Source organism: Nesterenkonia maliinae, assembly GCF_051262655.1.
Taxonomy (GTDB): Bacteria; Actinomycetota; Actinomycetes; order Actinomycetales; family Micrococcaceae; genus Nesterenkonia.
Genome location: NZ_JBIMEY010000007.1, coordinates 1 through 115,343, shown reverse-complemented (window position 1 = coordinate 115,343; position 115,343 = coordinate 1). Strand labels below are relative to the sequence as shown.

Below are 115,343 nucleotides of genomic sequence, written 5' to 3'. Positions count from 1 at the left end.
CCAACTCTCACTGGCCTGGCTGTTGGCCCAGCGGGATGACATCGTCCCGATCCCCGGCTCCCGCAGCACCAGCCGTGTCGCTGAGAACACGGCCGCTGCGGACCTGACTCTGACCACCGAGGACCTCGTCCGCATCCAGGCGATCGTCCCCGACGGCGGCATCGGCGGACGCCTGGCGTTCTAGTCCGCCTGGACCCACCCGCGTCGACACGCCCTGCAGACAGCGATGGGATGTCAGACGCGTTCAAGGGGGCGATGAGGTCCAGCCGGAAACTCCACACGGATTTCATCACCGGTGCTCACTTGCCCGCTTGTGCATACAACGCCCATGACTCCTGCTTTGCGGATGACATTCCCCTCACCTTCACGGGGCGAAACTGCTTTCAAAAGTCCGGATTGGAAGTCATCAATCTGGAAGCAGGGCGTCCGTAGACCCATCACCTGGACGACAGCGGTATCCCCGATCTCTAAGAGGGTCCCTTCGGGCAGGTTCAAAAGATCGATCCCTCGGGTAGTGATGTTCTCTCCAAGATCACCAGGCTGGACCGAAAAGCCTTGCTCCCCGAGCTCGTCGAACAATTCGGCCTGGATCAGATGGACCTGCCGCAGGTTCGGCTGTGTTGGATCTTTCCGAACTCTCGAGAGATGCTGCACGGTCTCACCAGAATGCGCGTCACCTTCTACCCCGAGTCCTTCGACAAGACGACACGACCGAAGCGGCTGCTTGCTGAATTGATGCTCCGCACTCCGACTGACTGAAACGACGTAGCCGCTCATGATGCCCCTCCCGTGACAGACCAGCATTCTCTGCGCCGCACCCGATCTGGAAGAAGGCTACCAAGGCGCAGGTCTAAGACGTCACGGAATCCTCGCCGGGGTTCGCGATGGGCAACCGACTCAGAAGAGGCCCGCTCCTGCGCGAAGACGACGTGGAGAGGGTTGTAGCGCCGAACGCCCAGGCGACCGCGGCGCCATGGTCTCCCCACGCTGATCAGTGACCATGACAGGTGCCCCGCGCCACAAAGCCGGTCACTTGCTGGTCGCTCCCGTGCCCCGGCAATCCCCATGCAGAGACGGGCTTCAGAATCACCGTCTACCGCGCCGAACTGTAGGCACGGTACGGGACCCGCACCTGCACCACGTGGTTCAGAGGAGTGTCACTGGCCGTTCAGCGCGACTGCCGCCTGGACGCCGAGCTGGGTGAACCCCAGCCGCTTGGCGAGTCGGCCGGATGCCTCGTTTCCCTGGCGGCTGCGCCACTGCGGAATCAACTTCTCCCCCAACGCCTCCTGTGTCCCGATAGCTGCCGCGGCGTAGGCGAAGCCTGCACTTCGATGCTGCGGACCGGCGAGGACCGACATCTGAGCCAGCGCAGAACGCCATCGGGTGTACCCGGCGATCGCCGCGAGACCTCCCGCCGGATCGAGCGCGGACCAGAGATGTTCTGTCTCCTCAATGCCGCTCTCATCCCACTCCGCTGCGCTCGCGCCTCCGCGCATGGCGGTCACATCTGAAGGCGTGGCGGCGCTCACCACCACCTGGCTCGATCGAGGACCGTGTTCGGCGAAGAAGAGGTCAGCGCTTCCGATCGGCTCTGCCCCCGCAGGGAGCATCCTCGCGAGCGCGGTGGCATCCAGGAGCGATTCTGGTGATGACTGACGGATCAGTTCCAAGACCCTCGGCGGCGCGGCCGCGATACCGAAGCCGTCAACGCAAACGACGACGACAGCCTCGAGGTCGGCCCGCTCGACGAAGGTCCACTCGTCCCTGCAGGTTCCCAGTGGAGTTGCGCCGAGGGCCTTCACCCACGCCAGGACGATTCGTCCCCGGGCGGCCTCGGATAGAGATTCGGACGTGGGCTCCATACGTCGACTCTATGGTCTCCACGGACGAGAAACGGGTCGCGCGACGGACCGGTCTCGAGTTACGTGAGCATGCTTCTCGCTGCTTCACCCTCGTCCGGGTGGATAGGCTGGCCGGATGGCGACAGTTCTTCTCGTGCGGCACGGCCGCACCACAGCAAATGCCACCGGCCTGCTGGCCGGCAGGGCCGAGGGTGTCAGTCTTGACGACATCGGGCGTAACCAAGCGGCCCTGACCGGAGACCGACTCGCGACCGTTCCCCTGGCCAGGGTCGTGTCGAGTCCCCTCGAGCGGTGCCAGCAGACCGCCCAGCACATTCTCGATCGTCAGACGGGCACACCCTCCGCGCCGGTCGAGCATGAGCTCATCGAAGCCGACTACGGCACGTGGCAGGGGCGCTTGCTCACCGAGCTCGCGACGGAGGACCTCTGGCCGCTGGTGCAGTCGCAACCCTCCGCCGTCGTCTTTCCTGAGGGTGAGTCCATGGCTGCAATGCAGGCCCGGTCGGTGGCCGCGATCCGCCGCCACGATGCAGCCGTCGAAGCCGAACATGGGCCTGATGCCGTGTGGGCTGCGGTGAGCCACGGGGACATCATCAAGTCGATCCTCGCCGACGCGCTCGGCATGCACCTGGATCTGTTCCAGCGGATCAACGTGGGTCCCGCCTCCGTCTCGATCGTGCGCTACGGCACCGGCAGAACGAGCGTGCACGCGACCAATACCGACGCGGGAGATCTTTCGTGGCTGGCGAAGGGTATCGGCTCCGGTGATGCCCCGGTGGGTGGCGGCGCAGGACACCAGACGCCGTGAACCACATACGCCTAGACTACTGACATGCCTACACGTGTTCACGAGTTTGACTGGCCTGACCGGGCCGTCGTCGGCACCATCGGACCTCCCGGGGCGCGCACGTTCTATCTGCAGGTGCGCTCAGGGAAGCAGCTGGTGAGCGTCGCCCTGGAGAAGCAGCAGTCGGCTCTGCTCGCTGAGAAGATCGACGAGATCCTGGACCAGCTGATCAGCGTCGAGGGCAACCGCTTCAGCGTTCCCACGAGCACTCCCGTCGAGCTCGTCGACAACGACCAGCTGGAGACCGTCGAGGAACATTTCCGCACAGGTGCCATGAGCCTGGGCTGGGACCCCACTACCGCTCAGGTCGTCATTGAGGCCTACCCCATCTCGGACGTCGATGACGACGACGAATCGCCCGAAGAGGACGACGCTCGGGACACCGAGATGCTCCTGATCCGACTGCCGGTAGGCACTGCCCGGGCATTCGCCAAGCGCACCCTCGAGGTCGTGGGGGCCGGCCGCCCGGCGTGCCCGATCTGCGGCTACCCCGTGGACGCCGACGGGCACACCTGCACCGCTGCCGAGGGCTGATGTCGGCGACCGATCTGGTGACCGCGGAGCTGACGCTCACCGGGCGCATCAGGACGGCTTCGAACGCGACATTTCTGGGCAGCATCGGCGACGTGACCGTCGTCTATAAGCCGATAGCCGGAGAAAGTCCGCTCTGGGACTTCCCCGACGGCACCCTGGCCCACCGGGAGGTGGCCGCCTATCTGGTCTCGGAGGCTCTGGGCTGGGACGTCGTCCCACACACTTGGCTGCGCGATGGTCCGCTGGGCGAAGGCATGGTCCAGCTCTGGCAGGAGCAAGATCCTGACCTCTCCGCCGTCGACCTCGTCGCGACCGACGACGTGCCGGAGGCCGGATGGAAATATGTCCTCGAGGGACGAGACGAAACCGGTCGGATGGTCACCCTCATCCATGAAGACTCGTCGGCGCTGCGGCGCATGGCTGTGTTCGACGCGATCGTGAACAACGCCGACCGCAAAGGGGATCACATCCTCGCCATGGCGGCCGGTCACCGGCACGGCGTGGACCACGGGCTTACCTTCCACTGGGACTACAAGCTGCGCACGGTCCTGTGGGGATGGCTCGGAGACGCTCTGAACACCGAAGAGCTCGAAGGCCTCGATCGAGTCACCGAAGGACTCGACGGTGAGCTGGGCCGCGACCTGGAGGACCTGCTCAGCGCCGAGGAGATCGCGGCGCTTGCCGCTCGATGCGCCCTGCTGCGCTCGGCAGGACGGTTTCCAGCTCCCGCCGGTGAGAGTCCGGCTGTTCCCTGGCCGCTGTTCTAGGACTCATCTTCTCGGCCGCACCTAGAAGGCAGTGCTGGGCAGATCCTTCTCTCCGTCGACGATGGCAGTGATGATCCGCGCTGCAACCTGGTCTGGCTCCAGCGCCGTCCCGAATTGCGGCGCTGATCCCGCGATCGGGTGCTCCGACAACGAGGTGCCGGTGTGGTCGGGGCGGGCATCCACGAGTCGGATGCCCGTGCGACGATATTCGCGCGCCGCCGCGACGACGAAGGCCGCGAGCCCCGCCTTAGACGCCGAATAAGCCGCCAGACCGGCGACCGGTGTCTCGGCGACGACGCCACTCAGTGTCACCACGAAGGGCTCCCGGTCGTCCTGCGCCGAGGCCGCGAGGTAGGGCTGGCTCTGGGTGATGAGCTGGATCGCGCTGGTCGTATTCACAGCGAACAGTTCGTCGACCGTGGCGGGTTCCAGCTCGGAAGCGGCGCCAAAGGCGACGACCCCAGACGCAACCACCAGCCCGTCAATCCGTCCGTGCTCCGCGTTCGTGGCCTCCAACACGTCCCGAATCACAGAGGGATCACGCAGATCCTGGCCAGCAGACTTCGAAGCCTTGGCAACAATGGCGCCTTGGCTCTCCAACTGATCGGCGATCCGCGAGCCGAGCCCTCCGGTCGCGCCGACTACCAGAACAACCGCATCCTGAAGATTCGTCATGGTTAGACCTTAGAACACCTGCGGCAACCAGCGCTGAAGAAGTCGGTTTGCTGGACTCACACAGCGGCACGCGATGGTCAAGATGGTCAAGATGGTCACTGCTCGGAGTTAACACTCCAGGTCGGGGTCGGCACCTGACGTAGCATCTTGACCATGGGCCCCTCCCCCGCCAGCGACTGGACACCGCAGAGCCAGTCCAACGGCGAGAACAGGCACCTAGTTCATCCAGGCACCACTGTTCCACCAGGCAGAAGGGGCTCCACCGTCGAATCTCGTTCTAGAACCGAACCTGTTGTGCGACGTATGGTCCACATCTCACGACCGGTCCTCTGGATCAACACCATTGGTCCCGCCGTCCTGGGAATGTGGCTGTCCGGTCATCTGTGGCATTGGGATGCACTGCCGCTGCTCTTATGGCTGACGCTGCCATTCAATCTGCTCATCTACGGCGTCAATGACATCTTCGACCAAGAGACCGACGCGCTCAATCCGCGCAAGGGGTCTCTCGAAGGCGCCCGGATCGGCGCTGGTGAGGTCCGCAAGATCTGGATCGCAGTCCTTGTGACCAATCTTCCGTTCCTGGCGTACTTTGCTTGGGCACTGCCCGGTGACGCACTGCTGTGGATCGGGCTCTACCTGGTCGTGTTCATCTTCTATTCGGCGCCACCGCTGCGGTTCAAGGCCCGTCCCTATCTGGATTCCCTCAGCAACGCCGCCTACGCCCTGCCGATCGTCATTGTTCCACTTGCCCTAGGGTCCGGTCCGATCTGGGCTGCTGCTGTGGCGCTCATGGCATGGAGCGTGGCCAAGCACGCTTACGACGCAGTCCAAGACATCGAGGAAGACAGGGCGGCCGGAATCACCACCACGGCAGTGCGCCTCGGTGTTCGCGGGACGGTGCTCTGGAGCGGAATCTGGTGGACGGTAGCCACGATCGGTTTTGCGATGGTCAATATTCCGGTCGCGCTGGTCAACGCGCTGATCAGCGCGGGGTTGCTCTATGTGCTCTTCCGCTCACCGCTCAGCACCACCGCCCATGGCTTGTACCGCTATTCCATCGCCTTTCCCTATGTCGCTGGAGCTGTGGCCGGAATCCAACTGGTGGCGGCGCTGCTGCTTGGATGGTACCCATGAGCCGCGTCGTAGTGGTCGGTGGCGGAGTGGCGGGCCTGACTGCCGCAACGCTCTCAGCCTCGGCGGGACACGCTGTGACACTTCTGGAAGCCAACTCGACGCTGGGCGGCAAGAGCCGCCGCATCGAAGTTGCTGGTCAAGTGATGGACACAGGCCCCTCGCTGTTCACTTTCCCGGCAGTCTGGCAGGAACTGCTGCGCCGGCTGGACAACTCCAGTCAGGATTCACCCCTAGAGGCCGAAGAGATAGCGAGCCTGAATCTGGAGCGGCTCCCGGAAGTCGGCCGGTACTATTTCCGCGGGGAAGTCTGTTCACTGCCGGTACCACCGGGACACCCGTGGCACTCGGCATGGGAGCGTTTCGCTGCGCTGCACGGACCGATCGGGCCGGATGTGACCCGGCTTCTGACCACCGCCCCCATGGCACGCGATGCATACCCATCACTGGCTCGAATGGGGAAGCTCTACGGGAACCGGCTCAGCACCCGCAGCTACCTCGACAGTCTCACCTGGCTGCCCGACGGACTGCGCGAAGTGATCGCCATCCACACGCTCAATGCGGGGGTAGGACCATCCCGCACCCCGGCGTTGTATGCCAGCATGCCTGCGGTGATGGCCCAGGACGGTGTGTGGGTCCCGCGGGGAGGCGTCCACGAACTGGTGCGAGCCCTTGAGCGGCTCGCGCGAGCCGCGGGGGTCGATATTCGCACCGATGAGCCCGTCATTGGTCTGAAGCGCGGACGCGTCACGACTGCCCAGAAGGTGTATCGAGCAGACGCTGTGGTCAGCGGCCTGGACGCTGACCGCCTCGAGGGACTGCTGGGTGGTCGCACACCTCGACCTCCGCGGAAGCTCTCCTGCTCGGCGGTCGCCGTGTACGCCGCGCTCAAGCGTCCCTTTCCGGCGGATACGTCGCGGCACAGCGTGGTTCTGCCCGAGGATCCAGCCGCGCTCTACGCCAGTCTGGAGGCTCAACGCGAGCCGGAGCAGACCATGGCGTTTCTCAACTACTATCCGGCAGCTGACTCAGACACCAATACCGCCGATACCCTGGCAGTGCTGCTGACGGCGCCCTCGAATGGGCGGCGTTACAGCCTCGATGATCCCTTCGTCGACCGAGAACTTCGCCGCGTGTGGGACGCGGCTGGGTTGCCCGGCAGTTTCGACACGGCTGTCGAGGAAAGCACCATCCTGGATCCGAAATATTTCAGTCGGTCCGGCGCTTCAGGGGGTGCCCTCTACGGAGCTATCCGCCCATTGGTGATGAGTGGGCCCCTGCACCGTCCAGCTCGGCACAGCTTGAAGCGGCCTTGGCTGTGGCGGGTCGGCGCCTCGGTGCATCCGGGCGGCGGACTGCCGGCCGTGATGGGCGGGGCCATGATGACGATGGACGGACTGCTTCGCGCACTGGGGCCCGGGCCTGGTGGGCGTGCCTGACGCCGACGCTCAGATTGCCGAGAAGCAGATTCCCGCCTAGATGAGGAGCTGGTGGAAGCGTCGCTTGTCGGGCATCAGCTCGAAGGATGACACCACCACCTGTAGTCACTCCTCCAGGCGGTCGCTATGCGTCGCCGCTACCGGGGTTCTCCGAGTGGGTCTCATGGACGAAGACGGTCCGTGGCTGGTCCAGATCGATGCCCGCGTCCCGGAGCGCCTGTAGGACCGCCGGAACGGCACGGTCCATGAGAGCGGTTCGCGAGGCGCGGTCGGATCTTGACCACAGTCGGGCCTCTATTTCGAGAGCTCCTTCCTGAGCACCTTTAAGGACGACGTCCGGCGCAGGAGCCCCCTCTGTGCTGAGCCCCATCAACGCCTGTGTGACCGTCGAGCGAATCAAATCGGGATCAGCGTCCGGATCGACGAGGAGGCGGAAAGTGATTCGTACGGTCGGGTAATGCGTCTGCACGACCAACGCGCCGGTGTAGACGTGCGCGTTAGGAATGAGTACTCGCTCGCCGTCGGTGGTGCGCAGGAGAGTCTCGCGCACGGTGATGCCCTCCACCGTCCCTTCGTAGCCGGCCACTTGAATCTGGTCTCCCGATTTGAACGGATCCCGCAACAGCAGCAGGACCCCAGCGAGCAAGTTCTCCAGAACATCCTTGAAGGCGAATCCCACGGCCACGGAAACCACACCAAGACTCGCGAGTACGTCCACCACGCGCACGGATGGAAATGCCAGAGTAATGGGAACCAGCACGGCCAATAGAACCACGAGCAGACTGTATAGAGCGGTGAACACCCTGGTCCTTGAGGGTCGCTCCTGCTTCCGCAAGCGCCGTCGCAATACAGGACGGAAAATCATTCCTATCGCGACGATGACCGACGCGACGAGAAGGGCCGCGACCGCGCGAACCGCTAGGTCAGCACCCCGCGCGAAGATGTCATTGACGATGTGCGACCAAGCATCCATAGAGATTTCCCCCACTTTTCCACTGCAGATCACCACCATAGATCAGTCGGCGGCTGGAACTGCCCCCTACAGCTGTGGCAAGACGACGGTGAACGTCCGGCCCTGGCCTATCACCAAAAGGGAGAGTCGCCCGCTAGGCCGTCGGCTGGCGGACGGCCCCATCGCCGGTCGAAGTCAATTCGGAATGGGGATCAGACCAACTCCGATCGACCGGGTACCATGTGCTGATGCCTTCGCCTAGAGCTGCATTGAGCAGATCACGCCGCGGTCGCCGTCGCGTACCGCACCGAGACCGGGATCCGGGACGTGTTGGCCCGCCGAGCGACACGGCAGGGGTGGACCCCCGCCGTGATTCCGTATTCCGGGTACGCCAGCGGTGATCATGCCAGAGTTCTGGGGCGGGTGGTCCTCGCGCCGGCATCAGTGAACCCGGCAGCACGCCGCGGGATTTCAGGGTGGCGGCGGCTCCTCACCCTCGAGAGCCCCGGGACCGAGGTATCGATCAAACTCGGCGGCACCACTACCGCGGTCACCAGCGACGAAGCCGGGATCATCGACGCGCGGGTGACGTTAGATGCTGCTCTCGAGCCTGGCACCGCCACCGCCCTGCTCTCATCGGAAGGCCGCGACCAGGCCCCAGCGGAGGTTCACGTCGTGAGCCCGGAACCATCCACAGGGGTCGTCTGTGACATTGACGACACCGCATGGGTGACCGGTATGTCCCACCCAGCCCGAGCTGCCTGGCGGACCTTACGCGGTTCCAGCTCCACCCGGAGAATGGTGCCCGGCATGGCCCGCCTCATTCACACCGCCGTCGAAGATCAGAACGGCCCTGGAGTCGTTTATCTGAGCAACGGGCCCTGGAATTTCGTAGGTCCCGTCACGCGCTTCCTGGAAAGAAAGGGCTTCCCGGCTGGCGCTGTCTTGATGACCGATTGGGGTATCACCCCACACCGGCTGTTCCGGGACGGACAGGAACACAAATCCTCATCCCTCGCCCGTCTGCTGGAAGATCTGCCCAACGTCACATGGGTACTCGTGGGCGACGACGGTGAACACGACCCCGCTCTCTACCAAGACCTCGCCGAAACGCACCCCGACCGCGTCGCCGCCATCGCACTGCGCAAAGTCCAACCATCAGGGTCGACCGAGGAGAACGGAAGCTCAGAGACAGTCAATGGGGTGCCCGTTCTCCGGGGCAGCGATGGAGACGTCCTGCTGCCGCTCCTCCGACAAGCTCTCCGCGACCAGCCGACCACCGACTGATCGACGAACCTCGTGATCGGACGCGGTTTCGACGCGGGGAGCAAATCCCGCGTGCTCGCCGGCTGGCGGTCTATATGCGGCTCCTCGACGTGGGCCGGAGGCGTGTCGACGACGGCCAGTGCGGCCTAGATGATTCCCAGTTCGCCCGCGTCCGCTGACGAACGTGTCGATCCTCCACCGTCGTCGTGCGGGGACAAAGAGGCCGGGCCCCTGATACAAGCGGACCCGGCCTGGAGACAACGACGCTCTATTACTTCTGGTCGTCGTCTTTCTGTCCATCGAGGACGTCTTTTGCTTTGTCCTTGCCCTGATCGACCTTCTCTGGGTTGTCTTCTGCGTAATCCTTGGCCTTGTCGGCTACTCCACCAATGTCCGCCATGAGTGCATCCCTTCATTGGTTCGAACCGGGCCACCACTTCTGACGGCCCCGGCCTGACCCATCCATCCTGGCGCATATTGGGCAGAGAATCTACCCAGCTGCACCCAACGGAGGAGCTGCCCTAGCGGAACTGACGGGAACAGGACTGGTCGGGGCCCAAGCCCGGCGAACTCATGATGGCCTGTGATCTCGTTTTGGGGTGACGGGGCGCTTCAGCGATAGCCGAGGAATGCACTCCCCGGTGCCGGTGCCGGTCTGCTGTGGAAGACTGCCGGCATGGAATCCCCAACGCGCGACCACGACCTCGTCCTCTTCGGTGCGACCGGCTTTGTCGGGGAACTCATCGCTGGATACGTTGCGCACCACGCTCCACCGGATCTGCGAGTAGGACTCGCGGGGAGGTCGAGGGTAAAGCTTGAAGCCGTCCGATCCAGACTGCCCGTCGCCGCTCATGACTGGACCATCATTGAGGCCGATACGGGGAGCCCTGACTCGCTCGCGGACATGGCCACGGGCACCAGAGTTCTCTTCACCACGGTGGGTCCCTACGCGAAATATGGGCTGTCGGTTGTCGAGGCGTGTGCCCGCGCCGGCACCCACTACGGGGACCTGACGGGCGAGGTGTCCTTCGTCCGTGAGGCTATCGACCGTTGGGATGCCCTTGCGAGGACTACAGGTGCACGGATCGTCCATGCGTGCGGCTATGACTCCGTCCCGTCGGACCTCGCGGTGCTCCTCCTGCACCAGGCCGCGCAGGCTGATGGCGCGGGCGGCCTGACCGAGGTGCAGCTCATTGCCAGGGCGAAGGGCGGTGTCAGCGGCGGCACCATCGAGTCCATGCGTGGGCAGCTCGACGGTATCCGGACGGACCCCGCGCTGCGGTCGCTTGCGGGCGATCCCTACTCCCTCAGTCCAGACCGGACGGCGGAGCCCGCGACCCGGCAGCCTCCGGATCTGGGGTGGGTCGGCCGTTCGGACGACGGCCCGTGGGCCGCGCCCTTCATCATGGCATCGGTGAACACGCGGATCGTACGTCGCAGCAATGCCCTCCAGGGTTGGGCCTACGGCAGGTCCCTGCGGTACGGCGAAGTGATGGGTATGGGGCGAGGGCCTGTCGGCGCCGTCACCGCCGGGGCGACGGCGCTTGGCCTGCGGCTGTTCGGAGCCGCACTGGCTCTACCCCTGACGAGGAAACTACTGGACCGTGTCCTTCCGTCGCCCGGTACGGGCCCGAGCGAGGCTGCGCGGCGCTCAGGCTGGTTCCATTCCCAGGTGACTGCTTCCACAGAGGGCGGCCAGCGCTATCGGGCCATCGCAGCCGGGCCCGGCGATCCGGGATACGCCGCCACCGCCGTGATGGCCGGGGAGACAGCGCTCTCACTTGCCCTCGACGGCGACCGTCTGCCGCCCGCCACAGGATCGCTGACCCCGGCGACCGCCCTCGGCAACATTCTGGTTGAGCGGCTGCGCGAGGCAGGCCATACCTACGAAATCACGCCCCTCACCTGACGCCGAAAGTGGGGCATTGGTCGTGCTGTGGCCAGGGGCTCGTACTAGACGTTAAACCGGAACTCCACCGCGTTCCGGTAGTGGTCAACCTTGGCAACGATCTGCATGCGGCCAGCAGGCATATCCTTTAGCTCGGGTGCAGGTGGTCCAATCAGGAATCCATCCTGACACTACGCGAGCAGCTCAGCCTCCAAAACGTCGGCGCTCGGCGTCTCACCCCTCGCGACAATCCCCTGGGCAGTGGGGTGACCGAGCGACCAGCAAAGCGGAATATGACACATTAGGGGCCTCCACAGCCGCATCCAAATTAACGGTCTGCGATGCGAGATCACCAAATTGGTATGGAGCCTTGAGTCCATGTTCTGTGGCGAGAAGCGTCCAATCCCATATGCCAACTTGCCACTGGCGTGGAACGAGACGGAAGGGCCCGCTCTCCAGTTCTACATCTAATTCGCCGGGGGCCAGCCCCTGAGCCATGAAGTAGTGGGTCGACACCGCACCATCATGCCCTATCGCACTGGAGACGATCTCCTCGACGGACCGACTGGTCGGCCTCCCGAGAGCGTCTCCATTCGACTTAAGCGGGAGGAGTCCAGCCACCAGTCGCATCGTCCCAAGAAGTGACCGACCTACGCTTCAATTCGCCGGGTGGGACCTGGCGACTCTGAAAAAAACCTTCGATAGCTCCGTCTATTGACTCCACGGCGCGATGGGCTACTTCCTCATCACTAGTGGTGACTACAGCTGTAAGCCTGCGATCGCCATCAATTAGCGAAATATTCACACTGGTCGACTTCGTTGCGTCGCCACCGCTCGGCGTCCTGCGCCGCCCGTAGACCTTCTTTATTCCGTCCCAGAGCACACCCGCGCTTAGGGAAATGAAAAACGCATAGGTGATCTCGAGGTAGATCTGAGGGTCGGGGGCGAGACTGAATTGATATGCACGGCGAACGCTAATCTGGTCCCGATCAACTCCCCGCGACATGAGCTCATCTTCGGCATCAACGAGGGCCTCATCCGCAAACCAGGCGTGGTCAGCACCAAACTGGATAGGTGCCATGTCAGGATCTGCGCGACTCAGGTCCCGCGGGAGTGGAACCATAAGGGTTGCCGATACCCCCGGACGGGAATCGAGCCATGGGAGGTCATCTTCGTGAAGTTCTGCACTAAACCGCAGTTCGTCAACGCCGTCTTCTCGAGTCATCACGAACGCTTCAAAGCTGCGCATTTTGAGCGGCTTGGAGACGTCGTGATCCAAATGGAACGGAACACCCCCTGTGTTGAGCTCCCTGGCGAAGTTGCGTAGTGCGGCACGCGAAATCGAGAAGCCGCCATACGCTTCGATAGGCGAACTGGTCATAAGCGTCCCCCGCACTGGCTGCCATTCGGAACTAGTCATGGGCTAACCATCTCATCCAAGGGCGCAGGAAACGCGAACGCCGGAACTTTCACAAAAATGCCCAGGTCGATGACTCACGAACTCCTGCTTAATCCGTCGATGAATGCCCTACTCGGTGCACCCCGGTGGATCGGAATTCGCCCGTGGATCCCGCACCGCCGCGGTGGAGGTCATTTCCGAGCAGACCCGTGTTGTTCGAAACCCTCCGGCGATGGGTCCACCAGCACAAGCCTGACCACGGCGCCGGCGCGGCCGCACGCGGCCCACTTGATAGGACCCGGTCCTTGGCTTGACCAAGCGGAACAGCACGATCGAGTCCAGTGACTAATGCTCTTGCGGACCTTACGCAGACTGGAGGAGAGTACCGACTCTGCCCTCTGCCCTCTGCCCTCTGCCCTCTGTAAACGCAACTACTTGGAAGTAAACTTGACTTCCACGAGGTTATGGCGATGGAAAGCATCTAGGGCGTGACGCTCGCTCGGAAGGAATCTCATCATCGAAAACCGCTAAGCCGTCGCTCTAGACCGAGTCACTTTCGATTTCCCAAGGATGCATCAACCGTTCATAAGCGCTATAATGAATGGTGGTTCGTTGGACGCCGTTATTCAAGGCGGAGACGAGACATAATCGCACGTTAGTTGTTGTGTATGACAGCGCTTTGCTAGCGTCGGGTAGCACCGAAATTCGTGTCGATATAAGAGGCTGGGTAGGGAGTTAGCGCTCCTGTAAAGCAATGGCGGGTTTACCCGCTAGCGAGTTGAGCACGGCACTTCAGGCCGCCCAGATGACAAGCCGGGAAAGCACCCCTCTCCGGACAGTTCATCCTGTCTGGAGTCCGTAATGGCCGACACCATTCCCTTGATCGCCGCGCGCGAGACCCACGCCGCATCGCTTGACCTGGAAGCTCTCGCTCGGCAGATCGCTGACAGCTTCCCACCCATCACCTCCGCGCAGAAGGCCGCACTTGGCCAGCTGCTCCGCACCTCGAAGCGGGGTGCATGATGACGGAGAAGATCACCCTCCGTGAAGCGGTCCGTCGCGGACCACTCGGCTACTCGACGTCGCTGTCCCTGAACGACGTATGTGCCCACAGCGGCGCCAAACGCCCCCCCCCCCCGGGATCGCAGGGGACAGCATCGAGGATCGGGGGCACCTCCTCGAACTCGTCATCACGCGCACGGGTCGTGTCGACGACGGCTACAGGCAGTTGTCGAGCTTCCGCGACCTGTCTAGGAGGACCAGAGGGACCTCCGGGCGAGCTGGATCCAGGCACTTCGGTCCATGGAGTTCAGCCTCACGCGCCTTCCTGACATGGCGAGCATGAGCGCATCCCAGGTGCCGTTGTCCGATGCGTCACTGCAAGAGACGGGAACGTTCTCGACCTTCTCGAGGGAGCCCGTCGAGGAGTGCCTGCGTGCCCGTCACTTCATGAGTGAGATCTCGAACATCGGATGCCTGGGCACGATTGACGACCGGAAGACGTGGCATCCGCGCTTAACGCACGGGCGTGGCACCACGACACAGACCATGAACCCCTCCGGGATCGACTTTCGAGTCCTTCCCGTCAACGCCAATAACAACCATTGAGGAGACTACTGATGAACCCTTTTGAGAACCCCGGCGACGCCGCTATCCCCACCCAGCCCAACGAAGATGCTGAGACGAAACCTGACTCTGTGGAGGTTCCGGAGCAGAAGGCGAAGCGAAAGCGTAAGCCACCTAAGTCCGACTCGGAACAGTTGGCTGAGCTTGAAGCTAAGGCTGAGTCACTGCGGGGGAGGCTCGACGAGCAGCGCGTGAAGCTCCGCAATCACCTTGTGGATGATCTGTACGAGCTGCTTGACATCGGTCCCATCACCGGTGATCTCAACGAGTCACAACGAATCAACCAGCTCCGCAAGAGGCTCAAACTGTGAATCTCCGTCGTTGGAGAAGCATCACGACTGGGAGCACGGATGACACGTGCCCAGAGGCAACGGTTTCCCACAAATGGGCCAAGGGTCGCATTCACGACCCTGCCTCATCTTCCTTTTCGAGAAGCCCGACACCAGTCCGTCGCGAACTCCTGTCACCTGGCTCTGATCGCGCCCTAGAGGGATTCAGGGACCCGCTGTCGACCAGGGTCAGGGAGTAAGTCCTGGATGCGGTCACGGCACCGCTGATGCAGCATTGGAGCCGTGGCGATTTGTCATGTCAGCTGTCAAGATCCACAGAGAACCGGGCCTGAAATAGTCTACAACGGCAGGTTCCCCTACTACTAGTGATCGTCCGCATGTCCCCAGGTCAGGGCAATGTGAGCGCCCTACTGGGCGCACACCGGGCGCACCGTGCTCACGGCGCCCGCCAGCCCGACATTCTTTGGGGCAAGAGGACCGAGCTGAATCCAGGGCGTCTCACTCAAGGGGCTGGTAGGCAGACCGCAAACTTTCATGCCAGCGGCGCGGAAGGCGCACGAGGGGTCTCTGGCTGGGGACCAAGTAGGTGGACACCAGGCGTGCGGCAGCTGCTGTTCATCTGGTGGCGGGTCGCTGCTAGCCCCGCGTGTAGCCGGTGAGCCATGGCGTCAATACGGTACAGAATTGCGCAACCGGCCCGGCACGCTGAAGGGGCGGCATTGTTACCTTAGCGTTCCGCCGATCCCACATCGAAGTGACGCAGCGCGAAGTCCTTTGGTCGCAAGCTGGTGGCATCCGGACGTCGCGGCGCCATCGGGGAGTGCAACGCGCCAGCAGTCAAAGACAAGCTTGACTGAAGGAGACCAGTACGGTCTGATCTGTAAAGACATTAAAGGGAAAAACGTTGCCATTCCCAACCACACGCGCATCGTGCGCCGCTACAGGAGCGGCCTATGATGCAGCAGTGTAGGACAGTAGATCTGCACTGAGAGCTTTCGAGTAAGAGTCAGGCTCTATCGGGGGTTTCTAAGGAATAGCAGGAGCCGTCATTGCCCCAAGTCAGATCATCAGCGGGCTGCCCGTGGATCGCATCGGATACTTGCGAATATACGGAATAGTTCCGGAATAGCGCCCAGTACTTACCGCCGGGATCCCGCAATGCGCTGGTGGCGCTCCCAGCTTCCATCTTCATCACCTCGAGGGTGTCCACGTCATGCCCGGTCGCGACCTTTTCACCCTCCTTGACGTGAGCGAGACCGCCCCGGGAAGGGGGCAGCCACACGGTCCTGCTTGGAGGTGTCGATTTACTCTGTTCGCTCGTTAACCCCACCAACTCGAGGTTTGACACCGTCGGCTTCAAACCAGCGCTACACGCTAATCTGCGGTGGGCCACTTCAGCTGCCCACGGAACGAAGGAGCATTCGATGCACAGTCGAGCGGGAGATCCCTAGCAGCTCACCGATTTCGGCTCGAGTCTTCCCAGAGGCAGCAAGCGCCTGGACGGAGACGGCACGGTCATCGGCCTTTTGAGCACGTACGCGGAGGGATGCCGGTGCACCGAGGCTTCGCGCTTGTTGCTGACGCGGGGTGTTGTGTAGGCCGCCGCGCCTACCCGCACGGGAATATTTCTCAAATGCGCTCTCGGTCATTGCCGCCGTCCTTAGTTTCGAGTGCCACGTCACCGAGCCTACGTGGTGCGCCGGGCTCAGGGTGTCCAACTCGCTGGAGCTGCGCTTAACGAGATGGCAAAGACTGCCGAGAATCTGAGTCTCTCTGGCGATCGACGTGTGTTCCCGTTCTACTACTGATCAAGAGCGTTTTCGCTGGTCAGGGCCCAGCTGCCGCTCTACTGGGCGCACACCGGGCGCAAGCCTGCACATGGCATCCTGGACCCTTTCTCGGCGCGGCTCACTGTCGCTCCACCAGGGCTTCACCCGCAGCGCGCTCCACAACCAGCCCGTTAACCCACCGGTCCAGGAACTCTGCGTAATCTGCGATCTCAGCCTTCGAGGGCGTTACGGTCTCGGCCTGTGAATCCGCGAAGATCTCCTCATCGAGCCAGTCTGGAAGACTGCGTCCTGCGGCTCTTCCGGTAGCCACTGCACGGGAGTAGGCCGCCAGGGTCGCGATTCCCCAGGCGCCTCCTTCTGTAGCGTCCTTCCTTACCGCGACCGGCGTCCCGAGAGCAGCGGCCAGCGCATGTTGGGCCACGCCTCCAGTGCGCAGCAACCCGCCGTGGGCGGAGAATCGGTCCACTGAGACACCCTCCTCGGCCAACACCCTCATCCCGACGCTGAGTGCAGCGAACACGCTCAGCAGCTGGGCCCGGGCGAATCCCGCCAAGGTCAGCGGGGTCTCCGGGGTGCGCAGGATCATCGGCCTGCCCCGGTCCACGCCGAGGATCGGCTCCGCGGCCAGCAGGCCATATGCCAGCAGTCCGTTCTGGCTGGCGTCGGCTTCCAGGGCGCCACCGAGCATCGCTTGGAAGACCTCGTCGGGATCGGCCTCATGACCGAGGTTTGTGAGGAACTCTCCGAAGAGTCCCGCCCAGGCGCCCAACTCGCTGGCACCGTTGTTGCAGTGCACCATTGCGACTAGCTTCGCGTCTGGGGTCGTGACGATGTCGATCTCACTGCGAGTGCTGCGCAGCGAGTCCTCGAGCACGAGCATCGCAAAGGTGCTGGTGCCCACGCTGACGTTCCCGGTCCGGGCGCGCACTGCGTTTGTCGCGACCATTCCGGTGCCTGCGTCGCCTTCGGGCGGGCAAAACATGATCCCTGGCTCCAGGGCGCCGGTGGGATCCAGCAGCTGGGCACCCTCGGGGGTGAGGAAGCCGGCCTGCGCCCCGGCTGAGGCTACCGGGGGCAACAGCTTCGGTAGGGTGCGACCGGTCTCATCTCCGGCGGTCATCTGGCTGAACCGCTGGAGCAGCTCGGCGTCGTAGTCCCCGGTGACCGGATCGATCGGAAACATGCCCGAGGCGTCCCCGATCCCGAGAATGTGGGTGCCGGTGAGCAGGTGATGGACGTATCCGGCCAGGGTGGTCAGGGTATGGACCCTGGGCACGTGCGACTCCGCGTCGAGGATCGCCTGGTAATAATGCGCCACCGACCAGCGCAGCGGAATGTTCTGCCCGAACTCCTCGGTCAGCAGGCCGGCGGCCTGCGTCGTCGTGGTGTTGCGCCAGGTCCTGAACGGGGTCAACAGCTCTCCGGCCGAGTCCAGCGCCAGGTAGCCGTGCATCATCGCCGAGACCCCGATCGCTCCGACGGCACGCAGCCGGAGCCCGTGGACCTGCTCGACCTGGGCGGCGAGGTCAGCGTAGGCGGTTGCCAGGCCCTGGTGGACCGCATCGAGTGAATAGGTCCAGACACCCTTGAGTAGATCGCTCTCCCAGGAGCTGGACCCCGTGGCCAGGGTCTGACCCGATTCACCGACCAGGCAGGCCTTGATTCGGGTGGACCCAAACTCGATGCCTAGGGTGGTGTGTTCTTGCCTTATCGGCTCGTCGCTCATCCGCTCGTCCTTAATGGTGGGCTCTAGGCTTCGGGGATCCACACGCGCATTGTTGAGGGTCCTCGGTTCGCCCACTCGTGATACGGGACCAGGGGAACGTGGTGGCGCTCCGTCTCTGCTGTTCCAGAATCAAGCGAGCCTGTGGCTCCCATCTCTGTTGAGACGTAGGGCCATGCGAGGTCGTGATTCTCGTGGATCAAGGTGGCCACTTGAGTTCCGGTGCCGTCCTGGACCGGAGGCTCACTGGTATCGACCCGCACGTTAGAGATGTCGGCACCCGGGATCGATGACGGCAGGTCCACAGACTCCATCGCCATCACCAGCGGCCCTTGTTCCACGGCGACCTGCCCACGGACAGCATCGATGCGCGGGTCGGCCCTTGTCCATCGTGGATGGACGGGGATATCAAGGAGCAGCCTCGAGCCTGGACGGAGTGAACCGTTGACTCGCACGTACCCCGGCTCGACGGCGACTGGTTCGTCACCCGTGTGCACGAGAGTGGCTGAAGTCGCCCACGCCGGAACGCGAAGATCCAGCGTCCACTCCTGTTCTGGGGCTTCGAGGACCTGGATCTCGATCCGGGAATCCATCGGGTAGTTCGTGCTCACCTGCAGTGAGACCGTCGAGCCATCGGTCAGCTCGGTGGTGAGCGTCCCTGAAAAGTACTGATGGATCTGCAGGCCCTGGTCGTTCTTGGTGGCCATGTATGCCCCCAAGGAAGCAAGGGTCCGGGTGAGGTTCGTGGGGCAGCATGAGACCTGGTACCAGGGGGCACGCGATGAGGATGCTGCGCGTGGGCTCGCTTCCTCCGCCGCAGGGGCGTCGCCCTCCTCACGGTGGTGAAGAGTGTTGGTGTAGAAGAATGAACGCCCATCGGCACCCACGGCCGTGGCAATGATGTTGTACAGGGTCCGCTCGATGGCATCACCGTGTCGCACATCTCCCGTGCTCAGCAGCAATCGATGATTCAGCTGGACGGAGGCCACTCCGGCGCAGGACTCCGCGTAGGCCCTGTCGGCAGGCAGCTCATAGTCCTGGCCGAATGATTCGCCTTCGTGGTGGGCGCCCATGCCTCCGGTGATGTAGGTGCGGCGGGCCAAGGTATTGATCATCTGGGTCTGAACCGCGGCCAGAAGATTCCCGTCTTCGGTCTCCACGGCGACATCGACTGCACCTGAGCCGAGATACAGGGCGCGCACCGCGTGGCCTCGGAGCACAGACGCCTCACGCACGGGAATATCGTCTTGGAAATAGGCAGGTCCGAAGTCGATCTCTCCAAGGTGGCCCTGGCCACGCCGTGCTACGAAGAGCTGAGCCTGTCGCAGGTACGCCGCGTTACCGGTCACTCGGTAGAGCTCGACGAGCGCAGTCTCGATCTCAGGGTGGCCTCCGAGACGCGTGTCGGTCTCGGAGCCGAACTCTGCACATATGTGATCGGCGGCCGCGATGGCTACCTCCACCAAACGATCGACGCCGTGCGTCCGAGCTCGGGCCACGCCGGCTTGGATGAGGTGACCATAGCAATAGAGTTCGTGACCCCACTCGAAGTCGGAGTAGCGAGGCGCCTGACCCGGTCGGCCGAAGTTTGTGTTGATGTAACCGTCGGTATCCTGGGCTTTGGCGACTCGAGCAGTGAGTTCCTTGAACCGACGGTCCAGGTCCTGATCACCGGTCCGGGCGATCTCCCATGCCATGCCTTCGAGGAGCTTATAGATCTCGGAATCCGAAAACTCGCGGCCCTGGCGCTTCGCGGGCAGCTCCCCCGTTGCTGCGTGGTCGAAGTTCTTCGCCCAACCGCTGCGTTCCATCCATTCTTCGATGTGAGGCAGCGTGACGTCGTGGTTGAGTGACTGACGATGTCCCCAGAATCCGCCATGAAATTCGATGTCAGTGAGCGGCAGCGGCTGCCAGTGCGACCGTGAGGGAGCGACTGGAACCGGGGGCTGTGTGGAGTCCAGACCCTGGCTTGCACTGTCGGGTCTGGGATGTGGTGTCTGGGCCAAGGGATGTCTCCTTAGAAGTGACGAATGATGCGCAGGTTCAAGGACGAACGTGGTCTTACTTCACCGCTCCCACGGTGAGCCCATCGCGCAGCAGCCGGTAGGTCGCCGTGAAGACGATGAGAATCGGGATGGAGGTCAGTACTGCAAGTGCCATCAGGCCAGGCCAGTTGATTCCGAATGCAGAGACCTGCTGTGCGAGCAAGGCGGAGAGCGGGTAGTTGCCTGGGCTGAGGAAGAAACTGACGGCGTAGAGGAATTCTCCCCAGGCCAGCAGGAACGTGATCGAAGCGACGGTGAGCATCCCGTTCCTCGCGATCGGCAGGACGATCGACCAGAAGGTGCGGAGTTGCCCTGCTCCGTCCAGCGCTCCTGACTCTTCGAGAGAGATGGGCACTGATCGGAAGAAGGGGCGCAGAAGCAGAGTTGCAAACGGTGTGAGCAATGCGGTGTCAGCGATGATGATGCCGACCAGTTGGTCGAGAAGCCCCCAGTTGCCGAAGAGGTCAAAGAGCGGAATCACTTGTGCGGTCTGGGGCATCATCTGCAGGATAATCAGTGCGATGAGTCCCACGGTGACCGACCAATGTTTGACTCGCGCGAGCCCGTAGGCGGCTGGGACGGCGATCAGCAGCACTAGAGCGGTGGTGCCTGTGGCGATGAGTACTGACTGTTGCAGGGCCTCCCAGAGTGCGCCGTCGAGCGCATCCCGGTAGGCATCGACTGTGGGGTCGAAGAGGAATGCGCTGTCTGCCGCGAAGACCTCTGAGGAATCTTTGATGGATGTGAGGAAGATCCACAACAGTGGGATCCCGTACATCAGAGTCAGTCCTAGTTTGATGAGGGTGGTGACTGGCCCGGCCTTGGTTGTCATCCTTCACCCTCCTCTCGGCGGATGCTCCACGCGTAGGCGCCAGCGAGTGCGAAGACCCCGAGCACTGCGATGAACGAGGTCGCGGCACCGAGCCCATAGTCATATCGGTTGAATGCCTGGAGATACCCCAGGAACGGCAGGGTTCCGGTCGAGGTCCCTGGGCCACCGAAGGTCATCACGTAGATGAAGTCGAAGCTGCGGAACCCGTAGACCACCGTCAGCACGAAAAGCACAAGGCCGGTCGGACGCACGGCTGGCATCATCACGTACCGGATCTCCTGCCACTTGCTCGCGCCATCAATGGCCGCCGCCTCGAAAACCTCCGGGGAGATGTTCATCAGGGCTGCCCGGAAGACCAACGCGTTGAAGGGGATGACGGCGAACGCTGCAACAAATGCCACCGAGAACAGCGCCCACTGAGGGTCGTAGAGGAACGGGACCGTTGGCAGGCCCACGCCAGTGATGATCGAATTGATCAAGCCTCGTTCGGCGAGGAGAAACTTCCAGACGGAACCGTTGACCACAGGTGGCAGCGCCCAGACGAAGACCATGATCGCGAGAAGGATCCCTGACCAGCGCCCTCTGGTCCGCAGAGCGACGGCAGCTACGAAACCTAGGCCCATCCCGCCTACTGTCACGATCGTCACGACGATGAGAGTTCGGTAGAGCGAGATCGCACTATCGCCATCCACGAACCCTTGGATGTAGTTCTCCAGCCCGACGAAGAGCCAGTCGTCGGCGTTCAAGGTGGACGAGGTCACCTCGTGAACGCTCATCCACAGGAGCTGCACCAGAGGAAACAGCCCGAAGATGCCCATGAAGATGGCAGCGGGGATGAGAAACCCGAAGTGCCGAGGAAGCCCTCTCCTCCCCCGGGTTGGGGGTGGCGCCTGTCCCCCGCGTCTCCCGGCAGGAGACGCGGGGGGTCGACGAGCTGGAAGAGCGGTTGTCACTGTTCCAGCAGGCCTTCGAGATCAGCAATCGCGTCAGCGGCTGCATCTTCAGGACTGGTCTGGTCACCGATGACGGCGCTCCATGCCTGGCCCATGGTGACCTGGAGATCTGCTACGGACTCGGCGGGCACTGCCTCCACCGGGTAGCGGGTGCCGCTGGTTTCGATGGACTCGCTGAAGGGCTCCAAGAGTTCGTTCGTCGCGACCACATCGTCTTGCGCGGCGTCGGCGCGGGAGGGAAGCGAGCCCACGAGTTCTGGTGCCAGAAGCTGAGCTTCCTGGTCGTAGTAGGTGCTCTGCAGGTACTCCCACGCCAGGTCAGGGTTATCGCTGTTCGCGCCTATTCCCTGGCCCTCACCACCGAGGTAGACCCCGCCCTGTTCACCGACAGGGAAGGGGACGACTCCATATTCGAAGTCGGCCTCAGACTCCGCGGTTCCCTGCTGCCAGTTGCCGTTAAGCGCAAACGTGTAGTTCCCTGCCGCGAACTCCTGGAACGGAACAGTCTGATCCCAGTTCACCGCCTCCTGGGAGAGCCATCCGTCTTCGACCCATTGCCGGACACGTCCCAGACCTTCAGCCAGAGCGTCCTCTTCCGGTGATTCATAGCTGAACCCGGCTTCGGAGAGTATCGGGTACGCCTGCCATTCACCCTGTGAGTTGGGGAGACCCGAAAGTGTGATGCCTCCATTGCCGGCATCGACCGTCTGCTGGAGGGCGTCTTCTAGTTCGTCCATCGTGGTGGGGGGCTCGATGCCAAGTTCCGCGAGAATGTCCGCGTTATACCAAAGCCCGAGCAGGTTGACGTAGCCCTGAGCGGCATAGGTCTCGTCATCCACCACGTGGAGCACAGCATCCGAGAACTGATCTGCGTCCTCGAAGCTCTCCCAGTACTCATCCATCGGGGCGAGCGCGCCACCCAGAGCGAGCGTCGATGCATCGGCGCCGTTGAATACTGCGACATCCGGACCTTCTCCTGAACCGGTGGCGGAGAGCAGGTTGGAGTTCATCTGGTCGTACGGGACGAAGGTGTTCTCTACCGTGACACCTTCGTTCTCTGACTCGAATTTCTCCTTGTACTGGTCCATCAGCTCGACCTGATTGTCGTCGCTGAAGTAATGCCAGACGGTGACGGTCTGATCTTCAGCCTGCTGTTCTTCGCCTCCGCCACCGCCGGAGCAGGCGCTCAGCGCCAGGATGGCCACCATCGAGGTGCCTATGACGGCAAATTTGGAGATTCTTGGATTGTGCATGTCCCCTCCTTCTGTCGAGCCTCTCGACCGCTGAGAAGCGGTCATATCAGGCCTTCCGAAACTCATCGAAACCGATTTCAGTCACAGTAGCAGTGAGCTGCATCACAGACAAGACCCTTGGAATGCTTCAAACACAGGGAAGCGTCGGGGTAACATGCTGGGATGAGGAACCATGCCGAAAGCTAGGAGAGAAAACCTTCGAAAGAAGGTGACGCTGCGTGACGTGGCTGCTGTGGCTGAGGTGTCCCTCAGCACGGCTTCCAAAGCGATGAATGGACGAACTGCTGAAGTCAATGCGGCGACCAGCCAGCGCGTCCTGGAGGCTGCCGACCGTCTCGGGTTTACTCCAAATGCTCTCGCCCAGGCAATACTCTCTGGACACAGCGGGACTGTCGGACTGCTCACTGATGATCTCGAGGGTCGCTTCAGCCTCCCCATTCTCATGGGAGCCGAGGATGCCTTCGGTGCCGGCAAGATGTCAGTGCTGCTGTGCGATGCCCGAGGCGACGCGATTCGGGAACAACACCACCTGAAAGCCCTTGTGAGTAGAAATGTGGACGGATTGATCGTCGTCGGCTCCCGGCCGGATCACCGAGCCACGATCAGCGATCAGGTCACGGTGCCTGTCGTCTACGCCTACGCGCCCTCGGCGGACTCCGGTGATATCTCAGTCGTTGCCGACAACTATCGTGCAGGTGCTGTGGTGACAGAGCACCTTCGAACGTTGGGAAGGCAGAGGATCGCGCACATCACGGGGGACCCCACCTACACCGCCGCACAAGACCGCGCTCGGGGGATCTCTGATGCACTGGCCAAGGAAGGTCTTGAACTGGTGTGCCCCCCGCGATTTGGATCCTGGAGCGAGGCATGGGGCAGGGCGGCAACCAAGTCGTTGCTCGAGAGCGGCGTTGAAGTCGACGCCATCATCGGGGGCAGCGATCAGATATCCCGAGGGATCGCGGACACCGTGCAGGAGTCCGGCCTGCGCGTTCCCGGTGATGTGGCAATTGCCAGCTTCGACAATTGGAAAGCCATAGCCGAAGGTGGTCAAACGCCCCTGACCAGCATTGATCTGGGGTTCAAGGCAATCGGAACCCTGGCCGGCAGGTTACTCTCAGCGGCAATCAAGGGCGACACCCCCGAGGAACACCTCCACTTGGTACAACCTCATCTGGTCGTCAGAGAGTCCACTGTCGGGTCCCACTGACGGGAGATTCGGTCAGATCTACACACCCAATGACGTCTTGCGACCGAAGGGCGGACCACGAGAGGCCCGAACAGGAGTGACCCCACCGACATCTCACCGGGGACGTGACGACTGGATTGCGCGAACGAGTTTCGCAAACTGATAACTTTCGTCTGAGACCTCGGGGGGGGTGGGGGGATGTTCTGCGGTCGGGTAGGTCGACTTCCTGACTCTCGAGAAAGCGAACAGGACAGTCCCATGCTGGAGATATACTCCAGCGGCCACGGGAGCATCCACACGTGGCCGGATCCCGGAGAGTGTGAATCAGTCAGCCGGGCGCCAGCGATGGAACCACTGACCAGCAGCGGGTAGAGCCTCCTCAAGAGCCTCGATCTGCGGATGCCAGGCACGCTCCCATTCCAGAGAGACCCATCCAGTGAAGTCCTGCAGCGACCTGCCCTGCTCCTGTAGTGGCACGTGACCCTCGCCTGGTATAACCGGGATCCATTTCTCCTCTTGTGGCAGGGCGTCCTTGACCTGGAAGTAGGCGCAGTGCTGACCCAGGATGCGTCGAGTCTCGACAGCAGATTCCCCGTGGCGCCAGGGGTGCAGACCATCCCAGAGCACGGCCGCGTGCTGTGGGTCATCGAGCGCCTCGACGAGTCCAAGCGCCGATCGCCCAGTCGGGTGTGAGTCGTGAGTCTCCACCAGAAGCTGCACCCCGGCTTCCCGCGCCGACGGCAGGACCGCGGAGATCCTTCGAAGCGCCCGCTGCTGATGTTCGGAAGACGTCGAGTCTGCGTCTCCGCCAGGGAATACGCGCACGGCCTGGGCCGAGGTCTGCTCAGCGAGCATGATCAGAGTGCGCATCTCCTCGATCACGTCACGGTCCTTCGCCGGAGCGCAGACTCGGGCGTATCCGGCGAGCGCAGAAATCTGGAGTCCGGCGTCGGTGAACCTCTCTCCCACCTCACGCGTTCTGGACGCTCCGAGGTCCAGGCGGAGAAACTCGTCCTTATGGACTCTGACTTCCACACCCTCGCAGGCGTTGGCGTGGGCCAGTTCGATAACCTCTGCGGTCGTCGCACCAGGGCACCCGAGAGTGCTGAACGTGAACCTCCAGGTCACAGTGCACCTCCTCGGTGAGCAGTCACCCTGACCGGGTCGAGTCCCACTGTCACGATCGTCTCCTGACCCCTCCAGCGGAAGCTGACCTGTTTCCCGTCGACGCTGAGCTCCTCCACCCTGGCGCGCAGCTCCGTGGTCTCCGCACTGACGTCAGCTCCGGCCAACGAGGCCAGTGAGACGAAGACCTGGCGCTGATCCGAGACCAAGGGCGCTTCGAGCCGAGGGACTCGCGCTGAGGTCCCGAAGGCAGTTCCTTCTGGAGCTCTCACATCTCCCGTGTCCGTCCAACCCACCAGGGGCAGGAGGGTCGAGGTCACACCGGCGTCGTTCTCCACAGGTGTCGCCCAGCCCGAAGACTGCACCGAGGCCCCTTCTGGGGCACCTTCTATCACGTGGATACGGACTTCAGCGGTTCCATGGACCACCACGACGCTGGTGACTTTGAGGCCCGGACAGCTCGCTGCACGGCCAGGGAAGATCGGTCGATGCCAGGATGCGGCCCAGCCAAGCCCGTCCTCGGTTCCGGCGCCCAAAGCGCGGATTCTCGTCCGTTCGCCCCGGACGCCGCGCCAGTCGACTGTCAACGCGTTGTCGGGCTGGTTTCTCCCTGAGGTCGGACCGGAATGGCTTGAGTATGCGCATCGTGAATAGAGCGGGTCAGTCACAGAGCCCGCTTCTCCGTTGACCTCTCTGAGATGGTCGCTTCCGTGATTATGCAGCCGGACGATGCCGTCATCGCGAGTTGACTGCACTAGCAGGCCCGGCGCTTCGAGGGCGACGACGTGATCCGAGATCTCGACCGGCGCCGGCTCCTCAATCTGCGACCACAGCGGATGATCTGCCGGCGCGAGCAGCGCGACAAACGCCTTCGACGCCCAGTACGGCGACGCCGGGCCTGAATAGGACTGGAGCGTGGCAGCGTGCTCGCGGTGCCACCCCATGCCCAGGAGCCCCCGACCGTCGAATGCGCCGCGGTCCAAGAAATATCTCAGGTTCCCGCTCAGGATGCGGCGAGATGCACCAGGCGGCAGGGGTGTGGCCCCGGTCGCAGCGCCAAGTCCCACGGCCGCGCTGGTCGCGAACCGATACGTCATCGACCGCCCGAAATACACCGGCGCTCCGTCAGAGGCGAAGAGATGGGAGAACCCGGAGAGGTGCTCACGAAGCCTCGCCGACCACCGGCTTGGAGCGACGTGCCGATCGTGATGCCGCTCGCGTGCTGCCATGAACTCGTCCAGAACCGGGTAGAGGTGCAGCGCCCAGCCGTTGTAATGATCGAAGGACCCGCCGTCGCCGTCGGCGTACCATCCCTGTCCTACGTACCAGTCGTCCAACAGACGTCGCGCACGTTCCTGAACCCGAGATGTCAGTCCATCCCCGCATCCGACGGATTCCAGGAACCCGGCCACGGTGAAGGGGAAGAGATACCAGTTGTTCGGTGCCGGCACCGAGACGAGCGCTCCGCGGAGCCAGACGATCACGCCATCCTGTTCCTCGAGAGACAGGCGGTCCCAGAGCCACGGACGGGTCAGGCGCAGCCCGAGCGCGATGGAGGCGGATTCGACCATCGGCTGTCCGAACACGTCATAGTCACGGATCCAGGGCCAGGACTCAGCGTCCTCGACTCCAGGGGTTCGGGTCCCCGCGACAAGTCCCCGGGCGTACCTTCCCATCCAGTCATGCGGGTCCTCCCCGTGTGCCCCGGCGACCCGGAAGGCGGCTGCCAGGAACGTGCGGGCAAACCCTTCGAGGCCATCTGAGCGGACGCCGCTGGCTGAGGCCCGACCGGGCAGGTCGATGCGGGCCCCTCGGGGGGACGACCACTCCCAGGCGCTCGCCACCATCGCATCGGCAACCGATTCCCAGTGCGCCCGGGTGAAGCCGGTCTCGGGGCTGAGACCGAAATCCAGCGGGGGAAGCCGATGCTGACCAATCATCGGTGGGAACGCAGGGTTCTTCGATTGGTCGGATCCAGTGGCAGCACTCTGTCCACTCATGCACTCATCTCCAATGCGTCGTGCGGAACCCGATGCCGCAGAGGCTTGCCGACCGTCCATCTGGACAGCTCATCGAGGGCCAACTCACGGAGGCGCGCGAGCTCGTTGCCCTGCGAGCCGGCGAGGTGTGGGGTCATCAGGACGTTCTCACAGTCCCATAATGGGTCATCGGCGGGAAGCTGCTCCGGGTGCGTGACATCCAAGACTGCCCGAATCCGACCGGCTGACACGGCATCCGTCAACGCCGACTGGTCTACCAGTGCACCCCGCGCCGTATTGATCAGCACCGTCCCTGGAGCCATCGATTCCAAGAGGCTACGGGTCACCAGCCCTCGCGTCGACGGCAGCAATGGGGTGTGGAGACTCACGATGTCACTGCGCTCGAACAGTTCCTCGATGCTTACCAGGTCTGCCCCATAGTCACTCGCCGTGCTTTCCTGGACGTAGGGGTCACAGAGCAGGACCTGGAAATCATGATGACGCAATAGACGCATGACTCCTCGGCCGATCATCGAGGCTGAGAGGATGCCCACCGTGCGACGGTAGTTGCCCAGTGAGGGGTCCGTCTCCCTCAGCGACGGTATCCGTCGGTCGCGACGGTATTCTGCCGTCCTGGGCAACACACGCTTGCCCTCGAGGAGCATCATGGCCAGCGTGTATTCCACGACAGGACGGGCGTTGGCGGCTGCGGCGGACACCACCGCGATATCGCGCCCGAAGCAGGCTTCACTGACGTGTGTTCGGATAGAGCCCGCCGTGTGAATGATGGCACGCAGGCGTGGAGCCGAAGCAAGCGTTTCGTCATCGATCACCGGACACCCCCAACCTGTGATGAGGATTTCAACATCTGACAGGAGCTCTCTCGCTCCGTGAGATCGAAACTCTGTGAGTGGAAGCATCTGCGGCATCTCACAGGTACGATTTATCGCAGCGAGGCCCTCGGCACCTATGACCCTGTCGGCGGCCACTGGACTCATGGCCATCAGGACTTTGGGGCGGCGTCGTCCGGGAAGCTGTGTCATCCGAGGTTGGACTCGATCTCTGAGTATGCGGCTTCTCCGGCTTCTTCTGGAGTCATCCGGTCGAAGAGCACCTCCGACTGGTACCGATGCATGGTGTCAGAGACCGTGCCGTAGCCCAGTGGCGGAACTGGAGAGGCGTCCGAAAGCTCGTCTTCGATCTCATTGAGGAATTCAGCGGCAACGACCTCGGGGCCGTCCAGCTCGCCGATCACGGTTTCACGTACCTGCGTATTGGCGGGCAACCCACGATCCGTCAGATTCGCCAGCCCTGATGCTTCACTGTTGACGAAGAAGTCGATGAACTCTTGGACCTCCTCAGGGTGCTCGGTGTTCGAGCCTGCTGAGAGAAACATGGACGCCCGGTGCCACATGCCGTTGTCCTCAGCATTGCCCGTGGGACTGGGCAGACGCCACAGACTCAGCTCCTGACCCGATTCCTCGATCAGAGCGGGGTAGAGATTGGAGAAGCCGAAGATCATTCCCAACTCACCCCGAGCGATGAGCGATTGGTCCGCACCTGCTGCTCGGTCCTCTTCGATGACCGGGGCTGGCGGCAGCGCGTTGGCATCATTGAGCTGTTGGATGTGTTCGAAGTACTCCACCAGGTCTTGGGCCTCGACACCGAGCTCTCCATCGGCGGTGGTGAGCTCCTTTCCCTGCTGTCGCATCCACGCCTGCACGCCTGCGAACGGTTCGAAGGGAGTCGTGGCACCATATGTATCGTCCGAACTCCCCTGGATCTCTGCAGCGATCTCTTCGAAGTCATCCCAGGTCCAGGTGGTGTCGTCGGGCATCTCGACTCCGGCCTCCTCAAAGACGTCGTTGTTCGCGATCACGGAGACCGAGGCGAACCCAGTTGGAATCCCATATTGGGCACCCTCGGTATATCCCTGATCCAACAGCGAATCGTCAATCTGATCCGTTTCAACCTCGGTCAGCTCCAGCAGGGCACCGAGCTCGGCGTATTCGCGGAAGTACTCGAGATCCATCTGCATGATGTCCGGGGAGTCGCCACCGGCAGCCCTAGTAGCGAGTTGGTCCCAGTACCCACGGAAGTCGTTGTACTCGGGCGAGATCGAAATGTTCGGGTTCTCGGCCTCGAACGCTTCGATGACTTCCTCCGTGTTGGCGACACGCTGGTCCGAACCCCACCAGGCAAAACTCAGTTCGATCTCTTCACCCGCCGAGGCTTCGTCGGATCCGGAGCCGCAGCCTGCTGCTGCGAGCAGAACTATGGACCCTGTTGCAATCCCTTTGGCGACACGACCTTGCTCCATTGCAAACCCTCTTCCTCAACCGGCTCGATGTGATCTGGATAACAGCTACAGTATGGCGGTTCGATCACTTGATGGTCAAGAGATCGTCTTGAGACAGTTTCAATCAAACGATCACAGGATTGTGTCCGCCCACCAAGTCAGACTGCACAGGAGCCCTTGCTCGAACGCCGAGCGATACGATCAGTGAACTTGCAAGAAACGATCAAAGGTTCATAAGGAGTCGCCGTGAGGGAATCCGTCGGGGAACGACGCAAGAGGATCCTGGACGTCCTTGATCACCATGACCAGGTCAAGGTGGCACACCTGGCAGCACTGTTGAACGTTTCTATGGTGACTGTGCGGCGCGACCTCGAGTCCATGACGGCCGACGGTTCAGTGGAGAGACGCCACGGGATGGTGTCGCGGGCGGACGGGGGCGGCCAGCCCTCCGCAGACCACTCTGCAGCACAGGGCACCATCGCGATCATCGCACCGGAACGACATTCCTACCTCGGAGCGGTCACACTTGGGGCCCGCAAGTTCCTGGAGCACGCCGGATATCGGGTCGTGCTTTACCCGACACCGAACACGGCAAACCCTGAGCGGACCATTCTCGAGGAGGTGGAACGTGAGGGGGTGGACGGCGTACTTCTCGCGCCCCGCTGGCGCACCCAGGCTCAGGAGAACTCGGCTGGCGCGATGCTGGAGCATCTGAAGCTACCCACTGTGCTCCTTGAACGCCGACCCGATCGGCACCTCAATCTTCCTCTGGTGGACTCCGTGCAGAGCGATCATTGGCATGGGACACATCTGGCAGTTGAACACCTCGTCACCCGCGGCCACAGACGCATTCTGCTCGCAGCACGCCAGGACAGCCCCACTGCTCGCACAGTGAATACTGCATTCGCAGAGATCGCTGCGGAACACCCAAGCATCGACCATTGGGTCACGACATTGAGCACTGCGGACGCCGCGGGCGGCGCGAACTGGGTTTCAGATGATGCCACGTCTGAGCTTGCCTTCCATCAGGTCACATGCGATCTAGAGGACCCGCGCTGGCTTTCAGAACTGGTGAAAGAACATCGCATCACCGCGGCGCTGATCCACAGCGACGAGAACGCGTTGGTTTTGTCACAGCGTCTGACGGCAGCTGGAATCCGCGTGCCAGAAGATTGCGCCATCATCGCCTACGACGACGTGGTGGCCGGCCTGGGAAGAACACCCCTGACAGCCGTATCGCCGCCGAAGGAGGCGGTCGGCAGGGTCGGCGCCCAGCTGCTAAGTCAACGCATCCGCGCGGGGCGCAGCGGGACACTGTGGACGCCTCACCGGGTGGAGTTGCTCCCTGCGCTCATCGTCCGGGACTCCACCTGAACGTGATCAGAGTTCCACCCCGGGTGGGCGGGCCGGCAACGGATGGACTCGCCTGGGCCAATGGCACGACCACGCCGCTCGGCGCGCCTGCCTCCCTCCCCCGATAAAAGACAAGCGCCACTCAAGACGGTTCACCGCGCGCGGGCGTACTAACTCCTTACCGCCGCCTAAACCACGGCCGCCGGTTGCGGCTGGCTGTGGCAGTATCAACTTCTCGGGTTCCTGTATCTTCTGCTCCCGCCGCTTGAGCTACCGATGCGGTGCCGGAGATGAACAGCAGCTGACGAATCGCCCCTACGTCCTCCTCGCGCCAGGCTGAGAAAAGCTCAAGGGCGGAGATCACCGGCTCAGTGTGGGCCGACAGGAACTCCGGCCTGGAGTACGGGGCCGGATTCCTCTCAAGTGGCACCTTTCGGAGATCATGACTGATCACGAGTGCGCCGCCGGCCACCGGGGTAGCACCCGGCAAACTCGGCCATTCACGTAAGTGTCGGAGCATATCTTGGTAGGCGCGCTCTGAAGCGCTCCCAGTCGCCGACTTCACTTCTACCAACCGGGACATTGCTCCATAGGTGCAAAGCAGATCGGCATTTTTAGTGTCTCCGAACTCGTCGTCGAGGTCCACCACCTGAATACCGGCGTACTCAAACACGGACCGCACGGCGTCGACGAGTCGCGCACCGGTCCCATAAAGCAGCCCCTCACGAGTTGCTGCAACTGCACTCTGAGCTTCCTCAAGGTGGCGCTGCAGCTCGCTGAGGCGCGACCTGTAGTCAACATTTAGCGCGATCAGCTCAGCGCGGACCTCGCGTTCCCTACGAGTACTAAGGCCTTCTTCAGAGTCCAACAGACGCCGCGCCCGTCTCAGCGCGCCTGGAACGAACTCGGGCAACGCCTGTTCCAGTAACCACGGAAGCACCATCGTCCAGGGGGCCTCGGCCGGAAGGACGTAGCGCCGTTCTACGCCGTCCGGCGATAACCATGCCGCGACGACTGGCTCGCCGAGCTCCGTCTCCAAGATCGGTAGCAGCGTTCCTTCCGGATCGTGCTCCTCGCGACCGTAAACAGATTCCGAGACTGCCCCAGTGAGCGACAGGCTGCGCCACCTAGCCACGGCCTTGCAGTTCAGCAGTCGGAGCGCGAGCTGACCGTCAGCATCGCCGAGGTTGGGAGCAATTCGCACTTGTGCGCCCTTGCCGATCATGCGACCGTTGATGCTCGTGTGGGTCCGCCCGATCGAGACCGAACTGACAGACGAACCGAAAACGTTGTAACCGCCGCGAAACTCGCCTTCGATCTCGCCGATCGGGCTAATCACTAGCGCTGTCTCACCCCGCTGTTCCGCACCCTGCCGAAAACGAAAGAACTCATCAGCACCTTGTCCGGAGAATGTGCCGGGTTGCAACGCCGCCGCACAGTCCACAGTTTCGAAGCCAATCCACCGCGGGTCGAGCCCCCACGCCCTCCAGTTGATGTCTGGCCGGGCGACTGAAGGACGTTCCTTCTTGCGCAGGTACGATAATGCGCCACCGCTATCCTGCCGTTGTCGACGCTCAATACCGTCCCAGTGATCGGGTGGTTCGGATCCGACCTGGACCGGGATTGGCAGCTGCGTCATTCCTCTACCTCCGTTGGGCGCTGAGCGAAAACCCGTAATTCATCGAATCTTGCCTGGATTTGTCTGTGTGATTGTCAGGTGAACTCAGGCGGTCTAGCCCTCTCGGTTTTCAAGACTGCAGGTCGCTGTCCTTGGGAGTGGCAGTCGACGGGTCGCTTGCTTGGCACCACCCGTACATTGAACTCAAGGCAGGTTTTGCCACGGTCGCCTACACGCCTGGGAGCGAATCTAATATTCCGTCTCGGCAGCCCGCGTCGCAACCGAGCGAGACAGCTCAATTGCGAGCTTACTCCTGAGTATGAACCGCTGTTCTTTCGGCTGACCAATGCAAGCTCTGGCAGGTTGATTTCCCGAACGGGACGATCACGATTTGTGCCAGGATGGCCAGGTCTTCGAAGTTGAACTTGATTCCCGGTTCTAGCTCGCGGCTCACAGGGTGCCGGAGCCTCCCTCTCGGTATCCAATGGGGCAGTTCGCGCCAAGGAGCCGTTGCGGCGGCAGGTCGAAGGAGCACCTCGCGTTGAGATGCGAGTTCTCGTATGACCATGCACGAGTCAGACCGTGGCATTCATTACTGATGCTAGTGCCGCACCCTCACCTAGGGAGGTTGCAAGGAGGGCCGGGCCCTCCCGCTGGGTCCAGGGCGAAGCCCGGCAAGCAAAGGAAGCGCGAAGCGCGACCGGTACCACGGCGACATTCGAGCGGAGCGACAAAGGTAAACCGTCGTATTGCTTGCCAAATACCGGGTACCTGTCTAAAATCGAATAAAGGAAGATTCGGCCTAGCTGCAGCTTCTCGCGGATTCCGACCGAGGGTTCAGTGATTTTAAGGGTGCAACGATGAATTCAACATTGAACACCGAGCACCCGATGTCCGATACAGCTTCGTACGGACCATCCCCTGTGAGTCCAGCTTTGCCCGACGATCCGTCCAATGCGAAGAACGACCACGACAGCAAGCGACGCACCATCTCCATCGCAGCCAAGGTGACCCCCGAGACGAAGCAGCAACTCGACGTCGTGGTGGCCATGCTCGGTTCGGAGAATACAAGCCGAGGTATCTCTGACGTCATTGAGATCGTCGCTGACGCAGTGGACTCTGCCGACACTGCCGAAGCTGCTCAGAGGGCACTGGTCCGAAGGCTCGGTAAAGAGCGGTCCCAGCTCGCAGAGACGATCCCTGACCTCGATCGGGAACTGCTCGAAGAGCTCCGCGATGCACTGCACAAGATCGATGCCAGCTACCGCGAGATGACCTTACAGATTCAGAAGGTCGGCTTCGATTGGAATCAGATCGCCCGCGTCGCGAGTCTCATCGGACGCGGCACTGATGACCGGATTCCGGCGACGGCTATCGATGCAGTGCGGCGTCGACTGGATGAGATCGACAGAAGGCTCGGAGGTCTCGCTAGGCGAGACACCGCCATTCATAGGGCGCTGTCATGGCTTCGGGAGTGAGTCTGGCGCCGGTCATCACCATCAGCCGCAGCGTCGTCGCCGCACGCTCTCTTCGCTACCCGGAGAAGGAAAAGAAGGATTCCGATCAGCCGCGAGTGCTCTATCGCGACGGCATCAACTGCCGCGCGGAGACCGCAGTCGAAGAGTTCACCCACCTGCGTCGCAAGCACGGGCACACCGGCGAGACCGCCATGCGGAAGGTTCCCGCAACATACACTCCCCCCGATCCCGGTGAAGAAGCGACTCACCTCCGCAAGGTCTATCCCGGCGGAAGGAAGTACTGGGCAGAACCTAAGGACGGCGAAACAGCGACGCATGTCCGCCGCGAAGGCGTCGCCTACGAACCTGCCGGTCGCGGTGTGGCAACGCACAAGCGTGCAGGCAAACGGTGGCTGGAAGACCCTGCGAACCCGACACATGCTGCGGTGGAGGGTGGCTACGTCCGTGGCTCGGAAGCGATCAATCTGATCTACTCTTTCGACCTCTCCTCCGTAAACCCTCGCGACACGGCAGACACCGAGCGGGCATTCCGCTATGTACGCGCAGAGATCGAGGAGAAGTTCCGTGCCACTGACGGCGGCTGCGCAGTCCAGGCGAAACTTGTAGCCCAGGCCGATGCCAAGGGCATGATGGATCAGCACGGAACCATGCTCACCGAAGGCGGGAAATTCCATGTCCACGCCGTTCTCAACGCAGTGCAGGCCCAAGACATGGAGATCGACGGTGAGACCTTCAAGGCGGGTCGGAAGCTCTCGGCCAAGGCCACAGACATCGAGTGGATCAGAGACAAGCATGACGAGTTCGCCCGCGACCATCCAGAATGGGGCTTCGCACCTCAGCCGAAGAACCGCGAAGAGAGACAGGCCGAGAAGCGCTCCGCGATGGATCGACGCATGGCCTCCAGCGGGAGTAAGAGCAACCACGACATCATCAGAGATTCATACGAAGCCTGCATGGATGACGCCCGCGTGAGTGATCTCGACAACTTCATCGAGATCATGCGCGAGGACTTCCGCGTCACGGTGAACCACCGCGGGAAGAAGAAGCCCACACTGAGCTACCGGCTCGATGACATGCCGCAACCCGTGCGTGGGCAACGGCTCGGTGACCACTACGACTACGAGAACACGCTCTCCCAATTGGAGGCGAAGGCTAGCGGACTGCCCCGACGGAGGCGGCCACAAGAGTCTCAGCAGCTACCAGTGAAGCCCGATCCGGTGTTGGCTCCGACGGAGATTGACGAGGCTCGCCGGGTCGTCGCGGATCTGGCCTATGAGGAATGCCTCGACCAGTGGCTCGAGGACTGGGCCGACGAGAGGGGCCTCGACGTCCCCCGGCTGGCATGGATGGAGAATTTCGACGCATCAAACGCTGCGGATCGCCAGCTCCTGCACAAATGGAAGGTCAAGTGGGAGGCCGAACTAGAAGCACTTCGGGATACGACCGTGCCGGCACCCAAACCTGCTAAGCCTCGTTCAACAGAACAGGGCACAAAGAGACCCGATGACATGACCTCGACGCCGACCGAAGATACGACCAGAGCGCAACCGGACGAGCGTGCGCAAGAAGCCGCTCAGCGCACAGTACGCCAACACCGGGAAGAAGAGGAACGCCGCAAGGCAGAGAAGCAACACGTCGAGCCTGCAGAACGACCAACACCCCTGGCAGCGTCGTTCACAGCCGCAACTCGGCAGAGACAGGAGCGCTCCACTACTTCTGCCCACGATGATCCTGCCGTTGGATCCGCTCGAGCACCAGAACCGTCACGTATCCATGGAACGGAGCAGAAGGTTGATGTGCCCACCACAGAGGTTCCCGAGGTCGTACAAGATACAGGTGCACTCGATCGGGCCTCGCAGGACGCCGAGAAGCATGTAGACGAGCGTTCGGAAACCAATACACCGCAACAGAAGAGCGCTCGGCAGCGAGAGATGGACAACCTGGCGCGGAGAATGGAGGGTTTCAAGGCGAAAGGCCAACACCAGGGTGAAAACCAGCTCGAGTGAAGCTTTGGTCGTCGGATCCCCTGATGTCGAACGAGCCCTACTCAGACAACTCGTGGGCGGACACCTTCACACAGGACTTGTGGTGATCAGGACCGATAGTCGCCGTGGATACGTTCGATGATGCCCATGACCTCAGTTGCATCTCTCGGATCAACGGGCATCGGGCCACCCCGCAGTCGGGCGTCGGCCAGGAGTTCGTAGAAGCGCGGATACCATCCTCGCTCAGGTTCAATCCGCTCTTCCACCGTACCGATGCCGAGCATTCCCCACCCTTCTGGGGGTTCCAGGCCGTAGTCGGCATCGGTCACTGCACCGCCACCCTTGATGTAGTCCTCCTGGCTGTCGAGTCCCCATTTTGTGTAGCCGGCCTTCGATCCGACAACGTGGAACCGCGGTGCGTTCCGAGGAACGCGACTATTGATCCACAGGTGCGACCTGGTACCGGACTCATGTTCCAAAGCCACGAACGCATCGTCCGGGGCGACGCCGCTCTCACCTCGTGTGATGACCTCGGAGTAGGCAACGGACGCCGGTCCGAACAGTTGAATGGCCTGGTCGATGAGGTGCGGGCCGAAGTCATAGAGCACTCCGCCACCTTCTTTGACGGGAACATCAATCTTTCCCGACCGGTCAGATTGAGGCGTCCTGAAGCGTCCCAGGTTTGATGCCGCATCTTTTTAAGCTGAAAGGATGTAGCCATGCCTCGTCGAATCGATCCCGCTCTGAAGGAGCACGCCGTCCGATTGGTGCTCGATCACCAGTCCGACTACTCCTCGCCCACCGCCGCAGTGGAGGTCATCTCCACACAGGTCGGTGTCGGGTGTGACACCCTCCGACGATGGGTGCGTCAGCACCAGATCGACCACGGCAACCGCGAAGGTGTCAGCACCGATGAGAACGCCGAGCTTAAGCAGATGCGCATGGAGAACCGGCGACTGAAAGAGACCAATGAGATCCTGCGCAGGGCCTCAATTTTCTTCGCGGGGGAACCAACACGTCGCTTCCCGCACGATCACTGATGCATCGGTGGAAGGCCACAATCGGAAGGTGGCCTTCACGACCGATCGTCATGGCACCACCAAGCTCGCTCCGGAGGGCCTCTACGACCGGTGGAAGATGACCGCCCTGATACGGCGCAGCCTCCCTGGGGCTTCCCGAGGTGCGGTGGATCGAGGTATGCGTAGCCTGAGGCTGGCCGGTGTGCGCCGAGGCAAGGGCATCCGCGCCACGATCCCCGCCAAGGACAGGGTCCGTGCCGGAGATCTGCTGAACCGGGACTTCACCGCCGATGCGCCGAATCGTGTCTGGGTCGCGGACTTCACCTACGTGCGCACCTGGGCGGGATGGTCCTACGTGGCGTTCATCGTCGATGTCTTCGCCCAACAGATCATCGGTTGGAACGCGGCGACCACCAGAGAGACCGAGCTGGTGGATATCCCGCTGCGTATGGCGATCTGTCAGCGTGATCGCGAGGCCCACCCGGTTGAACGGGGTCAGCTGATCAGTCTCTCGGACGCCGGTTCTCCGTACACCTCGATGCGTTTCACCGAAAATCTTCAGATCGAGGGCATCCGTCCCTTGATCGTCACCGTCGGCGACGCCTATGACAACAGCCTCATGGAGTCCATCATCGGGCTGTTCAAGACCAAATGCATCCGCACCGATGTCTTCCACTAGGACTCCTACCGACAGTTGGCAGACGTCGAGTTCGCTACCGCTGGCTAGGTCGATTGGGTGAAACAACCGTCGCCTCACGGGACGCGGAGAAACCTGACCCCGGTAAAGCACGAGCGCGCTTACTACGGAGCTAATGTGGGTGAGCCGCAATAGCTGCAGAGAACCTGGGACGCTTCAAGGGATCACCATGTCAGTGTGATGTGGCATTCTTTTACCAGGAGAGAGTCTGCTTATGAGAATGAAGCAAGGTGTCCTTATGGAGAAGTCAGCTGACAAGCCAAAGAAACCGAATAAACCCGACCATCCGGTACACCCGTCGCACCCTGGCAAGCCAGGGAGGCCCGACGTCCCTCCGGGTCCCCCAAACCCGCCTAATCCACCTGGAAACAGGCCTGTGGGTTAATTCCCCATGGTCAATTTCATGCCGTGGTGGGAGCAGTACCCCGGGAGACTGGAGCATGAACGCGCTGCGCTTCAGTCTCTCGGGGTCACTGTCCGGGAGGACGCGGAAGCAAGAGCTCAAGACGTCATCAGATGGACTGTGATCGTCCCTGACGAGTACACGAAGCAGGGCGATGTTCAACTGATCGTGACTTTCCCGGAGTTCTACCCATTTTTGCGCCCTGACGTGAGAGCACCGGATCTCGATATGGCACACCATCAGCACCCTTTCGGAAATAATCTGTGCCTGATCGGCCGTTCCTCTTCTGCGTGGGACACCGGGAATGATCTCGCCTGGCTGATCCGGGAGCAACTGCATAAAGCTCTAACTTCCGGGGTTGCCGAGGAACGCAGTGGTGATGAGGAAAACCAGGGGGAGCCGTTTTCCGACTACTACAGCTACACAGCCAACGCTATGGCGCTGGTTGATAGTGCTTGGGAACCCCGAGCAGACGCCGCAAGTGGGATCGCGACGCTACGGTTTGCCGGGCACGCGCCCTTGCAGGATGAGGCCCCAACCCTGTTCGTCGTTGAGTCCATAGCAGACTCCGATATGTCAACGCTGTTCAGCATGCCCAAGCCCGTCACGCAGCATTACGAAAACGGCTCGGAGTGCAAAGCCCAGTGGGTCCACATGCCCACAGCAGTCAAGGCATCAAACGCAGCTGGGATATGGGAAACCGCTGAATCCTTCGTGGGAGCTCCTCCTCCTCGGTTCTGTTTCAACAACACGCAGCTGGAACTCCGCCTGGTGTCCTTCCCGGAAGAACATTCCCAAACCACCACCGGAACAGGGTGGGTTCTCCTCGTTCATGAGCTTGGGCGTGTAATCCCACCCGACAGGAAAGCAAGAAAGTCTGGGAATCCTGCACGCCAGAAGCCTCGACGTGCGCCCTCGAGCTACCATCTGGTTCGCTCCGGACGTATCGGACCAACTGATATGAGGGCGCGAATCGACTCGGCGACGGGACTCGATTCGAAGCGGGTGCTCCTCATCGGTGTAGGCGCGGTCGGCAGCGTCATCGCTGATCAGCTCTCTCGCGCAGGAATTGAAGGACTGACAATCATCGATCACGATGTGTTGGAGCCTGGAAATCTGGTCCGTCACGCAAACAACCTGTCCTTTGTCGGGACCGCCAAGAGCGACGCAGCTGCCGCTCTCGCCAGGCAGGCCAACCCCTATATTGAGGTTTCATCGGTTAATTATTCGGTGGGCAGCACTGCGGCAGGAACTGAGCAGCGCATGAGCCTCGCACGGGAGTACGAGCAGGCGGACCTCGTCATCGACGCCACTGCAGAGGTCGGGGTCCAACGTCTGTCTGCTTTCCTCGCCCGGCGGGCTGGCAAACCGTGGATTGGTGCTTGGGCAACAAATGGGGCGCTGGGAGGGGCAGTTGTTCGGGTACCAGCATCGGCTCCGTGGTGCTTTTCCTGCTTCGAATGGGCACGCCTCAAAAATGATCATCTTCAGCCCCCGGCGAGTCCTGCGCCACTGACTCAACCAGCAGGTTGTGCGGAACCAACCTTCTTAGGGCCTGGGCACGACCTAAACGAAGTAGCTCTCCACGCTGCGCGGACTGCACTTGGGGTGCTTTCAAACAAGCCTACCCACGACGCGGCAGTCCTCTCGTTGGAGCACCCCGGCGGGGCAGATCTCCCCCAGTGGGACACCCAATCACTCACTCGCCACCCTGAGTGCCAGCACAGTTGACGACCGTTTGGCTAGGGAACAGGATCACAGCTGCGTTACTGCGAGAGGCAAACGCAAAGGCTCCCTTCGAGACAGGCGGGGTGCTCCTTGGCTGGCGATCCTCCGAACACATCTGCGTGACCAATATCGTAGGCCCCGGGCCAAATGCCCGCCACGACCGGACATCCTTCGATCCAGATAGCGGGTGGCAAGCAGAACAGATCGCCCAGTTGTACGCGGACTCAGGACGACGACTGTCCTACCTGGGTGACTGGCATACCCACCCAGGCGTTTCCCCAGATCCCAGCCCACTAGATCGACGAACCCTACGCGCTATCTCCCGACACCCTCCGGCCCGCTGTACCCAACCCGTCATGGTCATCCTGGGCCAGTCGCACCTCGACGAATGGGTAGCCTCTAGCCATTCTGTCGTTCGACACCGGTTGTCAAGAATTCTTCATGTCACTCAATTGCCGCTGCGCACCGATGAACAGCTCATGGGTTTCTAACGGTCAGGAAGTCAACAGACCCGGCCCCTCTCTCCTCGGTGTATCGGCCGTGCCACGTGGTTCACATCTTCCAGCGCTGCTGCTCCAGCCCGTCTCGCAACCATTGGGTTGCGAGACGGTAGACGAGACATGTCTTCCACAGCTCTAGTTCCCTTAGGTCCTGCGACGGCTGACATGTCCAAGAGTCTTGCAACAGTGTCCCGGAGGGTTCATGTACTCGTCCTCAGTTGCGAGACACCTCCGTACGAGCTGGTGGCGGAGAACGTTCGGTAAGAGATCGTCTTGCGGGCGAGCCGAAATGGTGGCCTCAATCGTGTGAAGACTGCCGCTCGTCACTATCGCTGCATACCGCCCCTGGTGGCGTCCAATCTTGGCAACGGGGCCTCTAGAATCTCAAGACCAGTGCGGTGGCCCCTCCGCTCCCCGACGGCTGGGGGTAAGAATATCCTGAGAGAGCGTGGCCCTGAGAGGACGGTCTCAGGTGCCGGGGTATTGGATGTGACTGAGTTGGCGTGCGAGGTGTACTGCATTTGTAGTGGCCGTCTTGTTTGTGGCAGCCACTGCAGAGGGAGTCTCGGCTAAGTCCTTGTAGTCCTTCGGGTTCATCGCCTCATGGTTCCAGTAAGTTCCGCCCTGAGCTGGAATGGTGAAGCCGATATCGTTGAGACCCTGGAACGCATCTGCGATGATCTTATGCGCGCCATCCTCGTTGCCGACCACGGCGACGATAGCGACCTTGCCGAACATGATCGGCCGACCTTGATCATCAGCTTCGGATAGCGCGGCGTCTAAGCGTTCCAGCACCCGTTGAGCCACACTGGACATGTGGCCCACCCACGTCGGGGTGCTGAAGACCAGGACATCTGCGGCTTTGATCCTTTCCAGGATCTCCGGCCACTGATCACCGTGCCCCATATCTGCCTCGACACCAGGTTTGACGTCATAGTCGACCACCCGCAGGGTCTCTCCGGAGACACCGTGAGAAGCAAGTTCGACCAGTAACTGGTCGGTGATGACGTCTGTGCTGGACTCACCGGGAGAGGGTTTCAGGGTGCAGTTCAGTGCCACCGCGTGCAGTGTTTTATCCATGACAGCACGCTACGGTCGAGACCTGAGTGTTGCAAGGCCGGAGAGAAGTGACTCCCTCTTGGGAGTTGTAGGTCATCAATCCCCTGTCCACTGACGGTTTTGCACGAGCGTGCAGAATGGTCACGAGGTGCCTGGTCTTTTAAAGCTCTGTCAGTCCGGGTGCGCCCCTGTTGCCCGAGTAACGTCAAGGCTTTCACTCCAAGCGACGGGTCCCGGCGCTAGAAGACTGCCATTCATCGCTGGTATCCAGAGACCTGGACGTGTGGCTCCTTTAACGCCTGCCCCACAGATCCTTCAGCCGGCACGGCCAGCGTCGAGCGGGTCAGACCGTCGACCGTGCCCTCAGCGCCAACGGTGAGAGTAAGCAGTGCTGGCACCGAGAGCGCCTCCGAACCCGACAACAGCGGCACCCTAGGAGCAGGTCCGCAACCCTAACCACCTGCGGCAACATGATCCTGAGTCTCCGTAACGGCCTCTTGCGCCCCCTAAGCTCCCCACCGGCTTTCTCCTGCCACCCTAGGAAGTAAGCGGTACATCTAGCGTGGAGCGCCATGACCCCCGTAGTCAGGGGTGAGCGTCGTGTCTCACATCCTGCCCACGGAGGTCTTTGTTTATCTCAACCCCGCCCGCCTCATGGGGAACCACAATCTCACCGCGATGTGCCCGGCCTGAGTCACGCCGGAACCTAGAGAACTTCAGTGAGCGTTCTGGATGCCGCGGGTGTAGTTGTCTGCGTGCTCGTGCTCGTGACCGTGCACCGGGGGACGAGGGCATCCCCATTCGAGTGGCCGCCCATAAGATAACCGGATGACCATCGGTGAAATGAGATGACCACGGACTCGGCAGCGACCAATGGTCAACCGCGGCCCACTGAACGTAGTGTGGCGTGGCTGACCGAGCTGGTGAAGAGCCCGGTGTTCCTCACGGGCGCGGCGCAGATCCTCAAGAGCGTCATTGCGGCGACGGGCGCCTGGTGGTTCTCAGTCGCGGTGTTGGAAACACCGTTGCCGTTCTTGTCGCCGTGGACAGCGTTGCTGACCGTCCATGCCACGGTGTATCAGTCATTGTCCCGCGGCGCCCAAACATCGATTTCCTCCGCCCTCGGTGTCGGGCTGTCCTTTCTGATCGGCACCTACCTCGGCGTCAGCGCGTGGACCTTCGCCTTGGCGCTGCTGGTCGGGTTGGTGGTAGCCCGCATTTCGTGGATCCGTACCGAGGGGGTGGCGATTGCCACCACGGCGATCTTCATTCTCAGCAACGGCTTCGACGACCAGGCGCCTCTGTTGCTTGATCGCCTGCTTGAGGTCGGCGTAGGAGTGACGGCGGGTATCGCCGTCAATCTCATGATCGTTCCGCCTTTACGGGACCGACAGGCGGCCCGCCACGTGGATTCCATCAACCGGCGCATGGGTGATGTCCTGGTCAACATGGCCGAGAATCTCTTCACCTCCTGGAGCACGGACAACGCGGATGCCTGGCTCGAAGCGACAAAATCGATGGAGCGGGAGGTGAATTCGGCATGGCAGTTTGTGTGGTTCGCCCAAGAGAGCCACCGGGCGAATCCACGCGACTACCTGCGCCGCCACCGCCGCACGAAGAACCGCTCGCAACCGTCTACGGACTCCAAACAAGCCGATTATGGGGACATCTTGGTCCGCGTCGACGAAGGCATCTCGCATCTCCGCAATCTGGCCCGCACGCTGCGGGACTCCACCTACGCCCAGGGCACGTGGGATGCTCGATTCCGCGAACAGTGGGTCGACGTCGTCCGTGACTGCGGGCGGTCGATCGCGGACCCCGACGCCAACGTCGAGCCCGTCCGCGATCGGCTGACCGCCCTGGCCGAAGATATGTCGAACGACCATCACCTCCCCCAAAGTGCGTGGCCGATCTATGGCTCGCTGATCACCAGCATGCGCCACATCGCCACGATCGTCGACGACGTCGCGTCCTCCCGGGAAGCCAGGGGCGAGGACTAGGCGATCTGCGGTATTTCACGTCTCGTCACGAAGAATGGTTCCCTCCGGAGCCAACAGGGCCCTACATTCGACTCAACTACTCCGGCACAGCGAACTGGTGAGACTTGTCCACTGGGAAGGCTTCAGCATCACGGATGTCGGACAGATTCTGGGGCTCCCCTCCTCGACTGCGCGGGGACACTATCAACGCGCGAAGCAACAGCCTCCGAGAAGCTCTCGATCCGGATCACTCAGCGGCCCAGCACTGCCCGGCCACACTCCCCCACGTGGACGTCTGGACCCTTCCTGGCTCCGGGAATGCGTAGCTGCGCTGATGCGTAACTCCGGATATGACGGGCTACGCGGCACGTGCGTTGATAGACCCTCACCGTGCACCTCACGTGAGAGACGAAGCCGTGTAAGTCGCAGCGACAAGTGGCGGTCTCTCCGCAACAGTAATTGGCGCTCCTAGTGACCCTAAGTGGGGCGCTACTGGGCAGGGATCCGATTATCGCCATCGCGCGCAGTGCCGTGATGGCACGATGCGGATGGCAGCACCCGTAGGTCTCACCGATGACATCACTCGAGGTTACGAATCAGCGCGCGAAGATCGCGGTGTCGAAGGTGACGCACAGGGTAGCGCTACGCCACCAGGTCCCATCGGGTTGCGCCCAGGCCACGAATGCGACTTCCAAGCACGCAAGGCTTGCGTGCACGATTGCCTCTGTCCACATCTCCGCGTCCTCGCCGGTCAGTCTCTCGGTGACGAGAGGAGCAAGCATCCTTGTACTGGCGAGGTGCCTCTAAACGTTGCGGGCCCGCAGCGTTGAGAGGCACTGACGAGTGCACATACCGTCAACTTCTGCCGAACCTGATCTGCCTCGGATATTACAATCATCAGGCACTTGCGCCAATCCGTGACAAGGTCACGATCACGACCAACTTCGGCTTCACTCAATGAGGAACGCCATACGAAGCGCGCCTGTCTCGGCAGGGCAGATTTCGAAACATAGACACATGTGTTGCGACTGATCTTACAATCGGCGCACTATTGCTTCAGGTAAACAGTGCCAGGCCCTGCACTCACTTCGTCTGCTCGAGGATGCTTCCGTGGCCCTGGCACTTGTCGGCCCTCGAATAACCGAATGATCGGAGCCGAAGTGACAGAGCGTGAGCGAGTAATTACATGGGAGGACCCTTCAGTCGGCGCGGCCGCCATGCCGAGCATGAGTGGACTTGACTACTTGCACTCGATGATGGGCAGAAAGCTACCGCCGCCACCCATGAACGAGTTGCTGAACATGACACTGATCGAGGCGGCGCCGGGAACGGCGACATTCACGTGCCACCCTGACGAATCCCATTACAACCCAATCGGAACAGTTCATGGCGGACTGGTGTGCACCCTCCTGGATTCAGCTCTGGGCTGCGCGGTTCAGACGACGCTCCCTCAGGGAACGGGCTACACCTCCATAGAGATCAAAGTGAACTATCTTCGCTCGGTGCGGGCCGGAAGCGGCCCCCTGACTTGCACGGGCATCGTGTCGAAGCCTGGCAGTCGCGTCGCCTTCGCCGATGGCACTGTCACCGACGCAAGTGGCAAACTCGTCGCCACCGCCACTGGGTCTCTCCTTGTTTTCCCATTCACCTGAGAGGTCGGACTGAGTCGCCCTGGCCTCTTGGAGACTCCAGCTGTGGGGATTCCTCAGCGAACCCTCAGCGGGCGAGGGGGGGCGTGTAAACCGACATGAAGGCTTCCGTGCACGTCAGCGTCGAGCTCTTCCATAAAGTCGGGTCCGAACCGCTAGACCGGCACAGACGATGACCGCGAAACCACCAAGTGCGGTCGAGAGCCCGACGTCCTCGTGCAGGATCACTGCGGCCCAGAGGATGCTCACCACCGGTTGCACAAGCTGGACCTGACTGACCTGCGCAATAGGACCAATCGCGAGCCCTCGATACCAGGCGAAGAATCCCAGGAACATACTGATCACTGCGAGGTAAGCGAACGAGAGCCACTCTGCAAGACCTCCCGCGGGCGGTTGTTGTGCCACCGCGATGGCCGTGAAGATGATCATCACCGGAGCAGCCAGCACAAGCGCCCAGCAGATGGTCTGCCAAGAGCCAAGCTCTCGAGAAAGCAACCCTCCCTCGGCGTAGCCGAATGCCGCCGCGATCACGGCTCCGAACAGCAAGAGGTCTGACCAGACGAGCTGACCAAAACCGCCTCCCTGTAGCGAGGCGAACACGACAGCTGCGACTGCTCCGAGTGCCGCGAACACCCAGAACGACGGTGCAGGCCGTTCTCGGCCTCTCATCACTGCGACGATCGCGGTGGCCGCAGGAAGGATCCCGATGACCATTGCTCCATGACTGGCTGAGGCCGTATCCAGGGCGTATGAGGTCAACATCGGGAATCCGATCACCACCCCGCCGGCCACGATCGCCAATCGCGCCCACTGAGCCCGGTGCGGCCAGCGCTTGCGCATCACCATCAGCACCAGGGCTGCTAACAATGCCGCCACGACGGCTCGGGCTGAGCCGATGAACAACGGAGACAAGGTGCCCACCGCGATCCGGGTAAAGGGGACCGTGAACGAGAACGCGGTCACGCCCAAAAGTCCCCACAACAGACCGGCACGGGAAGATAACACTGGTGCGCGACGTAGTGTAGCGCTACTGTTATATGACATGTACAACGATAGCACCGAGCGAGTATCAGCCGGACTCCAGAACTGGATCCGTTCAGCGGCACCGGGGGCGCAGCTGCCGTCGAACCGCGAGCTGGTCGCGCAGAATGGTGTCAGCCCGGTGACAGTGCAGAAGGCCATGAGGACACTCTCCACACTCGGTTTGGTGGAGTCCCGGCCCGGAGTCGGCACGTTCGTCCGCGCCTCAGGCACCAGGAGCCCCGCTGATTACGGCTGGCAAACCGCGGCACTCGGAGCGCCCCACCATCGCGTCCCGGCGCTGTCGGCGACGCAGCGCACCGTCACGACAGAGATGATCAGTCTGCATTCCGGGTATCCCGCCCGTGAGCTGCTCCCCGGACGCCTCGTCCGAACAGCCCTGGCGCGCGCTGCCCGCACCGAATCCGCGATGACCCGTTCACCCACACAAGGCCTGCCCGAGCTGCAGGCATGGTTTGCAACCCAGATTGCTGCTGTGACCCCACCCGGTGTGGCGCCACCGGCGGCACGGGATGCGATCATCCTCAACGGCAGCCAGAGCGGTCTCAGCTCGGTGTTCCGCTCTGTCGTTGGGGCCGGCCAGACCTTACTGGTGGAGTCCCCGACGTATTGGGGGGCGATCCTTGCCGCCCGCCAGACCGGTGTTGAACTAGTTCCTGTCCCCACAGGGCCTTCCGGTCCAGACCCGGAAGACCTCGATCGTGCCTTCGCTGAGACTGGTGCGCGAGCGTTCTACGCCCAACCCAACTTCGCCAATCCCACCGGCGTCCAATGGAGCGTCGAGCGGGGAGACGAGGTCCTGCAGGTTGTCCGGCAGCACGGAGCGTTTCTCATTGAGGATGACTGGGCCCATGACCTGGGTATCGACGCAGAATCGCGTGCCCTCGTGGCCCACGACATGGACGGGAGGGTCATCTACCTGAGGTCTCTGACCAAAAGCGTGTCCCCTTCGCTGCGTGTGGCGGCAGTCATCGCCCGCGGTCCCGCCCGAGAGCGCATCCTGGCAGACCGCGCCGCTGAGGCGATGTATGTCAGTGGCATCCTGCAAACTGCGGCCCTGGACGTGGTCACCCAGCCCGGCTGGAAGACTCATCTGCGAGGATTCCGGACGCAGCTGCGCACCCGCAGGGACCATCTGATCGGCAGCCTCCACAAGCACTTGCCGGAAGCTCACATAGGGCGCCCACCCGTCGGGGGGCTGAACCTGTGGGTCCGGATGCCCGACGGGGTCGACGTGGAGCAGCTCGCTCGCGATGCTTATGGACGGGGAGTTGTTATCGCTCCGGGTACCGAATGGTTCCCGGCTGAGCCCTCGGGGTCTTACATTCGGCTCAATTACTCCGGTACAGACCCGGAGCGCTTCAACGAAGCAATCAGCATTCTGAAGAGTGTCCTGAACGCCGCCCGCTAGCCGATGTCTTGGCAGGCGCTAAGGAAGATAACGCCCCGGGCCCGGCGCTGAGATCGCATGCTTGCTCCAGGAACGCGAAAACCCCGCGGCCGGAGTGTGAGGGGACACTGTTTCCGGACGCGGGGTCTACTGAATCACTCGCACCTTCAAGAGGTAGTCACGACACTAGAGGGCTTCCTTGGACAGGCAGTGTTCGTGGCCTGGGAGCTCCCTGGAGCTAGTAAGTGCGCAGCGCTAGGCTGCGAGAAGAATGCGAACGGTAGAGGATCGGTGGATCCTTCAGCGGGCAACTGCCGTTCGTCGTCGAAGGAATATTCTGATCATCCCAAAGTTTTGCGGTGGTGGGGGGGGATCACCGGGGCCGCAAAGTTGAGCCCAATCCTGTTTGGTGGGTTGTGGATCGCAACGACGAATGTCACCCCTCGGTGCCCAGTAGGCAGACCGCCGCAGTTTGCCACTTACACCGGCCCGTTCTCATTGAGAACTCTCCCCTCTTCAGCAAGCCGAAGGCCAAAAGCCACGTACCCTGACCACCATGGGAGTACTGCCGACTAGAACACGACGCCCTAGTTGGCGAACCCCTGGAAGGTTCGACGTTTTTCTCAGCAACCTAAGGAGACCCCGATGAAAATCGGAATCATCGGCGCCGGCGGTGTCGGGGCATACTTCGCCGCAGCCCTGGCCAAATCAGGTCACGACGTCCACCTCCTCGTCACTTCCCGCCACCTGGCTCCCATCAAAGAGCACGGCCTACGCCTCACCACCGGCGACGGACGCGACGAGCTGATCCCTATTACCGGAGTCGCCACAGACGCCGCAACGATCGGGCAATGTGATGCGATCATCGTGGCGTGCAAGGCAGGCGCCGTCCGTGAGGTCATGGCCACGGCCCGGCCTCTTCTTGGTCCGAACACCCCAGTGCTGCCAGTGCAGAACGGGGTGACCGCGTCCGAGCAAATCAGTGCCGGGGTCGGCCCCGGACACGCCCTGGGCGGGTTGTGCATGATCATTTCCTACCTGGTCGCACCAGGACATGTCCACCACGTCGGCGGGCAGCCCGCCGTTACTCTCGGCGAGCTTGACGGGACACCTACCAGCCGCGCACAGGACCTTGCGGACGCACTGACCGAAGCCGGCATCAAAGCCCGAATCTCACGCGACATCACCACCGACCTATGGCGGAAGTTCATGCTCATCACCTCCTACGGAGGTGTCGGCGCACTCTGCCGCAAGACCGTCGGTGAAACCCGTGCCCACCCGGCTACCCGAGCACTGGTCGAAGACGCCATGTACGAAGTCGCCGCCATCGGAACAGCCACCGGTGCCCGCCTCACCAGTGACGATGTCCAGACCACGATGAACCAGTACGACGCGTTCGCCCCCGAGAGCACAGCGTCGATGCAGCGCGACCTCATCGCAGGACGACCCTCCGAACTGGAAGAACAAAATGGCGCCCTGGTGCGTATTGCAGCGGAACACAACCTCCAGGCTCCCATTCACACCACCATCTACCGCGCCCTGAGTATTCTCGACAGCACCATCTAGCGGCAGGCATCAGTAGCCAAATGGCGGCAGGACGAAATAAGTAATAGTTGCTACGGGCGTTCGGTGAGGGATCGGCTTGCGGGCACTCAAGAATGCGAACCCTCCCAGTCAGTTAATCCGCCCCCGTCACCTTCCATCGCTCCCCGATAGTTCTGCCCCCAGACACCCCACACGATCGCCGTGCCACACAGCAGCCACAAGTGCTGCTGTTGCCGGCAGGTCCTGCGAATAGTGGCGGATCTGCGGGGCGTACCCGACCGACCGAGTCGCAGCGGAAAGTTCCTTATAGGTATCTTGGTGGGGACGGCCCGTAATCCAGTCCTGTCCTCGGGCTTCCTCCAGACCGACCGACTCACGCCGCGAGAACGGATGACTTTGCGGCAATATGAGGAGCGGAAGATTCACATGCGTGTCTTTACCGCCAGCGCCGGATTCATCACCTTGGCCCTTCTGCTCATCGGTTGCATCGGCGAGGAGTCACTGGATGCTGCACCAGGTATGCCCTTACTCCAACGCCACCCGCGGCAACATCGACGTGACGATCACCGTCTCTGACGACTGACCACACTCTGTTCGTGCCCTGATCGGGCCTGCAGGCCACCTTCGAAGGGAAATGCGGAATCTCAACGAACTGGTCGGAGACCCGATCCCAACTCCTGCTGATGATTTGTTCTCACCTCATGATTGCCGCCAGGCGCAGGCTGCCGGGAATGATCTGGGCAAGCACGGTATTGATGACTGTGTCCCGTTGAAACGTTCCCGCCCTATGTCCCATCCTTCGGGGTCATCCACTGAAGCGACCAACCTACGAATGGACCAAGACGATGACACTGAGCTCACCAGACCACGGCGCACGCGACGCCTTCATCACCATCAATTCCTACACCACCGTCCTGGGGCGCCAGGCAGTGCCGGAAGATTCCTTCCGTGCGTACTGGCGTGACGTGCATGGGCCCCTGTGCTCTCGTGTTCCCGGACTCGGCTGGTACGTCCAGCACCACTTCTCCCGACGCCAGGACGCACATCTCTGGGAGAGCCCCGCCAGTGTTGGCCCCATCCCCGGTTATGAACTCGATGGGGCCGTAGAAATCGGGTGGAAGACCGCTGACACCCAGGCCGAGTTCCAGGACGCCGCCAGCATCCTGTTCTCCGACGAGCAGAATGTCTTCGAAGAAACTGCGGCATACCCGCTGCCTTCTGGCTCGACCACCCTGTTCGACCGTCAGGCCGACGCGATTCCGAACGGTCAAGACTCCCTAGACCGGCTCCACGTGCACTTCACCCCTCAGCCGGGCCAGGCCTCTGCCCTCAGCGCCTACCTTCGCGAAGATTTCGCCGCTGTGGCGAAAGACAGCCCAGAGGTCGTCAAGGTGCGCGTGCACGCACCAGATGACCATGACAACAGCACGCCGAATCCGCCGGCTCCGAAGGTGGAGCACACTGTTGTCGCGGACCGGGTGTCTCTGGTGATCCTCGAGATCGCCTTCGTTGACCCATTGGCACGACGGCGGTTCTTCGCTGCCTCGGCTTATCAGGAAACTCTTGATCATCAGGAGAAACTCGCCTCATTCATCACCGCGTTCCCCGTATCAGGAGTGTTCACGTTCGTGCGCGACGGTGAGCTCACGACCGCAGGGCTTCGCGGCAGTCGTGTGGCCGAGCTGATCACAGGGGTGGCTGCGAGTAACCAGGTCGAACCGTCAGTGCAGACACTCATGCACACAGGCCGCATGGACTAGTTCACTCGCTCCCCCACGAGCACTCTCAAGAAGGGAACAACCTCCGTTCTTGAGAGTGCTCGTGAGCGCGAATGTGGTTTATAGGACGGTGGATCGGGCCGCGCGATTCGTCGGGTGACGTCGGAGGGGCGGAGCAGTCTCGCAGGTTCTCTCCAGTGCCCGCCCAGCAACTCCGGATGAGGCGGATCGTCTGGAGAGAAGCGGGTCTGAACCTGTATCGGCCTATCGGAGGACGAGGCCACTCTGAAGATGGGGGTCTCACGTCCTAAAGGAGCACTGCCCGTAAGACCATCGGCGGATTCTAGCGGGCGGTTGCGAATCCGGAGTAGATGGGGTTTGGGGTTGTTCCAGTTGACTCCGACGCGGCGTCATAGTTTTAGCTCATCCCATGAGACTTCTCCCCGCAACATACCTGGCTTCCTACACGCTCTCCGCGCTGGGGAACTCCATCGCCGCCATCGTGCTTCCCCTGTTGGTGCTACAAACAACAGGCAGCGCCCTAGCAGCAGGAACCGTCGCAGCCGCCACCATCGTGCCAGCCGTCCTGGCCGGCATCTTCATGGGTGTCGTCATCGACAGGATCAATCGACGCACCTCATCGGTGCTGACCGACCTCATCTCCGCCCTCGCCATGGGAGCCCTGCCCCTGATTGACCTGATCACGGGTCTCTCTGTGGGTTGGTTCGTCCTTTTCGGAATCATCGGCGCGATCGGAGATGTCCCGGGGATCACCGCACGGGAAGCGTTGCTGCCTGCCGTCATCCGCCACGGCGGGGTCTCTGCTGAACGCATCACCGGCACCCGCGAAGCACTCGGTGCGGTCGCTATCCTCGTCGGCCCGGCAGCTGCAGGGTCCATGCTCACCAGCTGGGACGGCACCACCGCCCTATGGGTCACCGCCGGTACCTCACTGGCCGCTGCACTGCTGACCATGTTCATTCCCCACCATGTGGGAACGATCGAAGAGAGGACCACGGTCGGCGGGGCCCAGGTGCGTCGGGTCTGGGGGCAACTGCGAGAAGGGTGGGCCGAGATGATTCACAACAAGTTCGTCCTGGTCACCACGATTCTGACCACCTCCGCAGTCATTGCCATCGGCGGACTCCAGGGGATCATCCTGCCGCTGTATTTCACCGAGATCAACCGCCCCGGGCTGCTGGGTCTGGTCATGAGCGCTATCGCGGCAGGGTCGCTGGTCGGTGGTGGGATCTACGCGGTGGCCGGAACACGAGGTTCTCGTCGCGGGTGGTTCGTCACAGGCGCCCTCGGCAGCATGATCGGCCTCGCCATCTTGGCGACACTCATATCGGTGTGGGTGTTGTTCCTCGGCGCGTTCGTGCTGGGATTCTCGGTCGGGCTCTTCGGAGCACTGGTCGGGGTGCTCTCCATCGAGCGCATCCCAGAGGACAAGCGCGGCCGAGTCCTGGGCACTCAGAACACGTTCGTCACAGCAGCCTCGCCCTTGGGCATCTTCCTGGCCGGAGCCATGACAGAGCTCTTGGGTCTCCATACTGCCCTGGTGATGCTCGCCGCGCTGTGGTCTCTTGGGCTCCTCGTGGCGTTGTGCGCCCGATCGATGCGTAACCTGGACAAACCCGTCCCCGCTGAAGAGAAAAGCCACGAAGTGGAGGTGATGCGTGATGCGTAGCAGCGACCTCGCCAGCCGTGCCGGTATCACCGTGCGCACACTGCGGCACTACCACCAGATCGGGCTCCTCCAGGAACCAAAGCGGTCCAACAATGGCTACCGCGACTACAACACTCACGCGCTGGTCAGAGTCCTGCGGATCCGACGCCTGGTCGGACTCGGCTTTTCCCTCCCGCAGATCGCGACCATGCTCGATGGCAACGATCCCCCGCCAGATACGGTGTTCGACGCCTTAGATACTGAATACGCGGCACAGATCGTGCACCTGACTCGTCAACGTGAACTGCTCGCCCAGCTCAGGCGATACGGAGCCTTCCCCGACCTTCCCCCGGAGCTCGCCCCGTTCCACAGGGTGCTACGAGAATCTGGTCTGCCCGAGAGTGCGGCAGCGACTGACCGGGACCACACCCTTCTGTTGATGCATCTCATCGGCCCGGCGGGACAGGATTACCTGAGAACGATCTATGAGCTGCTCAGCCACCCAGACCGGGCCTCCTCCGTGGCAGCGGCCATGACGGCGTGGGCGAGCCTTGACGGCGAGAGCACCTCAGAGGAGGTCATGCATCTCGCCGATCAGCTGACCGAGCTGTTCCTGCCTGTCATTGCTGAACTTGCAGCGCTGACTAAGGACTTGCCCGACTTGCCGGGGCCGCCAGAACGAATTTTTCAACAGCACACGACGAACTACCTCACCCCGGCCCAGCAGGCCGTCCTCGAGAAAGTCCGAGCCGACCTCGACAATCCAGCCGAGAAGGACCAGCAACTTGCGCAACACGACGCAGAAGGACAACCGTGAGCACTCTCATCATCACCGCCCACCCAGACACCGAATCACTCACCCACCAAGCGGCCACTCTCCTCCAGGACATCGTGGGGCACGAGGCCACCGCGGTCGGGCACCTGGCACAGGAAGGTTTCGACCCGCGGTTCACCCTCAATGACCGCCACCTCTATCTGGGCCGCGGCACACCGGATCCAGATGTCGTGGCCGAACAGGACCGATTGCACCACGTCTCGGACCTGGTCCTGGTGTTCCCGGTGTATTGGTGGTCCATGCCTGCACTGTTGAAAGGGTGGTTTGATCGGGTGTTCATCGCAAGGTGGGCCTTCGACTTCGACGACACTGGGCGCCTCGTCCCGAAACTGGGACGCCTCACAGTCCATGTGCTGGCGACTGCGGGCACGGCAGCCGGATCCTTCGAAAGACACGGATACACCCAGGCCTTCGCGGCTCAGGTCGAGACCGGGATCTTCGATTTCTGCGGCATGCGACGCGGTCAAACAGCATTCGTCCATGACTCAGAGTCCACAGACACCGAGTCCGTGACGACAACAATGCACGCAGCAGTCTCCAGAATCGCAGCGGTCGTCAGCCCATCATCTGCTCATACCGAGCAGCCATCAACACCGGGCGCCCGGCAATGAGTGATCGGCGAGGACCCGGGGAGACACGCTAGCTGGGAGCTCCGTGGAGCAAACATGCGGCAAGCGCCGGAGATCGAGAAGAACGGCACGGTGGAGGATCCCTCAGCGTGCACCAACTCCCCAACTGGACGATCAATGCCCGCAAGCCGACCGGCTTACGGGCATTGATATCGATCCATTCACGAACTCGACACACCTTCACACGGGGCCTCCGCCGAGATCCACAGAATCGACTGAAACCCTGATTGCGGCTCTATGCACTGAGACCAGGCATCCATCGAAGCGGAACAAAGGGTTTTCAATCCTCTCCCCTTGCCACGCCTGTGCCGGAGATACGAAGTCGATCAGCTCAGACCCTTGTGCTGCCTCAGTGCTGGTCGGCTCAACGTTCGCTGATGAAAGGCGAGATTCGCACGGCCGCTGCCTTCGGGGCGGCACCTTGCATGATCGGCACTGCCGAGCTGCCCGGGTATTTCGCTTCGTAGGCGGCATCGATCTGTGTCTCATGCTCGGTTCCGGAGGCTTCGAAGGTGACCTCCCAGGTGTCTTCGCCGACCCGGACCCGGCCCGCCTTCTGGGTGATCGCGGCCTGGTACCACCGGGATTCGGGCCCGGTGGCGGCGCGGACATAGACCTTCCCATCAACGACAAGCGCCCAGGTCTGAGTGGGGGTGCCGTAGGTGGTGCCGTCCTCGCGGAAGGGTGCGACGAAGAGGTTGTCGTTAGCTTCTATCGTCGCGAGCTGCTTTGGTGACCATTCAGCCATGGTGTACTTCCTCTCAATTGGGCTTTCTCGGGTGTGGGGTTAGAAGAGTTCGCCGATGACCTGATCGCTGGAACCGACGTAGCGGTCGCGCTGCTTCGAACCAAACGGCCCATAGGGGTAATCGTTGGGCGTCGGTGCGCTGACCTCGTCCAGACGAGCAGTCTCAGCAGCGCTGAGCACAAGATCCCCGGCGACGAGGTTCTCTTCAAGCTGGGTGACGGTTTTCGCCCCGATGATGGTGGCGGCAACCCCGGGGCGGTTGGTGACCCAGCTGAGCGCGACCTGGCTGGACGTGACGTTATTGGCCTTGGCAATGTTGCGCACGACCTCGAGGGTCTCCCAGTTCTGGTCCTTCGCCGCCAGGTCACCGATGATGTGTTCAAACATCGGGCTGCCACTGCCGGCGCGAGTATCGGCGTCAGCCTTCGTGTTCTTCTCATACTTTCCGCTGAGGAATCCCGAGGCCAGAGGTGACCAGGGCAGTAGCCCGATGTTGTTATACAGCGCGGCAGGCACCACCTCGAACTCAATTTCGCGAGAGACGAGGTTGTACTGCGGCTGCAGCGTCACCGGGACCTGTAGGCCCATCGCCTTCGCGGTCGAGAGCGTGAGTTGCATCTGCCATCCGGTGAAGTTCGACAGGCCGATGTAGTTAATCTTCCCGGCGCGGACCGCGTGGTCAAGGAAGCCCAGCGTCTCTTCGATGGGAGTCAGGGGATCCCAGCCGTGGAGCTGGAACAGATCCACCTTCTCACGACCCAAACGACGCAGCGAGGCGGTCAGGGCGCGGTCGAGGTTGCGCCGCGATGAGCCGTTCTCGTTGGTATCGGGACCAGTGCCGAAACGGGCCTTGGTGGCAAGCACCACGCGTTCGGTGATGTCGGCGGGACGATTGGCGAACCACCGGCCAAGAACCTCTTCAGAGGCACCAGCCCCATAGACGTTGGCCGTATCGACCAGATTGCCGTTGGCCTCCACGAATCGGTCAAGGATGGCGAATACGGCATCGTCGTCGGTTTCGGTGCCGAAGCCCATCGTGCCCAGGGCGAGGTTCGAGACGCTGATGCCGGCGCCGGGAAGAGTGCGGTACTGCATGGTGATTCTCCGTTCAGTGGTGTTGGTATGTGTGGCCGTCTGTGGCCGTAATGGTCTCGGCGCCGGTGGCAGGCCCGAGGTCTCGATGCCCTGCCACCGGCTTGGTGCTTGTTGTCGCGGGATCAGACCTGCGAAGTGGGCATCGCCCAGAGCTCTGCGATCGATGACCGCGGGGTGCGGGTCACCATGTAGGCGATGCTCTCGGCAATGTCTTCCGGCTGCAGCGGAACGGGGATGACGTTGCTTTCGTTCACGGCATCCATCACTTCGTCGGTGTTGTGCGAGACGAGTTCAGTGGCGACGGCTCCTGGTTCAAGGACACCGACGCGGACCTGTTTCTGGGTGACCTCCTGGCGCAGTGACTCGGTGAAGCCGTTCACGCCGAACTTGGTCATGCTGTAGGGGCCGAAGTTCGCCCACGCCTGACGGCCCGCGATGGATGAGATGTTGACGATGTCTGCGACACCGCGCAGCTCGTTCTTGCCCGCCTCGAGCAGGTGCGGCAAGGCAGCCTTTGTCATGTAGAGCAGTCCGTTCTGATTGACTGCGATCATCCGTTCCCACTCCTCCACGTCTGTGTCGATCACCTGGCCCAGGAGCATGAGTCCGGCGTTGTTGATCAAGATGTCCAGGCGGCCGAAGCGGTCGACGACGGTCTGCACGGCGTTCTCAGCCTGGGCGCGGTCGGTGATGTCGGCTTCGATGGCCACGGCGGTGCCGCCTGAGGCCTCGATCTTGGCGACAAGCCCGTCAAGCCGTTCTTTACGGCGTGCCACGACCGCGACGGTCGCGCCATGGGCAACAAGTTCGATCGCGGTGGCTTCGCCGATCCCGCTGCTTGCGCCGGTGATGATCGCGGTGGTTCCGTTGAGCTTAGTGTTCATTAGTGGTGTTCCTCTTTCGTTTCAGGAGTCGTAGGAGAGGGAAGCGGAGAGTTCCCGGTGTGCATTGATCTGGCTCTGGATGGTGGCGAGGTTCTGCTCGACACCGGCCATGACGTCTTCCCCAGCGAGGAACCGCAGCGGCAGCTGGCCTGAGTCGGAGAGGGTCACCAGTGCTTGCGCGAGCTTCTTCGGATCTCCACCCTGGAGTCCGTTCATGCCCTTCCATGCTTCGATGGTCTGGGTGGTGCGTTCGGCGTAGTCCGTGATCTCCAGCGCCGGCCAGATCGTGGAGGAGCCCTCGACTAACAGCTCGGTGCGGAAGAATCCGGGTTCCACGGCCATGGTGCTGATCCCGAAGGGAGCCAGGTCATAGTGCAGGGCTTCCATCCAGCCCTCCAGAGCGAACTTCGAGGCCGCGTAGGCGGCAGTAAATTCCTGCCCCATCAGTCCTGCTGCGGAGGTGATGGTGATGACCTGCCCGGAACGCTGCTCGCGCATCACCGGGAGCACTGCACGGGTGACGTTGAGCGGACCGAAGAAGTTCGTGTCCATCTGGGCGCTCATCTGCTCAGGGCTGATGTTCTCGAAGTAGCCGGCGTAGAAGTTCCCGGCGTTGTTGACCAATACATCGATCCGCCCGAACCGCTCCGCCGCCGCCTGCACTGCTGATTCCGCGGCGGCAGGGTCGGTGACGTCGAGTGCGACGGTGAGCAGGTTCTCGTGCTCACCGACGGCGGCGGAGACCTTGGCTGCGCTGCGTCCGGTGGCGACCACCGAGTGCCCTGCTGCCAGGGCGGACTGGACGATGTCGATGCCCAAGCCACGACTTGCGCCGGTGACGAGCCAGACGTTGTTGTTGCTCATAGTATTGCCTCTTTCGAAGTCACCTCCGACCTGTCCGGCCGGCTGTTGCTTCTAGTCAACAGGGTGATCGCGAGGCTAGCGTGGCCCTATCTACAGGTGCCCCAGCAGGGCCCCTCACCGTGATCGAATCCGACGTATCGTCAACGCCATGGACACCCACGACGATCTCAATGAGTTCCTCACCTCGCGCCGGGCCAAGCTCTCCCTCGCCCAGGCAGGACTGCCGGACTACGGCGGTCGTCGTCGTGTCCCCGGGCTCCGCCGCGAGGAGGTCGCGCTCCTGGCCGGGATGAGCGCGGAGTACTACAAACGACTGGAGCGCGGCAACGCCACCGGCGTCTCAGAAGCCGTGATCGACGGGGTCTCTCGAGCGTTGCAGCTCGACGAGGCCGAACATGCGCATCTCTATGACCTGATCCGGACCGCCAATGCCGGGGCCCATCCCTCACGTCGCCGGACCGCGCGCAAGACCCAGCTCACAGCAGGGATGCAGCAGACCATCGATGCGATGTCCACAGTCCCGGTGTTCGTGCAAAACGGCAGGCTCGACGCGGTGGCGACTAACCACCTTGGTCAAGCACTTTTCTCCGAGATGTTCGATGACTCAAGACCTCCGGTGAATGCCGCACGGTTCATGTTCCTGAACCCCAAAGCGCAAACTTTTTACTTGGACTGGGAGGGTAACGCTCGCCAGATCGTGGCGGTGCTCCGCGCCGAAGCCGGGCGCTCTCCGTATGACCGTCAGCTCAGCGATCTCGTCGGGGAACTCTCCACCCGTAGTGACCTTTTCAGGAAACTGTGGGGCGCCCACGATGTGCGTGAACACCGCACCGGGACCAAAAAAATCCACCACCCCGTGGTCGGCGCTCTTGATCTGACGTTCCAGAGCATGGATCTGGTCTCGGATCGTGGTCTTCAGATGCTTGTCTTCTCTGCTGAGCCGGGCTCCGCCTCACATGACCGATTGCAACTGCTCGCGAGCTGGACCCACACCGGGAGTAGCTCCGAGCCCAGAGAGGTACCGCGCACTTCCTCGGAGTCCCACGTTCAAGACATGTGAACCGCAGCCACAAGGGGCGGTCCAGCCGAAGCTTTAGCACTTTCTTTCCTGGCCCGTAAGCCGGTCGCTCACCGGGCACTCCCCCACCCCAAAACCACTCCACACGGATACTGGGCTGAGGGTGCACGTATACCCCGCACGGGTAAAAGCACGGTGAGGTCCCCTATCTGCGAACAACCTCGGAATCCTCTGCTGTAGAGCGAGAGATATCGTCGTGCTCGATTTCTGGATTATTCAGACTCAGGTGTCGCAATCTTCGCCCCTGACCTCATATGATCTCTTACGAGGGGGCCGAATTGGATCTGGAAACCATCTACCGCGATATACAAAGCATGTTCTGTCGAGGGATGGTGACGCTCATTGGCTCCGGCGCCTCTTGCGCGCGAGGGCTACCGTCGATGACCGCGCTCGGTAATCATCTGGTTTCTTGCATCAAACAGGATCAACTCACTGCAGAGGAATGGGTTTCATGGGAGCCCATTGCCGAGCAGCTCGAAAACGGCGACGGTCTTGAGACGGCGCTGGACATTCCACACGTTCCCGACTCGCTTCTCGATATTATCGTTAGAGAGTGCGGAACTTGCGTGGCAAGCGCAGAATCCGAAGCTATCGAGCATCTTCTAGCGGGTAACTTCGTCAATAGCCTGGGACCGCTGATGCGGATTCTTCTGATCACGAACGATCACCCAGATGTCATCACGACCAACTACGACCGCCTCATCGAATTTGATGCTGCGCTTCACGAAATTCGAGTCGACACAATGTTCTACGGGCAAACTTTAGGAAGGCTCGACAAGAGATTGGCACGGCAGGAGCTGACCCATGTCAAACGAACCCCGTCCAGCACGAGAACTCGTCACGAAGAATCCCTCTTGCCTCACATCCGCCTGTCAAAACCACACGGGAGTTTGGACTGGCGCCTCTTCCAAGGTGCTGTAATTCGAACCGAATTCGCCACGAACCTCACTGCGCGGATTATTACCCCCGGATCCAGCAAATACAGGGCAGGCTACGAGCGGCCATTCGACGACCAGCGCGAGCGAGCTAACAGCGCTATAAACGGCGCCGAATCCTTCCTAACGCTCGGTTACGGATTCAACGACCCTCACCTGCAGACACATCTGAGGACACGTTTTCAGGAAGTTCCCGCACTGGTTCTCGCACACCGCCTGACCGACAGCGCCAAAGAGTACCTCGCAGGGAACGCTCGTGCCATCGGACTCGAAAGCTCCGCCACTCCCGGTCAATCCATCGCCCATCAGGGAGGGGAAACACTTCCTCTTGTTGGCAACTTATGGCAAATAGACAACCTAATAAGCGAGGTACTGACATGACGGACGAGACAACGCTCGAGTTCGATACGAGCACCCCTCTTGGAGCGGCATTCCGTGTGGACACCGGCAGCGTGTGGGCGGAAGCGGTAGACCACGAAACGATCACTAAGGTTGGGGTGAATAGCCTCGTCGCTTTTCAGGGGTCCACGGCAACTGAGTATTTGATCGGCATATTGGACCGAGTCACCCGCGACCTCTACGATGCTGGGCTAGAGGAGACCGGTGAAGGCGACGACTTCGAACCTGTTGAGAGTCGCCAGCGCGATTTGTTCCGCGTAGTCCTTCTAGGCACCTACCGAAAAGTCGAAGGTACGAAGAGGAATACTTTCAAACGTGGTGCTGACAGCTACCCACTCGTCGATGCTCTCTGTTGGGTGGTGGCTGGCACAAACTTGCAACGTCTCATGGGAGCTCTAAGTAAAGACGTCGAAGAGACGAAACGGCTCAGTCTCGGTCACTTTGTCTCCGACAAAACAGCCACAGCCGTCGCCGACGGCGACCGTCTCTTTCAACGACACGCCGCACTGCTTGGGAGTACTGGAGCTGGTAAGAGCTGGGCAGTCGCCTTAATTTTGGAAAAAGCCAAGCAACTCGAGAGCCCCAACCTAATCGTGTTCGACATGCATGGCGAGTATGGGCCGCTGAGCCAAGGGGAAGATCCCATCGCTCGCAGCTTTAAACTCGCAAACTCATCGATCCAGGAAAACGACGAAGCTGAGATCCTTCATCTTCCGTGGTGGTTGTTGAACCAAGAGGAGATGCAATCCCTTCTCCTAGACCGCAGTGAATCGAATGCACCCAATCAGGCAGCTCGGCTGTCTCATCACGTGCGAGAACTAAAACTGGAAGCTCTCAAGGCCCGAGATAATGACGGAGTGGCCGCCCAGTTCACCGTCGATAGCCCGGTCCCCTACTCGCTGGAACAGCTCCTCGAGCGCCTACAGGCCGACGACGAGCAAAGAGTCGAAGGATCTCGCGGACCGAAGAATGGGCCGTTCTTCGGAACTCTCACCCGTTTCCTCACTCGGATGCGCGCCCGCACGGAAGACAGACGATACTCGTTCATGTTTGCTCCTGGCGGCACCACTAGCGAATACGAGTGGCTCCACCAGTTTGCGAAAGACCTTCTCGGTACTAAACCGGGAATCAAAGTCATCGACTTCAGCGAAGTTCCAGCCGAAGTGCTCCCCGTCGTCGTCGCCGTCTTAGCCCGGGTGTTGTACGAGATCCATTTCTGGACGGATCCTCTAAGTCGCACCCCGGTGACACTTGTCTGCGACGAGGCCCACCTGTATCTGCCAAATCAAGTCTCAGATACCGCGGAGCAACGCGCCCTCGAGTCTTTCGAGCGGATTGCCAAGGAAGGACGGAAGTACGGTATTTCGCTACTAGTCGTGAGTCAGCGTCCTTCCGACTTGAGCCGAACAGTTCTCTCCCAATGCAATAACTTCATGGTGCTGCGTCTGACAAACGACCAGGACCAAGCGGTCATCCGGCGCCTCATGCCAGACAATCAAGCCAGTCTGACAGGTGCATTGCCCTTACTCGATGTAGGTGAAGCTCTTCTGATTGGCGACGCGATGGTGCTTCCAACTCGAATCAAGCTCGACCAGCCTAAGGTCAAACCACGTAGTGCGACCCTCAGCTTCTGGTCGGAGTGGAGCAATCGAGCAGTAGACGATGCGGACCTGGTCTCAGCGGTCGAGTCGATGAGACGTCAGTCTCGCCTCTCCGCCGGCACACAATAGCGATCGTGAGTTCGTAACTGTGGGCGAATGCCCGGCCTCTCACGCAGCTGCTTCTAGGTGGCGATAGTAGGTCGCCCTACTCCACCCCACCAGCTTCGCAGCCTCGGCCGCGGTTCGCCCCCGCGCTCGAGCTTCTTGAACTACGCGGAGTTTCTCCGAGATCACCACAGGGTCCGATGGCGGCCGGCCAAAGCGTGTGCCACTCTGTTTCGCAGCAGCGATACCGGCGTTGACTCGCTCAGTGATGAGCTCCCGTTCATACTCAGCGAGAGTCGCCAGCATGTTAAGCATCAGTCGGCCCGTCGAGGTCGCAGGATCAATCCCGTCGCTGATGGACTTGACCGCCACTCCCCTATCCCGGAGAAGGTTCACCGTGTTCAGCACGTCGATCAGCGACCGCCCGAGCCGGTCGACGCGCCACACCACCACAGTGTCCCCAAACTCGGCATACTCCAGCAGCCTCTTCATGCCCGGACGAGAGACCGCAGTCTTCGATCCAGAGGTGACGTCGAAGAACACATCTCGGCGTTGCACCCCCTCCCCCAGCAGAGCATCGACCTGCAACTGTGAATCCTGACTGGCCGTGCTGACCCGCGTGTACCCCAAAAGCCTCATGAGACAAGAATGCCTCACAAAAGTGTGGGGTGAGTACTTCTGAGACGCATTGCGTCGAGACTAGTTAACGAGACATAGCGAGTGCTGGATTTACGCGGAGCTGGACGTCCGCAGCAGAGTCCCTGCCGAGTGTCTTATAAAGCTACTGGTTTTCGAGGCACACCCGATCCGATCATCGCCCCATCCGACTCGTGGAGCTTGAGTTCCTGTGAACAGCGCCAACTACTGCCCTCCGATCTCCTGAGCGACGGAGATTCGTCTGAATGCCAGCCCAGTTTCTGGAGTACTCAACAAGTTATTCCCTCTGGAAGACCACCATCTGCACAATTTGAGTCGCAGGACGGGACAGATTTTGTCTCGTCCTCGATTAAACAGTGAGGTGTTGGAGCTCCGAGGCTGGACGCAAGTCTTGGGGGACCTCAGAGATGACGACCGTTCGCGAGATCATGGGCCCCGTGGCCTCGAGTGTCGAAGCACACTGGACTTTGCAAGAAGTAGACCGCGCGATGCGAGAAGCTGGCGTGGACTTCTGGCCTCTGTGCGATGCGGCGGGAAAGTTTCACGGTGTTGTCGCCCAACACGACATCGTCCAAGCGGTTCGCTCCCTCGAAGCCCTTGCTCAGAACCTCACGGCCAAGCACCTGGTGCACACGAATGCACCCACGATCGGGATGAACGACTCCATCGAGAAGGCCATGGCGGACATGGCGATCCACCAGAGCCAATACTTAGCCGTATGGGATGGGACGACGGTGACGGGGGTGATCAGCAGTGCAGACATTCAGTGTGCCGCCCCGGTGGTTCAGACCGATCAATTCTTTGACCACGTAGGTTTCCCGCCCATTGAGTGTGAGTCGCAGCGATAAACGGTGGTCTTTCTGCACCGCTAAGTATCACCCCGGGAGGATGCCGATACAGACTCGTCCTGGCGATCCCGGTCCTGGCGCCGCTGGTTGGCAATTCGATTGAGTCGTCACGGGGACCGTCCCACAACCAAGGAACTGGGACGACATTCCTATGGAATATGCAGCTATCAGACCTAGGGAGTCGGTTAATCAGCTTCAAAGGTTGCGCTGAGTACCCGCTCCTTGAGGCCTGCAGGTGGGGGCCCTTCCCGCCAGGCCACCTCCGCCTCATCCAGACGCGCGGCCATGGCACGAAGCTCTTCGAGCTCCGCGTCAATCGACGGGTCTTCCGACCGGGCCTGGTTGAGCTGCTTCCACTCAGCATCACTAAGGTCACCCGTCAGGGCCCCCGCGATGAGCTCTTCTCGCTGTGAACGCATTTCCGTCATCGTCCGTCATTTCCTTCCAGTGCTGTCCGCAATGATCTCAACCCGTAGTACATCCGCGTCCGCAAGGTCGCGACCGGAACCCCCGTCCGTTCCGAAAGCTCCTGGTAGCTCACGCCCTCCAGATGCACGGCGACGATGACCTCCCGGTGTTCGTAGGTCATCGTCGCCAGGGACTCATAGAGAGCCAGCCGCTCCACAATGGGGACGTCCTCGGTCACCGGGTCGCTCGCCCACTCGATCCTCTCCGGATCCGACGGTGTCGGACGTCGAGCACGAGCCCGCAATGAATCGATCACCAGGTTCCTCGTGATGGCAAACAGCCATGTCCTCACCGATGCCCGTGAGCTGTCGTATCGCTCTCGGCTCCGCCAGGCCCTGATGAAGACCTCTTGCACGCAGTCCTGCGCCTCGGCCTGGTCTCTCAGCGCGTTGAGCGCGAACGCGTAGAGGGCTCCTCCGTTCTCGGCGAAGGCCTTACGAACGTCGAAGGGGGAATCATCCTTGGAGTGCATCGAAGGTGACCCCCTGCAGCTCAGGACACCCGGTGATGTTTCTCTGATGTGCCGACTCGACGGCATGACGCTCTGGTCGAGTACCGAAGCGGCGGCCTTGCCGAGCGATCGGGCCCCAGGCCGTTGAAGAGGCGTGCAACCTCGAACGGGTGCACGACGAGGTCAAGCTTCCCCCCGAGGCAGGTGAGCCCGCCACGTCTACTCCTGAAGGTTCCACCGGCTCAGCGGGCCACCGTCTCAAGCTGGACAGCCCACCCCCAAAGGTCTGCCTGCGCGATCTGGTCGCGGTGACGAGCGGGTTCTCACACAAACTATTTTCCATGAGTGGGTGATCGAGCATGGGAACGGACCTTCCCGTCGCCAGAGCCTGACTCCGTGCAAGGAGGCTGACTGGCGACGATCGTGTTATTCAACTTTGCAAGAGGGTAGTGACCTGTTCCCGACGTTGGCGGGCGCAAGTCGTCAACGTCGGGACGCAGCGTCCCACGGGCGCATGCCAGGTAGACATGGCGGGAGCCGTGTCCCAGAGGACTGGCCTAGCGGGTGCGCGTGGACGCGACGTTGCCCAATAGTGGCACGTCTCGGGCGAAATGGGTACTAAAGTCGCTACTTGTGCTAAGGCGTGTCGCGCAGAGTTGATCCTGTCGGACCGTAGTTTGAACCCAGTCGATCCCAGTCGATCCCAGTCCATTAATACACATCGACCCGCGCCTATTGCCGGCACACAGAGGACAGTGATGGACTCTCTGCCCGCTGGCGCGATGGCGGTCATGGTCTGCTTGACCGGTCGGCCCTCGCGCACAAGTGAGATGGCGCGGGCCCTGAACTCTGGAGGATAGGGGCGTGGCATGGTGATCAGCCTTCCAAGAAGGCCATCGGCTAGCGAGGGATGGTGTCAACCAAACTGTAGGGCACGTCCGGAAGTCAACCGAACCGTCAGCAGACCCACGACAGGGCGCGTGCGCCATGCCTCGTAAACCCAATGGTTAACGACACAGTTCCGAAGCTCCTACTCTGCGGGCCCTTGTGTCTCAACTGGAGCTTGTGGACACATGCCCGGCCCAAAGGGGCGAACTGGCTAGGTTTCGATCAAGCCCGTGCCGATAGCCACGAACTGAAGCGCAGCGATCACAATCATGCCAACTGCAGCGAATCGCTGGAGTCGTCCATCTGGATCGTGGTGAGTCGGACGCATAACCTTCGGATTCAGGATGCGTTCCTCAAAACGCTTGTTCTTCTCGTTGACCTTCTCGTGGTTCATCAGACTGTAGACAGCGGAAACTGTGATCGCTAGCGGCATGAGCATCCAGATCGACAAGGTGAACTCCATGTGTCGAACCTACGTGACCTAAATCGAAAGGGTTTGGTGGTGGAGTCGCCGCCGTGCGGAGCTCGAGTTGTGGGTCCAGTGAAGACCAGTACCTGTTCGGGGCTCCACATCGAGGACGAGGAGCACCAATAGTCGAAACCGCACGGACGAGGCGGAATACTTTAGTGGGCACAACTAATGGAACGCAGACGCGCCGATAGTTGCGTGGTCAAACAACTGAAGGTTGAGGACGTCCCACAACCAAGAAACTGGGACAGTGACTGTCGGCTCCAGAATGTGGCGGCACAGAAGCCGGGGTGCCGTAGAGCGAGGACATCGTAGCCTCGTGGGATTAGGGACCGCCGCTGACTCTGCAGGATCTCAGGTACTTGGCCGCTCACGTCTGTGTTCTTGTACTGCCAGTGCAGCGCCGACTCCTGCAAGCAGACACGCGCTGGCAAGGATCCCTGCATCAAGTATTCCTTGGGCCAGAGCAAGACCTGCGAGAACTCCGCCCAGCCATAGACCACCATCTACAGCCAGGTTCCACACCACTGAGGCTCGACCTGCATCGATGCGTCGCATCGCCATATGAAGACCCACAGTCTGCGCCGTGCCGACTCCTGCGCCCATAACGATCGCAGCCACACCTAGAACGAGGCTGTGGGTGCCCAGCATGCCGCCACTCGCGCCGAGAATCACCAGAACACCGGCAAGGGTGATAGCGCCTACCCGCGTCAACCACACCTCTGCCGCTCCGCCAAGCCACCTGCCAGCTGCGGCTCCTATCTGGACCAGCAGGATGGTCAGTGCAGGCTCTACCGCGCCCCGCGCATACGCCGGGAGGCTAGTGATTCCATGTGCAAGAAAGAGAACGGCAAGCAGGAGGAAGACCAAGGTCAGAGCCAGCAGCCGTAATGCCCCTGGAGTGGTGATTACGGGCAGGTCTTTCGCAGTCTTCGTGCTGCGCCCGACTCCCAGGTGCTTGCCGGTGCTGCGTGGAATCCGTGCGCCAAACACCGCACCGAGGACGCACAGCCCTGCTGCCACCGCGCCTAACACTGCCGGCGAGGTGGACAGTGCCAGCTGTACGCCCGCGGGAGATCCCAACGCGGTGGCGAGCATGGTGACCAGTCCATACATGCCCAATGCCTGACCTAGTCCCAGGCCGGGCACCAGCAGCCCCACCCCTTGGGAGCCGGCAACAATAAGCACTCCGAAACCAACACCGGACACCACCCCACCGGCCAGCAGACCAATGAGTTCGGCACCGTGGAGTGGACCTGCGCCGAAGATGCCAGTCGCCAACGCTCCAACCCCCAGCACAAGCAGCGAGCCAAGAACAACACTGCGAAGGGAAAAGCGTCGCACCAAGGCAGGAGTCCCCACCTGAACAGCGATGACGCAGGTCATGAGGACCCCCACGTACAGGCTGCCCGCTTCGGGGCTCTCGGCCCTGGCTGCCGGAATAAGTGAATAGAGGGTGAAGAACGTGGCGACACCCGATGAGACAGCCACCGTCAGCGCAATAAACGCTGCACGTACTGTTCCATCCCTCATCTGCATACCACCACCTCAGTGAACTGTAGACGGTGCGGCATACACCGGCCACCAGCGCTACTCAATCTTGTCGTATGGGCTGCCGATAAGGGTTTCGACCGTCTATGCACCAGCCAGCAGCGCAGAGTCACAGTCTCGGGGACCGACCAGCTGCACACCAACCGGCATCTCCCGTGTGGGCCCCGCGAATGAAATGCTGAGGGCCGGGTGACCAGAAAGGTTAACGGTGCAACCAAACGAGCCAGAGCAGTGGGGTGGATTCTGGCGTTAATTGCAACAGGAGGTCTTCGACCAGTTCGATCAACTTCTGAAACCCTAGTCTTTCCGCGGTCGATCATTGAGTTCTTGAGCCACCCAATCAAGGTCCGCCTCGCTGTAGACACTCACGTCTGAGCCTTTCGCGAAATACTGCCTTAAGAGAGAAGTGGTCCCCGAAAGTTGGACACCTAATCTAGGGATCCTTCTTCAGGGAGTAGTCAGATGTACTCAGGTAGCACTTTGAATTCCTCCGCCGCCGTTTCGGCTGTGGAACTGTTCCAGCAGGGCTTCACTGCGAAGTCCGTCGCGATTTCGCTTGACCTTGCCCGGCCTCGAGTTGCGGGCCGAACTGAAGGCCTACGTGCGTGGGGCGCGTCCGGTGGCGCCGCCGAGGTGAAGCTGACAGGGCGAAGGCCCCAGCTGAGGGGGCTGGGGCCTTCTGTCATCACTTGCACCTTCATGAGGTGCCTCAAACATTAACGATCGCTCCTGATTGCAGACTGGGTGCGGGACCTCGGATGGCTGAACGCCGGAATCCGTGGGGCGACTGGCCGGGCCGGCATCGATGTCCCCTTGTGTGGGTCTCAGGCCTCGTCGAAGATGCGGAAGGCCATGGTCCCGTGGGTGACCGCCGCACCGGCACCCAGGGCGGCGGCGATCATAGTGGCCTCGGCGATCTGGGCCTTGGTGGCTCCGGCCGTCTTCGCCTGGGTCACGTGCACCTGGATGCAGTACGGGCACTGGGAGGAGATCGCGACGCCGACGGCGATGAGCTCACGGTTCAGTGGGTCGATCGCCCCATCCTGTCGGCCGATCGTCCCGTCAAACTTCGCGTAGGCCCCGAACTCGGGTCCGGCCAGTTCTTTGAACTCGCCCAGCCGCTCCAGGTCGTTCGGGGAGTGATAGTGGGTCGTCATGGGTTGGACCTTTCTGATCAGTGTGATGGACAGGTACAAGACCGGTGGTGGTCTGAATACCTGCGCATGGTTGCTGCGTTCGCATCTCGTGCTGGGGCGCACCCAGAGAGCCCGCGCTCAGTTGATGGTGCGCTTGATGGCCTCGCGTTCCTTCTCGAGCCTGCGCACCCGGTGTCCGAGCTTGAAGAGCCGCACCGAGCCGAAGAGCGCCATGACCAGCACACCGGCAATCGCCGCAAACAATATCGCGACGCCCAACGGCAGCTGAAAGGTCCAACCCAAGTAGGCGAAGTCCGCCGGGACATTGTTCTGCAGCATGAAGATCAGCAGCATGACCAGGATCAGTGCTCCGAGGATCAGCGCAATCCACGTGCCTCCCGTAACGCCCTGCTTCTGATGCTCATCGAGCTTGGGGTCGGTGTTCACTGACCGCCCGGGATCCCTTTCCGGACGGGTCGACTCGGTCACCTCCTGACCGGGCCGTAGCTGTTCAGTAGGGTCGCGTGTCGCACCGGTGTCGGGACTCTGCGCGGGGTTGAATGAATCCGATCTCTGGTCCATGACGGTCCTCTCTAGGGTCACGAGGGTATTCCACCACTCATCGTAGCCCGGCGTGGCCTGATACTGGCCGCGAGTGATAAGCGTCTGGATCGGACCGCCAGCATCATGAATAGTCTCCCTGACTCTGCCAGGGCCAGCTTCTTCAAGAGGTTTGGAACTCGGCTGCGGTGCCCCACGGCGCCGGGTCGGAGGCCTTGATGAGAACCTGGTCCGGCCGGGACGAAACCCCACCGGCACGCCACACCCACGTCATTCTGACGCATCTCTCGAAGGCCGGGAACAGTTCAGGACCGGCCGTACTCCTCGCTAGCTGTTGTAGGCATGCGGTTCTTGCCACGGGCGCGTCGATGAGATGAGGAACGGGTTCCCCGCCAAAGGATGGAAGTTCCTACACAACCCCTCCCCAGGAAAAGAGCCCGCCTATGATCCACGCTAACGCGCCCCTGACCCCCGCGGGTCGACTCCGGATGGCGACCCGCCACCTTGCCGACGGGAGCCCCAAAGCCCACGCCTCCGCTTCAGCTCCGAATCTCACGGCACCTGGGTCACCCGCTACCTCGCCGCCGGCGAGCAGGGTCTGATCGACCAGCCCTCACGCCCGAGGAGCAGTCCCGACCAGACCCCAGCAGAGGTCATCGTCCACATCGAGAACCTGCGCCGGCAACTCAGCTGGTTCGCCCGACGGACGGCGGTCGCTGTCTCGCAAATCTAAGTTTGCCGAGACACCCACTCTGCGCCGACTCCTACGGTGATACCCGCCTCTAATGACCTTTGGCTTGATGAACCCTGGGGCACGCTGCCACATATGTCCTCATGGATCTCGAGCCCAGACCTAGCGAGCACGATCAACCATCTCAAACCCAAGCACCGGATATTTTACGGTGACGTGAATCACATATATAGTGATGGTTGCCCCGGGCAACGACGGTCGGGGTTGCGGCCAGCCCGCAGAGGGCGGTGGCACCCACTGGAAGACCCCTAGGAGATACATGCAGTCCACTAAGCCCGCACGTAGTAACCGTCGCCGCCTCGCGGCCGTCGTGACGGCCGCGTCACTCATGCTCGCTGCACCAGCCGGCGTCGCCCCCGCCATGGCAAGCGCTAATTTCCCCTCGCCCAACGGGCAGACCAACATTTCCAGCATCTTGACCTACGCAGACGTACAGAAAGAGCTGCAGAAGCTTGAGCAGACATCCCGCTTCAACGTCGACGTGTTCACCCTCGCTGAGGCCGGCACGTCAGTGAACACCTCCGAACAGGGCCGGGATCTCTATGTCGCCACCGTCGGGACAGGCCCGGAGGACGTCTGGCTTCAGGGACGCATCCACGGCAACGAACCCTACGGCACGGAGTCACTCCTGACTTTACTGAAAGACTTGGGCAGCAATGGCTCACCGGATTACAACCTGCTGCGCGAAAAGTACACCTTCCACATCATCCCGATGTACAACCCGGACGGGTCAGAGGAGAACATCCGTCAGACGATCCTCTGGGATGACCTGACCGGCTCTCCCGAGCCCGGTGAGAACGGACGGGAACAACGCATCGACCTCAACCGCGATTGGACCGAAGCAGGGTTCGCGGCCAAGGAGTCCCTGGCGTTCTACGAATACTGGACCATGGTGAAGCCTGACTTCGGCGTGGACATCCACCACCAGGGCTTGAAGCAGCAATGGGAGACAGGCGATGACGTGACGTTGTCCCTCGGTATTTCCCTAGCCCCGGGTGGACCTACTCTGCCGGGACTAGCAGATGGCGCCTACGACGTTCTGACCCGGCAGATGATGGTCCATGTCTTCGACGAACTCTCGAAGTACGGCTCCATCAATATCGATCGCTATCAGGTGGGCAACGGCCTGGAAATCGATATCAAGGGTGGCGTGGTCTCGGCGATGATGCTGGGCCTGGACTATCAGGGATTGAATCCTGAAGGTCACAGCAACCCGGTCGTCTTCCTTGAGACGAGCGGGAACACCTCGGACGGGAGCCTGGGCCAGAAAGCCCGCGGCAAGTCGGTCCGGCAGAATGTGCTGGCACTGGAGGAACTTCTGATCGGAATGGCGACGGGCGAGATCCAACAGGAGGATCCGGAGCGGTGGGATGAGATCCCACACCAGCCAACGACCGGGTATCAGACGGACTACGCCGGGATTGTTCCGGTTCAGTAGGAAGAACTCAACACGTGGGGGCCCTCTTGCTGCCCGGTGAGGGCCCCCACGTGGGACAAGGATTATCTCTGGCACTAGGCCTTTAAGGTCTTCGCTGCACTTCCGGTACAACTTACCGGGAGGCACCACCCTGGTTCGTGCGAGCTGAGCGCGCACTCAGCTCAACTCAGGGGCAACGGCTCGGGAAATCTGGACGCGTCGGAACCCAGAGCCATTGCCATGCGTCAATGCATCTCACCGCCCCCCTCCCGCACCAGGTCATGGGCGGCTAACTTCTGCCTCGACCCTTTAGATCGGATCAGTCGCCACCAGCCACAGACGAGACGCGCAGCGCGATGTCAGTACACAAAGGTCTGGCCCTTGTTGGTGAGCCCGCAGAAAACCCAACCTGGGGCTGTACGTGAGGCCCCCGTGAACTACTCCAGATATAAAGAATCTATAGAGCACAAAGGCAGGCAGGCGCCCTGACGCTTTGGAGACCTGGAATGAACCTCAATCCCAACTGCCGGGCATTCTCATAAAACCAATGGATAACGAGGCGGCGAAAACTGACCAGAAGGTCCGCTGCACGAAAGTAGTCCCGGCTCTCCCCGCAACCGCAGGTCTCACTTCTCCGCCTCCAGAACCACGACACTTGGCAGTCATCCGTCGCAGGTGACGCTAATGGCGACCTGGCACGACTAGCCCTCGTAGGCCGATCGGTCGCTGGGACGGTTCGACGCCAAACCCCGCCGTACACTGAGCTGATGAGTCTTCACCACGTCCGACGAGGCCATGGAAACCCACTGCTGCTGGTGCACGGCCTCGGAGCGGGTCTGCAATCCTGGGATCCGATCATCGATGCGTTGGCCGCGCACCGGGAGGTCATCGCGGTAGACCTCCCCGGATTCGGCCAGACGCCGCCGCTGCCTGGCGAAGTATCGATCGCCACGCTCACCGATTCTGTCTCAGAATTCATCGACGAGCAGGGCCTGGAGGGCGTTGCCACTGCCGGACAGTCGATGGGTGGACGGATCGTGCTCGAGCTCGCCAGACGCGGGGTCGGTGGTGACACCGTCGCGCTGGACCCTGGGGGCTTCTGGAGCGAGCGCGAGCTGGCGGTCTTCGGCTATACACTTCGGCCCTCGATCGCCCTGGTCCGCGCTTTGCGCAGTGTCCTGCCGACGCTGTTGGGCAATCGCATCAGTCGGACCGCGCTGCTCGCGCAGTTCTCGGCCCACCCGTGGTCGCTGACGCAGCAGACTGTGCTGCCCGACCTGCTCGGGTTGGCCGATGCTCCAGGCACGGATGCCGCGATGGACGCGCTCACGAAGGGGCCCAAGCAGCAGGGCGCTCCGCTCGGGACGGTCCCCGGTCGCGTCACCATCGGGTGGGGACGCCGCGACCTCGTCACCGTTCCCCGGCAGGCCCATCGGGCCGTTGCGGCGTTCCCCGATGCGACCCTGCACTGGTTCCCCCGGTGCGGACACTTCCCGCAATGGGACGCACCGCACGAGGCGGCGGAGCTCATCCTGACCGGTACTCACTGACGCATGCTCGCACCCCCGGCGTCCATATCGAAGCGGGTATCCCTAGCCGTATTCAACCGATCGTCGCAACAGAGAGGCACCATCTCTGGATGCGGTGCAACATCACGGGCTAGATGCCACCCATCGTGAATGGACTCCGGGTTTCGTAGCTAGCGCGTCGATAGGCTCAGACGGTGTTTGAAGGACTCACCACCGAGACAATCACGGTCGAAGACGCTCAACTGAACGTCGGCTACGCCGGCGCTGGCCCTGCTGTGGTCCTACTACACGGCCACCCACCCACCGGAGCAACCTAGCACCGGGCGGCACTGCAGCTCGTCGATGCCGGGTTCACCGTCGTCTGTCCAGATCTGCGAGAGTACGGCGGCTCGATCGAGTCGGAGCCCACAAAGGATCACAGTGCTCACTCCAAGCGCGCTGTCGCGAAGGACATGGCACAGCTCATGGAGGCTTTGGAGCATGGTTGCTTATCACCTCGTGGAACATGACCCCGCCACGCACAGCCCAGTGCTGAATGCCGACGCCGGTTGTTGGAGAAGCCCTCACGGACCGTCGCCGACTTACTCACCAGATAGAACAACCGTGTTGTTGCAACGACTGCTGAAATCCGCCGAATCGGCCTCCACGCACCCGAAAGATGGAGGACGCGCTCAAGGGCGGGGCCTGCACCGACGTCATTGATCTGAAGACCCCGTGCCTGGGCCCGGAGGCGTTGCTGGTCGCGGCCAGGATCGCGGTCAGACGCTCGGACACCGGAGCCGACGTCGCCCAGGAAATCAACGACGCCGAAAAACGAATCCGCCGGACAGTGCCGATCGTAACGATCGTAACGAGGATCTACCTCGAACCCGCCATCTACGCCGCCACCATCGCCACTCCCGCAGACCCGGACTGACAACGCACCCCCGACAGCGGCCATGAGTGTGGACGACCGTCTGGTCGCTGTCACCTTCTGGCGTATCCTGCCTCTGGTGCCCGCGGAGTCAAGGCCGTTTTTGGGCCTGGGTGACGGCATCGACGGCGCGAATGAAGCCCAGGTGGCTGAATGCCTGGGGGAAGTTCCCCGCCAACCGCCCGCTGTCGGGATCGTACTCCTCGGCAAACAGCCCGAGATCGTTCGCGTACCCAGAAAGCTGGTCCATCAGGGTCGTTGCGTCGGCGGTCCGGCCGCTGTACGCGTACTGTTCCACAAGCCAGAACGTGCAGATCAGGAACGGGTACTCATCCCCATCCAGCCCATCCAAGCCGGTGTCGGTGCGGTACCGGTGCAGCAACCCGTGCTCATCCTGCAGATCGGCTTCGATCCGAGCCACAGTGCCGAGCATCCGCGGATCATCATAGGCGAGGAACCCAGTGTGCGGCAACTGCAGCAGGGAGGCATCCACCTCGGTGTTGGAATAGGTCTGGGTGAAAGAGTTCAGCCTTTCGTCGAAGCCGTGCTCCATGATTTCTTCGTGAAGCCGGTCCCGCAGGGTCCGCCACCGTTCCACCGGCCCGTCGAAGCCGTGATCTTCGACGGCCCGGATGCCTTGGTCGAAGGCCGCCCACATCATGGTGCGACCATGCACGAAGAACGCTGGTTCTCCGCGCATCTCCCAGATCCCGTGACCGGCTCGACCCATGTTTTGCTCGGCGAAGCGCAGCAGATTCTTCTGGAGCCCCCAGGAGAACTCATCCTCTGCCACCCCAGCCTTGCGCAATTCAGCCAGGGCCAGCATGACCTCCCCCACGACGTCCGCCTGGTACTGGCCCACAGCGTCATTGCCGACCCGGACCGGCACCGAGCGCTCGTAGCCGACCAGGTGAGGAAGAATGCTCTCGGGCAGCTGGCGCTCTCCAGCCACGCCATACATAATCTGGATGCTGTCGGAGTCCCCAGCCACGGCACGCAGCAACCAGTTGCGCCAGTGCAGAGCACCGTCTGTGAAGTCGTGAGCAACGAGGGCCTCAATGGTCAGAGCCGCATCACGCAGCCAGGTGTAGCGGTAATCCCAGTTGCGGCTGCCCCCGAACTCCTCGGGCAAAGAGGTGGTCGGCGCAGCCACGATCCCGCCGGTGTCGCTGTTGGTCAACGCCCGCAGGACCATCAGTGACCGCAGCACGGAGCGATCGTGCTCGTCGTCCACCTTCACGCACGCGGACCATTGCCTCCAGTACTCCACCGTGCGCTCGAAGGCCTCCTGCGGGTTCTCGGGGGTGGGCAGTTGCCGGTGTGACTGATGCCAGGTGAGCACCCAATCGGCGGACTCGCCCGACTCGAGAGGGAACACCCCGGTGAGCCGATCGGCCACGGCACCCTGATAGTCGTCGGAGTGACCTTCCGGGGACGCCTCGTGGCAGTCCTCCATGTTTTCCTGGGGCTCCACCTGCTGGTCCTCATGCGGGTGCAGCAGCGGGCCAGACAGCAACAACGCGTCCGGGCCGGCCACCGATAACAATCCACAGGTCCCGGCGCCGTCGAGATCCACCCGCCTGGTCCAGGGCCTCGCCCGGCTGTAGTCGAAACGGATCCGCAGGTCATGCTCGATCTCCACCGTCCCGGAGATACATTCCGCCCGCCGGATCAGATCGGCCTGTTGATTCCCCGGGGGCAGGAAATCAGTGACGACCATGACGCCGGTGGGGGTTTCCCAGGTGGTTTCGAGCACGAAAGTGCGCGGCAGATAGCGGCGAGTCGCGACCTTCCCGTCCACAGCTGACAGTTTCCACCGCCCATCCTCCGGGGTGCCCAACAGGGCTCCGAACACCGAAGCGGAGTCGAAACGCGGGAAGCACAGCCAATCGATGCTGCCATGACGGGACACCAGCGGACCGGTATGCAGGTCGGAGAGCAGCGCGTAATCCTCCAACGGGGTGGACATGATCTGGACATCCGAACTCATGAGCCCATTCAACCATTCGAGACCATAGGACCGAGGGCGCGCGGCCGCGAAAGCCCCCGGCAGGTCGCCGACCCGCCCGAACCCCAGGCCCGGTACCGTGCAGGCATGGAGAACATCGAAACTCTTGTCATCCTGGGCGCGACCGGAGACCTCACCTCTCGACTGCTGCTACCTGGCCTGGGGCGGCTGCTCACCGAACAACCGGATCGTCGCATCAGGCTGATCGGGGCAGATCTGGCTCCGCAGGGCGGTGAGCAGTGGTCCCGCACCGTCCAGAGAGCCTTCAATACCGTCGAGGCCACCGGACCGGCCGTGGACCACCTCTTGGCCCACACCGAGTACCTCGTCACCGACGCATCTTCACCCGAAGACCTCAAGCAGCTGTTAGACGCAGTCACCGGGATCCCCGCCCTGTACTTCGCCCTGCCCCCGGCCGTGACAACCCAAGCCATCCAGGCCCTGCACCACGTCGAATTGCCGGACAAGACGGTGCTGGTTCTGGAGAAACCCTTCGGCGTCGACCAGCACAGCGCCGCAGCGCTCAACCGGCGCCTCACTGCTCTGGTGCCCGAGGACCAGATCTTCCGGGTCGATCACTTCCTGGGCAAATCCACTGTGCTCAACATTCTGGGGCTGCGTTTCACCAACCGGTTGTTCGAGCCACTCTGGAACCGAGACCACATCGCCAAAGTGGAGATCGTCTACGACGAGATTCTCGGACTGGAGAACCGGGCCGGCTACTACGACCGTGCCGGGGCGTTGGTGGACATGATCCAGTCCCACCTCCTCCAAGTCATGGCCATCGTCACCATGGATGCGCCGCTGAGCGTGCACGCCGATGATCTGCGCACATCCAAGACAGCAGCCTTGGAAGCGGTGCGCCCCTTCGGCGGGGACTCTGCCCGTGCCGGCCGACGGGCCCGCTACACCCTCGGCACCATCGGCGAACGGGCCCTGCCCTCCTACGTCGAGGAGAACGGTGTGGACCCGGCGCGGGAAACCGAAACTCTGGCCGAGGTGACCTTGGAATCGGACACCTGGCGGTGGTCCGGGGTGCCCTTCGTCCTTCGCTCCGGGAAAGCCCTCGGCGAGCCTCGCCGCGAGATCGCCATCACTTTCCGTGACGCCCCGCACGTACCCGCCGGCCTGACCGGAGCAACCAGTCCCACCGTGCTGCGCATCTTCCTGGGTCCCGACGGAATGGTGCTGGAAATGAACGTCAACGGTCCCGGCGACCCGTTCGTCATCGACCGTGCCGCACTGAGCGCTGATTTCGGGGCTGGACGGTTGAATCCTTACGGAGAGGTCCTCAACGGTGTCTTGGACCGGGATCCGACATTGTCCATCCGCGCTGAGGCCGCCGAATATGCCTGGCGGATCATCGATGAAATCCGCGCCCCGTGGCGCACCGGACAGGTCCCGCTGGAGGAGTACCCAGCCGGATCCACCGGGCCGGCAGGCTGGAGACAGGGTGACTGAGCAGCGCGGAACCCCGTGCGCTGCGCCCCTAAGCGCCCGGCTTCCTCCTCGGCCTCGGCGACTTACATCATGCTCGCTGCGGGCCCTGTCGTTTACCTCACGTGTGTGATCGCAGCGACAAGTCTCTCAGTCACGTTGGCGGTACTGACCGCTGGTAGCTCCCTCACTTCTCGAGTTCTGGCTGCGTCCTTTTTCCATTGGTGGGTGAACTCGGCGATGCTCGTGTTCCTCACCGGTGGCGCCAAGTCCCTACTCTGGACCACCAATACCGCAATCGCCACCGTGCTGGTCGCTGTCGCCGTTGTGTTGCTCAACGATCGTGCGATTAGGAAGCGGCTAGTAACGTCCGAGCCCCGCAGCGACATTGAACCTGTTCGACAGAAGGCCCGCAATCTCGAGGCACTCGACGCTTGGTTTAATGGTTGGCGCGGCCTCGCCCCGAACGCAGAACAGATAGACAGGGTCAGCCCTGCCTACATCCCGCGAAACCACCTGGTGGAGAAAGCCCCTCGAGACGACAACCGACGGGGACTTGGCACCGTTCCACCAGCTCCTGAAGGCCGTAACCGATCCCTACCAGGAGCGTGAAGGCTTCGCTCGCTATGGCTTCTCCAGCGCCTGCGAGCTTTGACCCCTACCGAACCTTCTGTGGGACGTGCGGTCCCGACACAAGACAGAGATCATCCGCATTGGCGTGGCCCACCGATAGCGTAGCCGTATGACCATAGGGGCGATGAGATGACCACGGACCCGGCAGCGAAAAAGGGTCAACCGCGGCTGGCTGAACGTCGTGTGGCCTGGCTGACCGAGCTGGTGAAGAGACCGGTGTTCCTCACGGGTGCGGCGCAGATCCTCAAGAGCGTGATCGCGGCGACGGCCGCCTGGTGGTTCTCAGTCGCAGTCCTGGAAACACCATTGCCGTTCTTGTCGCCGTGGGCAGCGTTGCTGGCCGTGCATGCCACGGTGCACCAGTCATTGTCCCGCGGCGCCCAGACCGCAATTGCCTCCGCCCTCGGCGTCGGGCTGTCCTTTCTGATCGGCACCTACCTCGGCGTCGGCGTGTGGACCTTCGCCCTAGCACTCCTGGTCGGGTTGGTGGCGGCCCGCATTCCAGGGATCCGCACCGAGGGGGTGGCGATTGCCACCACGGCGATCTTCATTCTCAGCAACGGCTTCGACGACCAGGCGCCCCTGTTGCTTGATCGTCTACTCGAGGTCGGCGTAGGAGTGACGGCGGGTATCGCCGTCAATCTCATGATCGTTCCGCCTTTACGGGACCGACAGGCCGCCCGCCACGTCGATTCCATCAACCGGCGCATGGGGGACGTCCTGGTCAACATGGCCGAGGAGCTCTCCACTTCCTGGAGCACGGACAACGCAGATGCCTGGCTCGAAGCGACAAAATCGATGGAGACGGAATTGAACTCGGCCTGGCAATTCGTGTGGTTCGCCAGAGAGAGTCACCGAGCCAATCCACGCAACTACCTGCATCGTCACCGCCGCACGAAGAACCACTCACAACCGGGCGCAGAATCCGGACGGGCCAGCTACGGGGAGATCTTGAACCGCATCGACGAAGGCATCTCGCACCTTCGCAACCTAACCCGTACGCTGCGCGAAGCCACCTACCCCCACGCAGAGGGCGGATGGGATGCCCGCTTCCGCAAACAGTGGATCGCGATCGTCCGTGACTGCGGTCGGTCGATCGCGGACCCCGACGCCGACGTCGATCCCATCCGCGACCAGCTGACCGCCCTGGCCAAAGACATGTCGAACGACCATGGCCTCCCCCAAAGCACGTGGCCAATCTATGGCTCGCTGATCACCAGCATGCACCACATCGCCACGATCGTCGACGACGTCGCGTCCTCCCGAGAAGCCAGGGAGAACGACTAGTCAATCCGGATAATTCGCGTCGCGCCACGACGGCGAACCACATCAGCACCCAGGCATGAAGCTAAACACGATTCGAAAAGACATCAAGTGGCTGAGCGCCTTGGCCAACCGGGCACTTTGAGGGGTGCCTCACGTCGCGGAGGATGTCGCCTTCTGGTGTCGATACAGTGTCGCTCTGCTCCACCCCACAAGCTTCGCCGCCTCAGTCCCCCGGGAGCGAGCCTCCTGGCCCACCTGTAATTTCTCCGCGAGCACTACAGGATCCGACGGCGGCCAACCCCACCTCGTCCCACCCTGCCGCGCAGCCGCAATCCCCGCGTTGACCCGCGTTGACCCGCTCCGTAATCAGCTCGCGCTCGCACTCAGCCAACGGGGCCGACATGTTCAGCATCAACTTGCCAGTCGAGGTCTCAGGGACGATGCCATCACTGATGGACTTCACCGCTACCTCCCTCTCCCGAAGAAGGTTCACCCTGTTCAGCACATCGATCAACGACCGACCCAAACGGTCAACTCGCCAAACCACGACAGTGTCACCAGATTCGGCATACTCAAGTATGTCTCGTGACGGGACAGACCAGAGCCTCCACTAAACCCGTCACGAGACAGTCCTCTGCGTCACGCCAATTGCCCGGCACAGCGAACCACTTGGTTCACATCCCATGACATCGGGTAATGAGACCTGGGGGCGATCGCACTATGTCTGAACAAGCCAACGCGTTTCGGATGACCCATGGTCCTCACATGCTGATCGAGTCGTTCCACGCAACGCAACCTCAGGCTCTTCCCTCGCCTCAGAGATAACCCCCAGGATAAACAAACCAGTCTGGTTCTTGTCCTTTCGCACCAGGCTGGGTCCCTCACTAGGGATATCAGCAAGCCGGAGCCCCGCCGATTACGCAACAGGTCGGCGGGGCTCTTCGGTGCACTGCGGGAGGGCTCTTCTAGGCATAACGCAACTACAGCGGAGCCTGAAGCATTCGTGCGGTCGCATAGACGAAGCGGTGCTGATACCGTCGTTTTTCGAAGGTGCCACTGGATGAGATCGAATCTCCGGTGGCACCTTTATTGTTCCTCACGAACCACGAGATACAGATCTGGCGAAGAGTTGACTGATCGGTTTCTCCTAACACTCTTCCTATATGCTGGACACCCTGGCTTTCGCTGGAGTGAAAGCAACCTCGCCCGGGAGGTTGCTGAACTGACTCCAGTAGGTTGACTCAGTCTCCCTGTTGTAGACGACGTGCTCTCCAGGCCACCATCTGGAGTAACACGTCAGACCGAGGTGAGAATGGCGGCACTAGATGAGACGCCAATCGCGGGGCCACTTCCTCAAAGGCCCCGCCACTAGGCAGGTAGATAACAACCGCCCTGTGTTCAACGATTTCATGAGCGGCACCTATCTCACCGGTCGTGCCGGTTGCGTGTTCCAGCGTCCGCGTAACCGTGCCGGGTGTGTGCGCCGCGGCACCGACAACCAGACCGGCGACTCCCCTACCTGGGCCATGCCATCATCGGTCACCCCAGCCGCCCGACCACCTGACTCATCGAAGCGAGCGGATCAACTCTTAGCTGAACCGGTTCCACACTTAATCTGCAACCGGTGCTCGAGAACCACTCCTGGGACACCGCGACGTTGTCGAGCTGAACGCTGAGCTGTGCCCCCGGTCGGGCTGAGGCCTATACAGCCTGTTGGGTCTGTGTCATTCTCGTCTGCCTTCGTTCTCCGGCCGGGGGGTCTCATCCTCGGCGATCGCAGGGCGGCCATCGTGGCTGTCCTCGGCGCGACTCCCGGCACCGTCGCCGGACCCGGGGTGGGACTCCGGGCGAGTGCGGGTGTGGGTTTCCGTGAAGGTCTGGGGCTCGGTCCGGGGCACCTGCCCCGAGTCAGACTCGCCGCGACGGCCGAATCCGCGCCGCTCGGGGTCCAGACCGGGGATCGTCTCCCAGAACCGACGGGTGATGTTCGCCAGCGAGGCCTGCTCCTCGGCCTCCTGCACCTCCTTCTGGGCGGCGCGTTTGATGGCCTCTTCCTTCTCCAGCTTCTCCATCGCCTTGGCCTCGGGGTCCCCGCGCCACTCCTCCTTGACCAGGTACCGTGCGGCCCGGTTCACGAAGGCCAGGACCGGCACGGCGAAGAGCGCGCCCACAATGCCGAGCAGGGTGGTACCGGCGGTCACGGCGAGGATGACGGCCAGCGGGTGCAGCCGCACGGCCTTGCCCATGACAATGGGCTGCAGGATGTTGGACTCGATCTGCTGGACTAACAGCACCACGCCGACCATCAGCAGCGCGTTGCCCAGTCCGTTCGCCACCAGGGCCAGGATCACGGCGACGGCGCCGGTGGCCACGGCGCCGACGATCGGGATGAAGGAGCCCAGGAAGACCAGCACGGCGACTGGCAGCGCGAGCGGCACGCCGAGCAGGGCTGCGCCGACGCCGATGCCGACGGCGTCGACGCCGGCGACGAAGACCTGTACGCGCATGTAGGAGCCGAGCGCTGTCCAGCCGCGGCGACCGGCGCCATGGATGGCGGGGCGGTGCTTGCCGGGGGCGAAGAACACCAGGAAGTCCCAGATCTTGCGGCCATCGGCCAGGAAGAAGATCAGCGTGAACAGCGCAAGAATCAATCCCACGACCACGTTGCCTGCAGTGGAGCCGATGCTCATCGCCCCGCCGAGGATCGCCTCGGAGTTGTCCTGAAGGTAGGTCAGGCCATCTTCGAGACCCTGGTTCACCTGGGCCGAGGAGATCTCCACGCCGAAGCCGGCGGCGGTCTCCTCTGCGAGGGCGACCAGTTCGAAGAGGCCTTCCTCGACCTGAGTGGCCATCTCTGCGAAACCGGTGACCAGCTGCTGCCCGACGAGGTAGAGGAGTCCGGCGACGAAGCCGATCAGCACCAGCAGCGTGGTGATCGCCGCGACCACCCGCGGGAACTTCCACTTCACGAACACGTTGTGCAGCGGGCGCAACAGCGTGGCGAGCAGCGCGGCGACGAGCAGCGGGATCAGCAGCAGCGAGATGTGGCTCAGCAGCCAGATCAGCACGCCCACGAAGAGCAGGATGATGATGACGCGCCAGGACCAGGCGGCGGCGATCCGGATGCCCCAGGGGACGTCGTCCTGGATGCGCTGTTCCTCGGCCATCCGGGGAGGGAGGTCCTCTTCCATCAGCTCGAACTTCTCAGCAGTATTCATCGGCCTATCCTGACATGGCTTGCTAGGAACTCGACTACTTTCCACCGCTCTAGATTCCTGCAGTTCTTTGGTCACCGTGAGGAGGTGCGAACACCGCAAGAGTTGCCGACGGTGCCTGCCTGCCCCGCTCGGAGGCAACAGTGAGTTCGTGTGCACGACGGTAGTGTGGGCCATGAACGACATCCCCGGACTATGAACCGATGATGGGCAACATCTCTCGCGGCGCCAGAAGTCGGTTCGTTGCTCACAACACCGCCCGCTATGACAACCTTGTTCCCCTGCCCGCTGCGACGCTGTTCAGTCCCTCAGCTCAGACTTCCCCTGAACCATGTGGACGAGGGCAGGTAGCCGATTCGACCTTTGAGAGAACTTATGGATTTTGACACGATCATTGATTCCATCGGCAAGGCCGTCGACGCCGCTGGAGTGGCCGTGATGGTGATCGGGATCAGCATCGCCTCTGGACTTGCTGGCTGGAGATACCTGCGCAGGAAGGACCTGGTCTTCGAGGAATACCGGCGCTGGGTCGGGCGATCAATTCTCCTGGGACTCGAAATTCTCATCGCGGCGGACATCATTCGAACGATAGCTATCGGAGTCTCTGTCGAGGCGATACTCGCGCTCGGTCTCGTCGTCCTTATTCGTACCTTCCTGAGTTTCACCCTCCAGCTCGAAATGACCGGACGCTGGCCGTGGCAGACCTCCAACGGAGGGATTCGAGGAGATGTATGGGACCATCCAGGCACTCGGTGCACGTGTGGCGCTGAAAGCCAGAGCCGTAGTGAGCCCTCTCCGCGTTCCCACGGACACAGTTGACCGATACGTCGATCCATCCGCCGGGCTGAGTCTAAAGGGCCACAATCTGCCCATCTACTCCTGGCGAATTCATGCGGTGAGCGCAACACCGGTTTGATTCTCTGGACCTGAGAGTATCCCGTCGAGGACCTCTGCAGGAGTTTGGAAGCCATGGCGCTTCCGGGGCCGGTCGTTCAATTCCGCAGCGACGTTCTCAAGGATCCCCGGTCCATGGAACGACAGGTCAGTGCCCTTCGGGAAGTACTGCCTTAAGAGCCCATTGGTGTTCTCGTTGGTGCCCCGCTGCCAGGGCGAGTGCGGGTCATAGAAGTAGATCGGCATACCGGTGGCCAGAGTGATTTCCTGGTGCCGGGCGATCTCACGTCCTTGATCCCAAGTCATCGAGCGTCGCAGCTGCTCGGGAAGGGTCTTCATCGCGGTGATCATCGCGTCTGCGACCCTACGGGACGTGTGATCGTCGGGTAGATGCAGCAGCATCACGAACCCAAAGGTGCGCTCGACCAACGTCCCAATCGCGGAGTTCGTTCCTATCGACCCGATGATCAGGTCTCCCTCCCAATGACCCGGGACGGCCCGGTCTTCGATCTCAGCCGGACGATCCGAGATCATCACCATGTCTTTGAACCGGTTGACGTGGGGACCGTCGGGACGTCGTGGTCGGCGCATCACGCGTCCAGTTCGCAACGCTGTGGCCTGTTCAGTCCGCAACGATCCACGGCCCTGAACGTAGAGGGCTTGATAGATCGTTTCGTGCGACACGTACATCTCCTGGATCGTTTGGATGCTCGAGTCTGAGGCGGCCCGCTATCTGTTCAGGACTGAACCGGTCGGTGGGCATGAAGACGACCCGTTGCCGCAACGCTAACCCGTCGAGCTTCCTCGGTTTCGGTCGCCAAGCTCGTGCCCAGGTCTGTTCCTGCGCGATCGAGGGCCGATACCGGTCATTGAGACGGTCCCTGGCGAGGTCACGGTTGATCGTGGACGGAGCCCACCCCACCCTGGCCGCGATGCTTCGCACCCCGTGACCCGATGCAAAGTGGAAAGCTATCTCTTCTCGTTCCCGCAAAGACAACGAGCCAGCGCGTGACTTCAAGGACTCTAGATGCGGTGAGGGCAACACCTGCCGATCATCCTTCAACCACCGATACGCGGTCGGTCGCGACACCCCAGCTGCCCTGGCGGCGACCGCGACCGGCAAGCCTTCCCGAAGTCCTTCCCAGAACGCTAAACGGACATTCGCTGGAGACCATGGCCGACCCATTGACAACACCTCACCCAATTCAGGGTGTTGCGCTCACCACCTGAACTCGCCCCTGTGCCCATCCTCGGCTGTGAAACTCCCACAGCGGTCACATTCCTGCCAGGGCCAATGAGTCAGGCCAGACCGACCCATGAGCACCGAAGCCAACAGCCCACCAACCTCGAGAGAATCGCAAGAGGTACCGCGCGCTATAGCCGTCCCCCTCGTGAGGACGTAGGCTCAGTGCACCAATCGACCCCTGATCCGGAGGGCTCACATGTTCCGCAGAAAGAAACAGTCCCGCAGCTGGAGGCATAAGCTGCTTACCGGCACTGACACCGCTCTGGACTGGGTTGCTCCTAAACTGGGCCGGGCTGCAGACGGGGCAGAGAGCGCCTATCTCAAGACCAGCCCGAAATTCCAGGACGCCTCGGCCCGCGTCCGGAGTGCTATGTCGAACCAGAGCCGGAGAAGGGCTGTGCTGCTTTTCGCTACAGTCGCTATTGGTGTTGCGGCCGCGACCTTCGCTCGGCGCACCTCGCGGCGTTGCTCTTGCGCCACCACCGAAGGAGCCGACACCGCCAGCGTAACGCCGACGGTCCTGCCCGTGTCGGCGGAGAACACCGATCAGGCCCAGGGCACCAAACCCGGGCCGCCTTCACAGGGTGATCAGAACGACGACGGTATGCCGCGTACGTTTCAGTCAGAGACCTGAGTCCCAGTCAGTAGGCTCTGGGAACCAGTTTTCAGTTTCTCCGCAGGATGCTCATCTTCTCAGCGTTTAACAACCTCGTCCGGACCCGCTAAGTCTTCCTGGCTCTGGCCTGCCGATCTCCGGAGATTGTGTGCGCGCTCGACGTCCTCCTGATGCTTCTTCGCCTTCTTGTCGCTGGCCTTGGTGTCTCGGGCGGGCAGCTGGAGGTTCTCTTCTGCGGGCATTCCAGCCTGGAGCTCACGGCCGCGCTCGACTTCGCTGTCGACCTCCGCACCGAAGAGCAGGATCGCATTGACGATGTAGATCCACAGCAGCAAGATGATGACCCCGGCCAGCGCACCGTAGGTGGCGTTGTAGTTGCTGAAGTTCGACACGTAGAAGAAGAAGCCCACAGAGGCCAGTACCGCGACCACGATGGCGATGAGGGCACCGACGCTCACCCAGCGGAACTTCGGCTGCTTCACGTTGGGAGTGGCGTAGTAGAGCAGAGCAACGACGAGCACGACGACGAACGCCAGGATGAACCACTTGGCGATGCTCCACACGGTGATCGCCACCGGGCCCAGTCCGATCGCGTTGCCCGCTGCTTCTGCGATCGGTCCCGACAATACGAAGATCATCAGGGCAATCGCTCCCAGAACGAGGATCAAGGCTGTCAGGAGATACATCTGCACATTGAGCGCGATCCCACCGCGACCTTCAGGAACCTCGTGGATGATGTTCATCGCCCGGCCGAAGGCCTTCACGTAGCCCGAGGCGGACCACAGCGCGATCAGCAATCCGAGGATGAGCCCCAGCCCCGGAGCAGGGGCTGTCAGGACAGACTCCAGGGCAGGTCGGACGGTGCCCCATGTGTCGGAGGGAACAATGCCCTCCGCCTGATCCAGTACCGTCGTGACGGTTCCTCCTCCCTGACCGAACAGGCTCAGCACCGAGACCACGGTGATCAGCGCCGGGAAGATGGAAAGGACCGTGCGGTAGGTGAGGCCGGCGGCGAGATCGGTGCAGCCGTCGTCCGAGAATTCGCGGATCGTGGTCCTGAGGATGTACTTCCAGGTGGGCTTGGTGATCTCAGCAGGAGAGTCAGGTTTGCGGTCATCTTCGGGGTGAGGAGCGTCCGCCGGATCATCTTTGGTGTCGTCGCGGGAGCTGTGGGACATGAAACGTGCCTTTCTCAGGGTGTACAGATAACACGAGCCGCTGCCCTAGCCGGAAAACTGGCCAGAAGTACTAACCACCAGGTGACAACGAATGCTCAAGCGCATAGCTGGGACTGCGAATCATTTGAGTCAGAGCCCACAGACCCGCGTGAGGCGCTGCGTCTCTACCCGGTGCTCCCCCCGAGTCTCTTGACACCAAGGACACCTGAGGTGATGGTCTCGGTTTAGTCGCCCGGCCACTCTCCGGTGAGGCGCTGAAACACACGTGCTCCGCCGCGGTCCACCAGTGCCTTGACGAAGGCGAAGAGCGCGCCCTGAAGGGCAGCCGCTAAAAGTACCTCGCCAAGTTTGAAGTCGGACTGCATGGCTTTCGGAGCGTCGTCACGGTCATCTGATGAGATCCGTTTCCAGAGCTGCTTGAACAAGACCCCAGTGATAGCACCACTGATCAGACTGTTGGCCAGCCCGATGGGGCGATAGAGGAGCTTCGCCGAAGTGTTGGTAGATTCCTTCTTAGCCATCGATCTGTTCCTTCCCTAGCTGTTTTCCAGGAATGCGGGTTGGCTCATCGACGAGGTCGGCGGGCCACGATGATGGCGGCAACCGCAGCTACAGTCGCCACGCCGATCCACGCGTACGTGTTCGGCTTGCCCTGCTCATTGGTGGCAGACGCCTTCGCACGCTCGAGGTATCTGACGGCATGCTGGCGGGTCTCGTTCGTCTGTTCAACGATGCGGTGCTTCGCCTCGTTGACCTGCTCCCGGGCCTGGGATTTCACATCGAGTTTGCCAGCCAGTGCCTCGACGGTCTCACCGAGCTCGCGACGAGTGCGCTCAATGTCGGCCTCGATCTCATCTGGTGAAGCACCCTTGTCAGGCTCCCGAGGAGTGGCGGAGGGGTTGTTGGTGCTTCCGGTCGGACGGGACACCTGCGAGTCCTCGTGCTTAGGCGTTGTCATGACGGCTGTGTTCCTTAACCTCGGCAACGTCTCGGCTGACGTTGGTGATTGTCCGTTCGGGTGCCGGCGAGAGCTTCTCCAGCTTCTTCTTGCCGAGCAGGGCCACTATCCCGGCCGCGATGAAGAGAATGACCGTGACGATCAGTGCTGCGGCCCATGCTGGCAGAACTGCCGCTAATCCAAGGATGGCTGTAGCGATCAGCGCCCCGAAACCGAACCAGGCGAGGACGCCCCCGGCCCCTAGGAATCCCGCACCGATTCCGCCCTGCTTGGCCTTCGCGGTCAATTCCGACTGGGCGAGTCGCAGCTCGTCGCGGACCAATCGTGAGGTCTGCTCCGAGAGGCGCGTCATCAACTCAGGAACTGTGGGTTCCGGCGGTCTTGCTGGGTGACTCATGATAGGTGCCCTTTACATTGAAACGACGTACAACTTGGTTGCCGATGACGTTGAAAGATGAAGCTACCACCCGGAAACGCCCAGGTGAATGGGTCGCGGCCCTAGTGACCTGGCTGAATGACCGATCCTGGGCTCAGTGGTAGAAGCAAGCCGACGCGAGGCGCACACGAGTGCTGTGGTGAGACTTTCTTCCACAATGGCTGGAGGGCCGACCCTGCTTACGCAGAACCGACCCCCCGCCAGATGTTGTGGGCGCTCACACCGCAGCAATGTCTCTCAACGCTTCGTGCCGGGCTTGCCCTCACCTTCGACGTCGATTTCTTCCTTGCGAACCTCGCCGGAGACCGTCTCTGTGTCCTGCACAGTGCGCTTGCCAACATTGACCTTCTCGGTGGCCACAGTCTCCTTGTGGACGACGGGGCGCTCCTCCCGCAGCGTCACGGTCTCCTCTTCATGGCCGGACCCATCGATTGTGCCGGCCGAGCGCGCGTCGGACGTGTTCGGGTCGACCTTCTCCCGCTCGACGACAAGTTCCTCGCGATGGACGGGTACTTCAACGTTCTGGTGCTCTGTGCGAACCCGCTTGCGCAGGCGCACCTGGCCTGCCTCGCGCTGTTCGGTACCAACCTTGAGTCGCTCCTCGTGAGCAACCATGCCCTCGGTGTCGCCTGTACCGGTACCCGCACTGCCACGATCAGGACCACCAGTGCGATCGGTCCGGCCAGTGTCAACACCGGCGCCCGAGCCGGTGCCGCGATCTGAGCTGTAGTAGTCCAGGAGGCGCTGTTCCTCCACCGTGCTGAGGTGTCCGTCAACTTCGATGCTAGGGGCGTCCTTGATGTAGCTCTTGGTGAAGGGAACCCGGAGGCCTTCAGTGGAATAATTCGTCGCGTGGAACGGGATGAAGGTCTCCTTAGTGCCGAAGAGGCCCATGTTCACGGTGACGAATTCCGGTTCCTGCGTCCGGTCGTTGATGTAGACCTGCCCAACCGAGCCGACCTTGGCGCCTTCACTGTCGTAGACGTCTGCGTTCTCAATCAAGTTGATGTCGAAGTTGCTGTTTACCATGTTCGATCACTCACCTTCCCGGACTCCCGAAGGTCGGAAGCCAGTGTCCCCATGAGGACACCTTGACACTAGGGCCGCAAAGTAGCGTTTGGGTCAACACCGCCTGTGAACTCCATGGATACACCTGCGTGTTCTCGCGGAGTGTGAACTGCCCTGGGTTTACTGGAGACTCTGGTCCGTCCCGGATTCCCGCGGCGTCAGAGGTGAACGACGGAGCTCCTGCGGGGTGTCTTATACAACTACTAGTTAACGAGGCAGCCAAAACCCGCCAAGAGGCCGGCTGCACGGAAGACAGTCCCCGCCCTACCTCGTAAAGAGCAGGCATCTTCTCTCGAGCTAATGCGGTACGTGATCTTCGAGGAGCTCCTTATGCTTTTGCACTAGCTCCGGGTGCAAGTTTGTGTAACGCTACACACATGAGAAACATCGATGCCCGTGCGTGGACCAGTCTGATTCTCCTCGCCTGCGTCGCCTTCACGTACAACACCTCGGAATCTTTCCCAGTAGGGCTCCTGCCCCAGATGGCATCTGACCTCGTAGTCAGTGAAGCTGCGATCGGTCGACTCCTGACCGTCTACGCCGTGGTCGTCGCCCTCACGGTTCTGCCGTTGGTGACCATACTCTCCGGGGTCAGCCGGCGGCGGCTCGTTCTGGCCACGGTCGCGATGCTGGTGGTCTCCAACGTGGCGATGGCGATCGCTCCCACCTACGGATGGGTGCTCGGATCCCGGCTGGTCTCGGCGACCACGCACGGGATCTTCTGGTCGATCGTCGCCCCGACGGCCGTGATGCTGGTTCCCCGAGGGAAAGTGGGCTTCGCGACCGCTGTCGTGTTCATGGGGAGTTCCCTGGCGATGGTCGCCGGGACTCCGCTGACCACCGCCTTGGGTGCGATCTGGGGCTGGCGTCCGGCGATGGTGGTCCTGGCCCTAGCGGCCGGAGTCGCGTTCGTCGGACTGGCGCTCGTGTTGCCCGCCCTCGAGGTGGACCCCACCGATGGCAACACGAGCCGGACCCGCTGGTGGGCCCTGGTGCGATCAACGCTGCGCAACAGGGTCCTGCTCGGGCTGTGCGCGCTGACCGTGGTGCTCGTCGTCGCGTATTTCGCCACCTACACCTACATCTCGCTGATCCTCGATCAGTTCGCCGGGATCACAGGTGAAGCGCTAGCGGTGGTGTTACTGGGCTACGGGCTGGCCGGGATTCTCGGAGTATGGGCCTTCGGGAGGTTCGCGGATCGATATCCGCGCGGTTCGGGGCTCGCGTGTATGGCGCTGTTGGTCTTGGCCCTGCTGGGGATCGTCGTCTTCGCCTCGTGGAGCGTCGTCGGGGTGATCGCCTCGGTGGTGCTGCTGGGTGGCGCGTTCGCCGCCACGCCGGTGTTCCTGCAGTCCACGGTGCTTCGTGTGGCGTCAGAGACCGGTGATATCGCCTCGTCGCTCTACGTGGTGGCGTTCCAGATCGGCATCGCCGGGGGATCTCTCGCGGGAGGTTTCGCCGTTGACTCAGGCTGGTTGGATGTCATCGCGTGGGCAGCTGCGGGGGCGACGGTGGCAGGCCTGCTTCTGTACTGGGTCACCACCCGGCCGCGAGTGCTAGCTACTGACCGGTCCTAGTGGTGCTTCGTTCCACGATCTGCCAGTCCTGCAGCGCGGGGGCAACGGTCTGGCCAGCAGCTATGAGACCACACGTGCGGCCTTGTTCGTAGAGCGACTGCTTCACGGTGGTCAGCCCCGCGCCGGCGGCTTCTCCTCCGTCGTCCCACCCGGTCACCACGACCTCACCCGGTACCGTGCGGTGGTGTGCGTGGAGCGCGGCCAGAGCGCCATGGGCGAGTTCATCGCTGGTACAGAGCACAAGGTTCACGGGAGTGGCGTTGCGAAGCAGCAGGTCGACGGCCTCTTGCGCCTCCTGTCGCCGGTTGCGCGCCGTGGCGACCACGTAGGTGTCTTCCCAGCGATGCCCAGCCTCAGTGATGGCGTCCTGGAAGCCAGCGATCCGCTCCCGGGTGACGGGGAACTGGATGTCTTGGACGGCAATGCCGTAGCCAGCTGCGGGAGAGCGGGTCGAGTCGAGCGAGAAGCTGAGCACGACAGGGTGGGCGACGACGCCGGCGAGCCCTGTCCGCGCTATAGCCGCCGCGGCGTCCCGGTCGGGGATGCTGACCCGGGTGAATCCGTCGTGATCAGGCCCGCCCTGGATCGCGCACGGTCGGTGCGTGCTGGCCGCGGCATCCAAGCAGGGGTCCTCCGGTCCCGTGGTCCAAAAGACATAACCATCAACCGGGGCTGCCCTGACCCGCTCGGCATCCTGGGGCCCACCTTCTGTGGGAATGAAGGAGAGTCCCAGACCTTCCTCGGCGCAGACGGAGGCGACACCTGCGAGGAACTCTGAGGCTTGCGGGTCCGTGAAGGCGTAGGTGAGGTGTTCGCTGAACACCACCCCGAGAGCACCGGATCGCCCAGTCCGCAGGGCTGCCGCCCATGGATTCTTGCCCTGGTAGCCCAGTTCCTCTGCGGCGGCGAGTACTTTCTCGCGGGTGGAGTCAGCCACTCGGGCCGGGGAGTTGAAGGTGTAGGACACCGTCATCAGCGAGACCTTCGCTTTGGCCGCGACGTCTCGGAGCGTGGGGCGGTGCTCTTCTGAGGGTGACATGGCCCCTAAGTCTATGGCGAAGCGCTCGTCCCGTGAGTCCTGCGCGGGGCACTCCCCGACCTTCCCCTCACACGAGATCCATAGCTGCGGGAGCACCGCCACTTAGCACTGCGATTCAGGCCTGTCACCAACCGAGGTCCAACCTATTCGGGGAGTTCCTGGTCGGGGGAGGTCTCTGACGTTTTCGTCTCGGATGGTGAAGTAGGTTGATGGGCCGCCGCCGCGCAGGAGGGGTCTGGACTTCGCCGTCTGGTAGATGCCAGCCTCTAACAGTGACGTGTCGATGTGGACTCCGACGACTTCACCGAAGACGACCGTGGTCACTGTCGGGCTTCCATCCGCGGCGACGAGCGGCACGATCTGGGAGGTTCGGCATTCAAAGACCGCTTTCGCTTCAGTCACGTGGGGCACTGTAACGATTCTCGATCTGGCCGGGGTGACACCAGCAAGAGCGAACTCGTCCACCTCGGACGGGACCGCTGCGGAAGTGGCGTTCATCGCGTCGGCGAGGGATTCGTCTGCCAGGTTCCAGCAGAACTCTCCGGTGGACTCGGCGTTGAGCAGCGTGTCTTTGGGCCCGTTGCTCGCGAAGCCGATGATCGGAGGGGTGTAGTTGAACGCGTTGAAGAAGCTGAAGGGTGCGAGATTGAGGTGCCCGGCGTGGCTCTGAGTGGAGATCCAACCTATGGGGCGTGGCGCGATGATGGCGTTGAACGGCGAGTGGGCCAGTCCGTGTCCCTCCGCTGGCTCATAGAAGTGGGTGCGCGCAGAAGGCATATGCCTTGTTCCTTTGATCAGCGGTGCCGAAGACGACGGATCTGTCTCCCGCACCGTAGCTGATGGTGCGCCTACCGATGGGTGGCCGGTGTTTCGAAGTCGTACGGGCGGAGCAACTCTGCTGGATACTCCCGTCAGCCCTGAGGAAGCTCGCTGGTGTAGCGAACGTAAGCTCGACACCAGTGCCGGTAAAGTCCTCATCCATCCCGACACGGCACGACTTCGACCCAGCCGAGCAGAACGGCGCAGACCTCTCGAATTGGGCTGGCCCGCCTCAATGAACACGGGCGGGTACCTGGAACACTTCGCGATCGACATTGTCAACACCGGCTCCACCGGGTGGCACCGGCGTCTCGCGGCGTGTTCATGACGGGAGTTCCAGACCACACATCCCGAGTTCCTGCATCATGGCGTCGACGAGCTGCTCAGTGGGGCCGCTGGCATCAATGGTGATGAAGGTCAGAAACTGTGCGAGCTCCGTGTAGGACTCGCCGAAGGCTTGGAGGTGCTCCAGAGTTTCAGTGTCCGCGGCCCTCCGGCGGACCCTGCTGTAGGCAATACCCGCCGGGGCATCGAAGTGAAACACGATGTCGGGACTCGGCAGGACCTTGAGTAGGAACGGCAGGAACCGGCCTGAATCCAGGCCCCTCGCTCGCCTAAGTTCAGACTGGCAGTAAAGATGCCGGTCCATGATCACAACACCACTACCGGTTCTTGCGCGTAGATGGGATAGGACGACGTTGACGCAGCGGATGCTCGTTTCGGCAGCGTCGAGTAGACGCACCGAAGGGTTGATATTCCGCCGCGCACACCATTCCGTGATGGTGCGTCGTCCGGAGCTGTTTCTGGTGAAGACCGCAGGATATCCGGTCGCTGTAAGTCGTTGGGCAAGCAGTTCTCCGGCCGTCGTCTTGCCAGCCCCATCGATTCCAACCAGAACGACAATCATGGTCCGGCACCCCCCGCCGGGACCTAAAAAGAGCATGTGAATAGTGGAAACCACATGGTCGATGCTCCGTTCCACGACCTCCAAAAAAGTCGTTGGCCGCCACACGGCCCCGTCGCCTTACTTCACCTGGCCCTGATCCCCGCTCTCGTCGTTGGCGACCAGGCCCAAACAGACTGCTGCAGTCGGTCATGCCGCTCCTCCGCTTCTGGTGTCCGCATCTATGTCTTCATCGATGACAGGGGTTCCCGATGTCCGCGGGTCGTCACAACCTGTCTGGACCCGGCCTCCCGTCCGCGGCAACCCAGGCCTAAGGAAAGCAGCAGCGCGCGTTCTCACGGGTTCTCCTTCCATGTGACATCGGGTGCGGATCCGAAGATCTACAGGAGTGTGGATGTCCTGGTGCGCGAGGGTCCCGTGGCGGATGTCCCGGTGCGCGACCCTCCGGTGGCGGAAGTCCCGGTGCGCGACCCTCCGGTGGCGGAAGTGCTGGTGTGCGTCTAACACGTACCGGGCGCGTCGTCCTTCCTTGATGCACTGCAGGCGCCTTGCGCCCTCGAGGACATTGAGGATATTCAGGGTAGCCCTTCCCGATATCCCGACCCTTGCGGCGATGTCATAGTTATCCACCGCAGACCACGAGAAGCTGGCACGTCATCCGATCAAGCAAGGCTTACTTAGAGCCGGAGGCATCCTCTAATATGGAACTCCAGTCTGTTTGTAAAATGCCCTAATCAGTCTGTGTTTTTCAAGATAATTCAGGGGGGTAAGCCCCGTTGGCTACCACATCAGGTCAGCGGGGCTTGCTCATGGCCTGCTCACCACAGGCCAGCAGGCACCAGACACTCCCGGACGGCGCCACTGTCTACTCCAGGCCTCTTCACAGATGCCAGTACCGAAGTGTCACGGCGATGGCAACCCCCCAGGATCCTGGAAGCTCCACAGGACACGTCCGAGGTCCGGTCCCCTCTCCCACTGACCAGGACCCTCAACGCCAGCACTCCATTGATAGGAAATCCCCGCACGGCACCCGGGGCAACCTCCGCCCACACGAACCAGCCCCGGAAGACCCCGAACAGTGCGGTGAACTTCACACCACCAAGACCCAGGCCATTCGGAACGCTGGCCACGGTGCACTTCGTGACAGGTCGAAGTTGGATGGAACCTGAGAGTCACAAGGGGTAGACAGTCACACTCAGGCACGGCGTACTCTGAAACCCCGTCAACCGAACGCTCAGTGGGTAACTGACCAACCTTTGGGCACGGGGCCTCTGAGGTAACCGCAGTGGTACCACCCTGAGGATTGAAGACAACTGATGAGGCGAGCAGCATGGGAACTACTAGTGCACCGGTCACGGGAGTGCGAGAATTGCTGCGCCCTATAGGCCTGTCTCTCTGTGAGACTCTCCCCCTGAACAGTGCCGAGAGACTGCTTCGCGAGACAGGGGATGACTATGTGGTGATCACGAATCTGTCCGATCAGCACATCGGGGTGATCACCGAACGGGACATCAGTGAACTCAAACTGGATCGACCCGAGAAATGGGCGTCTCGACGGTGTGCTTGCGCAGTCCAGCAACAGCCGACTCTGCAGGTTGATGCGGTGGTGGATGACGTGATCGAGTTGTTCCGCCATGAGGACATCCGACCCCTCCTGGTTTTTCAGGGACCCGAGGTCCTCGGGGTTCTGCGTCCCACCGAGGTGTTCCAATGGTGCGCTGAACACAGACCAGAAGCTTTGAACGAACTTGCATCCCGCTCCCGGCACCACGAGCCCCAGCCCAGCCACGGGTAACGTCCGCTCCGCTAGGCGCGACGACCACGTTACCCCCTGGAAGTTCTCAGTGGACTTCCTATCCTCCCGCGGCCCTCAGCCATGAGCGTAGAACGCGTTATCGCAGGTGAATGCGATTGTTCTTCTGCAACGACTCAGACATTCTTGCGACCATCGTCGAGTACTGCTCTTCATCGACCTGGTCCTGGTGTGTGAAACTCACATTCGCGTGCGGCCCGACCCATAGGGTCAGCGTGTGACCGTCAGGGACGAGTGCCTGGTCATTCTCAGCGCCTCCTCCACGAAGCCCTTCGATGGCCAACCCTCTGCCCTGCGCGAAGTGCTCCACCACCACCGTATTCATCGCCTTAGCGACTGCATCTGGCAGCCCCATCTGATACGTCGCTCCGTGCTGCATGATGACAATTCGTCCCATGGGGTTCCTCCCGATCTGGATGTCTCACTATTGAACTTCATGACCCGTAGGCAACATATGCGGTCACGGTGGCCAGGAGCGGGTATCACCACACCTAAGAGGGGCCACTGGTTACACGGGCGGCTATGGCGCGCCATTCCAGTCAGCGTAGTTCTCCCCCGAAGTGCCGGCAAGGAGGCATGGGGTGGGATTGAGGCCTGTAAAGGATGCCACAACCTGTGGTTCCTAAAAGATATAGTGAGATGTACCGGAAAACCATGTGGAGACCGGCGTGCCGACCTGTTCAACCCCGCCGCTGGTGCCACACCGCTGTTGCTGGTGGGCCATCAACTCATCCTTACTTCCTTTCAGGAATCCATCGAGACTGGTTCTGGCGCCCTGGAGTGCCCCCCGTTCCTTGTCCACCTGATGACACGCGCGCGAAGTGCAGACGAGACCGGGACGCTTGGCGAACTAGGGTACGTCGCGCGGTTCAACGCATGGGCCCTCAGGCAGGTGCCTTCTGGTCCGCCTCAGCTAGACCAGATTGATCAGCGGCGAGCCACACGACGCCAGAAGCTCGGTGCTCTCGTTTGTGACCAGGCCCTACTGAGTAGTCGGTGAAGACCCGCTCGTCGCAACCAATGTCGCATCATGAGCTACTGCATATAGTGCGAACCCGCGCTGGAGGTGGCCGAATGCCAACAACCATCAGAATTAGGGACAACCTGGATGGCCGGGTCGAGTGCGAGCATGCCGTCCCTCCATAATGTTGAGGCCACCAGTTCAGACGGCTGAAAGCCGTCTTCCACAGGGCACTGAGTCGGAGTCTGCGCCGGAGGCTTGAGCACTCCCCCAGGGTCATCAAAACATCAAAGAAGGATCCGGACCGTAGGTCGTCCTACCCCTACACGGCAAGCTCGAAGAACCTGCTGCGGCAGATGATTCTTCCGTCACCGCCAAGTCGATGACTGGCACCCTGAGGGGACTTTAGTCCTATCGAATCGGGGGGGGTTATCGTGTGTGAGTAGATATCCAGTCTGATCGCCTAGTGACCTTCGTCGTGGACGCAGGGCCACGCCTCGAGGTCTACGACGACTCGAGCTGAACACTTGACGCTTCATCGCCCGCTCCGATTGTGGATGCTCGCTGCTCTGGGCGGGATTGAACTTGTGGAGTCTCGAGGTAGAACTCAAATATTCGTGGTGGCACCCAGGATGTGGTTCCAGAGTTACACATCAAATGCGAAGTGCATCCTCGGGTTTTTGCTGAGGAAGTCCAAGACAGCTTTCACCTCAGCCTCTATGGGTTCAGGAGAGTGATCGACTGGGAACTCGATGGTGAAATCTGCGCTGGATCCGAGCACGGTGAACACGTAGTTATCGAAGCTCCCCTCTTTTGTGATGGTGCGTTGCCGAACTTGCAAGGGTGTGGCTTTTCCCTCGTCTACGCGGGCTGCCACCACTGCACGCAGGGTTGAGGCTTTCAGCGGGGGCACCCCTAATCGGTAATTCTTCCCACCTGCTGTGAATCTCAGTGTGGCGTTACGCGTGTCCATATCTTGCCCTTTCGAATCTGCGGAGCCCGAATCGTAGGCACCGGGTCTGTGAGAGAACCTGACACGATCATCCACTACGGTGACATGCCGCGGTGACATCAAGTCGCCGCACAGGTCACGTCGATCCTCACGCCTCACCCCGGGGCCGGAGACGCTCTTTAGACCGCCTCCCGGCCCAAGACCAGGATCGAAGCACCCTGGTCTAGGAAATGCGGTGCAGAGAGTCGAAGTAAGGACTCAGAGCCTGGCCCTAGCCCGCTGGTGGCACAAGAGCACCAGCCACGCTCGTCCCGTCTCGGGCTGAAACTGAAAGCTCCGGCAATCACTCCAGATTGCAGCAAACACTTCTTTGAATACTTCCTCTGACAACACGGTATCCTCAAGAACTCGCAGCAGATTCGCCCAGAGAATCGACCCATGACGTTGGTACAGATCTCCGAACGCGTCTTTATCGCCCAGGGATATCTTGACTAACAGATCTCCGCATAGATCAGGGTCGCTTGGCTCTGAGCTGGAACGTGATTGCTCACCCGAGTCCGGGAAGCTCGCGGTAGACATAGCCAAAGGATGTCACAGGTTTTCTCGTGTAAGAACGCGCTACGGACCCGTTGGGACTACACATTCAGCGAGACTCTATTTCTCTAATAATTCTCAGCAACCGACACCGCCATCCTTGGGTTGGTACAGGATCACATGCGTCAATTCCGCCATCAGGTCAGGCCACGACAAGAATTACCTAGCGCCAGCGTCACTGAACACTCCAAGGAGGCTAACGACTCACGTGACCCACGCGGAGAACGCGTCCTGTTTCGTCTTGCTCTGAGAAGCTCAGCACCACTCCGCTGAGTGACGTGCGGGTCTGCGGCGCAGATAGGTGAGGGGCAACGCTGATGTCTGACGATCAAGTCGCTGTAGAGCTCGAAGGAGAAGTGACCGCCGAGGAATTCGAAACCCTCATCGCACAGCGAGCCTCACCCATCACTGCGGGCGCGCTCGACGGTGGCAGCGTGGGGCTCGGTGACCTTCGTGTATCAGATGCACTCACCGCTCGAGAGGTGGCGTGAATCGACGTTCAACGATTTACTGGGGTAGAAATCAAGTTGCCCCAATTGATCTCCACCTAGAGATGTCGCGTCCGTGAGGGCAGCTATAGGCACGGATCTTCGACCGATTCTTCAACGTCGCACCATCACCGACGGCTTCTTGAACTGGGGTGGGGATGAAATCCTGGTGGCCCCGCAAAACCAGGGAGTTCCGCGGGGCCAACCTCATAGTGTCACTCTCACCTCAAACGCACCAGTCCCGGTTTGCCCTCGGGTGCATGAGGCCGCTTGGCAGGAAGCCTCAGGACTCGGTCGGGCGCTGATGCAGTGAGTAAGACAGCCGCACTGATCGCACCGAAAGCCTCGAGGCTGAGGGGAAGGGACCGAACTGGTCCTAAAAGACCCAGGTGTCGGGCACCTGTCCCTAGGAGGGTCTCTCCCCGTGGCGAGCATCATCTGCCAATGCCACTCGCAATGCTTTCAGCCCGTAGTACATTCGCGTCCGCAAGGTCGCGACTGGAACCCCGGTCTGTTCTGACAGCTCTTGATACGCCACGCCGTGCAGCTGGACAGCGGCAATGACCTGACGGTGCTCAAAGGTCAGGGTGGCCAGAGACTGGTAGAAGGCCAACTGTTCCACGATGCGTAGGTCTTCAGTCACTGATTCGCTCGCCCACTCGAGCTTCTCCAGCTCCGTGGGCGCCGGGCGCCGGGTTCGAGCCCGCAGCGCGTCGATGACGAGGTTCCGCGTGATGGCGAACAGCCAGGTCCGCACCGAGCCGCGGGCACTGCTATACCGCTCCTTGCTCCGCCAGGCCCTGATAAAGGCCTCCTGGACGCAGTCTTCAGCCTCGGCGCGGTCACTCAGCGCGTTGAGCGCGAACCCAAAGAGGGCTCCTGCGTGTTCGGCGAAGGCCTTTTGAATATCAAGGGGTACGTCATCGGTAGAATCCATCCCGACCACCCACTCGTGACCTCAGAGACGCGGAGTCGTGTCTCGACTCGGCAGGACCCACGGCCTCACATCCGAGACGCGTGCCGACACGGAGAGATTGCCGTGTGCTCAGGCTCCAGGCCTTTAAAGAAGCATGAAACCTTAAACACCTCGACTGCCGGACTCCACTATCACCCGACAGGGGTGACAGTGACAGGCCCCTCTTTGAGCTTTTCACAAGCTCCATGGCCGACGACCTCAGGCGTGTCAAGACGGGGACACCACGGGTTCTCGTCGGGTGATCAACCATCGAAACAACCTTCCTGATGCCAGGCTCGAACTCCATGTGGTGGGGCTGACCGGATCACTTTGAAACTACAGATTTTAACTAACTATTCACCAATAGTAACTAAAGTCTATATTCTGTCAACAGCGTTGTCTGTAAGGCGCTCGAAAGATCGCGAAACTGACGACTATGCCGCCTGGTTGGCGCCGACGACCACACATCTAGTCCACCGCGCTCGTCTCCCGCTCCGCTTCGACCCGGCACCACGGAGGGCGCCGATCTACACGAACGGGCCTCACAATTGGCGAGCCTATTCTTGTAACTTGCGGCGCGAAGTGAATCGCGACGCGTATCTTGCACCTGCTGCTTCGCCCTCGGGTCGCGGAAGCGGCAGTCACTTGGATGCTCCGGGGCCACTGACCGTGGCGTTGCGGGTCATGCCGCTAGGAGGCTGCCGTCGTCTCCACCACCGAAAGTTCCATGGAAAAGCAGCGGCGCGAAAGCACTCACAGGTGCGGCCAGGTGGGAGTTATGGCTTCCGTGCGATGGAGGGCGACCGGATAGTTCGCGGTCGCGCGAATTGGAGCTGCTTTCAGCGCCCGCGCCTCATGCCAGCGATTACGGTGCCACTGCCCCTCACTCGTCTTGGTGGGCGCGGTCAGCCTCGATGGTCGCAGCCATAATGCGCTTCTCGAGCCCAGCTGGCAGGCTCTCCTCGCGCCAGGTCACATCCGCAGCATCGAGCCGGGCGAGCATGTCACGAAGCTCCTCGAGCTCAGTGTCGATCGCGGGGTCTGCCGCCCGGGCCTGGTCAAACTCTTGCCACTCATCATCCTTGAGGTTCCCGGTCAGGGCGCCAGCGATGAGGCTCTCCCGCTGCGAAGGAATACCCTCCATGATGAGCCTTGCCCCCTATGGCCTGTTCCGCAATAATTGCAATGCGCAATACATTTCTCACCCAAGTATATAACACAACAACGAGTCTTTGCAGAAAATGAAAAGGACCCGCATCCGTGACTGCCACCACAGCAGAGCACTCGCCACGCCGATGCCCAGCGAGTCAAGCATGGTGACGCACGGGCGTCTTCTTTTCCGATTCAGGCCGTGAGCGCAGCTGCGAAGGACAGTTCTGCACCGTCCGCGGCTTCCCCACACACAGCTCCTGATTTAGAATGAACGAACAGTCTGGCTCCAGGCTCCTCGAACCAGGCTGTTTCCTTTCAGGGAACACAAGAGGGCCAGGCCCCGTTGACTACGCATCAGGTCGGCGGGGCTTCCTCTTGAGCTGACACGATGAACCCAGGACATCCCTCATCCCGTCCGTCGCGGACCAGCGAACCTAGCTCACGATGAGGGCTCCTCTGAAGACCTTGAGCGTCCCGTGGGGGCCAGGTGCAGTCCACCACCCCGGCGAGGAACGGCCTTCTCCCCACCCGGGCAAGAACCCCGGTAGCTGTGTGTGCGGATGAGCCTGGTAAGTGTCACCGCTTCCGCATAGCGCCGTGGACAATCAGAATCGCCGCAATGAACAAGAAGATGGCACCAACAACTGCAGTCACTCCCGTCAGCCAGTCCCATATCTGCGTCACCTGCTCCACGCCGTCAGCGTATCCGGACACAGTGGTTGAATACACCACACCAAGGGATGATAATCCGAGTTCTCCGCTTCACTCATTCTCTCTTTGAGTGGCCTATGAGGAGGACACTTGGTCACCTCAGGAAGCTTCAGGGCTGCCTGGATAGGAGTTTCCCTGTGGCCCGCGCGGCGACAAAATTCGAATCCGGAGGCCTATCAGAACCTGATTTTCTACCGGTGGGCACCTGAAGTATGGGTTCTTCGCTGTGGACTAGAGTTTTCGGGTTATATGTTATTGGCTACGACTCCTACAGCATCGTTCTGTAGGAGCGGATTCAAGGGTGCGGTGGGCGTTGCCGGACTCTCAATGGAACAGTGAGGTTTTGAGATGGCCCAGAAGGTAGAAGTAGTTCTTGTAGACGATCTTGACGGTAGCGAAGCGAAAGAGACCGTCATTTTTGGTTTGGACGCTCGGTTCTACGAAATCGACCTCAGCGATGACCACGCGAAAGAACTACGCGAGACGCTGAAGAAGTACATCCGCAAGGGCCGTGCGATCGCGCCACCGTCACCGAAGAATGAAGCACGACAGATCCGGCGATGGGCGGTGAAAAACGGCTACGAGGTATCGGGGCGGGGTCGGTTGCATCGAGACATCGTCGAGGCCTACCGCAACGCCAAAAAGCGCTAACGGTTCACGGAATCTTCCGAGAGGGGGCCTGGGGGCAACGGTTCGTTGCTCCCAGGCCCCCTCTATTTCCAGCCGTTCATCTCAAGCAGGATTGCCTCATAAGCAATGACGCGGCAGGAGCGCGGGAAGAATGGAGTGGCCTGATCAGACCTACCTCCCTTTTGGTGTATGAAGAGACTGTGCGAGCTCGATGCTGGGCTTCGCCGTTGGCCTGTCGTATTCCGACGCTCAATCCACACTCCCCCTAAGGCGCGGTGGGAGTGAATGTAGATTATGGGAACGTCCACCCCAGGGCGGGAGTCACGAGCCGAATCAGGTCACTGCCCCCGGTTGCCGCACCCAGAAGGTCCCACCCGAAAGAGAACCTCCATGCTTCCTCTCCGTCGGCCCCACGAAACCAGCTCCACGGCAGCAACCAGCCCGCGCCGCGGCGGCGCACTGGCCCTCACCGCCGCACTGATGCTGGCCCTCTCCGCCTGTTCACCCGGACAGGACAGCGAGCCCGCAGCCGGGGAAGCAGCAGCCCCGGTAGTGGCTGAATCCGAGGCCGGCACACCGGACACAGCGGAACCCAGTGAACCCGCGCAGACCGACGCAGAACCCGACAGTCAGGACACTGGCGAGGACAGCTCCACACCCACACCGACCCCGGTGGAATCCGAGGCGACCCAGGACGAGAGCCCCGAAGCCGCCCCCGAGGCGGCACCACCGGCCTCCTTCTCCATCCCCGCCATCGGCGCCGGCTCAGACCTTCTGCACCTCGGCCTGCGCGAGAACGACACCCTCGAGGTCCCACCCGGTGACCCGGGCTCCCCCGCCAGCTGGTACACCGGCTCCCCCGCACCGGGCGAGTCAGGCCCGGCAGTGCTGCTGGGCCACGTCGACGACTCTGCCGGCCAACCGGGCGTCTTCGCCGACCTGCCCGATCTCGTCGAAGGCGACGAGATCACCGTGGACCAAGAAGACGGTCAGACCGCCACCTTCGTGGTGACCAAGGCCGAGCAGTCCGGGAAGAACACCTTCCCCACCCTGGAGGTCTACGGCAACACCGAGAATCCCGAGCTCCGGCTCATCACCTGCGACGGCTACAACGAGGCCACCGGTGAATACGAGGACAACTACGTGGTCTACGCCACCCTCGCCGATTAGAAACCTGAAGGCAAAAGACAGCACAGCCGGCCCGGCCCGACCCAGCAGCTCTCAGCGCACCAGCGCACCAGCGCCGAAGATCTCTAGTCTTTTGATATTGATACAAGTTTAACGAGACGGTGCGTTCCACATTTAATAAACGACAGTTCGCTCATCGAAACAATTACCAGTTATCAGTGATCTGGGTTACTATCGAAGCGTCGCATCCGGGGCCTCTGGGTGCGAGACCCAGTTCTACGCCATCGATCTCCAAGAGATGGCAACCCAGATCCTTACCGGTATCGAGAACGCGGGCAACCCCCGGCTGAAGCCGATCGGTGAGCCGAGTAAGTTTTCTTGGAAATTCACCATCCGATCCTGATCTCGTTCCGAACACCGCATACGCGGACTGTTCAACGCCATGATCAGAGGCCGTACGATCACATCACTTTGACGAGGAGTCCCTCACATGCGCACTTCCAAATTCTTCGCTGTTCCCACCCTGGCGCTTGGCGCCATTCTGCTCAGCGCCGGCCCAGCCATGGCCCACTCCGAGCACGGCGGAGCGTCCGACGGTGTCGCCACCGCAGACTCCAGCCAGTCCTGGTCTTTCCAGGCCGATCTGGGCACCCTGAACAACTCCGGCACCGTCGGTGACGTCCTGATCGAGGGCCAGGGCAACCAGGCCACGGTCTACATGACCGTCGAAGGCGCAGCCGAGACCTTCATGGACGCACCCTTCCCCCACGCCCAGCACATCCACTTCGGCTCCCAGGGCGTCTGCCCCGGTCCCGATGCTGATGAAGACGGTGACGGTGTTGTCAACACCCCCGAAGGTGGCGTCTTCTACGGTGGCATCGGCACCTCCCTGACCATCGAGGGTGACACCTCACCGGACTCCGGCCTGGCAGTGGAGCGCTTCCCCGGTGGCAGCAGCTACACCTACGAGCGTGACCTGGAGATCGCCGATGACGTGCTGGCCTCCATCGTCGATGGCACCGGCGTCGTCGTGGTCCACGGTGTCAACCCAGAGCTAATGCCAGAGGAAGCTGCCGCCAAGCAGAGCACCCTGGATGAATCCCTGCCCCTGGCCGCGACCCTGCCCGCAGCCTGCGGCACGCTGACCGCCTCGCAGATGGGTGAAATGCCTGAAGGCGGCGCCGACACCGGCGTCTCCGGCGGAACCACCGGCCAGGGAGTGGCCATGGTCGCCGGTGCAGGTGCACTCGCCCTCGGTGCCGTCGGTGCCGGTGCCTACTTCATGCGCCAGCGCCCCACCGAGTCCTGATCCTTCACGCTCGACCAGCAGGATGAGTGACCTCCCTCGCGGGGCGTGACTCATGGTGTTGAAACGGCGCAGATCACGATGAACGCATGATGGTGGCCCCACAGAACCTTTAAGGTTCTGTGGGGCCACCATCATGTCGGGCGCCCCACTGTCGCGGCCTTCCGGCACCCGTTGCCGAACGCCGCATCCCCGGACCAGTTCAAGCGGTACTGAGCCACCCGGCGGATGCCGCACCTCACTGCTCTCCTCACCGGAAATCCCCACGCGAAACTCCGAACCCGCTGCCCCAAGCCCAGACCAGAACAAGAATGTGAGCTGCAGATCCCATGTTCTCTCCCCCGCCCTTCTCCTCGCGGCGCGGTGCCTGGCCCTGGTCACTTTCGTCGCTCTCGGTATTCTCTTTGCTTCGGCAGGTCTCTACGTCCAAGACGTTCGCGGACTCGATGTCCATGGCGTGGCAGCCATCGGACTCCACATCACCTCTGGAGCGCTGGCACTGGCCCTCGTTCTCCGCGCTTGGGGGACCAAAACCGGGCTGGTTCCTGCGGTCACCGCGGTGTTGCTCTTTGGCTTGACGTTCCTTCAGGCTCTCGTAGGCAGCGCGATGACACTGATGCTTCACCTCAGTGGAGCTTTGGTGCTCACGGTGATGGCCACGTGGCTCATCGCTTGGGCCTTCTCCCGCGAGCGTCGCGGCGATGCCCGACGTTCGACTGAACTTCGTAGCCGTTATCCAGAAGGAGCACACTCATGAACACCCTCACGCGAAACGCCCACTGGAGACGATCTCTCCTGGCCCCCGTCGCTGCCGGAAGCTTGCTGCTCCTCTCCGCATGTGGGCCAGGCACAGAGCAAGATCAAGAAGCTCCCGAGTCCGAAACGGTAGAAGACACCGAGAGCACTCAGGAGACTGACGCCCCGCAAACAGAGGATGAGAGCACACCCGATGACAGCGAAGCCGAAGGAGAGCCGGCACCTTCTGATGAGGTCTTGACCATGGATCAAGTGGAGGAGAACGATTCTCCCGACTCATGCTGGACAGTCATGAACGGCACCGTCTATGACCTCACAGACTGGATCGACAATCACCCAGGAGGAGCCAACCGGATCGAAGGATTGTGCGGCACCGACGCAGCAGAAGCCTTTGACGCTCAGCACGGCGGCGACGAGCGCCCCCAAGAACAGCTCGCAGAATTTGAGATCGGCACCCTTGAGGGCTAATCGGCTCACCGGGCAACCGACTCTGATGCGCCACCGACTCGCTTAGGAAGACAGACGGTGATCCAGCCGCTGCGACGACGAGGGCGCGGAACGTCACTTTCACCGTGGGGCTCGAAAACTCGCAACCTGTAGAGCTCCGCGATGGAAAGCACTTCGGTCACACCGAGGTCGATCGGGCCGGTCTTGGTCTCTCGGAACTCTGCCCCACCGAACACCGCCCAACGCTCAAACCCTGTATCCACGCGGGAGAGATACCGCAGCCCCCCGTGGACCGGGCGCCCCGCTGCATCTCGCTGGTCGAAGGCCCACGACGCGAGATCAAGATCTCATCCGACGGGCGTCGGGCGCCGTCCCTATAATGGGACTCAGAGTGATAAGTCGCATTCCCGCTTTGCTTTTGCGGGTTCTTATAAATTCGCCGCACGGTCTCGAGGACACGTGCCAAACGTGCTGACGGCCCATTCTCCGGTCGCAACCCGTACTGCACCGGTATACGGTGGCAATCGCTCGGACCCGCCCGGATCTTGTCCCCAGCGTTAGCTCGTGCCGTTGCTGAACTCGCCGCTATTGACCAGGTCTTCGGCCAGAGCGCGTAGCTTCTTATTGGTGTGCTGACTGGCTTTGACCAGCAGCAAAAAGGCCTGATGACCGGTGATCTTATAGCGCTCCATCAGGACTCCCTTGGCCTGCCCGATCACGTCCCGACTCTGCACCGCCTCGTGAAGCTGACTCACCTGCTGAGCATCAGCCAGGGCCACCGCGGCATGGGAGGCCACGATCAGCCCGACATGCTCGGAGTCATCGTCGAACGCGTCGACCTGACTGGAGTAGAGGTTCAACGCCCCTAGATTATCGCCCACCACGAAGAGCTGGAAGGCCAGCATGCTGCCCACGCCGGCCTCGGTAGCCTTACCGGCGAATTCTGGCCACCGGGACTCCGTGGCCATGTCCCGCACCCGGATGGTTCGCTCCGAATAGATCGCCTCTAGGCAGGGACCTTCGGTCAACTCCACCTGCAGATCGTCCAGCCGCCTGAGCAGCTCACTGGAGGGTGCCACCGTCTCGACTTCGTCCCGCCCGGTGACGACGCTCAGAGACGCCTCTTCGACGCCGGGAATCAGTTCGATAGCGGCCGCAACCACAAGCTGAAGGATTGCTTCCGGGCTCTCCTGGTTGAGCGACCGCGCCAGATCACCGAGCTGGGAGGCCAACCGCTGCTCACCGCGAGAACTCTCCCGAGCGTGCAGCGTCGGGCGTCCTTCGTCGGGGTGGGGCTTCGTCTGGGTCTGGGTGTCTTCTTCCCCGTCCATGATTCCTATCCCTGTGATTCGTCGGTCGATGCGTCCCTGTCGGGCGTCGTGAACTCCCAATGCCGTCCGCAACGATCCCAGGCCGTAATACATCCGCGTCCGCAAAGTCGCGACCGGAACCCCCGTCCGCTCCGAAAGCCCCTGAAAACTCAAGCCCTCCAGTTGCACAGCGACGATGACCTCCCGGTGTTCGGAGGTCATCGTCGCGAGGGACTCACAGAGAGCAAGCCGCTCCACAATGGAGGCGTCCTCGGTCACTGGCTCACCGGGCCGTTCGATCTTCTCCGAATCTGCCGGTGCCGGGAGCCGAGCCCGGGCGCGCAACGAATTGACAACAAGGTTCCGCGTGATGGCGAACAGCCACGTCCTCACCGAGCCCTGCGCGCTGGTGTACCGCGCCCTGGTCTTCCAGGCACGGACGAACACCTCCTGGATACAGTCTTCAGCCTCAGCTCGGTCACCCAGCGCGTTAAGTGCGAACCCAAACAGAGCTCCTCCGTGTTCGGCAAAGGCCATATGAGTATCAACCGTCTCGGCAAGTGCTGGTGCCTGTCTCATGGTGCTGGTCCCCTCAAGCGATGACGTCCGCCATGACATCTCGTGCGCTCCTAGGCGTGTCCATCGCGACCCGTCTCCCCGCAGCTCATGCAGACCACCCTGGGCAAAACGCCCGGTTGGAAGTTCACATCGTTGCCGGCTTGGCTCTCCTACTCATGGCCGCAGTCCTCGCAGCCGGAGAGTTCCTAGGATTTTCGGCGGGGTCGACGTTGCCTTTCTTAGTACGAATCGAGTGCCTTCTTTTCGGTATTACGAATCAGGAGCTCTTTTCGTTCACCGGCAATCCCTCCTCCTTGCGGGGTTCTTTCACGATCGCCCCCGCGTGGGCTCCGGAGCCGGCAATCTTGACCTGGCCCTGCAGCCCTCGACCGCGCTGCTGGATCTGACCAAAACGCGAATCGTACGGATTGCTGAACCACGCGCAGGACCCAGTTTGCAGGCACGGATGCAGACGTCAGGCTCATAGGACCGAACTGCTGACCTTCACAACGGGTTGCCACCTTGTTCGTGACCACCGTCGATGATTCGTTTCGCAGCCCCCCTCATCGTGCCACCCTCGGTTTGGGCGACCTGAATCAGGTGGCGGGTGGCGGCCCTGTCATCGACACCGTGCTGCGCCATCAGGACACCCTTGGCGAGATTGATCATGTCGCGCTGGCCCATGGCGCTGCTCATGGATTCACTCAGCTTCACCGGGAGATCTTTGGTCTGGACATGGGCCAGCAGTGTGGCGGCCGGCCCGGCGAACATCGACAACAGCCGTGCGGTCTCCAAGGTGAAAGCATGCTCCGACGAGGAGTAGACCTTCATGGCACCGACGACGGTCTCCTGGTGCTGCAGCGGTGTGCTGAGCACCGACCGGATCGGCAGCCCGGCGAGGGCGGCAGACCAGTTCGGCCACCGGGGATCGGACCGGACATCGTTGACGTTGACCACCGTGCGTGACGCCCATGCGCTCAGGCAAGGGCCCTCCCCAATGGTGTACTGGAGGTCATCGGCCTCGCGGACCACCTCGTCGGTGCTTCCGGCACTCTCTTTTCTGCCAGCACTGCTGATCAAGGACACCCCGGCACCGATCGCCCCCGGAACAGTGCTCTTGGCTGCCTGGGCGAGGAGCGCGACCGCGTGTTCCACGGATTCTTCGCTGAGCAGCATGCCATTGACGCGGGCGAACACCAGCGATATCTCGTCGAGTGGAAGTTTGGTTGACATCATCATTCTCCTCGGGTGGCACTGGTAGGAATTGACGCAACCCCCAGCTCAACAGGATCCCCATGGGTGAGCGTGGAGTCCTGCCCACAGGCGGCCCTGGGCGCCTCCGCCGGTCGCTCCCGGCCAGAGTTCGTGCCCTATGTTCTTCTGATTACGGAATTCCCAGCGGGCGTGCTTGATCTGCTCGAAGACCGTGGTCGCCACTCCCGGTCGTGCAAAAATCATCCAGGTGCGGATAAACACCGTGACGTTCAACCGTTGTTTCACCGTGGTGAAGACGAACGTGACTCACTGTGCTTTGTTGTAGAACCATGCGACGCGCCCCCTCTGTTTAGGGCCACTGTACGCCTATGATCCCGCTGAGTGTAAGTTCTCTGGTGAGCTGTGATCATGACGTAAAACGTCTTCGTCTCCGTTCCTGCCTCTGCCTCTTCGCCGGGCAGAGTTCAGGAGAATAGCCAGGCCCGCTCCCAGCTGTGATCACATCCAGCCTCCCGTTCCCCACGGCGTCACGGGGTGAATGACGTGGAGAAAGCTGCTGGACCGACCCGCGCCAGATGCCACGACGATGGCGGGATCTCTACTCAAGAGATCCCGCCATTGGTCTGAGAAGATCAACGATCACCGCCGGACGGCGATCACTCAGATGCTCTTGTTCAGTAGCTTCAGCGACGACGCACGGCGGTATCGACCTCAACCCGCCGCGTATGGGCGCTCTTCGCGCCTGCGGCACCGGCGAAGGCAGCAACAAGGGCACCGACGACCAGTCCAGCGACGCCCCACCAGGTTCCGGCGGCGACGTCGTCCTGAGCCCCTTCGGCAGTGTCCCGTGCCTCCTGAGTAGCTTCGTCGACTTCGTCCTCGGCCCTTTCGACCTCCTGCTGCACCACCGCGGGCCCGCCAGCGGCTTCAGCGGCATCCCCGATGGCGCCACCCACAGCGCCCAGCACACTGGTGCCGAGCCAGCCGATGAGCACCACGACAGCGACCAATGAGGTCGCCCAGGTGACCAGTCCATGGAGCAGTCCACTGCGCACTGCGAGAGCGCCCGCTACGAAACCTGCGATCGCCAGTGCGAGGAGGATAGCGATGATGCTCCAGATGCCGATCGCGACACCATCGGTTTCGGAGAGCCCCATCGCTGCGCTGATCAGGCCGAAGACCAACATGACCGCGAGGAAGGTGACCGTGCCGGCGAAGATCGCACCCCAGGAAGCGTTATTGCCTCGCTCGCCTAGATCAGTGCCGATGAACGAGTCCTTGGCGGAATGATCGTCGCGATTCTGGGTCGTCTGCGGTCCGATGTCTTCGGTCCTTGTCGGTCGATCTCCGGTCTCGGCCTCACGAGTCTTCTGAGACTTACCGGTGGTCTGGGATCCTCGCACGTTTCCCGGCTGCTGGGGGTTGCCACCAGCGGCGGCGGTGTCGTGAAGAATTCTGTCGTTTCCGTGCGGATCGTTCGGACGTGCCATGATACTGGCCTTCCTTTCGCCGACGTATTGGACAACTCACACGCTACGACCATCGACAACCCTGAGCAATGGTGAGAACACCAGGCGAAGCGAACCACCTCTCATACTCGCTTCCCAGTCAAGCGTTGACCTTTGCCTTCTCGTCACTCCGCCAAGTATCAGCACCCGCGCGCACGGGGGCCTTTTTCACGATGGATACCGCGAGCTCACTCGAGACCCTGCCCTACGATCGAATCATGAGACACGCAGGTAGCGGCCCGCTCAGAGTTTTTCATCCCGATGACGAAGAGCCCGTCCTCCGACGACGTGGTACCGCGCCTGTGTCGCAAAGGAATCCACACCGGAGTCACAGTCGACGGAGATTGAGTCCGACAGAGGGTTCAGGAGCCCAATCTCGTTGTCGTGATCGTGGACTTACCGCATATGGCTGGTGTCGAAATGCGCTGGCTGGCCTGCGCGATCTCAGACTGTTGTGTCCTTCCGTTCACCCTGGGGGTCGCAGACACCGAGGCAGTCCTTCGGGCCCCCATGGGCGCTGATGATCCTGTGTCCATGCATTCCAACAATCCGAGGCAGTTGACCCTGCGGGTGCCGGTGGTGTCGCGTCGGCCACGCCACATCCCCGACGCTGAGACGCCTGTACCTGAGGTGGAAGTTCAACTGGACCTGGAGAGGCGTGAAGTTCACCTCGGAGGCGCACCTGTGAGGCTGACACCTATCGAGTTCGAGCTCCTAGCTGCTCTGCTTTCAGAACCCGGGGCGGCGTTGTCTCGGCGCGAACTGATCAACAGAATCTGGGGCCATGACTGGTCCGCAGACAGACATCTTGTCGATGTCCATATCGGGAACCTGCGTCGAAAGTTAGGCGATGAACCAGCCTACCCCCAGTTCATCCACACCGTGCGCGGGATCGGCTACCGAACCGGCAAGAAGGAATAAGGCGCACGTCAAGGTTCGTGTCTCTTGGGTCACGTAGACGACTCCAGGCTTGGTTGGTGTTGGCCACCCCCTGACCTCCGGGCCAGGGCGGCATGCACCTCGCGTTGAGCCATCAATCTCAACGAGGCGGCTTTCGTCAATTGGTCCCGCTGGCGCTCAGGAGACGCCGTGATGTCATTGGGCTCGAATAATGTCTCCTGCGCTTCGGAGGACAGCGGATCCGAGGAGTCAGTGTCGGTCTCAAGTGCGCCATGAGCGAAGCCCGCGCTCAACACTGCGTCGTCATAGCTCAGGGGGTGACCCATTCCGCTTGGGTTCAGATCCCCCTGGTGGCTTCCACTCCAGCTAGCTTCGGTCATCGAATAGTCTGAATACGTCGAAAGGTCTACCCGGAATTCCGGCGGTATCTCGCCAGGGTCCAGATGTTGCCATCATCCAACTCGTGACTGAACTGGTCCAGGGCCATCTTTGCGATGACCAGGCCTCGACCCGATTCGGCCATCTCGTCCGGCAATCCGGCGTCGTCCAGCGGAACGTGCGCGGGCTCCGCGTTGTCTCGGATCTGAGCGCGCAGAGCCTCGCGGTCGACGGAAAGGTTGGTAGTCACTGTGACGTTGGAGTCGGACTCGCTGTGAGTGACAACGTTGGTGATGATCTCACTGACCGCCAGGGAGAAATACGTTTGATCCTCGTCCGAGACGTTCTCGGCGGCACGATAAAGCCCGTCTAGGGTATCCAGCACCGCTTCTACGAGGTCAGGCTCTGCCGAGCCTGTCAGTGAGGTGTGTGAGTCGTTGTTGCTCATCGTTGAGACTCCTACTCTGCATTGGAGGCGCCCCGGTGCGAACCGCCGAAACTACCGTGGGCCATCACGTTGATTCCCAAATAACCGACGAGGGCCCGTAACGACCAAGCGCCAGCGCAGTGTGGGGACATCTTATTTCAGAATGCGACAAGACTACATTTATAGGTACGCACTCTTTTCGTTTACGGAGGTGTCCCCCGCACGGCGTGATTCGAGGGAGGGTCGAGATTATCCGCGAAAGCGCCGCTGCGTCATTCTCTTGGAAAATCCCTGATGGTCCGGAAGGCCTCTCGGGGGCCGGGCTAGGGCAATGCGAGCAACGTGGTCTGAGCGCGGTGGAAAGAATCATTGAACCCGGACCCAGCACCATAGCGATAGTCCCAGCCGTGAGGGCGATCTGCACTACTGTCGCGGGCAGTACCTCCGCCGCGTGTTCGCTGATGAACCGGGGTCAGTCGCCGAAGCTGGTTCAAGATGGCGGGGTCAGCAAGCGCGGTGCTCCACCAAGTGTGGAGCGATACCAGCACCATCGCCAAGACTGGGGTCTGCCGCACTGATCGTGACATCTGATCTGGCTTGCCTGCGGGCGGCCTGGAAAGATGTCCTTGTTCCTAAGCCCTATCCTGCTGAGTTCCGCGACGATGTTGTCCGCGTGGCCAGGATACGTGAACCCGGAGTCACGATCGAACAGATCGCCAAAGACTTCGGCGTTCACCCCATGACGCTGCAGAAATGGCTCAGCCGGGCCGAGATCGATGACGGCGCCAACCCGGGCCAGACCCGCACGAGGCAGTCGAACTGCGCGAAGCCCGTAAACGGATCCGGCTACTGGAACAAGAAGTAGAAGTCCTGCGCCGCGCAGCGGCGTATCTCTCCCAGACGCATCTGCCGGGAAAAGGCTTTACCCGCTCGTGAGTGAGCTCGCCGTCGATGGGGTCCCCATCGACGTGGCGTGCCGGGTCTTAAAGCACGCTACGCTTCGATCGGTGACACCTCCCCCAGCCGCGGGTTGGTCCCGATGACCCAGAGACGCGCTGTGTGCTCACCCTCCGAGCTGGAGACCGTCCTCCACGCTTGATGGGCCAGCTGTAGTCGCTCCTGTGCTCCAGGCCCTGGGATGGCTCCGTGGGCTTGTGCCCACCTGCGAGAGGGGCCTCTGGCGGTGACGCCAGCCAGTGCAGCGACGAGGGTGGGTCCGTGGCGTTGTCGAGCTGACGAGTGATCTCTCGGATGTTGGTCGTGGCCATGATCGTTACCCTTCTCGTGCTCCTGGACGCTCGATGAAGTCATCGATTTGCCATCAGCGCGCGGTCATATGTCGCTTGGATGTTCGCCCAGAAGCGCTCAGAGAGGCCGAAGCGCTGCGCGAGTAGCGCGGCCATCTCAACGTTGATGTCCTGGGCGCCCTGGGTGATCGAGATGACCTGTGCCGGATTGAGACCGAGCTCTTGGACCACCTGCTCCGGTGCCAGCCCGAGGGGCTCGATGAACTCCTCCAGCAGGATCACCCCGGGGTGAATGAAAGGCGTGGAGGGTCCCACGGCGCCTATCTGTGGGCTGGTGGCCTCGTCGTAGCGCTGCGCACGCTCGAACTGATCGCGGTCGGGGAGCTTCATCTCGGCCAGGTCCCGCACTCGGTCCGGGGTGGGTCGGTTCAGCTTCTCGTTCAGAGCGACGGTAATCTGCGCGTTGAGGATGTACCGGCGTAGCAACTTCAGCGCCTGCAACTGGGGAATCTCTGGGCCGTACTGCGCATGTGCCAGGTCGAGCTGGGAGGGAATCTTCATCTCGGCCAACTCCCGCACGGTGCCCGGGCTGGGTCGGCCCAGCTTCTCATTCAGCACGACGGTGACCTGCGCAGACAGGATGTGCCGGCGCAGCTCGCTCATGGCCAGCCATCGCTCGGTCGGCTTCTCGGGACGCTTCACCAGATCAGTATCGCGGGAGAGGCGCTAGTGCGGAAGGGAGCACCCTTCCTAGGTTCTGTGACATGGGCGCATGGCCTCAGGGAAAAACCATGTGCAAGCGGCGCGCAGCTGTTCCCGGAACCGCACCAGCGATTGATCCGCTCCAGATCTGTCACGCATAGAAGTGGCACGATGGCGTGCTCGAACACGATCCAGAAGACTGCCGGCGAGGTGCTGACGGCGCATTGTCCTGTCGGTCGCACGGGATCGTCGCTCGTTATCCCGTCGCCTCGGCTCGATAACCACGGAGGCCGCGAGAAGGCAGCCTTAGGATCACGAGAACTCTCAGCTTTCACGTAAGCTACTAACCAGTATTCTGATCGGCAGGTCCGAGCCTGTTGTCCGATGAAGGTCAGCTTCGCCGGTTCAGACGTTGATTGTCGGGTGCGTGCAATCCGTCCCGTCACCGACGACCTGCGATGGAGTTTCCTGCGTCTCCCAAGCCACTCGCCAGAGGTCAGTCGACCGATGAGGCTACAGCTTTCTTCGCCCACCGGGTCTTGCCGGCTTCGTAGATCAGGGACATGAGGCAACTGCCGGTCCATCTCTGGGAACGTTGAGTCAAGAGTGCTTCGGCACCACGGATACTGTGTGCGGGTCGAAGGTCTTCTTCCCTCTCGGGTGCGAGTACAGGTGCACCGTCGCGAGGAAGTCGATAACGCGGCGCTGGATCATGAGGGGCGCGCCGTCGAACGCTGCCACAGGGTCTGGCATGTCCAACACTCCCCCGAGGTCGGCGCTGGCGGTCAGCGACCGACGCTCGGCTTCCAGCGCATCAATCGCAGGGTTAGCCTGGTCGCGGACGCGCTTGAGGTCGCGTCCCTCAATGATCTCGGCGTCGTAATCGTGTTGAGCACGCTTGATCTTCGCCCTGTGTGTGTCGATCTGAGCGGTGATCGCCTGTACGCGCGGCTCGTCAACAGCCGAGATTACGTCGCGCAGGTCTGGCCGTCCGAGTCGGGCACGGATAATCGAGAGCACCCAATCGTCAACCTGCTTCCGAGAGCGCATGACGTGACCCTCGCAGCGGTAGCGCTGGCCGTGTGTGCGTACCGGCTTCTCGCAGACGCCGCAAAGATACAGCCCGGCACCCAGGTGCTTACGTGCCGTGGAGCCAGTCTTGTTCGTGATTCGCTCAGGGGCGTTCAGACGCTCCTGGACGCGCCACCACATGTCTTCGGTCACGATGGGCGTCCACTGGCCGCCAACGGGCTCCCCGTCCCCATCGCGGAGGATCTGCGCGTGCCACGTGCGGCGCTTGTTCTCCTTGCGGTCGAGCCGGTCGGTGTAGACGGAGTATCCGGCGTAACGCGGGTTGCGCAGGATGCCGAGCAGGGTCGAGGAGACCCACGGGCCATCGTTTGGTACTGGGCGCGGTTCCAGTCCCTCGGCTTCGCGGCGCGCGTTGCGCTCGATCACGAGGGTGCGCGAGTGCTTCGGCAGATGCGGCAGCGAACTGGGCACGTCCTGACCTTCTTGGCCGGAGAGCCCGCGGGCAATCGACGCGATGGAGGGACCGTCCCCGATGGCGAAGAGACGGAAGATTTCATGCACCGCAACGGCCTCGTGTTCCACGACGTCACCGCTTGTGGCGTAGCCGAGGGGTCGCACACCCTTCGGCGCTCTCCCCTGCTCGGCGCGCTGCACTTGGCTACGTGACTGACGCGCGGACTTGCGCTCGACCTCCGAGCGAGCCACAGCGGCCTTGACCCTGGCGAACAGACGCCCGGAGTCGGTCGTGAGGTCTGCCTCGCCGTTCGCGGTGACAAGCAGCAGCCCGTTCTCCTGGGCCACGTCGATCCAATCTTCGAGCTGTCGTGGCTGACGGGTGAGCCGATCGAGGTCCCAGCAGATAATGGCGGCGAAGCGACCTGCGTCGTAGTCAGCGACCATCTTGTTGTATGCCGGACGCACCTTCGACTTGTCTGTCGCCGACTTCGACTGATCGGCGTACTCCTCGACGACCTGCCAGCCACGGTCCTGCGCGATCCGCAGGCAGTCCTCGCGCTGGCGGTCGATCGCCAGGCCATCCATGTTGCGGTCGAGACTGATGCGCAGGTACACGGCGGCGCGGATTGAGGTTTCGGACATTGTTTCAGCCTACCCCGCAGAGGTTGTTACGTGCCGCCATGCGAATCGATACCGCAGGACATTTTGGGGACGGTGTAGTCCCTACGAAGGACAAGCAGGACGACGACCTCCAGCGCCGGGCAGTCATCGATATCGGCGTCGGTGAGGAGCTGATCTACGCCGACCAGGTCTCGGGTTCAAAGGAGGCCCTGGCCCGGTCGGGATGGACGAACCTCGACGGACGGCTCCGTGAAGGTGACGCGCTCGTCGTGTGGCGCATCGACCGCATCAGGCG

At 61.8% G+C, this 115,343-nt stretch carries 95 protein-coding genes and 6 pseudogenes (1 of these 101 running past the window's edge); 46 read left to right on the top strand and 55 right to left on the bottom strand.

Going from position 1 to position 115,343, the window contains the following annotated elements; translation table 11 throughout:
• Positions 1–184, top strand: the 3' portion of a protein-coding gene (locus tag ACHAA4_RS12445; protein ID WP_435774499.1) for an aldo/keto reductase. It extends 758 nt beyond the left edge of the window; the window shows 184 of its 942 coding nt (coding positions 759–942); the start codon falls outside the window, past its left edge; it ends in the stop codon at positions 182–184.
• 50 nt (positions 185–234) lie between these two features.
• Here ACHAA4_RS12445 and ACHAA4_RS12440 read toward each other — a convergent pair whose 3' ends face one another.
• Positions 235–777 (bottom strand): MOSC domain-containing protein, encoded by a 543-nt coding sequence (locus ACHAA4_RS12440; protein ID WP_435774498.1) that lies wholly within the window; start codon positions 775–777, stop codon positions 235–237.
• Positions 778–1,157: 380 nt separating this feature from the next.
• Positions 1,158–1,865, bottom strand: coding sequence for a GNAT family N-acetyltransferase (locus tag ACHAA4_RS12435; protein ID WP_435774497.1), 708 nt, complete (start codon positions 1,863–1,865; stop codon positions 1,158–1,160).
• Positions 1,866–1,980: 115 nt separating this feature from the next.
• On the opposite strand from ACHAA4_RS12435, the gene ACHAA4_RS12430 reads away from it, so the two are divergent.
• From ACHAA4_RS12430 to ACHAA4_RS12420, 3 genes are read left to right on the top strand one after another with little or no spacing between them, the layout of a single operon-like run.
• Positions 1,981–2,673 carry a histidine phosphatase family protein gene (locus ACHAA4_RS12430; protein WP_435774496.1) on the top strand — a complete coding sequence of 231 codons (693 nt, stop codon included), beginning with the start codon at positions 1,981–1,983 and terminating at the stop codon, positions 2,671–2,673.
• Between the two features lie 24 nt (positions 2,674–2,697).
• Entirely contained in the window at positions 2,698–3,246 is a 549-nt protein-coding gene (locus ACHAA4_RS12425; protein ID WP_435774495.1) for a DUF3090 domain-containing protein, read from the top strand.
• Positions 3,246–4,013, top strand: coding sequence for an SCO1664 family protein (locus ACHAA4_RS12420; protein ID WP_435774494.1), 768 nt, complete (start codon positions 3,246–3,248; stop codon positions 4,011–4,013). The genes ACHAA4_RS12425 and ACHAA4_RS12420 overlap by 1 nt, the downstream gene beginning before the upstream one ends.
• Positions 4,014–4,034: 21 nt before the next feature.
• On the opposite strand, the gene ACHAA4_RS12415 is transcribed toward ACHAA4_RS12420, so the two are convergent.
• Positions 4,035–4,688 carry an SDR family NAD(P)-dependent oxidoreductase gene (locus ACHAA4_RS12415; RefSeq protein WP_435774493.1) on the bottom strand — a complete coding sequence of 218 codons (654 nt, stop codon included), beginning with the start codon at positions 4,686–4,688 and terminating at the stop codon, positions 4,035–4,037.
• 303 nt (positions 4,689–4,991) lie between these two features.
• Between ACHAA4_RS12415 and ACHAA4_RS12410 the strand changes: the two genes are divergently transcribed.
• A complete protein-coding gene (locus ACHAA4_RS12410) occupies positions 4,992–5,822 on the top strand; it encodes a UbiA family prenyltransferase (RefSeq protein WP_435774492.1) in 831 nt (276 codons plus the stop codon).
• Positions 5,819–7,258 (top strand): phytoene desaturase family protein, encoded by a 1,440-nt coding sequence (locus tag ACHAA4_RS12405; protein ID WP_435774491.1) that lies wholly within the window; start codon positions 5,819–5,821, stop codon positions 7,256–7,258. The genes ACHAA4_RS12410 and ACHAA4_RS12405 overlap by 4 nt, the downstream gene beginning before the upstream one ends.
• Before the next feature lie 124 nt (positions 7,259–7,382).
• Here the strand turns inward: ACHAA4_RS12405 and ACHAA4_RS12400 are convergent, their stop codons facing one another.
• A complete protein-coding gene (locus ACHAA4_RS12400) occupies positions 7,383–8,033 on the bottom strand; it encodes a mechanosensitive ion channel family protein (protein ID WP_435774490.1) in 651 nt (216 codons plus the stop codon).
• Positions 8,034–8,579: 546 nt separating this feature from the next.
• On the opposite strand from ACHAA4_RS12400, the gene ACHAA4_RS12395 reads away from it, so the two are divergent.
• Complete coding sequence (locus ACHAA4_RS12395) at positions 8,580–9,497, top strand: App1 family protein phosphatidate phosphatase (RefSeq protein WP_435774489.1); 918 nt, start codon at positions 8,580–8,582, stop codon at positions 9,495–9,497.
• Positions 9,498–9,747: 250 nt separating this feature from the next.
• On the opposite strand, the gene ACHAA4_RS12390 is transcribed toward ACHAA4_RS12395, so the two are convergent.
• Positions 9,748–9,876 carry a hypothetical protein gene (locus ACHAA4_RS12390; RefSeq protein WP_435774488.1) on the bottom strand — a complete coding sequence of 43 codons (129 nt, stop codon included), beginning with the start codon at positions 9,874–9,876 and terminating at the stop codon, positions 9,748–9,750.
• Between the two features lie 276 nt (positions 9,877–10,152).
• Between ACHAA4_RS12390 and ACHAA4_RS12385 the strand changes: the two genes are divergently transcribed.
• Positions 10,153–11,385 (top strand): saccharopine dehydrogenase family protein, encoded by a 1,233-nt coding sequence (locus tag ACHAA4_RS12385; protein WP_435774487.1) that lies wholly within the window; start codon positions 10,153–10,155, stop codon positions 11,383–11,385.
• Between the two features lie 577 nt (positions 11,386–11,962).
• On the opposite strand, the gene ACHAA4_RS12380 is transcribed toward ACHAA4_RS12385, so the two are convergent.
• Complete coding sequence (locus ACHAA4_RS12380) at positions 11,963–12,784, bottom strand: hypothetical protein (protein ID WP_435774486.1); 822 nt, start codon at positions 12,782–12,784, stop codon at positions 11,963–11,965.
• Between the two features lie 840 nt (positions 12,785–13,624).
• On the opposite strand from ACHAA4_RS12380, the gene ACHAA4_RS12375 reads away from it, so the two are divergent.
• The 3 genes from ACHAA4_RS12375 to ACHAA4_RS12365 all read left to right on the top strand — a co-directional run bounded on the left by ACHAA4_RS12375 (position 13,625) and on the right by ACHAA4_RS12365 (position 14,700).
• Entirely contained in the window at positions 13,625–13,786 is a 162-nt protein-coding gene (locus tag ACHAA4_RS12375) for a hypothetical protein (RefSeq protein ID WP_435774485.1), read from the top strand.
• A gap of 279 nt (positions 13,787–14,065) precedes the next feature.
• Positions 14,066–14,371 carry a hypothetical protein gene (locus ACHAA4_RS12370; RefSeq protein WP_435774484.1) on the top strand — a complete coding sequence of 102 codons (306 nt, stop codon included), beginning with the start codon at positions 14,066–14,068 and terminating at the stop codon, positions 14,369–14,371.
• An 11-nt stretch (positions 14,372–14,382) separates the two neighbouring features.
• Positions 14,383–14,700: a hypothetical protein gene (locus ACHAA4_RS12365; RefSeq protein WP_435774483.1), complete on the top strand. Its 318-nt coding sequence runs from the start codon at positions 14,383–14,385 to the stop codon at positions 14,698–14,700.
• Positions 14,701–16,073: 1,373 nt separating this feature from the next.
• Here the strand turns inward: ACHAA4_RS12365 and ACHAA4_RS12360 are convergent.
• The 6 genes from ACHAA4_RS12360 to ACHAA4_RS12335 all read right to left on the bottom strand — a co-directional run bounded on the left by ACHAA4_RS12360 (position 16,074) and on the right by ACHAA4_RS12335 (position 23,275).
• Entirely contained in the window at positions 16,074–16,328 is a 255-nt protein-coding gene (locus ACHAA4_RS12360) for a helix-turn-helix domain-containing protein (RefSeq protein WP_435774482.1), read from the bottom strand.
• 259 nt (positions 16,329–16,587) lie between these two features.
• Positions 16,588–18,195 carry an FGGY-family carbohydrate kinase gene (locus ACHAA4_RS12355; protein WP_435774481.1) on the bottom strand — a complete coding sequence of 536 codons (1,608 nt, stop codon included), beginning with the start codon at positions 18,193–18,195 and terminating at the stop codon, positions 16,588–16,590.
• Between the two features lie 23 nt (positions 18,196–18,218).
• Positions 18,219–20,198 carry a glycoside hydrolase family 127 protein gene (locus ACHAA4_RS12350; RefSeq protein WP_435774480.1) on the bottom strand — a complete coding sequence of 660 codons (1,980 nt, stop codon included), beginning with the start codon at positions 20,196–20,198 and terminating at the stop codon, positions 18,219–18,221.
• A gap of 55 nt (positions 20,199–20,253) precedes the next feature.
• Complete coding sequence (locus tag ACHAA4_RS12345; protein WP_435774479.1) at positions 20,254–21,069, bottom strand: carbohydrate ABC transporter permease; 816 nt, start codon at positions 21,067–21,069, stop codon at positions 20,254–20,256.
• The gene (locus ACHAA4_RS12340) at positions 21,066–21,830 is read right to left on the bottom strand and encodes a carbohydrate ABC transporter permease (RefSeq protein WP_435774478.1); all 765 of its coding nucleotides are present in this window, start codon (positions 21,828–21,830) and stop codon (positions 21,066–21,068) included. Before ACHAA4_RS12340 ends, ACHAA4_RS12345 begins: the two co-directional genes overlap by 4 nt.
• Positions 21,831–22,018: 188 nt before the next feature.
• Positions 22,019–23,275 (bottom strand): ABC transporter substrate-binding protein, encoded by a 1,257-nt coding sequence (locus ACHAA4_RS12335; RefSeq protein WP_435774477.1) that lies wholly within the window; start codon positions 23,273–23,275, stop codon positions 22,019–22,021.
• Positions 23,276–23,447: 172 nt separating this feature from the next.
• Between ACHAA4_RS12335 and ACHAA4_RS12330 the strand changes: the two genes are divergently transcribed.
• Positions 23,448–24,482: a LacI family DNA-binding transcriptional regulator gene (locus tag ACHAA4_RS12330; protein ID WP_435774476.1), complete on the top strand. Its 1,035-nt coding sequence runs from the start codon at positions 23,448–23,450 to the stop codon at positions 24,480–24,482.
• Between the two features lie 303 nt (positions 24,483–24,785).
• On the opposite strand, the gene ACHAA4_RS12325 is transcribed toward ACHAA4_RS12330, so the two are convergent.
• The 4 genes from ACHAA4_RS12325 to ACHAA4_RS12310 form a co-directional block, all read right to left on the bottom strand.
• Positions 24,786–25,589 carry a sugar phosphate isomerase/epimerase family protein gene (locus ACHAA4_RS12325; RefSeq protein ID WP_435774475.1) on the bottom strand — a complete coding sequence of 268 codons (804 nt, stop codon included), beginning with the start codon at positions 25,587–25,589 and terminating at the stop codon, positions 24,786–24,788.
• The gene (locus ACHAA4_RS12320) at positions 25,586–27,526 is read right to left on the bottom strand and encodes a DUF2264 domain-containing protein (RefSeq protein ID WP_435774474.1); all 1,941 of its coding nucleotides are present in this window, start codon (positions 27,524–27,526) and stop codon (positions 25,586–25,588) included. The genes ACHAA4_RS12325 and ACHAA4_RS12320 overlap by 4 nt, the downstream gene beginning before the upstream one ends.
• A gap of 56 nt (positions 27,527–27,582) precedes the next feature.
• Entirely contained in the window at positions 27,583–28,398 is an 816-nt protein-coding gene (locus tag ACHAA4_RS12315; protein ID WP_435774473.1) for a hydroxyacid dehydrogenase, read from the bottom strand.
• A 206-nt stretch (positions 28,399–28,604) separates the two neighbouring features.
• Complete coding sequence (locus ACHAA4_RS12310) at positions 28,605–29,885, bottom strand: ABC transporter substrate-binding protein (RefSeq protein WP_435774472.1); 1,281 nt, start codon at positions 29,883–29,885, stop codon at positions 28,605–28,607.
• 225 nt (positions 29,886–30,110) lie between these two features.
• Here ACHAA4_RS12310 and ACHAA4_RS12305 point away from each other — a divergent pair, with 225 nt between their 5' ends.
• On the top strand, positions 30,111–31,238 hold the full coding sequence (locus ACHAA4_RS12305) for a substrate-binding domain-containing protein (protein ID WP_435774471.1): 1,128 nt from the start codon (positions 30,111–30,113) through the stop codon (positions 31,236–31,238).
• A 157-nt stretch (positions 31,239–31,395) separates the two neighbouring features.
• Here the strand turns inward: ACHAA4_RS12305 and ACHAA4_RS12300 are convergent, their stop codons facing one another.
• Positions 31,396–32,856 carry a hypothetical protein gene (locus ACHAA4_RS12300; RefSeq protein WP_435774470.1) on the bottom strand — a complete coding sequence of 487 codons (1,461 nt, stop codon included), beginning with the start codon at positions 32,854–32,856 and terminating at the stop codon, positions 31,396–31,398.
• An 839-nt stretch (positions 32,857–33,695) separates the two neighbouring features.
• Here ACHAA4_RS12300 and ACHAA4_RS12295 point away from each other — a divergent pair.
• Both ACHAA4_RS12295 and ACHAA4_RS12290 read left to right on the top strand, forming a co-directional pair.
• The gene (locus tag ACHAA4_RS12295) at positions 33,696–34,313 is read left to right on the top strand and encodes a hypothetical protein (RefSeq protein ID WP_435774469.1); all 618 of its coding nucleotides are present in this window, start codon (positions 33,696–33,698) and stop codon (positions 34,311–34,313) included.
• Positions 34,298–36,319, top strand: coding sequence for a relaxase family protein (locus tag ACHAA4_RS12290; RefSeq protein WP_435774468.1), 2,022 nt, complete (start codon positions 34,298–34,300; stop codon positions 36,317–36,319). Before ACHAA4_RS12295 ends, ACHAA4_RS12290 begins: the two co-directional genes overlap by 16 nt.
• 86 nt (positions 36,320–36,405) lie before the next feature.
• Here the strand turns inward: ACHAA4_RS12290 and ACHAA4_RS12285 are convergent, their stop codons facing one another.
• Entirely contained in the window at positions 36,406–36,936 is a 531-nt protein-coding gene (locus ACHAA4_RS12285) for a Gfo/Idh/MocA family oxidoreductase (protein ID WP_435774576.1), read from the bottom strand.
• A gap of 81 nt (positions 36,937–37,017) precedes the next feature.
• Between ACHAA4_RS12285 and ACHAA4_RS12280 the strand changes: the two are divergent.
• The 3 genes and pseudogenes from ACHAA4_RS12280 to ACHAA4_RS12270 all read left to right on the top strand — a co-directional run bounded on the left by ACHAA4_RS12280 (position 37,018) and on the right by ACHAA4_RS12270 (position 40,636).
• A pseudogene (locus ACHAA4_RS12280) lies at positions 37,018–38,149 on the top strand (IS3 family transposase).
• A 256-nt stretch (positions 38,150–38,405) separates the two neighbouring features.
• Positions 38,406–40,148 carry a ThiF family adenylyltransferase gene (locus tag ACHAA4_RS12275; RefSeq protein ID WP_435774467.1) on the top strand — a complete coding sequence of 581 codons (1,743 nt, stop codon included), beginning with the start codon at positions 38,406–38,408 and terminating at the stop codon, positions 40,146–40,148.
• Positions 40,133–40,636 (top strand): Mov34/MPN/PAD-1 family protein, encoded by a 504-nt coding sequence (locus ACHAA4_RS12270; RefSeq protein ID WP_435774466.1) that lies wholly within the window; start codon positions 40,133–40,135, stop codon positions 40,634–40,636. The genes ACHAA4_RS12275 and ACHAA4_RS12270 overlap by 16 nt, the downstream gene beginning before the upstream one ends.
• 477 nt (positions 40,637–41,113) lie before the next feature.
• Here ACHAA4_RS12270 and ACHAA4_RS12265 read toward each other — a convergent pair whose 3' ends face one another.
• Positions 41,114–41,725, bottom strand: coding sequence for a flavodoxin family protein (locus ACHAA4_RS12265; protein WP_435774465.1), 612 nt, complete (start codon positions 41,723–41,725; stop codon positions 41,114–41,116).
• Between the two features lie 827 nt (positions 41,726–42,552).
• On the opposite strand from ACHAA4_RS12265, the gene ACHAA4_RS12260 reads away from it, so the two are divergent.
• On the top strand, positions 42,553–43,704 hold the full coding sequence (locus tag ACHAA4_RS12260; protein ID WP_435774464.1) for an FUSC family protein: 1,152 nt from the start codon (positions 42,553–42,555) through the stop codon (positions 43,702–43,704).
• 1,124 nt (positions 43,705–44,828) lie between these two features.
• Entirely contained in the window at positions 44,829–45,335 is a 507-nt protein-coding gene (locus ACHAA4_RS12255) for a PaaI family thioesterase (protein ID WP_435774463.1), read from the top strand.
• A gap of 114 nt (positions 45,336–45,449) precedes the next feature.
• Here ACHAA4_RS12255 and ACHAA4_RS12250 read toward each other — a convergent pair whose 3' ends face one another.
• Positions 45,450–46,376, bottom strand: coding sequence for a DMT family transporter (locus ACHAA4_RS12250; RefSeq protein ID WP_435774462.1), 927 nt, complete (start codon positions 46,374–46,376; stop codon positions 45,450–45,452).
• Here ACHAA4_RS12250 and ACHAA4_RS12245 point away from each other — a divergent pair.
• Positions 46,375–47,784, top strand: a complete 1,410-nt coding sequence (locus ACHAA4_RS12245) for an aminotransferase-like domain-containing protein (protein ID WP_435774461.1) — start codon at positions 46,375–46,377, stop codon at positions 47,782–47,784. The two genes, ACHAA4_RS12250 and ACHAA4_RS12245, sit on opposite strands and share 2 nt — an antisense overlap.
• A 624-nt stretch (positions 47,785–48,408) precedes the next feature.
• On the top strand, positions 48,409–49,329 hold the full coding sequence (locus tag ACHAA4_RS12240) for a 2-dehydropantoate 2-reductase (RefSeq protein ID WP_435774460.1): 921 nt from the start codon (positions 48,409–48,411) through the stop codon (positions 49,327–49,329).
• A 126-nt stretch (positions 49,330–49,455) separates the two neighbouring features.
• On the opposite strand, the gene ACHAA4_RS12235 is transcribed toward ACHAA4_RS12240, so the two are convergent.
• Complete coding sequence (locus ACHAA4_RS12235) at positions 49,456–49,734, bottom strand: LysR substrate-binding domain-containing protein (protein WP_435774459.1); 279 nt, start codon at positions 49,732–49,734, stop codon at positions 49,456–49,458.
• A gap of 85 nt (positions 49,735–49,819) precedes the next feature.
• Here ACHAA4_RS12235 and ACHAA4_RS12230 point away from each other — a divergent pair.
• The 5 genes and pseudogenes from ACHAA4_RS12230 to ACHAA4_RS12210 form a co-directional block, all read left to right on the top strand.
• Positions 49,820–49,891 (top strand): annotated as a pseudogene (locus tag ACHAA4_RS12230) (organic hydroperoxide resistance protein); the annotation flags it as partial.
• Positions 49,892–50,153: 262 nt separating this feature from the next.
• Positions 50,154–51,068, top strand: coding sequence for an EthD domain-containing protein (locus ACHAA4_RS12225; RefSeq protein WP_435774458.1), 915 nt, complete (start codon positions 50,154–50,156; stop codon positions 51,066–51,068).
• A gap of 388 nt (positions 51,069–51,456) precedes the next feature.
• Positions 51,457–52,716 carry an MFS transporter gene (locus ACHAA4_RS12220; RefSeq protein WP_435774457.1) on the top strand — a complete coding sequence of 420 codons (1,260 nt, stop codon included), beginning with the start codon at positions 51,457–51,459 and terminating at the stop codon, positions 52,714–52,716.
• Positions 52,709–53,512: a helix-turn-helix domain-containing protein gene (locus tag ACHAA4_RS12215; RefSeq protein ID WP_435774456.1), complete on the top strand. Its 804-nt coding sequence runs from the start codon at positions 52,709–52,711 to the stop codon at positions 53,510–53,512. The genes ACHAA4_RS12220 and ACHAA4_RS12215 overlap by 8 nt, the downstream gene beginning before the upstream one ends.
• On the top strand, positions 53,509–54,141 hold the full coding sequence (locus ACHAA4_RS12210; RefSeq protein WP_435774455.1) for an NAD(P)H-dependent oxidoreductase: 633 nt from the start codon (positions 53,509–53,511) through the stop codon (positions 54,139–54,141). The genes ACHAA4_RS12215 and ACHAA4_RS12210 overlap by 4 nt, the downstream gene beginning before the upstream one ends.
• 382 nt (positions 54,142–54,523) lie before the next feature.
• On the opposite strand, the gene ACHAA4_RS12205 is transcribed toward ACHAA4_RS12210, so the two are convergent.
• The 4 genes from ACHAA4_RS12205 to ACHAA4_RS12190 all read right to left on the bottom strand — a co-directional run bounded on the left by ACHAA4_RS12205 (position 54,524) and on the right by ACHAA4_RS12190 (position 57,750).
• On the bottom strand, positions 54,524–54,907 hold the full coding sequence (locus tag ACHAA4_RS12205) for a DUF2255 family protein (RefSeq protein ID WP_435774454.1): 384 nt from the start codon (positions 54,905–54,907) through the stop codon (positions 54,524–54,526).
• A gap of 39 nt (positions 54,908–54,946) precedes the next feature.
• Positions 54,947–56,002 carry an aldo/keto reductase gene (locus ACHAA4_RS12200; RefSeq protein WP_435774453.1) on the bottom strand — a complete coding sequence of 352 codons (1,056 nt, stop codon included), beginning with the start codon at positions 56,000–56,002 and terminating at the stop codon, positions 54,947–54,949.
• 122 nt (positions 56,003–56,124) lie between these two features.
• Positions 56,125–56,886 (bottom strand): SDR family oxidoreductase, encoded by a 762-nt coding sequence (locus ACHAA4_RS12195; RefSeq protein ID WP_435774452.1) that lies wholly within the window; start codon positions 56,884–56,886, stop codon positions 56,125–56,127.
• A 21-nt stretch (positions 56,887–56,907) separates the two neighbouring features.
• On the bottom strand, positions 56,908–57,750 hold the full coding sequence (locus tag ACHAA4_RS12190; RefSeq protein ID WP_435774451.1) for an SDR family oxidoreductase: 843 nt from the start codon (positions 57,748–57,750) through the stop codon (positions 56,908–56,910).
• A 148-nt stretch (positions 57,751–57,898) separates the two neighbouring features.
• Between ACHAA4_RS12190 and ACHAA4_RS12185 the strand changes: the two genes are divergently transcribed.
• The 3 genes from ACHAA4_RS12185 to ACHAA4_RS12175 all read left to right on the top strand — a co-directional run bounded on the left by ACHAA4_RS12185 (position 57,899) and on the right by ACHAA4_RS12175 (position 61,892).
• On the top strand, positions 57,899–58,810 hold the full coding sequence (locus ACHAA4_RS12185) for a helix-turn-helix transcriptional regulator (protein ID WP_435774450.1): 912 nt from the start codon (positions 57,899–57,901) through the stop codon (positions 58,808–58,810).
• A 296-nt stretch (positions 58,811–59,106) separates the two neighbouring features.
• Complete coding sequence (locus tag ACHAA4_RS12180) at positions 59,107–60,144, top strand: SIR2 family protein (protein ID WP_435774449.1); 1,038 nt, start codon at positions 59,107–59,109, stop codon at positions 60,142–60,144.
• A complete protein-coding gene (locus ACHAA4_RS12175) occupies positions 60,141–61,892 on the top strand; it encodes an ATP-binding protein (RefSeq protein WP_435774448.1) in 1,752 nt (583 codons plus the stop codon). The genes ACHAA4_RS12180 and ACHAA4_RS12175 overlap by 4 nt, the downstream gene beginning before the upstream one ends.
• A gap of 39 nt (positions 61,893–61,931) precedes the next feature.
• Here ACHAA4_RS12175 and ACHAA4_RS12170 read toward each other — a convergent pair whose 3' ends face one another.
• A complete protein-coding gene (locus ACHAA4_RS12170; protein ID WP_435774447.1) occupies positions 61,932–62,507 on the bottom strand; it encodes a recombinase family protein in 576 nt (191 codons plus the stop codon).
• Between the two features lie 425 nt (positions 62,508–62,932).
• On the opposite strand from ACHAA4_RS12170, the gene ACHAA4_RS12165 reads away from it, so the two are divergent.
• Positions 62,933–63,373 (top strand): CBS domain-containing protein, encoded by a 441-nt coding sequence (locus ACHAA4_RS12165; protein ID WP_435774446.1) that lies wholly within the window; start codon positions 62,933–62,935, stop codon positions 63,371–63,373.
• Between the two features lie 185 nt (positions 63,374–63,558).
• Here the strand turns inward: ACHAA4_RS12165 and ACHAA4_RS12160 are convergent, their stop codons facing one another.
• From ACHAA4_RS12160 to ACHAA4_RS12130, 7 genes and pseudogenes are all read right to left on the bottom strand, one after another.
• Positions 63,559–63,792, bottom strand: coding sequence for a hypothetical protein (locus ACHAA4_RS12160; protein WP_435774445.1), 234 nt, complete (start codon positions 63,790–63,792; stop codon positions 63,559–63,561).
• A 5-nt stretch (positions 63,793–63,797) separates the two neighbouring features.
• The gene (locus ACHAA4_RS12155; RefSeq protein ID WP_435774444.1) at positions 63,798–64,313 is read right to left on the bottom strand and encodes an RNA polymerase sigma factor; all 516 of its coding nucleotides are present in this window, start codon (positions 64,311–64,313) and stop codon (positions 63,798–63,800) included.
• Positions 64,314–65,391: 1,078 nt separating this feature from the next.
• Complete coding sequence (locus ACHAA4_RS12150; RefSeq protein ID WP_435774443.1) at positions 65,392–65,643, bottom strand: hypothetical protein; 252 nt, start codon at positions 65,641–65,643, stop codon at positions 65,392–65,394.
• Between the two features lie 360 nt (positions 65,644–66,003).
• A complete protein-coding gene (locus ACHAA4_RS12145; RefSeq protein ID WP_435774442.1) occupies positions 66,004–67,188 on the bottom strand; it encodes an MFS transporter in 1,185 nt (394 codons plus the stop codon).
• A 214-nt stretch (positions 67,189–67,402) separates the two neighbouring features.
• Positions 67,403–67,611, bottom strand: a pseudogene (locus ACHAA4_RS12140) (hypothetical protein); the annotation flags it as partial.
• Positions 67,612–68,024: 413 nt separating this feature from the next.
• A complete protein-coding gene (locus ACHAA4_RS12135; protein WP_435774441.1) occupies positions 68,025–68,357 on the bottom strand; it encodes a carboxymuconolactone decarboxylase family protein in 333 nt (110 codons plus the stop codon).
• Between the two features lie 117 nt (positions 68,358–68,474).
• Positions 68,475–68,783 (bottom strand): LapA family protein, encoded by a 309-nt coding sequence (locus ACHAA4_RS12130; RefSeq protein WP_435774440.1) that lies wholly within the window; start codon positions 68,781–68,783, stop codon positions 68,475–68,477.
• A 557-nt stretch (positions 68,784–69,340) separates the two neighbouring features.
• Between ACHAA4_RS12130 and ACHAA4_RS12125 the strand changes: the two are divergent.
• The 4 genes and pseudogenes from ACHAA4_RS12125 to ACHAA4_RS12110 all read left to right on the top strand — a co-directional run.
• Positions 69,341–69,603 (top strand): annotated as a pseudogene (locus tag ACHAA4_RS12125) (leucine zipper domain-containing protein); the annotation flags it as partial.
• Positions 69,604–69,907: 304 nt separating this feature from the next.
• Positions 69,908–71,086 carry a M14 family zinc carboxypeptidase gene (locus ACHAA4_RS12120; protein WP_435774439.1) on the top strand — a complete coding sequence of 393 codons (1,179 nt, stop codon included), beginning with the start codon at positions 69,908–69,910 and terminating at the stop codon, positions 71,084–71,086.
• A gap of 746 nt (positions 71,087–71,832) precedes the next feature.
• The gene (locus ACHAA4_RS12115) at positions 71,833–72,615 is read left to right on the top strand and encodes an alpha/beta fold hydrolase (RefSeq protein ID WP_435774438.1); all 783 of its coding nucleotides are present in this window, start codon (positions 71,833–71,835) and stop codon (positions 72,613–72,615) included.
• 637 nt (positions 72,616–73,252) lie between these two features.
• Positions 73,253–73,510, top strand: a complete 258-nt coding sequence (locus ACHAA4_RS12110; RefSeq protein WP_435774437.1) for a cation diffusion facilitator family transporter — start codon at positions 73,253–73,255, stop codon at positions 73,508–73,510.
• Between the two features lie 88 nt (positions 73,511–73,598).
• Here the strand turns inward: ACHAA4_RS12110 and ACHAA4_RS12105 are convergent, their stop codons facing one another.
• Positions 73,599–75,476, bottom strand: coding sequence for a glycoside hydrolase family 15 protein (locus ACHAA4_RS12105; RefSeq protein WP_435774436.1), 1,878 nt, complete (start codon positions 75,474–75,476; stop codon positions 73,599–73,601).
• Positions 75,477–75,602: 126 nt separating this feature from the next.
• Between ACHAA4_RS12105 and ACHAA4_RS12100 the strand changes: the two genes are divergently transcribed.
• Positions 75,603–76,976, top strand: a complete 1,374-nt coding sequence (locus ACHAA4_RS12100) for a glucose-6-phosphate dehydrogenase (protein WP_435774435.1) — start codon at positions 75,603–75,605, stop codon at positions 76,974–76,976.
• A gap of 738 nt (positions 76,977–77,714) precedes the next feature.
• Entirely contained in the window at positions 77,715–78,872 is a 1,158-nt protein-coding gene (locus ACHAA4_RS12095; RefSeq protein ID WP_435774434.1) for an FUSC family protein, read from the top strand.
• A 129-nt stretch (positions 78,873–79,001) separates the two neighbouring features.
• On the opposite strand, the pseudogene ACHAA4_RS12090 reads toward ACHAA4_RS12095, so the two are convergent.
• Positions 79,002–79,437 (bottom strand): annotated as a pseudogene (locus ACHAA4_RS12090) (recombinase family protein); the annotation flags it as partial.
• A 1,138-nt stretch (positions 79,438–80,575) separates the two neighbouring features.
• Positions 80,576–82,069: an AI-2E family transporter gene (locus tag ACHAA4_RS12085; RefSeq protein WP_435774433.1), complete on the bottom strand. Its 1,494-nt coding sequence runs from the start codon at positions 82,067–82,069 to the stop codon at positions 80,576–80,578.
• A 372-nt stretch (positions 82,070–82,441) separates the two neighbouring features.
• On the opposite strand from ACHAA4_RS12085, the gene ACHAA4_RS12080 reads away from it, so the two are divergent.
• Positions 82,442–82,885 carry a DUF1622 domain-containing protein gene (locus tag ACHAA4_RS12080; protein WP_435774432.1) on the top strand — a complete coding sequence of 148 codons (444 nt, stop codon included), beginning with the start codon at positions 82,442–82,444 and terminating at the stop codon, positions 82,883–82,885.
• Positions 82,886–82,954: 69 nt separating this feature from the next.
• Here the strand turns inward: ACHAA4_RS12080 and ACHAA4_RS12075 are convergent.
• The 6 genes and pseudogenes from ACHAA4_RS12075 to ACHAA4_RS12050 form a co-directional block, all read right to left on the bottom strand.
• Positions 82,955–84,083, bottom strand: a pseudogene (locus tag ACHAA4_RS12075) (IS30 family transposase).
• An 816-nt stretch (positions 84,084–84,899) separates the two neighbouring features.
• Positions 84,900–86,000: a YihY/virulence factor BrkB family protein gene (locus ACHAA4_RS12070; RefSeq protein WP_435774431.1), complete on the bottom strand. Its 1,101-nt coding sequence runs from the start codon at positions 85,998–86,000 to the stop codon at positions 84,900–84,902.
• A 224-nt stretch (positions 86,001–86,224) separates the two neighbouring features.
• A complete protein-coding gene (locus ACHAA4_RS12065; protein ID WP_435774430.1) occupies positions 86,225–86,521 on the bottom strand; it encodes a DUF4235 domain-containing protein in 297 nt (98 codons plus the stop codon).
• Between the two features lie 44 nt (positions 86,522–86,565).
• The gene (locus ACHAA4_RS12060) at positions 86,566–86,958 is read right to left on the bottom strand and encodes a DUF3618 domain-containing protein (RefSeq protein WP_435774429.1); all 393 of its coding nucleotides are present in this window, start codon (positions 86,956–86,958) and stop codon (positions 86,566–86,568) included.
• Positions 86,945–87,310, bottom strand: a complete 366-nt coding sequence (locus ACHAA4_RS12055) for a phage holin family protein (protein WP_435774428.1) — start codon at positions 87,308–87,310, stop codon at positions 86,945–86,947. The genes ACHAA4_RS12060 and ACHAA4_RS12055 overlap by 14 nt, the downstream gene beginning before the upstream one ends.
• Positions 87,311–87,631: 321 nt before the next feature.
• Positions 87,632–88,423 (bottom strand): DUF2382 domain-containing protein, encoded by a 792-nt coding sequence (locus ACHAA4_RS12050; protein WP_435774427.1) that lies wholly within the window; start codon positions 88,421–88,423, stop codon positions 87,632–87,634.
• 416 nt (positions 88,424–88,839) lie between these two features.
• Here ACHAA4_RS12050 and ACHAA4_RS12045 point away from each other — a divergent pair, with 416 nt between their 5' ends.
• Positions 88,840–90,039 carry an MFS transporter gene (locus tag ACHAA4_RS12045; RefSeq protein WP_435774426.1) on the top strand — a complete coding sequence of 400 codons (1,200 nt, stop codon included), beginning with the start codon at positions 88,840–88,842 and terminating at the stop codon, positions 90,037–90,039.
• Here the strand turns inward: ACHAA4_RS12045 and ACHAA4_RS12040 are convergent.
• The 7 genes from ACHAA4_RS12040 to ACHAA4_RS12010 form a co-directional block, all read right to left on the bottom strand.
• Entirely contained in the window at positions 90,023–91,078 is a 1,056-nt protein-coding gene (locus ACHAA4_RS12040) for a LacI family DNA-binding transcriptional regulator (RefSeq protein WP_435774425.1), read from the bottom strand. The two genes, ACHAA4_RS12045 and ACHAA4_RS12040, sit on opposite strands and share 17 nt — an antisense overlap.
• A 102-nt stretch (positions 91,079–91,180) precedes the next feature.
• The gene (locus ACHAA4_RS12035) at positions 91,181–91,855 is read right to left on the bottom strand and encodes a flavin reductase family protein (protein WP_435774424.1); all 675 of its coding nucleotides are present in this window, start codon (positions 91,853–91,855) and stop codon (positions 91,181–91,183) included.
• Between the two features lie 364 nt (positions 91,856–92,219).
• Positions 92,220–92,804 (bottom strand): dTMP kinase, encoded by a 585-nt coding sequence (locus ACHAA4_RS12030; protein ID WP_435774423.1) that lies wholly within the window; start codon positions 92,802–92,804, stop codon positions 92,220–92,222.
• Between the two features lie 1,889 nt (positions 92,805–94,693).
• On the bottom strand, positions 94,694–95,011 hold the full coding sequence (locus tag ACHAA4_RS12025; protein ID WP_435774422.1) for a hypothetical protein: 318 nt from the start codon (positions 95,009–95,011) through the stop codon (positions 94,694–94,696).
• 1,210 nt (positions 95,012–96,221) lie between these two features.
• Positions 96,222–96,548 (bottom strand): hypothetical protein, encoded by a 327-nt coding sequence (locus ACHAA4_RS12020; RefSeq protein WP_435774421.1) that lies wholly within the window; start codon positions 96,546–96,548, stop codon positions 96,222–96,224.
• A 1,467-nt stretch (positions 96,549–98,015) separates the two neighbouring features.
• Positions 98,016–98,546 carry a sigma-70 family RNA polymerase sigma factor gene (locus tag ACHAA4_RS12015; RefSeq protein WP_435774420.1) on the bottom strand — a complete coding sequence of 177 codons (531 nt, stop codon included), beginning with the start codon at positions 98,544–98,546 and terminating at the stop codon, positions 98,016–98,018.
• A gap of 901 nt (positions 98,547–99,447) precedes the next feature.
• Complete coding sequence (locus ACHAA4_RS12010; protein ID WP_435774419.1) at positions 99,448–99,708, bottom strand: hypothetical protein; 261 nt, start codon at positions 99,706–99,708, stop codon at positions 99,448–99,450.
• Positions 99,709–100,775: 1,067 nt separating this feature from the next.
• Here ACHAA4_RS12010 and ACHAA4_RS12005 point away from each other — a divergent pair.
• From ACHAA4_RS12005 to ACHAA4_RS11990, 4 genes are all read left to right on the top strand, one after another.
• Entirely contained in the window at positions 100,776–101,078 is a 303-nt protein-coding gene (locus ACHAA4_RS12005; RefSeq protein ID WP_435774418.1) for a histone-like nucleoid-structuring protein Lsr2, read from the top strand.
• Positions 101,079–101,447: 369 nt separating this feature from the next.
• Positions 101,448–102,227 (top strand): sortase domain-containing protein, encoded by a 780-nt coding sequence (locus tag ACHAA4_RS12000; RefSeq protein WP_435774417.1) that lies wholly within the window; start codon positions 101,448–101,450, stop codon positions 102,225–102,227.
• Positions 102,228–102,675: 448 nt separating this feature from the next.
• Positions 102,676–103,494 (top strand): hypothetical protein, encoded by an 819-nt coding sequence (locus ACHAA4_RS11995; protein ID WP_435774416.1) that lies wholly within the window; start codon positions 102,676–102,678, stop codon positions 103,492–103,494.
• A gap of 750 nt (positions 103,495–104,244) precedes the next feature.
• Positions 104,245–104,715 carry a cytochrome b5 domain-containing protein gene (locus ACHAA4_RS11990; protein WP_435774415.1) on the top strand — a complete coding sequence of 157 codons (471 nt, stop codon included), beginning with the start codon at positions 104,245–104,247 and terminating at the stop codon, positions 104,713–104,715.
• Between the two features lie 536 nt (positions 104,716–105,251).
• Here the strand turns inward: ACHAA4_RS11990 and ACHAA4_RS11985 are convergent.
• From ACHAA4_RS11985 to ACHAA4_RS11975, 3 genes are all read right to left on the bottom strand, one after another.
• Positions 105,252–106,583 carry a sigma-70 family RNA polymerase sigma factor gene (locus ACHAA4_RS11985; protein ID WP_435774414.1) on the bottom strand — a complete coding sequence of 444 codons (1,332 nt, stop codon included), beginning with the start codon at positions 106,581–106,583 and terminating at the stop codon, positions 105,252–105,254.
• A 483-nt stretch (positions 106,584–107,066) separates the two neighbouring features.
• Positions 107,067–107,795, bottom strand: a complete 729-nt coding sequence (locus ACHAA4_RS11980) for a GAF and ANTAR domain-containing protein (RefSeq protein ID WP_435774413.1) — start codon at positions 107,793–107,795, stop codon at positions 107,067–107,069.
• 665 nt (positions 107,796–108,460) lie between these two features.
• Complete coding sequence (locus ACHAA4_RS11975) at positions 108,461–109,267, bottom strand: TIGR04086 family membrane protein (RefSeq protein WP_435774412.1); 807 nt, start codon at positions 109,265–109,267, stop codon at positions 108,461–108,463.
• A 552-nt stretch (positions 109,268–109,819) separates the two neighbouring features.
• Here ACHAA4_RS11975 and ACHAA4_RS11970 point away from each other — a divergent pair.
• Positions 109,820–110,206, top strand: coding sequence for a winged helix-turn-helix domain-containing protein (locus tag ACHAA4_RS11970; RefSeq protein WP_435774411.1), 387 nt, complete (start codon positions 109,820–109,822; stop codon positions 110,204–110,206).
• 385 nt (positions 110,207–110,591) lie between these two features.
• On the opposite strand, the gene ACHAA4_RS11965 is transcribed toward ACHAA4_RS11970, so the two are convergent.
• Positions 110,592–111,011: an ATP-binding protein gene (locus ACHAA4_RS11965; RefSeq protein ID WP_435774410.1), complete on the bottom strand. Its 420-nt coding sequence runs from the start codon at positions 111,009–111,011 to the stop codon at positions 110,592–110,594.
• A 430-nt stretch (positions 111,012–111,441) separates the two neighbouring features.
• On the opposite strand from ACHAA4_RS11965, the gene ACHAA4_RS11960 reads away from it, so the two are divergent.
• Positions 111,442–111,855, top strand: a complete 414-nt coding sequence (locus ACHAA4_RS11960; protein WP_435774409.1) for a transposase — start codon at positions 111,442–111,444, stop codon at positions 111,853–111,855.
• Between the two features lie 442 nt (positions 111,856–112,297).
• Here the strand turns inward: ACHAA4_RS11960 and ACHAA4_RS11955 are convergent, their stop codons facing one another.
• The gene (locus ACHAA4_RS11955) at positions 112,298–112,939 is read right to left on the bottom strand and encodes a HigA family addiction module antitoxin (RefSeq protein WP_435774408.1); all 642 of its coding nucleotides are present in this window, start codon (positions 112,937–112,939) and stop codon (positions 112,298–112,300) included.
• A gap of 600 nt (positions 112,940–113,539) precedes the next feature.
• On the bottom strand, positions 113,540–115,069 hold the full coding sequence (locus ACHAA4_RS11950; protein ID WP_435774407.1) for a recombinase family protein: 1,530 nt from the start codon (positions 115,067–115,069) through the stop codon (positions 113,540–113,542).
• Between the two features lie 38 nt (positions 115,070–115,107).
• Between ACHAA4_RS11950 and ACHAA4_RS11945 the strand changes: the two genes are divergently transcribed.
• Positions 115,108–115,343: recombinase family protein (locus tag ACHAA4_RS11945; RefSeq protein ID WP_435774406.1), on the top strand; the 236-nt coding region annotated here is incomplete at its 3' end.

Bases quoted from the DNA above. Each gene is read 5' to 3' on its own strand.
- ACHAA4_RS12440 (WP_435774498.1), bottom strand. From the start codon at position 777: ATGAGCGGCTACGTCGTTTCAGTCAGTCGGAGTGCGGAGCATCAATTC.
- ACHAA4_RS12435 (WP_435774497.1), bottom strand. From the start codon at position 1,865: ATGGAGCCCACGTCCGAATCTCTATCCGAGGCCGCCCGGGGACGAATC.
- ACHAA4_RS12430 (WP_435774496.1), top strand. From the start codon at position 1,981: ATGGCGACAGTTCTTCTCGTGCGGCACGGCCGCACCACAGCAAATGCC.
- ACHAA4_RS12425 (WP_435774495.1), top strand. From the start codon at position 2,698: ATGCCTACACGTGTTCACGAGTTTGACTGGCCTGACCGGGCCGTCGTC.
- ACHAA4_RS12420 (WP_435774494.1), top strand. From the start codon at position 3,246: ATGTCGGCGACCGATCTGGTGACCGCGGAGCTGACGCTCACCGGGCGC.
- ACHAA4_RS12415 (WP_435774493.1), bottom strand. From the start codon at position 4,688: ATGACGAATCTTCAGGATGCGGTTGTTCTGGTAGTCGGCGCGACCGGA.
- ACHAA4_RS12410 (WP_435774492.1), top strand. From the start codon at position 4,992: ATGGTCCACATCTCACGACCGGTCCTCTGGATCAACACCATTGGTCCC.
- ACHAA4_RS12405 (WP_435774491.1), top strand. From the start codon at position 5,819: ATGAGCCGCGTCGTAGTGGTCGGTGGCGGAGTGGCGGGCCTGACTGCC.
- ACHAA4_RS12390 (WP_435774488.1), bottom strand. From the start codon at position 9,876: ATGGCGGACATTGGTGGAGTAGCCGACAAGGCCAAGGATTACGCAGAA.
- ACHAA4_RS12385 (WP_435774487.1), top strand. From the start codon at position 10,153: ATGGAATCCCCAACGCGCGACCACGACCTCGTCCTCTTCGGTGCGACC.
- ACHAA4_RS12380 (WP_435774486.1), bottom strand. From the start codon at position 12,784: ATGACTAGTTCCGAATGGCAGCCAGTGCGGGGGACGCTTATGACCAGT.
- ACHAA4_RS12375 (WP_435774485.1), top strand. From the start codon at position 13,625: ATGGCCGACACCATTCCCTTGATCGCCGCGCGCGAGACCCACGCCGCA.
- ACHAA4_RS12370 (WP_435774484.1), top strand. From the start codon at position 14,066: ATGGAGTTCAGCCTCACGCGCCTTCCTGACATGGCGAGCATGAGCGCA.
- ACHAA4_RS12365 (WP_435774483.1), top strand. From the start codon at position 14,383: ATGAACCCTTTTGAGAACCCCGGCGACGCCGCTATCCCCACCCAGCCC.
- ACHAA4_RS12360 (WP_435774482.1), bottom strand. From the start codon at position 16,328: ATGACCGAGAGCGCATTTGAGAAATATTCCCGTGCGGGTAGGCGCGGC.
- ACHAA4_RS12355 (WP_435774481.1), bottom strand. From the start codon at position 18,195: ATGAGCGACGAGCCGATAAGGCAAGAACACACCACCCTAGGCATCGAG.
- ACHAA4_RS12345 (WP_435774479.1), bottom strand. From the start codon at position 21,069: ATGACAACCAAGGCCGGGCCAGTCACCACCCTCATCAAACTAGGACTG.
- ACHAA4_RS12335 (WP_435774477.1), bottom strand. From the start codon at position 23,275: ATGCACAATCCAAGAATCTCCAAATTTGCCGTCATAGGCACCTCGATG.
- ACHAA4_RS12330 (WP_435774476.1), top strand. From the start codon at position 23,448: ATGCCGAAAGCTAGGAGAGAAAACCTTCGAAAGAAGGTGACGCTGCGT.
- ACHAA4_RS12320 (WP_435774474.1), bottom strand. From the start codon at position 27,526: ATGATTGGTCAGCATCGGCTTCCCCCGCTGGATTTCGGTCTCAGCCCC.
- ACHAA4_RS12310 (WP_435774472.1), bottom strand. From the start codon at position 29,885: ATGGAGCAAGGTCGTGTCGCCAAAGGGATTGCAACAGGGTCCATAGTT.
- ACHAA4_RS12300 (WP_435774470.1), bottom strand. From the start codon at position 32,856: ATGACGCAGCTGCCAATCCCGGTCCAGGTCGGATCCGAACCACCCGAT.
- ACHAA4_RS12295 (WP_435774469.1), top strand. From the start codon at position 33,696: ATGAATTCAACATTGAACACCGAGCACCCGATGTCCGATACAGCTTCG.
- ACHAA4_RS12290 (WP_435774468.1), top strand. From the start codon at position 34,298: ATGGCTTCGGGAGTGAGTCTGGCGCCGGTCATCACCATCAGCCGCAGC.
- ACHAA4_RS12275 (WP_435774467.1), top strand. From the start codon at position 38,406: ATGGTCAATTTCATGCCGTGGTGGGAGCAGTACCCCGGGAGACTGGAG.
- ACHAA4_RS12265 (WP_435774465.1), bottom strand. From the start codon at position 41,725: ATGGATAAAACACTGCACGCGGTGGCACTGAACTGCACCCTGAAACCC.
- ACHAA4_RS12260 (WP_435774464.1), top strand. From the start codon at position 42,553: ATGACCACGGACTCGGCAGCGACCAATGGTCAACCGCGGCCCACTGAA.
- ACHAA4_RS12255 (WP_435774463.1), top strand. From the start codon at position 44,829: ATGATCGGAGCCGAAGTGACAGAGCGTGAGCGAGTAATTACATGGGAG.
- ACHAA4_RS12245 (WP_435774461.1), top strand. From the start codon at position 46,375: ATGTACAACGATAGCACCGAGCGAGTATCAGCCGGACTCCAGAACTGG.
- ACHAA4_RS12250 (WP_435774462.1), bottom strand. From the start codon at position 46,376: ATGTCATATAACAGTAGCGCTACACTACGTCGCGCACCAGTGTTATCT.
- ACHAA4_RS12240 (WP_435774460.1), top strand. From the start codon at position 48,409: ATGAAAATCGGAATCATCGGCGCCGGCGGTGTCGGGGCATACTTCGCC.
- ACHAA4_RS12225 (WP_435774458.1), top strand. From the start codon at position 50,154: ATGACACTGAGCTCACCAGACCACGGCGCACGCGACGCCTTCATCACC.
- ACHAA4_RS12220 (WP_435774457.1), top strand. From the start codon at position 51,457: ATGAGACTTCTCCCCGCAACATACCTGGCTTCCTACACGCTCTCCGCG.
- ACHAA4_RS12215 (WP_435774456.1), top strand. From the start codon at position 52,709: ATGCGTAGCAGCGACCTCGCCAGCCGTGCCGGTATCACCGTGCGCACA.
- ACHAA4_RS12205 (WP_435774454.1), bottom strand. From the start codon at position 54,907: ATGGCTGAATGGTCACCAAAGCAGCTCGCGACGATAGAAGCTAACGAC.
- ACHAA4_RS12200 (WP_435774453.1), bottom strand. From the start codon at position 56,002: ATGCAGTACCGCACTCTTCCCGGCGCCGGCATCAGCGTCTCGAACCTC.
- ACHAA4_RS12195 (WP_435774452.1), bottom strand. From the start codon at position 56,886: ATGAACACTAAGCTCAACGGAACCACCGCGATCATCACCGGCGCAAGC.
- ACHAA4_RS12190 (WP_435774451.1), bottom strand. From the start codon at position 57,750: ATGAGCAACAACAACGTCTGGCTCGTCACCGGCGCAAGTCGTGGCTTG.
- ACHAA4_RS12185 (WP_435774450.1), top strand. From the start codon at position 57,899: ATGGACACCCACGACGATCTCAATGAGTTCCTCACCTCGCGCCGGGCC.
- ACHAA4_RS12175 (WP_435774448.1), top strand. From the start codon at position 60,141: ATGACGGACGAGACAACGCTCGAGTTCGATACGAGCACCCCTCTTGGA.
- ACHAA4_RS12170 (WP_435774447.1), bottom strand. From the start codon at position 62,507: ATGAGGCTTTTGGGGTACACGCGGGTCAGCACGGCCAGTCAGGATTCA.
- ACHAA4_RS12165 (WP_435774446.1), top strand. From the start codon at position 62,933: ATGACGACCGTTCGCGAGATCATGGGCCCCGTGGCCTCGAGTGTCGAA.
- ACHAA4_RS12160 (WP_435774445.1), bottom strand. From the start codon at position 63,792: ATGCGTTCACAGCGAGAAGAGCTCATCGCGGGGGCCCTGACGGGTGAC.
- ACHAA4_RS12155 (WP_435774444.1), bottom strand. From the start codon at position 64,313: ATGCACTCCAAGGATGATTCCCCCTTCGACGTTCGTAAGGCCTTCGCC.
- ACHAA4_RS12150 (WP_435774443.1), bottom strand. From the start codon at position 65,643: ATGGAGTTCACCTTGTCGATCTGGATGCTCATGCCGCTAGCGATCACA.
- ACHAA4_RS12145 (WP_435774442.1), bottom strand. From the start codon at position 67,188: ATGCAGATGAGGGATGGAACAGTACGTGCAGCGTTTATTGCGCTGACG.
- ACHAA4_RS12135 (WP_435774441.1), bottom strand. From the start codon at position 68,357: ATGACGACCCACTATCACTCCCCGAACGACCTGGAGCGGCTGGGCGAG.
- ACHAA4_RS12120 (WP_435774439.1), top strand. From the start codon at position 69,908: ATGCAGTCCACTAAGCCCGCACGTAGTAACCGTCGCCGCCTCGCGGCC.
- ACHAA4_RS12115 (WP_435774438.1), top strand. From the start codon at position 71,833: ATGAGTCTTCACCACGTCCGACGAGGCCATGGAAACCCACTGCTGCTG.
- ACHAA4_RS12110 (WP_435774437.1), top strand. From the start codon at position 73,253: ATGGAGGACGCGCTCAAGGGCGGGGCCTGCACCGACGTCATTGATCTG.
- ACHAA4_RS12105 (WP_435774436.1), bottom strand. From the start codon at position 75,476: ATGTCCACCCCGTTGGAGGATTACGCGCTGCTCTCCGACCTGCATACC.
- ACHAA4_RS12100 (WP_435774435.1), top strand. From the start codon at position 75,603: ATGGAGAACATCGAAACTCTTGTCATCCTGGGCGCGACCGGAGACCTC.
- ACHAA4_RS12095 (WP_435774434.1), top strand. From the start codon at position 77,715: ATGACCACGGACCCGGCAGCGAAAAAGGGTCAACCGCGGCTGGCTGAA.
- ACHAA4_RS12085 (WP_435774433.1), bottom strand. From the start codon at position 82,069: ATGAATACTGCTGAGAAGTTCGAGCTGATGGAAGAGGACCTCCCTCCC.
- ACHAA4_RS12080 (WP_435774432.1), top strand. From the start codon at position 82,442: ATGGATTTTGACACGATCATTGATTCCATCGGCAAGGCCGTCGACGCC.
- ACHAA4_RS12070 (WP_435774431.1), bottom strand. From the start codon at position 86,000: ATGTCCCACAGCTCCCGCGACGACACCAAAGATGATCCGGCGGACGCT.
- ACHAA4_RS12065 (WP_435774430.1), bottom strand. From the start codon at position 86,521: ATGGCTAAGAAGGAATCTACCAACACTTCGGCGAAGCTCCTCTATCGC.
- ACHAA4_RS12060 (WP_435774429.1), bottom strand. From the start codon at position 86,958: ATGACAACGCCTAAGCACGAGGACTCGCAGGTGTCCCGTCCGACCGGA.
- ACHAA4_RS12055 (WP_435774428.1), bottom strand. From the start codon at position 87,310: ATGACGCGCCTCTCGGAGCAGACCTCACGATTGGTCCGCGACGAGCTG.
- ACHAA4_RS12050 (WP_435774427.1), bottom strand. From the start codon at position 88,423: ATGGTAAACAGCAACTTCGACATCAACTTGATTGAGAACGCAGACGTC.
- ACHAA4_RS12045 (WP_435774426.1), top strand. From the start codon at position 88,840: ATGAGAAACATCGATGCCCGTGCGTGGACCAGTCTGATTCTCCTCGCC.
- ACHAA4_RS12040 (WP_435774425.1), bottom strand. From the start codon at position 91,078: ATGTCACCCTCAGAAGAGCACCGCCCCACGCTCCGAGACGTCGCGGCC.
- ACHAA4_RS12035 (WP_435774424.1), bottom strand. From the start codon at position 91,855: ATGCCTTCTGCGCGCACCCACTTCTATGAGCCAGCGGAGGGACACGGA.
- ACHAA4_RS12030 (WP_435774423.1), bottom strand. From the start codon at position 92,804: ATGATTGTCGTTCTGGTTGGAATCGATGGGGCTGGCAAGACGACGGCC.
- ACHAA4_RS12025 (WP_435774422.1), bottom strand. From the start codon at position 95,011: ATGGGACGAATTGTCATCATGCAGCACGGAGCGACGTATCAGATGGGG.
- ACHAA4_RS12020 (WP_435774421.1), bottom strand. From the start codon at position 96,548: ATGGACACGCGTAACGCCACACTGAGATTCACAGCAGGTGGGAAGAAT.
- ACHAA4_RS12015 (WP_435774420.1), bottom strand. From the start codon at position 98,546: ATGGATTCTACCGATGACGTACCCCTTGATATTCAAAAGGCCTTCGCC.
- ACHAA4_RS12010 (WP_435774419.1), bottom strand. From the start codon at position 99,708: ATGGAGGGTATTCCTTCGCAGCGGGAGAGCCTCATCGCTGGCGCCCTG.
- ACHAA4_RS12005 (WP_435774418.1), top strand. From the start codon at position 100,776: ATGGCCCAGAAGGTAGAAGTAGTTCTTGTAGACGATCTTGACGGTAGC.
- ACHAA4_RS12000 (WP_435774417.1), top strand. From the start codon at position 101,448: ATGCTTCCTCTCCGTCGGCCCCACGAAACCAGCTCCACGGCAGCAACC.
- ACHAA4_RS11995 (WP_435774416.1), top strand. From the start codon at position 102,676: ATGCGCACTTCCAAATTCTTCGCTGTTCCCACCCTGGCGCTTGGCGCC.
- ACHAA4_RS11990 (WP_435774415.1), top strand. From the start codon at position 104,245: ATGAACACCCTCACGCGAAACGCCCACTGGAGACGATCTCTCCTGGCC.
- ACHAA4_RS11985 (WP_435774414.1), bottom strand. From the start codon at position 106,583: ATGAGACAGGCACCAGCACTTGCCGAGACGGTTGATACTCATATGGCC.
- ACHAA4_RS11980 (WP_435774413.1), bottom strand. From the start codon at position 107,795: ATGTCAACCAAACTTCCACTCGACGAGATATCGCTGGTGTTCGCCCGC.
- ACHAA4_RS11975 (WP_435774412.1), bottom strand. From the start codon at position 109,267: ATGGCACGTCCGAACGATCCGCACGGAAACGACAGAATTCTTCACGAC.
- ACHAA4_RS11970 (WP_435774411.1), top strand. From the start codon at position 109,820: ATGCATTCCAACAATCCGAGGCAGTTGACCCTGCGGGTGCCGGTGGTG.
- ACHAA4_RS11965 (WP_435774410.1), bottom strand. From the start codon at position 111,011: ATGAGCAACAACGACTCACACACCTCACTGACAGGCTCGGCAGAGCCT.
- ACHAA4_RS11950 (WP_435774407.1), bottom strand. From the start codon at position 115,069: ATGTCCGAAACCTCAATCCGCGCCGCCGTGTACCTGCGCATCAGTCTC.